The 91,346-nt window shown below is 64.5% G+C and carries 73 protein-coding genes, 1 other RNA gene and 3 pseudogenes (1 of these 77 only partly in view); 32 read left to right on the top strand and 45 right to left on the bottom strand.

The annotated features are described in order from the left end of the window. Positions 1 to 129: 129 nt before the first annotated feature. On the bottom strand, positions 130 to 1,110 hold the full coding sequence (locus tag EO156_RS03485; protein WP_016851433.1) for a GGDEF domain-containing protein: 981 nt from the start codon (positions 1,108 to 1,110) through the stop codon (positions 130 to 132). A 460-nt stretch (positions 1,111 to 1,570) separates the two neighbouring features. After that, positions 1,571 to 3,058 (bottom strand): SulP family inorganic anion transporter, encoded by a 1,488-nt coding sequence (locus tag EO156_RS03475; RefSeq protein WP_005923772.1) that lies wholly within the window; start codon positions 3,056 to 3,058, stop codon positions 1,571 to 1,573. Positions 3,059 to 3,270: 212 nt separating this feature from the next. Here EO156_RS03475 and EO156_RS03470 point away from each other — a divergent pair, with 212 nt between their 5' ends. Together EO156_RS03470 and EO156_RS03465 are read left to right on the top strand one after the other, a co-directional pair. Further along, on the top strand, positions 3,271 to 4,695 hold the full coding sequence (locus EO156_RS03470; RefSeq protein WP_016851387.1) for a glycoside hydrolase family 5 protein: 1,425 nt from the start codon (positions 3,271 to 3,273) through the stop codon (positions 4,693 to 4,695). 271 nt (positions 4,696 to 4,966) lie between these two features. Further along, complete coding sequence (locus EO156_RS03465; RefSeq protein WP_016851386.1) at positions 4,967 to 7,153, top strand: methyl-accepting chemotaxis protein; 2,187 nt, start codon at positions 4,967 to 4,969, stop codon at positions 7,151 to 7,153. A gap of 532 nt (positions 7,154 to 7,685) precedes the next feature. Here the strand turns inward: EO156_RS03465 and EO156_RS03460 are convergent. Further along, positions 7,686 to 10,427, bottom strand: coding sequence for a PAS domain S-box protein (locus EO156_RS03460; protein ID WP_029828015.1), 2,742 nt, complete (start codon positions 10,425 to 10,427; stop codon positions 7,686 to 7,688). A gap of 103 nt (positions 10,428 to 10,530) precedes the next feature. On the opposite strand from EO156_RS03460, the gene EO156_RS03455 reads away from it, so the two are divergent. The 3 genes from EO156_RS03455 to EO156_RS03445 all read left to right on the top strand — a co-directional run bounded on the left by EO156_RS03455 (position 10,531) and on the right by EO156_RS03445 (position 15,180). Further along, a complete protein-coding gene (locus EO156_RS03455; RefSeq protein ID WP_016851383.1) occupies positions 10,531 to 13,410 on the top strand; it encodes a pitrilysin family protein in 2,880 nt (959 codons plus the stop codon). 543 nt (positions 13,411 to 13,953) lie between these two features. Continuing rightward, positions 13,954 to 14,883, top strand: a complete 930-nt coding sequence (locus EO156_RS03450; protein WP_003489747.1) for a GAF domain-containing protein — start codon at positions 13,954 to 13,956, stop codon at positions 14,881 to 14,883. Positions 14,884 to 15,103: 220 nt separating this feature from the next. Continuing rightward, a non-coding RNA gene (locus EO156_RS03445) (sX9 sRNA) lies at positions 15,104 to 15,180 on the top strand. A 210-nt stretch (positions 15,181 to 15,390) separates the two neighbouring features. Here the strand turns inward: EO156_RS03445 and EO156_RS03435 are convergent. Next, entirely contained in the window at positions 15,391 to 16,296 is a 906-nt protein-coding gene (locus EO156_RS03435; protein ID WP_029828012.1) for a hypothetical protein, read from the bottom strand. Between the two features lie 601 nt (positions 16,297 to 16,897). Next, entirely contained in the window at positions 16,898 to 17,650 is a 753-nt protein-coding gene (locus EO156_RS03430) for a DNA-formamidopyrimidine glycosylase family protein (RefSeq protein ID WP_011050425.1), read from the bottom strand. Between the two features lie 104 nt (positions 17,651 to 17,754). On the opposite strand from EO156_RS03430, the gene EO156_RS03425 reads away from it, so the two are divergent. From EO156_RS03425 to EO156_RS03410, 3 genes are all read left to right on the top strand, one after another. Next, on the top strand, positions 17,755 to 18,525 hold the full coding sequence (locus EO156_RS03425; protein ID WP_029828007.1) for a DUF72 domain-containing protein: 771 nt from the start codon (positions 17,755 to 17,757) through the stop codon (positions 18,523 to 18,525). Between the two features lie 272 nt (positions 18,526 to 18,797). Next, positions 18,798 to 20,471: an alpha,alpha-trehalase TreA gene (gene treA, locus EO156_RS03415; protein ID WP_016850823.1), complete on the top strand. Its 1,674-nt coding sequence runs from the start codon at positions 18,798 to 18,800 to the stop codon at positions 20,469 to 20,471. Between the two features lie 424 nt (positions 20,472 to 20,895). After that, on the top strand, positions 20,896 to 21,591 hold the full coding sequence (locus tag EO156_RS03410; RefSeq protein ID WP_015472615.1) for an AIM24 family protein: 696 nt from the start codon (positions 20,896 to 20,898) through the stop codon (positions 21,589 to 21,591). A gap of 164 nt (positions 21,592 to 21,755) precedes the next feature. On the opposite strand, the gene EO156_RS03405 is transcribed toward EO156_RS03410, so the two are convergent. Then, entirely contained in the window at positions 21,756 to 22,658 is a 903-nt protein-coding gene (locus tag EO156_RS03405) for a magnesium transporter CorA family protein (RefSeq protein ID WP_016850820.1), read from the bottom strand. Between the two features lie 245 nt (positions 22,659 to 22,903). Between EO156_RS03405 and xopV the strand changes: the two are divergent. Then, positions 22,904 to 23,898 (top strand): annotated as a pseudogene (gene xopV / locus EO156_RS03400) (XopV/AopV family type III secretion system effector). An 86-nt stretch (positions 23,899 to 23,984) separates the two neighbouring features. Here xopV and cycA read toward each other — a convergent pair. Together cycA and EO156_RS03390 are read right to left on the bottom strand one after the other, a co-directional pair. Continuing rightward, entirely contained in the window at positions 23,985 to 25,361 is a 1,377-nt protein-coding gene (cycA, locus tag EO156_RS03395; protein WP_016850819.1) for a D-serine/D-alanine/glycine transporter, read from the bottom strand. 404 nt (positions 25,362 to 25,765) lie between these two features. Continuing rightward, complete coding sequence (locus EO156_RS03390) at positions 25,766 to 25,981, bottom strand: hypothetical protein (protein WP_003490008.1); 216 nt, start codon at positions 25,979 to 25,981, stop codon at positions 25,766 to 25,768. Between the two features lie 301 nt (positions 25,982 to 26,282). Here EO156_RS03390 and EO156_RS03385 point away from each other — a divergent pair, with 301 nt between their 5' ends. Continuing rightward, positions 26,283 to 27,062, top strand: a complete 780-nt coding sequence (locus tag EO156_RS03385) for a transporter substrate-binding domain-containing protein (protein WP_011050417.1) — start codon at positions 26,283 to 26,285, stop codon at positions 27,060 to 27,062. An 88-nt stretch (positions 27,063 to 27,150) separates the two neighbouring features. On the opposite strand, the gene EO156_RS03380 is transcribed toward EO156_RS03385, so the two are convergent. Beyond that, entirely contained in the window at positions 27,151 to 28,026 is an 876-nt protein-coding gene (locus tag EO156_RS03380) for a DMT family transporter (protein WP_029828001.1), read from the bottom strand. Between the two features lie 197 nt (positions 28,027 to 28,223). Between EO156_RS03380 and EO156_RS03375 the strand changes: the two genes are divergently transcribed. Then, positions 28,224 to 29,105, top strand: coding sequence for an MnmC family methyltransferase (locus tag EO156_RS03375; protein ID WP_011050415.1), 882 nt, complete (start codon positions 28,224 to 28,226; stop codon positions 29,103 to 29,105). Between the two features lie 201 nt (positions 29,106 to 29,306). Here the strand turns inward: EO156_RS03375 and EO156_RS23865 are convergent, their stop codons facing one another. After that, complete coding sequence (locus EO156_RS23865; protein ID WP_016850818.1) at positions 29,307 to 29,459, bottom strand: hypothetical protein; 153 nt, start codon at positions 29,457 to 29,459, stop codon at positions 29,307 to 29,309. On the opposite strand from EO156_RS23865, the gene EO156_RS03370 reads away from it, so the two are divergent. Continuing rightward, complete coding sequence (locus EO156_RS03370; protein ID WP_026007174.1) at positions 29,443 to 29,886, top strand: hypothetical protein; 444 nt, start codon at positions 29,443 to 29,445, stop codon at positions 29,884 to 29,886. The two genes, EO156_RS23865 and EO156_RS03370, sit on opposite strands and share 17 nt — an antisense overlap. Before the next feature lie 227 nt (positions 29,887 to 30,113). Here the strand turns inward: EO156_RS03370 and EO156_RS03365 are convergent, their stop codons facing one another. The 3 genes and pseudogenes from EO156_RS03365 to EO156_RS03355 form a co-directional block, all read right to left on the bottom strand. Beyond that, complete coding sequence (locus EO156_RS03365; protein WP_026007173.1) at positions 30,114 to 30,308, bottom strand: hypothetical protein; 195 nt, start codon at positions 30,306 to 30,308, stop codon at positions 30,114 to 30,116. Between the two features lie 172 nt (positions 30,309 to 30,480). Continuing rightward, positions 30,481 to 30,592 (bottom strand): annotated as a pseudogene (locus tag EO156_RS24285) (transcriptional regulator); the annotation flags it as partial. 61 nt (positions 30,593 to 30,653) lie between these two features. Next, complete coding sequence (locus tag EO156_RS03355; protein WP_016850815.1) at positions 30,654 to 32,525, bottom strand: GGDEF domain-containing protein; 1,872 nt, start codon at positions 32,523 to 32,525, stop codon at positions 30,654 to 30,656. A 505-nt stretch (positions 32,526 to 33,030) separates the two neighbouring features. Between EO156_RS03355 and EO156_RS03345 the strand changes: the two genes are divergently transcribed. Both EO156_RS03345 and EO156_RS03335 read left to right on the top strand, forming a co-directional pair. After that, entirely contained in the window at positions 33,031 to 34,122 is a 1,092-nt protein-coding gene (locus EO156_RS03345) for a DUF1615 domain-containing protein (protein WP_016850814.1), read from the top strand. A gap of 362 nt (positions 34,123 to 34,484) precedes the next feature. Next, positions 34,485 to 36,812 (top strand): S9 family peptidase, encoded by a 2,328-nt coding sequence (locus EO156_RS03335; protein WP_016850812.1) that lies wholly within the window; start codon positions 34,485 to 34,487, stop codon positions 36,810 to 36,812. Between the two features lie 400 nt (positions 36,813 to 37,212). On the opposite strand, the gene EO156_RS03325 is transcribed toward EO156_RS03335, so the two are convergent. Then, complete coding sequence (locus EO156_RS03325; protein WP_003489991.1) at positions 37,213 to 37,548, bottom strand: DUF3817 domain-containing protein; 336 nt, start codon at positions 37,546 to 37,548, stop codon at positions 37,213 to 37,215. A gap of 211 nt (positions 37,549 to 37,759) precedes the next feature. On the opposite strand from EO156_RS03325, the gene EO156_RS03320 reads away from it, so the two are divergent. Then, positions 37,760 to 38,395 carry a YiiX/YebB-like N1pC/P60 family cysteine hydrolase gene (locus tag EO156_RS03320; protein WP_026007172.1) on the top strand — a complete coding sequence of 212 codons (636 nt, stop codon included), beginning with the start codon at positions 37,760 to 37,762 and terminating at the stop codon, positions 38,393 to 38,395. A gap of 198 nt (positions 38,396 to 38,593) precedes the next feature. After that, entirely contained in the window at positions 38,594 to 39,055 is a 462-nt protein-coding gene (locus EO156_RS03315) for a DUF4126 family protein (protein WP_005931185.1), read from the top strand. Between the two features lie 159 nt (positions 39,056 to 39,214). On the opposite strand, the gene EO156_RS03310 is transcribed toward EO156_RS03315, so the two are convergent. The 3 genes from EO156_RS03310 to EO156_RS03300 form a co-directional block, all read right to left on the bottom strand. Continuing rightward, positions 39,215 to 39,610 (bottom strand): VOC family protein, encoded by a 396-nt coding sequence (locus tag EO156_RS03310; RefSeq protein ID WP_005931183.1) that lies wholly within the window; start codon positions 39,608 to 39,610, stop codon positions 39,215 to 39,217. A gap of 73 nt (positions 39,611 to 39,683) precedes the next feature. Continuing rightward, positions 39,684 to 40,658 carry a glutathione S-transferase family protein gene (locus tag EO156_RS03305; RefSeq protein ID WP_016850810.1) on the bottom strand — a complete coding sequence of 325 codons (975 nt, stop codon included), beginning with the start codon at positions 40,656 to 40,658 and terminating at the stop codon, positions 39,684 to 39,686. Positions 40,659 to 40,795: 137 nt separating this feature from the next. Then, positions 40,796 to 41,575 carry an SPFH domain-containing protein gene (locus tag EO156_RS03300; RefSeq protein WP_026007171.1) on the bottom strand — a complete coding sequence of 260 codons (780 nt, stop codon included), beginning with the start codon at positions 41,573 to 41,575 and terminating at the stop codon, positions 40,796 to 40,798. Between the two features lie 361 nt (positions 41,576 to 41,936). On the opposite strand from EO156_RS03300, the gene EO156_RS03295 reads away from it, so the two are divergent. Then, entirely contained in the window at positions 41,937 to 43,523 is a 1,587-nt protein-coding gene (locus EO156_RS03295) for an SDR family oxidoreductase (RefSeq protein WP_005931175.1), read from the top strand. Positions 43,524 to 43,611: 88 nt separating this feature from the next. Here EO156_RS03295 and EO156_RS03290 read toward each other — a convergent pair whose 3' ends face one another. Both EO156_RS03290 and EO156_RS03285 read right to left on the bottom strand, forming a co-directional pair. After that, positions 43,612 to 43,923, bottom strand: a complete 312-nt coding sequence (locus EO156_RS03290) for a hypothetical protein (RefSeq protein ID WP_015471681.1) — start codon at positions 43,921 to 43,923, stop codon at positions 43,612 to 43,614. A 248-nt stretch (positions 43,924 to 44,171) separates the two neighbouring features. Beyond that, a pseudogene (locus EO156_RS03285) lies at positions 44,172 to 45,115 on the bottom strand (AraC family transcriptional regulator). A 49-nt stretch (positions 45,116 to 45,164) separates the two neighbouring features. Between EO156_RS03285 and EO156_RS03280 the strand changes: the two are divergent. Both EO156_RS03280 and EO156_RS03270 read left to right on the top strand, forming a co-directional pair. Continuing rightward, on the top strand, positions 45,165 to 45,899 hold the full coding sequence (locus tag EO156_RS03280; RefSeq protein ID WP_016850807.1) for an SDR family oxidoreductase: 735 nt from the start codon (positions 45,165 to 45,167) through the stop codon (positions 45,897 to 45,899). Positions 45,900 to 47,728: 1,829 nt separating this feature from the next. Continuing rightward, positions 47,729 to 48,355, top strand: coding sequence for a hypothetical protein (locus EO156_RS03270; protein WP_230577990.1), 627 nt, complete (start codon positions 47,729 to 47,731; stop codon positions 48,353 to 48,355). A gap of 409 nt (positions 48,356 to 48,764) precedes the next feature. Here EO156_RS03270 and EO156_RS03265 read toward each other — a convergent pair whose 3' ends face one another. The 3 genes from EO156_RS03265 to EO156_RS03255 form a co-directional block, all read right to left on the bottom strand. Further along, positions 48,765 to 49,373 carry a hypothetical protein gene (locus tag EO156_RS03265; RefSeq protein WP_230577989.1) on the bottom strand — a complete coding sequence of 203 codons (609 nt, stop codon included), beginning with the start codon at positions 49,371 to 49,373 and terminating at the stop codon, positions 48,765 to 48,767. A 14-nt stretch (positions 49,374 to 49,387) separates the two neighbouring features. Further along, positions 49,388 to 50,017, bottom strand: coding sequence for a hypothetical protein (locus EO156_RS24280; RefSeq protein WP_026007170.1), 630 nt, complete (start codon positions 50,015 to 50,017; stop codon positions 49,388 to 49,390). A gap of 86 nt (positions 50,018 to 50,103) precedes the next feature. After that, positions 50,104 to 50,520, bottom strand: a complete 417-nt coding sequence (locus EO156_RS03255; RefSeq protein ID WP_026007169.1) for a SymE family type I addiction module toxin — start codon at positions 50,518 to 50,520, stop codon at positions 50,104 to 50,106. A 727-nt stretch (positions 50,521 to 51,247) separates the two neighbouring features. Between EO156_RS03255 and EO156_RS03240 the strand changes: the two genes are divergently transcribed. Beyond that, the gene (locus EO156_RS03240; protein ID WP_230577988.1) at positions 51,248 to 51,946 is read left to right on the top strand and encodes a hypothetical protein; all 699 of its coding nucleotides are present in this window, start codon (positions 51,248 to 51,250) and stop codon (positions 51,944 to 51,946) included. A 583-nt stretch (positions 51,947 to 52,529) separates the two neighbouring features. Next, positions 52,530 to 52,916 (top strand): hypothetical protein, encoded by a 387-nt coding sequence (locus EO156_RS03230; protein ID WP_230577987.1) that lies wholly within the window; start codon positions 52,530 to 52,532, stop codon positions 52,914 to 52,916. 244 nt (positions 52,917 to 53,160) lie between these two features. Here the strand turns inward: EO156_RS03230 and EO156_RS03225 are convergent, their stop codons facing one another. Beyond that, positions 53,161 to 54,813 carry an XVIPCD domain-containing protein gene (locus EO156_RS03225; protein WP_078585821.1) on the bottom strand — a complete coding sequence of 551 codons (1,653 nt, stop codon included), beginning with the start codon at positions 54,811 to 54,813 and terminating at the stop codon, positions 53,161 to 53,163. Further along, positions 54,810 to 55,301: a hypothetical protein gene (locus EO156_RS03220; protein ID WP_230577986.1), complete on the bottom strand. Its 492-nt coding sequence runs from the start codon at positions 55,299 to 55,301 to the stop codon at positions 54,810 to 54,812. The genes EO156_RS03225 and EO156_RS03220 overlap by 4 nt, the downstream gene beginning before the upstream one ends. Positions 55,302 to 55,833: 532 nt before the next feature. On the opposite strand from EO156_RS03220, the gene EO156_RS03210 reads away from it, so the two are divergent. Continuing rightward, positions 55,834 to 56,352, top strand: coding sequence for a transposase (locus tag EO156_RS03210; protein WP_234746885.1), 519 nt, complete (start codon positions 55,834 to 55,836; stop codon positions 56,350 to 56,352). An 81-nt stretch (positions 56,353 to 56,433) separates the two neighbouring features. Here EO156_RS03210 and EO156_RS03205 read toward each other — a convergent pair whose 3' ends face one another. Further along, positions 56,434 to 56,778 carry a very short patch repair endonuclease gene (locus EO156_RS03205; protein WP_230577997.1) on the bottom strand — a complete coding sequence of 115 codons (345 nt, stop codon included), beginning with the start codon at positions 56,776 to 56,778 and terminating at the stop codon, positions 56,434 to 56,436. A gap of 108 nt (positions 56,779 to 56,886) precedes the next feature. Between EO156_RS03205 and EO156_RS03200 the strand changes: the two genes are divergently transcribed. Further along, positions 56,887 to 58,272 carry a DNA cytosine methyltransferase gene (locus tag EO156_RS03200; protein ID WP_313905535.1) on the top strand — a complete coding sequence of 462 codons (1,386 nt, stop codon included), beginning with the start codon at positions 56,887 to 56,889 and terminating at the stop codon, positions 58,270 to 58,272. A gap of 109 nt (positions 58,273 to 58,381) precedes the next feature. Here the strand turns inward: EO156_RS03200 and EO156_RS03195 are convergent, their stop codons facing one another. The 5 genes from EO156_RS03195 to EO156_RS03175 form a co-directional block, all read right to left on the bottom strand. Beyond that, positions 58,382 to 59,212: a hypothetical protein gene (locus EO156_RS03195; RefSeq protein WP_016850793.1), complete on the bottom strand. Its 831-nt coding sequence runs from the start codon at positions 59,210 to 59,212 to the stop codon at positions 58,382 to 58,384. A gap of 58 nt (positions 59,213 to 59,270) precedes the next feature. Next, positions 59,271 to 61,958, bottom strand: a complete 2,688-nt coding sequence (gene aceE, locus EO156_RS03190) for a pyruvate dehydrogenase (acetyl-transferring), homodimeric type (protein ID WP_016850792.1) — start codon at positions 61,956 to 61,958, stop codon at positions 59,271 to 59,273. Between the two features lie 666 nt (positions 61,959 to 62,624). Further along, positions 62,625 to 63,626, bottom strand: a complete 1,002-nt coding sequence (locus tag EO156_RS03185) for an arabinogalactan endo-1,4-beta-galactosidase (RefSeq protein ID WP_005929416.1) — start codon at positions 63,624 to 63,626, stop codon at positions 62,625 to 62,627. Positions 63,627 to 64,052: 426 nt separating this feature from the next. Further along, positions 64,053 to 65,375, bottom strand: a complete 1,323-nt coding sequence (locus tag EO156_RS03180) for an XVIPCD domain-containing protein (RefSeq protein WP_016850790.1) — start codon at positions 65,373 to 65,375, stop codon at positions 64,053 to 64,055. Then, positions 65,372 to 65,971, bottom strand: a complete 600-nt coding sequence (locus EO156_RS03175) for a hypothetical protein (RefSeq protein ID WP_005923806.1) — start codon at positions 65,969 to 65,971, stop codon at positions 65,372 to 65,374. Before EO156_RS03175 ends, EO156_RS03180 begins: the two co-directional genes overlap by 4 nt. 219 nt (positions 65,972 to 66,190) lie before the next feature. On the opposite strand from EO156_RS03175, the gene EO156_RS03170 reads away from it, so the two are divergent. The 4 genes from EO156_RS03170 (at position 66,191) to EO156_RS03155 (ending at position 69,869) form a co-directional block, all read left to right on the top strand. Beyond that, the gene (locus EO156_RS03170; RefSeq protein ID WP_078585835.1) at positions 66,191 to 68,215 is read left to right on the top strand and encodes a SpoIIE family protein phosphatase; all 2,025 of its coding nucleotides are present in this window, start codon (positions 66,191 to 66,193) and stop codon (positions 68,213 to 68,215) included. After that, positions 68,212 to 68,643 (top strand): ATP-binding protein, encoded by a 432-nt coding sequence (locus EO156_RS03165; protein ID WP_016850558.1) that lies wholly within the window; start codon positions 68,212 to 68,214, stop codon positions 68,641 to 68,643. The genes EO156_RS03170 and EO156_RS03165 overlap by 4 nt, the downstream gene beginning before the upstream one ends. Beyond that, positions 68,640 to 69,059, top strand: coding sequence for an STAS domain-containing protein (locus EO156_RS03160; protein WP_003483275.1), 420 nt, complete (start codon positions 68,640 to 68,642; stop codon positions 69,057 to 69,059). The genes EO156_RS03165 and EO156_RS03160 overlap by 4 nt, the downstream gene beginning before the upstream one ends. A 186-nt stretch (positions 69,060 to 69,245) precedes the next feature. Next, positions 69,246 to 69,869 carry an HAD hydrolase-like protein gene (locus tag EO156_RS03155; RefSeq protein WP_016850557.1) on the top strand — a complete coding sequence of 208 codons (624 nt, stop codon included), beginning with the start codon at positions 69,246 to 69,248 and terminating at the stop codon, positions 69,867 to 69,869. 145 nt (positions 69,870 to 70,014) lie between these two features. Here EO156_RS03155 and EO156_RS03150 read toward each other — a convergent pair whose 3' ends face one another. The 9 genes from EO156_RS03150 to mdcA form a co-directional block, all read right to left on the bottom strand. After that, positions 70,015 to 70,734: a GntR family transcriptional regulator gene (locus EO156_RS03150; protein WP_016850556.1), complete on the bottom strand. Its 720-nt coding sequence runs from the start codon at positions 70,732 to 70,734 to the stop codon at positions 70,015 to 70,017. A 78-nt stretch (positions 70,735 to 70,812) separates the two neighbouring features. Continuing rightward, entirely contained in the window at positions 70,813 to 72,168 is a 1,356-nt protein-coding gene (locus tag EO156_RS03145; RefSeq protein ID WP_016850555.1) for an SLC13 family permease, read from the bottom strand. A gap of 87 nt (positions 72,169 to 72,255) precedes the next feature. Continuing rightward, the gene (gene mdcH / locus EO156_RS03140; protein WP_029827989.1) at positions 72,256 to 73,176 is read right to left on the bottom strand and encodes a malonate decarboxylase subunit epsilon; all 921 of its coding nucleotides are present in this window, start codon (positions 73,174 to 73,176) and stop codon (positions 72,256 to 72,258) included. 229 nt (positions 73,177 to 73,405) lie between these two features. Further along, a complete protein-coding gene (gene mdcB, locus EO156_RS03135; RefSeq protein ID WP_016850587.1) occupies positions 73,406 to 74,275 on the bottom strand; it encodes a triphosphoribosyl-dephospho-CoA synthase MdcB in 870 nt (289 codons plus the stop codon). Then, a complete protein-coding gene (gene mdcG, locus EO156_RS03130; protein WP_016850586.1) occupies positions 74,272 to 74,913 on the bottom strand; it encodes a malonate decarboxylase holo-[acyl-carrier-protein] synthase in 642 nt (213 codons plus the stop codon). Before mdcG ends, mdcB begins: the two co-directional genes overlap by 4 nt. A gap of 2 nt (positions 74,914 to 74,915) precedes the next feature. Beyond that, positions 74,916 to 75,620, bottom strand: coding sequence for a biotin-independent malonate decarboxylase subunit gamma (gene mdcE / locus EO156_RS03125; protein WP_003483259.1), 705 nt, complete (start codon positions 75,618 to 75,620; stop codon positions 74,916 to 74,918). Then, entirely contained in the window at positions 75,611 to 76,513 is a 903-nt protein-coding gene (locus EO156_RS03120) for a biotin-independent malonate decarboxylase subunit beta (protein ID WP_015471677.1), read from the bottom strand. Before EO156_RS03120 ends, mdcE begins: the two co-directional genes overlap by 10 nt. Before the next feature lie 124 nt (positions 76,514 to 76,637). Beyond that, complete coding sequence (gene mdcC / locus EO156_RS03115; protein WP_016850335.1) at positions 76,638 to 76,955, bottom strand: malonate decarboxylase acyl carrier protein; 318 nt, start codon at positions 76,953 to 76,955, stop codon at positions 76,638 to 76,640. Positions 76,956 to 76,964: 9 nt separating this feature from the next. Further along, positions 76,965 to 78,611: a malonate decarboxylase subunit alpha gene (gene mdcA, locus EO156_RS03110; RefSeq protein ID WP_016850334.1), complete on the bottom strand. Its 1,647-nt coding sequence runs from the start codon at positions 78,609 to 78,611 to the stop codon at positions 76,965 to 76,967. Positions 78,612 to 78,798: 187 nt separating this feature from the next. On the opposite strand from mdcA, the gene EO156_RS03105 reads away from it, so the two are divergent. After that, positions 78,799 to 79,335, top strand: coding sequence for a PadR family transcriptional regulator (locus EO156_RS03105; RefSeq protein WP_029827984.1), 537 nt, complete (start codon positions 78,799 to 78,801; stop codon positions 79,333 to 79,335). 238 nt (positions 79,336 to 79,573) lie between these two features. Next, a complete protein-coding gene (locus tag EO156_RS03100) occupies positions 79,574 to 80,368 on the top strand; it encodes a siderophore-interacting protein (RefSeq protein WP_016850501.1) in 795 nt (264 codons plus the stop codon). Positions 80,369 to 80,450: 82 nt separating this feature from the next. Here EO156_RS03100 and EO156_RS03095 read toward each other — a convergent pair whose 3' ends face one another. The 4 genes from EO156_RS03095 to EO156_RS03080 all read right to left on the bottom strand — a co-directional run bounded on the left by EO156_RS03095 (position 80,451) and on the right by EO156_RS03080 (position 83,838). Further along, a complete protein-coding gene (locus EO156_RS03095; RefSeq protein ID WP_029827982.1) occupies positions 80,451 to 81,722 on the bottom strand; it encodes a histidine-type phosphatase in 1,272 nt (423 codons plus the stop codon). A gap of 8 nt (positions 81,723 to 81,730) precedes the next feature. Then, positions 81,731 to 82,087, bottom strand: coding sequence for a hypothetical protein (locus tag EO156_RS24275; protein ID WP_016850647.1), 357 nt, complete (start codon positions 82,085 to 82,087; stop codon positions 81,731 to 81,733). Positions 82,088 to 82,272: 185 nt separating this feature from the next. Further along, positions 82,273 to 83,016, bottom strand: a complete 744-nt coding sequence (locus EO156_RS03085) for a YceI family protein (RefSeq protein ID WP_078538206.1) — start codon at positions 83,014 to 83,016, stop codon at positions 82,273 to 82,275. Between the two features lie 231 nt (positions 83,017 to 83,247). Continuing rightward, complete coding sequence (locus tag EO156_RS03080) at positions 83,248 to 83,838, bottom strand: malonic semialdehyde reductase (RefSeq protein ID WP_003483243.1); 591 nt, start codon at positions 83,836 to 83,838, stop codon at positions 83,248 to 83,250. 133 nt (positions 83,839 to 83,971) lie between these two features. Between EO156_RS03080 and EO156_RS03075 the strand changes: the two genes are divergently transcribed. Continuing rightward, entirely contained in the window at positions 83,972 to 84,919 is a 948-nt protein-coding gene (locus EO156_RS03075) for an ELM1/GtrOC1 family putative glycosyltransferase (protein ID WP_005920164.1), read from the top strand. Positions 84,920 to 85,092: 173 nt separating this feature from the next. Here the strand turns inward: EO156_RS03075 and EO156_RS03070 are convergent, their stop codons facing one another. Next, positions 85,093 to 87,048 carry a S53 family peptidase gene (locus EO156_RS03070; protein WP_026007082.1) on the bottom strand — a complete coding sequence of 652 codons (1,956 nt, stop codon included), beginning with the start codon at positions 87,046 to 87,048 and terminating at the stop codon, positions 85,093 to 85,095. Positions 87,049 to 87,527: 479 nt separating this feature from the next. Between EO156_RS03070 and EO156_RS03060 the strand changes: the two genes are divergently transcribed. After that, the gene (locus EO156_RS03060) at positions 87,528 to 88,079 is read left to right on the top strand and encodes a VUT family protein (RefSeq protein ID WP_005914118.1); all 552 of its coding nucleotides are present in this window, start codon (positions 87,528 to 87,530) and stop codon (positions 88,077 to 88,079) included. A 101-nt stretch (positions 88,080 to 88,180) separates the two neighbouring features. Here the strand turns inward: EO156_RS03060 and glnE are convergent, their stop codons facing one another. After that, on the bottom strand, positions 88,181 to 91,006 hold the full coding sequence (gene glnE / locus EO156_RS03055; protein ID WP_029827977.1) for a bifunctional [glutamate--ammonia ligase]-adenylyl-L-tyrosine phosphorylase/[glutamate--ammonia-ligase] adenylyltransferase: 2,826 nt from the start codon (positions 91,004 to 91,006) through the stop codon (positions 88,181 to 88,183). A 162-nt stretch (positions 91,007 to 91,168) separates the two neighbouring features. On the opposite strand from glnE, the gene EO156_RS03050 reads away from it, so the two are divergent. Continuing rightward, positions 91,169 to 91,346, top strand: the beginning of a protein-coding gene (locus EO156_RS03050) for a hypothetical protein (RefSeq protein ID WP_016849715.1). It continues 341 nt past the right edge of the window; the window shows 178 of its 519 coding nt (coding positions 1-178); it begins with the start codon at positions 91,169 to 91,171; its stop codon lies beyond the right edge, outside the window.

Here is a 91,346-nt window from a genome sequence, read left to right as displayed (position 1 = left end):
GAAGCGCCCTGTGGCGCGCCGAGACCGCGTTGCGCGCCTTGCCCAGGCGGCCAGCCTGGGCCGCAGCGCACGCCTTGTCTCGACGCGCCACAGGACGCTTCGCACTCAACTCAACGTGCATAACACGCTCTAGAACAGGTCGACGCTGCCCACCGGTTGCGCAACCTGCTGCAATTGCCCGCCAGCAATCAGCTCGGCATAGACCGCCGCGCGATTGCGGCCGTTCTGCTTGGCCCAGTACAGCGCCTTGTCGGCTTCGTCCAGCATTTCGCTGATCAGCAGCCCATGGGTCAGTTCGACGATGCCGGTGCTGAGCGTCACCTGCCCCACCTGCGGGAACACGTGCTCGGCCACGGCCAAGCGGAACCGCTCGAACAGACTCACGGCCGTGTCGCGGTCAACGCCGCGCAACACGATCACGAACTCTTCGCCGCCGAAGCGGAACAGCAGGTCGTCCTGTCGAAACGCACGCTGCATCAGCTGTGCGACCAGCAGCAGCACCTCGTCGCCATACAGATGCCCGAAGGTGTCGTTGACGCGCTTGAAGTGATCGATGTCCACGATGCCCAGCCACACGCCCTGCTCTGCGGCGGAGTCGGCACCACCGGCAAACAGTCGCAGGATCACATCGTCGAACGTCTTGCGGTTGCGCAGGCCGGTCAGCGCATCGCGCTGGGCGTCGTCGAGCAGGCTGCGGTAATTCTGGAAGAAGCGCGCAAAGCCCTGCAGCATCGCTTGCTCGGCAAGGCCGGGAATACGCGTCCCGCCCACCCGCAGGCAGGTCCGGATGCCGCGCGCCTCCATCATCGGGTAGACCAGCAAGGCGCGACCGTCTTCCTGCAGCTGCACCACATCGCCCGGCCCATGGACCTCGGCCAGCTGGGTGCGCGTGCGCGCATCGTGGATCTCGGCCACCGTCAGCGCCAGCCGACCGTCGTCGCGCAGCCGCGTTTCGGCGATGCTGTTGCTGTCCGGGGCGATGCGCAGCAGCGAGAGTTCTTCGGCCGCGCAGACTTCGCGCACAGTGCGCAACAGGCTCAGATCGAGCAGGTCCGCATCGCGGATGGCGGTCAGGTCCACCATCCGTTCCAGCAACGGTGCGTTGGTCACGGCTGCGCCCTCCGGCGGGCGGACACGAACCCGTCATGCCGGGCTTGGCACGCAGGCACATATCTCGGGCTGAAACCCACTGGCATCACGGCGACGACCGGCAACGAGGATGCCGAAACATCGGCGTCGCCCGCCGGAACTTGAATGCGCTGGCAGCCGCACTCAGCGCGCGGACAGCCCGGCATGACGCGCCGCAGGCGTGCCAGACGCATTCCTGGCGCAGGCTCGCAGCCTAGAGTCTGTCATGTACGTTGAGGTGAGTGCGGAGCGTCCTGTGGCGCATCGAGACAAGGCGCGCAACGCGGCATCGGCGCGCCACAGGACGCTTCCCGGAGGGTTGGCCGTCAACGGCACCACGCGCCGCGCGGCTTGCCTTGGCGCCAGCCAAGCCGGCGCCACGTAGCGCCCGCTCCGCACCGCTGGCGGCCAACGCATCTCGTCTCAACGTGCATAACACGCTCTAAGGCAGTGCCGATTCCAGCGCGTCTTCGCCCAAGGCATGCCGCTGCATCAGGCGTCGGCTGCCGGCATTCAAGCCTTTCACCTGCACATCCAGACCGTGATGGCGCAAACGCTGCACCACCTTGTCCAGTGCCGCCACCGCGGTGATGTCCCAGAAATGCGCGCGGCCGACATCGATCACCACTGCGCGGCCGGGCACCTCGCGTGCGTCGAAGGCGTCGATGAACACATCGGCCGAGGCGAAGAACACCTGCCCGCGCACGCTGTAGGTGCGCACGCCATCCGCGCCATCGTGATGCGCGATCTGCAGGAGCCCGGCCACCTTGAAGGTGAAGAACACCCCGCTCAGGAGCACGCCGACCGCCACACCCGCCGCCAGATTGTGGGTGAACAACGTGACCGCCACGGTGGCCAGCATCACCACGCTGGAGGTGCGCGGGTGGGTCACCACGGTGCGCAGCGAGCGCCAGTCGAAGGTCTCCGCCGACACCATCACCATGATCGCCACCAGCGCCACCACCGGCACCTGCGACACCCACGGCTTGAGCAGCACCATCAGGATCAGCAGGAACACGCCGGCAAACAACGTGGACAGCCGACCACGGCCGCCGTATTTCACGTTGCCCACGGTCTGCCCGATCATGCCGCAGCCGGCAATGCCGCCGAACAGGCTGGCGGCTGCGTTGGCGATGCCCAGCCCGGTGCATTCGCGGTTCTTGTTGCTGGGCGTGTCGGTGAGTTCATCGACCACGCGCGCGGTCATCATCGACTCGAGCAGGCCCACCATGGCAATGGCCAGCGCTGGCAGGGCGATGATGCGCAGCGTCTCCAGCGTCAACGGCACCGCCGGCCATTGCAGGAACGGTAGCGCATTGGGCAGCTTGCCCAGATCGGCCACCGTCTTGAGCGGCAGATGCAGCGCGGTGCCGGCAACGCTGAGCAGCAGGATGCACAGCAGGGGCGAGGGAATCGCCGACAGCCCCGGCAGGCGCAGACGCGGCAGGCCGTAGATGATGGCAAGGCCTGCGCCCAGCATGACCCAGGTGGTCGGGTTGGCGCCGAGCAGATGCGGCAATTGCGCTGCGAAGATGAGCACGGCCAGCGCGTTGACGAAACCGGTGCGTACCGAACTGCTGACAAAGCGCATCAACACGCCCAGCCGCAACACCCCGAACAGGATCTGGACCACGCCAGCGAGCAAGCCGGCGGCCAGCAGATATGGCAACCCGTGCGCGGCCACCAGCGGTGCAGCCACCAGCGCCACCGAGCCGGCCGCAGCCGAAATCATTGCCGGCCGCCCCCCGCAAAACGCAATCACGATGCCGATCACGAAGGATGCGAACAGGCCTACCTGCGGATCCACCCCGGCGACGAATGCAAACGCAATCACTTCGGGAATCAGCGCAAATGTGGCGACCGCACCGGCCATGAGTTCGCGCGCGGGGGAAGCGCGCCATTGCGCCAGTTCGGCACGCAACAAGGACATTGAGAGACACTCCGGGGGACAGAAAGGACAGCCTGCGGACAGCACGCCGCATCGATAGTGTGCGGGAAAGCGACCTCGCCCGCAGCTTGCATGTGACCGGTGCGCCACTGCGCTCTTCTGCGGCAGCGGTCACGCCACACGGCGCAGCCGAAGACCAAGATGCCCCCCTCACCGCGCTCGGGCGTCGAGTTCGGTCATCCAGGGAGACCACCATGTCTATTTTCAGGGCTGCAAGTACGCTCGCATTGGCAACGATGTTAGCGCTCACCTCCGCACCGGCTTTCAGCTATTCGGTCAGCAATAACAAGATCGTCGACGACAACGGCAATGTGGTTCAGCTCAAGGGCGTCAACGTGTTCGGCTTCGAGACCGGCAACCATGTCATGCACGGTCTGTGGGCACGCAACTGGAAAGAGATGATCAACCAGATGCAGGGCCTGGGCTTCAACGCGGTGCGCCTGCCATTTTGCCCGGCCACGCTGCGTAGCGGCCAGATGCCCAGCAGCATCGACTACAGCCGTAACGCCGATCTGCAGGGCCTGACCTCGCTGCAGATCCTCGACAAGGTGATCAACGAATTCAACGCACGCGGCATGTATGTGCTGCTGGATCACCACACGCCCGATTGCGCCGCGATTTCCGAGCTGTGGTACACCAGTTCGTATTCCGAAGCGCAATGGCTGGATGATCTGCGCTTTGTCGCCAATCGTTACAAGAACGTGCCGAGCGTGATCGGCGTGGATCTGAAGAACGAGCCGCACGGCGCCGCGACCTGGGGCACGGGTAACGCCGCCACCGACTGGAACACGGCCGCCGAGCGCGGTTCTGCCGCTGTGCTTGCGGTGGCGCCGAAATGGATCATCGCGGTGGAAGGCATCACCGACAACCCGGTATGTTCGACCAACGGCGGCATCTTCTGGGGTGGCAACCTGCAGCCGCTGGCCTGCACCCCATTGAACATTCCGGCCAACCGCCTGTTGCTGGCACCGCACGTGTACGGCCCGGACGTGTTCGTGCAGTCGTACTTCAACGACAGCAACTTCCCCAACAACATGCCCGCGATCTGGGACCGCCATTTCGGCCAGTTCGCCGGCAGTCACGCGCTGCTGCTGGGCGAATTCGGCGGCAAATACGGCGAAGGCGATGCGCGCGACAAGGTGTGGCAGGACGCGCTGGTGAAGTACCTGCGCAGCAAGGGCATCAACGAAGGATTCTATTGGTCGTGGAACCCCAATAGCGGCGATACCGGCGGCATCCTGCGCGACGACTGGACCAGCGTACGCGAGGACAAGATGACCTTGTTGCGGACGCTGTGGGGAACGGTGAGCAACAGCACACCGACGCCAACGCCGACCCCCACGCCGACGCCAACCCCAACACCAAGCGCGGGCTTCGGTACCAAGGTCATCCCGGACAGTACCTGGAACGGTGGCTACTGCAACCGCGTGCAGGTCACCAACACCGGCACCGCCAGCGGCAATTGGTCGATCTCGCTGACAGTCACCGGCACCGTCAACAACGCCTGGAACGTCACCTGGTCACAGAGCGGCACCACGCTCCAGGCCAGCGGCCTGGACTACAACCGCACGCTGGCGCCCGGTGCAACTGCCGAGTTCGGCTTCTGCGCAGCAGGTTGATGCAATGCGGCGGGCACCCAGTGCGTGTCCGCCGTCGCATCGATGGACCGATGCGAATGCCTGCTTAGGAGCGCACCCGTGCGCGACGAAGCGTTATCGGTAACGTCTTGTCGCGCCCGGGTGCGCTCTTGCATGGCATTGGCGTGTTGCCGCGTCGCCCGAGCGGACGCTGCCGCAATTAGCATTCAACCTGCATGTGAATCAGCCGCTATCCATGATGTAGCGCCGTGCGCGCGTTCTGGATACCGTCGTCATGCCTGTTGTTTCCCTCTTGCGTCGTTACGTTGCCAATCTCCCGCTCACCCGCAAGTTCGTCCTGTTGTGCACGATATTGACGGTGGGCGTGATCCTGCTGGCGATGGCCGCCGCGCGTCTGCAATATCTGGATCTGGTGGAAGCGCGCAAGCTCAGCGTCAAGACCGAGGTGGAGATGGGCCTGACGGTAATGCAGCACTATGCCGATAAGGTCAAAGCAGGCGAGCTGAGCCTGGAGCAAGCCAAGGAAGCCGCACGCACCACGCTGGCCGACATGCGTACCAACGACGGCGTGGATTACTTCTTCATCGTCGACCCGCAGATGCGCATCCTGATGCATCCCAAGCGCCCGGTCGGCACCGACATGACCGACTACAAGAGCGATGCCGGGCAATACGTGTACCGCGATATCAAGACCGCCATCGATAGCGGCGACGGCTTCAGCTATTACGACGCGCCCAAGCCGGGCAAGAAGGAACAGCTGCCCAAGATCAGCTACGCCAAGACCTTTCCGGCCTGGAACTGGGTGCTGGTGATGGGCGTCTATGCCGAGGACATTCAAGTACAGGCGTGGGGCTTCACGCGCACCTTGACGTTGATCGGCGGCGCGCTGGTGGCGCTGGTGATCGGGCTGTGCTGGTTGATCGCATCGGCCATGGCCGCGCCGCTGCGTGCTGCCTCGCGCACTGCCGAAGCCATCGCCTCGGGCCGCTTCGACAACGACATCCGCGTGGAATCGCGCGATGAAACCGGCCAGCTGATGCACAGCATGCAGCAAATGCAGAACCAGTTGCAGCGCTTCAACGGCGAGATGCAGACCATGATCCGTCTGCAACAGGGCGAGAACATCGCGCACCGCATTCCGGAAGATTTCCCCGGCGATTACGGCACGCTGGCGCACGGCGTCAACACGGTGGTGTTCGAGCACCTGGACGCCATCAACGAAGCGATGGACGTGATGAGCGACTACGGCCGTGGCGATCTGCGCCGCGACATGCGTCGCCTGCCCGGCCAGCGCGCTGCCCTGCACCAGGCGCTGGACACGGTGAAAGAGAATCTGTCTGCGATCAACAGCGACATCGCGCGCCTGGCCGATGCAGCGGCGCGCGGCGATTTCTCCGCACGTGGCGATCAATCGCATTATCAATTCGCGTTTGCGGAAATGGTGCAGGCGTTGAACCGGCTGATGCAGCAGGCCGACGCTGGATTGGACGATGTGGGCCGCATCATGGCCGCGATCGCCGACGGCGATCTGTCGCAGCGCGTGGAGTCGCATTACGAAGGCGCGTTCGGCCGCCTGGCCGATGCAGCCAACCGCACTGCCATCCAATTGACCGGCATCGTGCAGGGCATCCAGCACTCGGCCGAGATGATCAACACCGCGGCAGGCGAGATCGCCAGCGGTAACGCCGACTTGTCCACGCGCACCGAACACCAGGCAGCGAATCTGGAAGAAACCGCCGCTTCGATGGAAGAACTCACCTCCACCGTGCGCCAGAACGCCGACAACGCGCGCCAGGCCAACCAATTGGTCAAGGGCACCGGCGATGTGGCCGAGAGCGGCGGCCGCGTGGTGCAGGAAGTGGTGAGCACCATGCAGGCGATCACGCAGTCGTCGGCGCGTATTTCCGACATCATCGGAGTGATCGACGGCATCGCCTTCCAGACCAATATCCTCGCGTTGAATGCGGCCGTGGAAGCAGCGCGCGCAGGCGAGCAAGGCCGTGGTTTTGCCGTGGTCGCCACCGAAGTGCGCGCCCTGGCGCAGCGCTCGGCCGGTGCCGCCAAGGAAATCAAACAGCTGATTTCCGATTCGGTAGAAAAAGTGGCGCAAGGCTCGGAGCTGGTGCAACAGGCCGGCAGCACCATGACCGAGGTGGTCAGCTCGGTGAAGCGCGTGACCGACATCATGGCCGAGATCACGGCGGCCAGCACCGAACAAAGCGCCGGCATCGAACAGGTCAGCACCACGGTGATGCAGCTGGACGAAATGACGCAGCAAAACGCCGCATTGGTGGAAGAAGCCACCGCGGCGGCGCGCAGCATGGAAGACCAGGCGGCAGACCTGACCCGCGCCGTGGCGGTGTTCCGGTTGACATCGGATGCCGGCCAGCAGCAGGCACGTAGCGCAGCGAACGCACCTGCCACTACGAAGCCGGCGGCCGCCAGGCAAGCTGCGCACGACCACAGGCTGCGTGCATAAGCAATGTCGCCTCCCGCACACGAGCGCTCGCTCCTGTGCGGGAGGCGATATCGGTCGCATGTGCAGCGATGACGGCGACTGATGGTTTGGAATCGTGACAAGGACAGCGCCATCTGCCATGCGTCCGCGTCAGGGTCCGGCGCAATCGCGGGCCGAACCCGCCATCGCCAGCTTGCGCGAAGCGATGGCGCGTTGCTGGAAAGCGATTGAACCGAGCGCCTGAGCGCCAACCGCAGCGCGCTCTATCGAGCATTACCCCAGGCAAGGACGCGCATCGTTGCCTTTGTAACGCAAGCGCGGCGCCTTCCTGGCGAGGCTTTACCACGCGATAGCCGGACCACATCTGCAATCTGTGTGCGCTGCGTCGTCCAAACTTGCCTGACGACTGCCCGCAACTTTTTAGCTGCCACGCTGCCGCTACGGCCGCTGTCACGCCGTCAAGCACTGGCTGTTTGCGGTTTGCACCCAGCAGCAGACATCCGCAGCTTCCGGCAGTGCGCATGCGCTGCCCTGCACCCCCGACACACCACGGCTACGACCGAGGCGCGTGCCCATCTGGCTGCCGCGCGCGCTTGGCTGCATACATCGCCTCGTCAGCGGCATGCATCAAACTGGACGCCTCGGCCTGTGCGCCGTATTGCCAGGCCATACCGATGCTGGGCTGGATCGGTAGATGCTGGTCGCCAAACGTGGCGCCTTCTGCGGCAAGCGTGCGGATACGCTCTGCCACCGCGGCGCATTCGGCCTGCGCATCCTGCAACCCGTCCAGCAACACGACGAATTCGTCGCCGGCCAGGCGCGCCACCAGATAACGCTCGCCCGCCGCGCGTTGCAGGCAGCTGCCGAACGCCACCAGCACCGCATCGCCGGCACGGTGGCCGTAGACATCATTGATGCGCTTGAAGCCGTCCAGATCCAGGAACATCACCGCAACCGAGCGTTGCTGCTGTTGCGCCTGGGCAACCGCCACCTGCAACGCTTCGGACCATGCGTGCCGGTTCGGCAGGCCGGTCAAGGCATCGCGGGTGGCGCGCTCGTGCATCAGGCGGTGCAGGGTCTTGTGCGCAGTGACATCGTGCGCCATCAGGAAAAAGCCCTGCGTGGGCGTGGCAGTCTGCGTTTCAGGCACCAGAGTGACTTCCACATCGCGCGGCGCGCTGCCGCCCAGGACATGTTCGAAACTGGCGCGGTGCCCGGCCACCACCTGTGCCAGCGCAGCGCGCGCGGCGGTGCTGAGGTCTTCGCCCAGTACTTCGGTAATGTGGCGACCGACCAGGCTGGCAGGCTCCACGCCCAGCCAGTGGCGGTGCGCTTCATTGGCGAACAGGTAGCGCTGCACGGCATCGAACTGGGCGACCAGGGTGGGCGTGGCGTCGCTGATCGCGCGCAGGCGCGCTTCGCTTTCGGCCAGCCGTTCGGCTGCTACATGACGCTCGGTAACGTCCTGGATCTGCGAGACGAAATGCACCGGCGCGCCGCTGCTATCGCGCACCAGCGACACCGATAGCTGCGCCCAGATCACCGCACCGTGCTGGCTGATGTAGCGCTTGGCCAGGCTGTAACTGTCGCGCTTGCCGTCGATCAGGTCATGCACCAGTTGCAGGTCCATCTCCAGATCGTCGGGATGGGTGATCTGCTGGAAGGTGGTGCGCAGCAACTGCTCGCGGGGATAGCCCAGGATGCCGCACAACGCCGGATTGACGTCGCGCCAGTCGCCTTCCAGCGACACGATCGCCATGCCTTGCGGCGCGGTTTCGAATGCACCGGCAAAGCGCTCGGCGGCAAGTTGCGCAGCGGCCTGCGCCTGCAATTCGGCGGTGACGTCGATCGCCATCGCCAGGTACCCGGCCAGGCCTTGCTGCGCATCGTGGATGATGTTGAAACACAGGCGCACGCGGCGCAGGTCGCCGTCCTTGCGCACCAGTGTCCAGAGTTCTTCGGCCAGCACATCGCCGGCGGCGGCCGCAGCCAGCTTCACGTACGAGGGTGGCGACAAGGCCAGCGTCGCCATGTGCCGTTCGAGTTCGGCCGGCAGATGGAACCGCACCGGGCATGTCCCCAGCACCTCGTCGGCGCGGTAACCGAGCAGGCGCTCGGCGCCGGGATTGAACAGCTCGAGCCGCCCATGCGGGTCGAACGCCATGATGGCCACGTCCTGCGAGGCATCCACCAGTGCCTGCAGCCGCGCGCGTTCGCCGGCCAGTGCTGCGGAGGCATCCTTGAGCTGGGTGATGTCGTGCATGACGCATACCGCGCCCAATGCCGTGCCCTGCTCGCCGACCACCGGATCCGCATTGCAGAGCACGCTGCGCGGCGGCTGGTTGGTGGCACGAATGACCAGTTCGGCATTGCGTACGTGTTCGCCACGCCAGGCACGCAGCAGCGGGATTTCCTCGGTGGGCAGCAGGCTGTTGCCATCGGCGGTGTACAGATCGAAATGCAGCGCCCATTGTTCCGGTGGCAGCAGGCGCGGATCGGTGCCATGCCATTGCCGGGCGGCGTGATTGAACTCGCGTAACAAGCCGTCGGTGCCGCAGGCCACCACCCCGTCCGGCATGGCTTCCAGCAGCATGCTCAAGGTCTGACGTTGCGCCTGCGCGTCCAGGCGATCGCGGCGCGCTTCCAACTTGTTGACAGCCTGGCGTGCGAGGCGGATCAGGGCCTGCTTGCGGCTCTCGTCGAGCACGCGCGGCGTGGTGCTGAGCGTGCACAAGGTGCCGTAGGCGTAGCCTTCGCGCCCGATCAACGGCACCCCCACGTACGAGCGCACACCCGGCGCGGCGACCACCAACGGGTTGTTGACGAAGCGTGGGTCGGCTTCGGCATCGGGGACTTCCATCAGCTCGGTGCCCATCACCGCATGGGAGCAGAACGAAACGCTGCGCGGGGTGCCTTCCAGATCAGTGCCGCAGCGCGCCTTGAACCACTGGCGGTCGGCATCCAGCAGCGACACCATCGCCATCGGCGCGCCGCTGACGTGTGCGGCCAACCACGCGATGTCGTCGAATTCGACTTCGGCCTCGGTGTCCAGCACCCCCAGCCGGCGCACCGCGTCCACGCGCAAGGCGTCGTCGACGGGGATCGGCACGGGCGGCAACAGGACGGTCATGACGTGATCGACAGGCGGCGTCTGGTCAGAATAGGTTGCCCCAGGTAACGGCGAGGCGACGAGCAACTTGAGCAGCGTGCGGTCGGGCCCGGTTGCACCATTGGCTTTGACGCGCCGCCCGGCACGCAGCTGCGCCGGCACACCGGCGTTGCGCCGTTTCGCCACTCCAGCTCGCTCGAACTCCCGCCCGGCTCCCCTGCCCATCCGCATTTGCGGCGCCGGCAAGCAGCCACTACCCTCGGCCGATTACCCTGTTCTGGAGTGTCACATGCTGCGTCCGCTGCCCCTTCTGATCGCCGGTGTGCTTGGCGTCGCTGCCGGTTCCGTTGCCCCCGCCGTCGCTGCCGCCCCGGCCAGCCTGTCCAAGAGCGCGGCCAGCAGCGCCATTCCCGATATCGCCTATACCCGCCTCACCCTGCCCAACGGCCTGACCGTGGTGGTGCACGAAGACCACAAGGCGCCGGTGGTGGCGGTGAGCATCTGGTACCACATCGGCTCGGGCGACGAGCCGGCCGGCAAGACCGGCTTTGCGCACCTGTTCGAGCACCTGATGTTCTCCGGCTCGGAGAACAACAAGGGGAGCTTCTTCGCGCCGCTGGAAAAGGTCGGCACCACCGACATGAACGGCACCACCTGGTTCGACCGCACCAATTATTTCGAGACCGTGCCCACTACTGCGCTGGATACCGCGCTGTGGCTGGAATCGGACCGCATGGGCCACCTGCTCGGCGCCATCGGCCAGCAAGAGCTCGACACCCAGCGCGGCGTGGTGCAGAACGAAAAGCGCCAGGGCGAGAACCGCCCGTATGGCCGCGTGGACCAGAACATCCTGTCCAACCTGTTCCCGGCCAACCACCCCTACCAGCACGACACCATCGGCTCGATGGAGGACCTGGACGCGGCCTCGCTGGCCGACGTCAAACAGTGGTTCAACGACAATTACGGCGCCGCCAACACCACCCTGGTGCTGGCCGGCGACATCACCGTGGCGCAGGCGCGCGCCAAGGCCTTGCAGTACTTCGGCGATATCCCGTCCGGCAAACCGGTAGCGCGCCAGCAGCCGTGGGTGACCCCGCTGGCCGCGCAAAAGCGTGGCGTACAGCACGACCACGTCTCGCAGCCGCGCATCTACCGCACCTGGGCCGCTCCGCAGCTGGGCACCGACGACCTCATCCAGCTGGATCTGGCCACCACCGTGCTCGGCGGTGGCAAGACTTCGCGGCTGTATCAGCGCCTGGTCTATCAGGACAATCTGGTGGACGACGTCTCCGCCTCGGTGCAGCCGTTTGCGCTGTCCAGCCAGGTACAGATCCAGGCCGACGTCAAAGATGGCGTGGACCCGGCCAAGGTCGAGGCGATCATCGACGAAGAACTCAAGAAGTTCATCGCCCAGGGCCCGACCGCCGACGAACTGCAGCGCGCGCAGGTGGCCTACCGCGCCGGCTTCGTGCGGGGGCTGGAAAAGGTCGGCGGCTTCACCGGCAAGGCGGTGATCCTGGCAGAGGGCCAGGTCTATCGGGGCGACCCGGGCGCCTACAAGAAAGATCTGCAGCGCGCCCAGGCCGCCACCGCCGACAGCGTCAAGCAAGCCTCGGCCACATGGTTCGGCAAGGGCGATTACCTGCTGACCGTGCTGCCGGCCGGCAAGGACTTCGACCCGGCCGCCGAAGACAAGGCGGTGGTGGCACGTGGCGAAGAACCCGGCAAGCCGGCGCCCAAGCTGCCAGCCGCGGGCACGTTCAAGGTCACCGCCTCCACGCTGGACCGCAGCAAGGGCGTGCCGCAGACCGATCGATTCCCGGACCTGAGTTTTCCGAAGCTGCAGCGCGGCAAGTTGAAGAACGGCATCGAGGTGATCCTGGCCGAGCGCCACACCATCCCGGTCACCCAGGTGGAGTTGCTGTTCGACGCCGGCTACGCCGCCGACCAGGGCGGCAAGCTGGGCACTGCCAGCTTCAGTGCCGCGCTGATGAACGAGAGCACCACTGCGCTGGATTCGGTGGACGTGGCGCAGCGCCGCCAGCGCCTGGGCGCGATCACGGCGGTCGGCTGCGATCTGGACAGCTGCAGCGCCTCGCTGGATGCGCTCAACGACCAGCTGCAGCCCTCGCTGCAGCTGTTCTCCGACATCGTGCGTAACCCGGCATTCAAGGCCGCCGACATCGAACGCGTCCGCGGCCAGTGGCTGTCCGGCATTGCCCAGGAAAAGACCCAGCCCAACAGCCTGGCGCTGCGTGCATTGCCGCCGCTGCTGTTCGGCAACCAGCACCCGTACGGCATCCCGCTCACCGGTAGCGGGACCGAGGCAGCGATCAAGAGCCTCAACGCGCAGGACCTGCAGAATTTCCACAGCCAATGGCTGCGTCCGGACAACCTGCGCATCCTGGTGGCCGGCGATACCACACTGGCGCAGATCATCCCCCAGCTCGATGCCACCTTCGGCGACTGGAAGACCCCGACCACGGCGTTGCCGAAGAAAAACCTGGCCAACGTCGCCGCGCAGCCCAAGCCGCGCGTGTACCTGATCAACCGCCCGGATGCGCCGCAATCGGTGATCCTGGCTGGCTTGCTGGCTCCCTCCACCAAGGCGCCGGATAACCTGGCGATTGGTGTGGCCAACGGCGCCTTCGGCGGCACCTTCACCTCGCGCCTGAACATGAACCTGCGCGAGAACAAGCGCTGGGCCTATGGCGCCGGCACCCGCATGATGGATGCGCAGGGCCAGCGGCCATATCTGTTCTCGGCACCGGTGCAGACCGACAAGACCGCCGAATCGGCCAACGAAATCCTCAAGGAAGCCACCGCCATCATCGGCGACAAGCCGCTGACCGCCGATGAAATCGAGAAGATCAAGAACCAGCGCATCCGCGCCCTGCCAGGCAGCTTCGAAACCACCGGTGCAGTGCTCGGTGCGATCGAAGGCATCGTGCAGTTCGACCGCCCCGACGACTACGTGCAGACGCTCAAGCCGCGCCTGGAAGCGATCGACCAGCCGGCTGCGCAAAAGGCCATCAAGGACATCATCAAGCCGGAGGCGATGACCTGGGTGATCGTCGGCGACCTGAAGAAGATCGAAGCCCCCGTCCGTGCACTCAAGCTGGGTGAGGTGCAGGTGCTGGACGTGGACGGCAAGCCGGTCAAGCGCTGATCGCACCTGCCACACCGGCTGCGCTGCTGCACGCAGCGTGGCCGGTGCCGACAGGGGTCATGATCGATGCGGCGTGCGGTTGTTCGGCGCATCGGTCGCTGCCCGAATGATCGTCGCCACTGCGGTGTTGCACCCCATGTGGCTGCGGCGCTATGGCACCAAGACACATGCGCTGCTGCCCCGTGGTCGCCAGCCTGCAGGCGTGCTCGACAGCAGCAGGGATACAGCAGGGCGTTCCGTCGTGCGCGTCGTGTTGAGACAGCAATCATCCCGGCGCGCGACTGCCGGACGGGCACAGCCGGCGCGGTGCAAGCTTGCTGCATATGGCCGGGCAGAACTCGGCAGCGCGTGCCCAACCGTTCACCTGTGTTTCGCCAGGGCAGCGCATGCCCACTCGGCAGACAACCACGACGCACGCTGTCGCTGCCATCACGCAGCGTTGGCGTCTCGACCTGCGCTGTCCGCATGGCGGCATCCACGCCGCGTTGCCGGCGCTGCCGGTATCCTTGCGGCTTTCGCGTTCGCGCTTGCCTGGCTTATTCGATGAAAGACATGCCCGTGGCTGACGAAGCCTCTCGCCAACACGTTCTGGACGGCTATCGCATCGTCGACAGCCTGCCGGAGGACACCTATCAAGACGTCGTGCAGGTTGCCGCCTCTCTGTGCGACACACCGATCGCGCTGATGTCGCTGGTGGACCGCGACCGCCAATGGTTCAAGGCGCAACTGGGTCTGGGCGTGCAGCAGACCGACCGCAGCCAGGCGGTGTGCGACCACGCCATCCGCAGCCCCGAGCAGCTGATGGAAGTGCCGGACCTGCGCGAGGACAGCCGGTTTGCCGATATCTCGGTGGTCACCGGCGACACCGGCGCGCGGTTCTATGCCGGCATGCCGCTGGTCACCTCCGATGGTGTGGCATTGGGTACGGTCTGCGTGCTCGACACCGAGCCACGCACGCTCACCGAGTTGCAGCGCACCGGCCTGCAGGCGCTTGCACGGGTGGCCATGCGTCTGCTCGACGAGCGCAAGCGCGAGCTGCAGCTCGAGCGCGACGCCATCCTGCAGCCGGTTGCCCCGGTCGCCAGCCAGGCCGTCGCAGACACGGGTTATCACCTGGTGATTCTGGAAGTGCAGGAATTGGCCGCACTGGCCGAGCGCCAGAGCGAACGCCTGCTCGGGCGCAACTTGCAGCAGCTCGACCAGGCGCTCGCGGCCTTGGTGCAGGGGCCAGGCAACAGCATCGACCGTGTCACCGACAGTGCGGAATTCATCGCCGTGCTGCGCGGCCCCGACGCCGAGCGCACCTTGCAAAGCCTGCGCGAGATCGCCCAGCAACAACATGCCTTGGGCCTGACCGTCTTGTTGGGCCAAGCGCAATCCACTGGCCCGGACGAGCCGATCGGCCAGGTGTTTCTACGCGCCGAGGTCGCGCTGAGCGCAGAGAAGGATCGTTACCGGCAGCGCCTGGCCTGAGGCCTGCGAACCGATCTACTGCGTCGCAGACGTACCCTCAGCCCAACCCCTCTCCCGCTAGGAGAGGGGCTTTGAAGCGAAGCGCCAGCGCTGAATTGTTCCGCGGTGGATTCACCCTCGCCGCTTGGCTTGAACTGCAAGGCAAAGCGGAAGCGATTTAGAGCAGCTAACAAAACGACTGCGCAGCCGCCAGGCGGGCGCGGCCGTGCTCGGAATCGGCATGTACCACGCGTACACTTCGGTTCTGAGCGCGCCGTCCGCGCCCACCTGACAGCTGCTCGCTACGTTTTGTTAGCCGCTCTTAAGCCCCCTCTCCTCCCCCGGCGGGGCGTAAAGGCACCGCCTGCACGCCACTGGCGTGCGTGCCTTGGAGCGCCCGCGCTGCAAGCGCGGGCAGGGGCGCAGAACGGGGGTTGGGGTGAAGGTGCGGCGGCACCGAATTGCTGAATCTCGCGATGACACTGCCGCATTCCCAGCTGCGTCTACACAGCACCACAAACGCGCCTTTCACCCCAGCGCGCACTGCTTCAACTGGCGATCGGCGTACCACAGCGCGCGACGGGCCAGGTCGTATGCGCTGTCGGCCTGACGCGGCAACATCTGTGCGGCCATCACCGGGTCGGCGCCGTTGTTCAAGGCGTGCTCGGCGCGTTCCAGATCCGACAGGTGCGTGCGCACCGGCGACAACAGCGACGTGCGCCTGGAGGCATCGCAACGCGCACTGCGCTGTTCCAGCGCCGCCAATGCCTCGCGGATGCGACGGCTGGCTTCACCCTTGAGGTCGGGCAGCGTTTCATGCGCAATCGGCGCGGACTTATAGGCATCGCCCGTCGCCTCGCTGCCCATCTCGGCCTGATTGCCGGCAAGCGCGGGATTGAAGCGCACCTCCGGCGGCGGACGCGCCTTGGCAACCTGGGTCTGCGGCCCGTTGAGCATGTCGTTGAACTTCTTCATGCCGCGATTCATTTCCTGCACCGCCACATCGCCCAAGGTGCCATCGCTCTTCCAATCCTTGGCGAAGCGGGTTTCCTGGTATTGCACCGGGTTGACCCGCTCCATGATCTTGCGCGCCTTGGCCTGCGCGCGTTCGTCGGTCATCCCCGGCGGCACCGCACTGCCGGTCTGCGCCATGGGGTCCACCTGCGCCATGCGCAGGCGTCCGTCGCGGGTATACAGCTGGGCCGACATGGAATCGCTGGCAGGCGCAGTGGCGGCTGCCAGCTGCTGCGGCGGTGGCGGCGTGCGCGTGGCTGGCGGCGCCGCACGCGCGGCCGAGGCAACGCGCGGTTTGCGCTCGGGCTCCTGCGGCGGTTGCTGTGGTGTCGGCGGCGTCTCTTGCGGTCGCGGCACGAAATACACCTGCAACGTGTCGTCGTGTTGCAGGGTTTGGCGCGGCGGCGGCATGTACAGCAACAGGCAGGCAAGAAAGAACAGGATGGCGCCCGTGCATGCGACAGCGGCGACATGCGGAACAAGCGCTTCCTTCCTGCGGGTAATCACAATGCGGGAGACCGATGAGATGAGAGTGCCGATGCCGCACACAGCGAACCCTGGTGTGCGACGCGCAAATCTAGCGGGCACAGCGCGGGCGCGCGTTTGTAATTCGTTGTTTGGCTGGGAAGGGCCAGCCGCCATTCACATTGCGCCGCAGGCTGGCGCAGGCGAGTGGCAGTTCGCCGCGGGCCGAACAGAGGGCGTGCCGGGGAGCGCATTCGACAAAAGCATCCGCGAACATGAAAAGCGAATCACTGGCCATGCGATGCGCAGGCCAACCGCCAGCACCGCGAAAACGTCGCACCTCGCGCAACGCCCAACCCCGCCGTGCATATTCCCCAACGCTGCTGCACCGGTACGTCTGCGCTCCGGCGAAGACGCATCGCCGTCCCATTACTGGCAAGCCAACGACAGGCGCACGCAGGTCTCGGCCCGCACGGACTGCTGCTGAGCGACCGCAATCCATCAGCATGCATTCCCCGATCCGATCGCCGCTTTCCGGGCCGCGGCGCGGCGTACCTCAGGCCTCGTCGGCGCGGTACAAGCGCTGGCATACCTCGCAGAAAAACGCGCGACGCCCGGCCTTGCCCAAGTGCTTGCGGTATTGCAGCGGTGCGCCGTCGCGCGGGCAACGGGTCTTGGTGTGCACCTGATAATGCTTCTTCAGCACGAAGGCCTTTTTCCAGGTGTAGAAGTCGAAACTGTAGTCGCGTGCCTGGGTGACCAGTTCGCCCAGCTTGCGCGCCGGTAGCGCGCCCACGGTACTTTCCGGATGCACGCGGATACGATGCAGCACCTCGTTCTTGATGATGTTGCCCACGCCGGCAAAGATGGTCTGGTCGAGCAGTGCATCGGCCGCCAGCAGTGCCGGAGCGGCGCGTAATTTGCGGCGCGCCTGCGCGGCGTCCCACAGTGGGTTCATCACGTCCGCCGTCCAGTCGTAGATCTCGTCCAGCGGACGCTCGATAAACTGTACCGAGCACGCATAGAAATTCAGCCGCTGGCCTTTGGAAAATTCCAGGCACAAGCGCGGCACCGCGTTGGGTTTGTCTTCGTTGATGCGGTAGCTGCCGAACAGCAGGAAATGGATGCGCACGCTGAAGTGCGCAAATTCGATCAAAAAGTGTTTGCCCCAGCTGCGCAGTGCCAGCACTTTTTGCTGGTCCAGACGGGCGATGTCCTGCTTGCTGTTGCCGGACACGCGCACGATCTTGCGACCGACGAACGCTTGGGTGTCTTCGCGCAGGATGACAAGTGAGGGACCTTCTGGCATGCGCCCAGTATCGAAGCGCTGCGTGATTCGCCCGTGATCGCGATGCACACGGCATCCTGACGCACATGCATGCATAGAGTGCTGCCGCCCCCAGCTTACCCGCCATGCCAGCTCGTCCATCCGGTGCCATTGCACGTGTGCGTTGTGGTTGGGCAGGCTGGTCGATTCCCGCCGCAGACCGCGCACAGTTCGACGAGGGCGCCAGCGTATTGCAGCGCTACGCCACGCGTTTGGACGCGGTGGAAATCAACTCCTCGTTCTATCGTCCGCACCGCGCCAGCACCTACGCGCGATGGGCCGACAGCGTGCCGGAGGACTTTCGTTTTTCGGTCAAGCTGCCACGCAGCATCAGCCACGACGCACGCCTGCACGGCACCGGGCCGCTGCTGGATGCCTTCCTGGCGCAGGCCGGCGCGCTGGGAACACGACTGGGCTGCCTGCTGCTGCAACTGCCGCCCAGCGCGGCCTTCGATGCCGCGGTGGCCGCGCGGTTTTTCGCGATGCTGCGCCGGCGCTGGGACGGCGGCGTGGTCTGCGAACCGCGCCACGCCAGCTGGTTTGCCGCACCTGCGCAGGCGTTGCTGGCGCGCCATCGCATTGCACGCTGCGCCGCCGACCCGGCGCCGGTGCCCGCGGCCTCACTGCCGAGCCCGGCTGCTGCACCGCTGTATTGGCGCTGGCATGGCGCCCCGCGTCGCTACTACAGCAGCTACGCGCACACCGCACTGCAGGCGCTGGCCGCCACGGTGCGCGCCAGCCACCCAGACAGCACGCAGCCTCCGGCCGAACGCTGGGTGATCTTCGACAACACCGCAGCCGGGTGCGCAACCTCCAATGCGCTGGAATTGCAGCGCTTGCTGAGAAACGAACGCTAACGCAAGCGCGGGCACGCGACGGCCTCCCGGCACGCCAGTGGCGCGCATCTTGCAGCAGCCAGGCTGCAGGCATATCGGCGCGCCACCATTCAAGCTGCATGGCCGGCGCGCCGATATGCCTGATCGACGCACGTTGCGGCACCCCGCCGATCAGCTTGCTGAATCCAGTCGTCCCCGTGCGAAGCCCGTCGGCGTGCCGGCAGCTCGCTCGGTCCCGCCCGCCACACCGGTCGTTTACCATGCCCTACGCCACTGCCCGTTCTGGAGATGTCATGAGTTCTGCCGCGCCCCCGTGCTGCACGTCGCTGCTTGGCCTGTCGCTGAGCATGTTTGTTGCGCCGGGCACGCTGACCGCCGCGCCGCTGGACGCTCCGGTCGTCAATGCGCCGGCGCCCACGCCGCCCACGCCCGACCTGGCCTACCCGGAACTGTTTCAGGCCGTGCAGCGCGGTGAGTTGTTCGATGACCAGAAGCACTTTGTCGACTTCCTGCCGCTGCGCGACCCGGCGCTGATCAACGCCGACTATCTGGCCCAGCACGATCACCCCGGCTTCGATCTGCGCAAGTTCGTGGACGCCAATTTCGAAGAATCGCCGCCGGTGCAGACCGATGCGATCCGCCAGGACACCGCGCTGCGCGAGCACATCGACCTGCTGTGGCCCAAGCTGGTGCGCAGCCAGAACCACGTGCCGCCGCACAGCAGCCTGCTGGCGCTGCCGCATCCGTATGTGGTGCCGGGCGGACGCTTCCGCGAGGTGTATTACTGGGATTCCTACTTCACCATGCTGGGCCTGGTGAAGAGCGGCGAAACCACGCTCAGCCGCCAGATGCTGGACAACTTTGCCTACCTGATCGACACCTACGGGCATATTCCCAACGGCAACCGCACCTACTACCTCAGCCGCTCGCAGCCGCCGTTCTTCTCCTACATGGTGGAGCTGCAGGCCGGCGTGGAAGGCGAGGCGGTATATCAGCGCTACCTGCCGCAGCTGCAAAAGGAATATGCCTACTGGATGCAGGGCAGCGATGACCTGCAGCCCGGCCAGGCCGCGCGCCACGTGGTGCGTCTGGCCGATGGCAGCGTGCTCAACCGCTATTGGGACGAGCGCGACACCCCGCGCCCGGAAGCCTGGCTGCACGACACCCGCACCGCCGCAGAAGTGACCGACCGCCCGGCCGCCGAGGTCTACCGCGACCTGCGTGCCGGCGCCGAAAGTGGCTGGGACTACACCAGCCGCTGGCTGGCCGACGGCCAGAACCTGCGCACCATCCGTACCACTGCCATCCTCCCGATCGACCTCAACAGCCTGCTCTACCACCTGGAGCGCACGCTGGCGCAGGCCTGCGCGCAACCCGGCGCGGAGTGCACCCGCGATTACGCCGCACTTGCACAGCAGCGCAAGCAGGCCATCGACGCGCATCTGTGGAATACCGCCGGCTACTACGCCGACTACGACTGGCAGACGCGTACGCTGAGCAACCAGGTCACCGCCGCTGCGCTATACCCGCTGTTTGCCGGCCTGGCCTCGGACGATCACGCCAAGCGCACCGCCAGCACCGTGCGTAAAACGCTACTGCGTCCGGGCGGACTGGCCACCACCGCGGTGAAGACCGGTCAGCAGTGGGATGAGCCCAACGGCTGGGCGCCGCTGCAATGGGTGGCTGTGGATGGCCTGCGGCGCTACGGCGAAGACGCGCTGGCACGCACCATTGGCGAACGTTTTCTGGCTCAAGTGCAGGCGCTGTTCGCACGCGAGCACAAGCTGGTCGAAAAGTACGGCCTGGAAACCGATGCGGCCGGCGGCGGCGGTGGCGAATACGCGCTGCAGGACGGCTTCGGCTGGACCAACGGCGTCACCTTGATGCTCCTGAACCTGTATCCGGGCAAGGACACCAAAGCCGCACCCGCCAAGCGCGTGCCCAAGCCCGAGGCGGCCGCGCGCTGAGGACGGTGCCGCTGCTGCGCAGTGCGTGGCGGCAGCAGGGTCGGATCATCGGCGTTGGATGTGGGGCGGTGCACATCTTCGATGCGCAGCACAGCCGTTGCGGCAACACGACGCGCTCTGCATTTGCTGGCAACACGTAGCGCGGTCGTGCGATGGGGGCATCGCACACACACACTGTTGCATAAGAACGCGCCATGCCGATTGGGCGCACCGGCGAGGCCCTCCGATGGTGTGCAGCCATCTGGAGCGCAGCGATTCGACCGGCGCCTGGTTCACCCGCAGACGTAGGGCGCGGTTGGTGATCGCCACCTTGGCGCTGGCATCGCATGCGCTGATGCGCAGCACATGGGCTCCCGGTGCCGGCCTGCGACTGCACCGCAGACGGCCGCGTATCATGCGCACTCTTTCACTCCAGGACGGACCCATGGCCGTACGCACGCTCAACGAATTTCTCGCCCATTCCAGGGAAAAGGACGTCAGCCCCGATCCGTTCGAACTGGAAAACCCGCATCTGCTGGAAGTGCGCCTCAACGGCATGGTGTGGTCCAAGGCCGGCGCCATGGTGGCGCGCACCGGAAACGTCAAGTTCACCCGCGAGGGACTGCTGGAACAGGGCCTGGGCAATCTGCTGAAAAAAGCCGTCAGCGGCGAAGGCATGCAGTTGATGAAGGCCGAAGGCCAGGGCCGCGTGTATCTGGCCGACCTCGGCAAACTGGTGACGCTGCTGCGCTTGAATGGCGAGTCGATCTTCGTCAATGGCAACGATGTGCTGGCGTTCGAATCGGGCGTCGAACACAAGATCACCATGATGCGCAAAGTGGCCGGCATGCTCTCGGGCGGGCTGTTCAACGTGCGCCTGAGCGGCCACGGCATCGTGGCGATCACCTCGCACTACGAGCCACTGACCTTGCCGGTCACCGCCACCAGCGGCCCGGTGTTCACCGACCCCAACGCTACCGTCGCCTGGTCCGGCACGCTGACACCGGAACTGGTCACCGACGTCTCGATCGGCACGCTGTTCGGCCGCGGCTCGGGCGAAAGCCTGCAGATGCGTTTCAGCGGCGAAGGCTGGGTCGTGGTGCAGCCCTATGAAGAAGCCAGCTTCCAGGCCAAGGGCTGATCCGGGCCGCCGGCAGCAGTCAACAATGCGCATCGCCCGGTTGCACGCCACGCAGCCGGGCAGTTTTCCGGCCAACCCTGTAGGAGCGCCCCTGGGCGCGAGCGCCTTCCCGGTAACGCCACATCGCGCCCAGCGGCGCTCCTACGGTTTTCGGCTGTGATGCGTCACACCCATCCACGCTTGCGAAACCACGCCAGCGGCACCACCACGCTCAACGCGATGATGCCCAGCGCCCAGAAATAGTTGTCGTGCCCCTTGAGTTCGGGCATGTAGGCGAAGTTCATGCCCCAGATGCCGACCAGCACGGTGGGTGGGATGCCGACCACCGATGCCACTGCCATCACCTTCATCACGTTGTTCTGGTCGATGTTGATCATGCCCAGCACGCTGTCGAGCAGGAACTCGATGCGGTCGTCCATGTGCTGATGGAATTCGCTCAGGGTGGTCAGGTCCTTGTGCAGCGAGGCGATGCGTTTGGCCGCATCGGCGCCGAACCAGTCCGGCGCGGTGCCATCCAGATACGTCACCAGACGCAGCATGCCCTGCCCGGCGCTATGCAGCCCGCCGAGCTGGCGGCCCATGTCGCCGACCTGGTGCAACATGCGCTCCAGATCCTTGGTCTTGTGTGGGCTATCGAACACCTGCCGCGTGGTATCGGTGACTGCCGCTTCGAGTGCCTCAAGCCGGTCTGCCAACCGCCCGACCAGTTGATCGAATATGCGCAGCAACAGGTCGTCCGAGCTGTGGCAGGGCGCGTGTTCCAGCCGCGCGGGAAAGTCCTCCAACGAGCCGATGCGCTGCTCGCGCAAGGTCACCAGCATGCTGGGCGACAGCGCGAACCCCAGCGGCGCGGTGGGGCCGTCATCGTCCTGAAAACGCGGCACGTTGAGAAACAGCACATCGCCCTGGCGGCGTACCCGGCTGCTGAATTCGATCTCGCCAATCGCCGCACGATCGGGCAAGGCGAACCCCACTTTCTCAGCGGCTTGCGCCAGCTCTTGCGGACTCGGCTGGCACAAGTCGACCCAACAGTGCTGGGTTCGGGCAATCGGGTGGATCGTGATCATGCATCGGCTGTGGGATGAAAGAGCCCAAGCATCCTCCGCGTCCACCATGGCGTCAACGCCGGCACATGCCCATCGGCGATAGCCGCGATAGCCGCGATGGCCGTGCCTGCTCACGCATGCGATCGCCGTGCGGTTTCTGCAAGGCAGCGAACGCTTTCGCCAAATCGCACATCGATTCTGCTGTGAGCGGTATGCACGTTCTGGCTGCCTTACATTCTCCGCTCACGCATTCCAGGAGTTCGCGCATGAAAATCTCCGGCTCGGCGTCTCGCCAGCGACACGAGCATATCGATCCTGTTGATCCGCGACATGCTCCATCGGTTTGCGACGACATCCAAATCGGCGTGCACTCCCAGCTCCACGGGCTGCCTCGCATGCGCCGAAGCGCATCAGCCAAGGAGCGATCGCCGGCGTTCGTCGCAGACGGCAGCCATCTCGATGCGCTGTTCGGCAGCACCCAGCCAGCGCGCGGAAAGCAACTGAAAGACGGTAGCCACCGGACGCCGATTCAGACTCAGGAATAGAAACGCCTGCCGGCGGCCATGCGCACGTCAAGATCAATCCAACACGCCTGTTCGTCTCGACCGCTCCGGCACTGGAGATGCCGCGTCGTCTCGATCCGGCCGAGCTATCCAAAGATCTCGGGCTGAGCGAGGACGCCATCGATCGCATCAGGAGCACCCCGACGTTCCACGAACAGACTGAAACCGGCGCTCCGTCCGTTGCGCCACTCGCTCGGCGGCTGCGCCTGGACGATCTGCGCGACAAGAAAGTGGAGTACAAATGGAACATCGCCAGTAATGGCAGCCTGGTCATCGGCGAAGGGCATCCCGGCGTGGTCCTGGACGAGCCGATGACAAGCAAGGACGCGCGAAAGAAGAAACAGCCATACGCGCAAGGCCATGTCACCCTCGTGGGCGGCCAACCATGGAACAAGACCCCCTGGCAGGAAAATCGCCTGATACCCGAAGCGCGCCTCAGCGGCACCCTGTACTACAACACGGGCGGCGAGCTCTGCATCGACAACGATTCGGGGCGGTTCAGCGAATATGCCGATCGCACACCACAGCATCTCGAAAACGTCGCCAAGCTCTTTCAGCAATACGGTCTACCGGTCACGCCGCAATGGAAAGCAAAGAAACAGATCCCGTTGCAGCGTCTGCCCGCCGGCGCGACCGTAGCGCCGCCGATCCCGGCAGAGGAAGGCGAAGTCGCGCATTCTGACCCGAACGGCGAATGATCCGCCGTCCACGCGCATCGACATGACCGCCCGCAGCGTGCGTCACTGCCGCACGCTGCGCACGCAATGAGTTCCGCACGGATCGCTCAGCGCTGCCGGTTCCCGCGGCGTTTGACTGCATAGCCAATGGCCAGGAGCAGGAACCACACCGGGCTTGCCAGCAATGCCTGACGCGTGTCGTCCTGCAGGGTCAGCAGCACGATGACGAAGGCGAAGAATGCCAGGCACACGTAGCACATCAGCACGCCGCCGGGCATCTTGAACGCCGAGGCGGCGTGTTGCTCCGGGCGCTTGCGGCGGTAGGCGATGTAGGCGCACAGGATCAGCGACCACACGAACATGAAAAGCACCGCCGACAGCGTGGTGACCAGCGTAAACGCGGTGACCAGGTTGGGAATCAGATACACCAGCATTGCGCCCAGCAGCAGGCACAGGCAGGAAAACAGCAGGCCGCGCGCCGGTACCGCCGCACGCGACAGCTTGGCGAAGCCCTTGGGCGCATGCTGTTCTTCGGCCAGGCCGTAGAGCATGCGGCTGGTGGAAAAGATGCCGCTATTGGCCGACGAGGTGGCCGAAGTCAGCACCACGAAGTTGATCAGGCTGGCTGCCGCCGGCACGCCGGCCAGCACGAACAACTCCACGAACGGGCTCTTGTCGGCCACCACCTGCCGCCACGGCGTCACCGCCATGATGGCGATCAGCGCAAGCACGTAGAAAATCAAGATGCGCACCGGAATCGAGTTGATCGCCTTGGGCAGGTTGCGGCGCGGATGGGCCGTTTCTGCAGCCGTGGTACCCACCAGCTCGATACCGACGAAGGCGAACACCGCAATCTGGAAGCCGGCAAAGAACCCGCCGATACCCATGGGGAACATGCCGCCGTCGTTCCACAGATTCGACAGCGAGGCCACGTTGCCCGACGGCGAGCGAAAGCCCCACACCACCAGCCCGGCGCCAGTGACGATCAACGCGGCAATGGCGATGACCTTGATCAGCGCGAACCAGAATTCCATCTCGCCGAACAATTTCACCGTGACCAGATTCAGGCCCAGCAGCAACAACACGCACAAGATCGCGGGAATCCACGGCGCCAACCCTGGAAACCAGAATTGCGCATAGGCCGCAATCGCGATGACATCGGCAATGGCGGTGATGATCCAGCAAAACCAGTACGTCCACCCACAGAAGAACCCGGCCCACGGCCCGAGCAGGTCGGTGGAAAAATCGATGAACGACTTGTATTCCAGGTTGGAGAGCAGCAGTTCGCCCATTGCGCGCATGACGAAGAACAGCATCGCGCCAATGATGAGATAAACGAACAGGATCGACGGCCCGGCCAGACTGATCGTCTTGCCAGAGCCCATGAACAGGCCGGTACCGATCGCCCCGCCAATGGCGATCAACTGCAGGTGGCGATTGGACAGGCTGCGTTGCAGATGATTGGGCGCGGACGGGTCAGACATGGGCACGGCACCGGCAAGTGAACAAGCCGTCAAAAATACGAGATCGCGCCAGCGCATACCAGGGGTTTGCGCTGCGGCAGCCCCGAGGCCACGCATGCGCCGGCGCATGGTAGGCAGGTCGCCCCATCATGGTGCGTCGGTGGTGGCATGTAGCCAGCTACCTCTCGAACGCCTGGACAAGTGGCTTCAGGCTCGCGGCAGAGCAGCTTCAGGCACGAAAGTACTCCTCCCGGCGAGCAATCATGGCCAAAGCGCGTCGCTCAGGCCGCCTCCGCTAAGCGTGAAGGACCACAGCTTGCGCGCCGTGGACGCGCCTGCCTTGAAACGCGGGGCCGATGCGCAACGCGCCCGTTGCCGTGACGACGGGCAACGCCTCGCGCCCTTGCTCGTTGCATGGTCGGCACTCAACCACCAGCGAGCCCGCCGCCTACCCGCCCTGGCAGCGCTCCGTCATCCTCCTGTCCCAGATCGCCCACTTCATCATTCAGGCCACCGCGTTGCGGCGGTTGTTCTTGAAGCGGCGTGTCTTGCTCGTCGGTATCGGGATCGGGCGTGCCATGTGCCAGAACAGCTGCGTTGGCGCTGGCCATGGCGGGCGCCGTGCGTGGATTCAGATGCATGAGCAACTCCGATGGAATTCACACAGGAGCGTCAACGCTAGACTGCATCGCGCTACTGCACCGTGAGCCTGCGATACGCTTCCGTGACGTGCTGTTGACGTGGCGCAGTGGAGATAGCCATCGCGACTGCGGTCGCTCACACCGCCTAGCGCACGACGCCCGCTTGCACATTTGCGTATTCACACCAGCGGAAGGCCACTTTCTAGCGGTAAGCAAGCCTGAGCTGGCGCGCGTTTGACGCCTCGCAGCGCAGACCGCCGCAGCCACCGCTATCATGCCAAGACCTCGCCGAGCCCATGCCATGCGCTATCGCATCTGCCTTGCATTGTTGTTGAGCTGCGGCACGACGCACGCGGCCACACCGGCATCGCGCCTGGATGCGGTGCTGCAATCGGGCGTGCTACGCGTGTGCACCACCGGCGACTACCGTCCCTATTCGTTGCTGCGTGACGACGGGCAGTTCGAAGGCAGCGACATCGACCTGGTGCAGTCGCTGGCCGCCAGCCTGGACGCACGCGTGCGCCTGGTGCGCACCAGCTGGCCGCACCTGCTGCCCGACCTGCTTGCCGACCGCTGCGATATCGCGGTCGGCGGGATCTCCGTCACCTTGCAGCGGCAACGCCAGGCCAGCTTTAGCGCGGTACTGGATGTGGACGGCAAGATCCCACTGGTGCGCTGCGTCGACCAGGCGCGCTACCGCACTCTCGAACAGCTCAACCGGCCGGAGGTGCGCCTCATCGAACCACCGGGCGGCACCAACGAAGCCTTCGCGCACCGCCAGTTACCGCAGGCAGCATTGCGGCTGTTCGCCGACAACACCACCATCTTTCAGGAGCTGCTGGCGCATCGCGCAGACGTCATGATTACCGACGCCTCCGAAGCGCTGTATCAGCAGGCAAGGCTACCAGGCCTGTGCGCCATCGCACCGGAGCAACCGCTGCAATACAGCGAGAAAGCCTTCCTGCTCCCGCGCGACGACCACGCCTGGAAAGCCTATGTGGATCAGTGGCTGCACCTGACCAAGGCCAGCGGCGAATATCGGCGCATCGTCGAAGGCTGGCGGCAGCCGCGCACTGAGTGAATCGGGAATCGGGAACGGCAAAAGCGCTACTCCGATCGGGTTTAGCGCACTTCTGTTTTTGCCATTCCCCATTCCCAATTCCCGGCACTCAAACAATCTTGGTTCGCCGCCACCAACGCGACACCTGTTCCTCGCGCACCAGGGTGAACAAACCGGCGCCCAGGATCAGCGCGATGCCCACGGCCATCGGCCAGTCCAGATGATCATGAAACAGCAGGTAGCCGAAGGCGATGGCCCATAGCATCTGGCTGTATTGGGTTGGCGCGACCACGCTGACCGGGGCCATGCGCGTGGCGTACATCATGCAGATGGCGGCCAGCCCGGCGAGCAAGCCGTAGCCGGCCAACAAGCCCCATTGGGGCAGCGTGGGCCAGACGAAGCTCGGCAACATCATGATCCCGCCCATCACCAACGGGCCGATCACGCCAGCGCCGTACAAGGTCAATCGCTTCTCGCTATGGCCGGCCATGCGCAAGGCGATCACCGAGATGGCGCCGACCAGGCCGCACACGATTGCCGCCACATGCCCGTGGGTGAGATGGCGAAATCCCGGGCGCAGCACGATCAACACGCCGATGAAGCCGACGATCACCGCCGACCAGCGCCGCCAATGCACTTCTTCCTTGAGGAAAATCACCGACAGCACGGTGACGAAGATCGGCATCAAAAAGATCAGCGCGAACGCTTCGGCCATCGGCAAGGTGGTGAAGGCGATTACCGAGGTGAGATTGCCGATGGCGCCGGTGAGCGCACGCAGCAGCCACAGTGCCGGCTGCTTGGCCATCACCAGCTCGCGTAGCTGGTCGTCAGGTTTTTTCAGGAACGGCACCGCCAGCAACATCAGCAGGGCGCCGAGAAACAGCACTTCATAGACTGGCAGCGTACCTTCGAGCAGCTTCACGAACGCATCGCTGATCGAATAGGCCGCATAGCAGGCGAACCCCAACAACACACCCTTCAGCATTGCCCACACTCCACGGTTGACGCCGATCGGACCAGGTGTCGATACGGATTGCCTGCAGTATGCGGTGCCGCGTGTGTCAGCGAAACGGCGCAGGCCGTCGACCTCGGTGGCGAGCGCAGGTGTTGATGGCCTCGCAGCGGATGCCTGGCCGCAACAGGTCGGTTACGATGCCGCTCCCTTCCTTGCAGCGGTGCGGCATGTTCCGCACGCCGCACACAGAGCCGTCAGCCGTGCCCCACTACTCCGGCCCCCTACTCCTTCTCGCCGATGCCCAAGCCCTGCTTGCCGCGCGCGGCAGTGGTCTGGCTCACTGGACCGGCTCGCTCGACCTGGGCCGCAGTACCGACACCGCCCAGCTCGGTGTGCAGACCTGGCAGTGGCGCGGCCAGGGTTATCCATATCCCGGCAAGCTCAAGGAGCGCACGCTCTACTTCTGGGATGAAGATTTCGTGCCGATCTCGCGCTACAGCGGCGCGTTGATCAAGCTGGTGCCCACCGAATGGGGCGCGCCCACGTTCGAGATCGATGGCATCAAGATGCTGCCGTCCGCGCAGCTGTCGCCGTTCGAGGATGCGCGGCGCAAGGTGGCGTTGGTGGATCCGCGCGGCAAGATCGTGCTGGACACCTGCGGCGGCCTGGGCTATTTCGCCGCCTGCTGCCTGGAAGCCGGGGCCGCGCAGCTGCTCTCGTTCGAAAAGAATGCCGATGTGCTGTGGCTGCGCACGCTCAACCCGTGGTCGCCGGATCCGGAGAGCGCCGCTGCCGGCGGCCGCCTGCAGCTGACCCATGCCGATATCGCACAGCACATCGCCACGCTGGCCGACGATTCGGTCGATGCCATCCTGCATGACCCACCACGCTTCGGCATTGCTGGCGAGCTGTATTCGCAGGTCTTCTACGATCAGCTGGCACGCGTGTTGCGCCGAGGCGGGCGGCTGTTTCATTACACCGGCGCGCCCAACAGGCTCACCAGTGGGCGCGATGTGCCCAACGAAGTGAGCAAGCGTCTGGCCAAGGCCGGCTTCACCACGCAACTGGCCCTGGATGGCGTACTGGCGAGCTTGCCTGCACGGCGCTGAGCGGTGTCTCCACGCGATGGACGCTGGCGATACGACCCGCGCGATCACCGAGCGTCAGATGCAAGGCAGCCTGGGTTCACGGCCCGCATGCGCACTGCATGGCCATTCGAAGCGTACGCGAGGCCAGCATGACGGTCGCCGCGGCGGTTGCAGCGTGCCGCCGGAGGGATCTGCGATACTGCCGCGCCCTCGACACGGACGTTACATGCGCGCCCATGTGATCATTGCCCTGCTGGTCTCACTATTGCTGGTCACTGCGGCGCCAACGCACGCGCAATCGGCATAGGCATCGGCATCGGCATCGGCATCGGCATCGGCACGCGCAGCATCGCAGCCGATGTCGGAAGTGACCACGCGCTATCCGGTGACCACCGCAACAGTGGGCGGGCGTGTGATCCACCCGGGCGAATACCAGGGCAAGTGCGCGGTGTTGCGCGACGGCGACGTCATGGTGCTGAGCATCGGTGCCCCTTGCTATTTCAGCATCGATCCTCGGCATGCCGCACAGGTCCATCGCTTCCATGGCAGCGACGTTGTGCTGGTACAGCACGCGCATCCAACGTCGCGACCAGACTGGGATGTGGCCGTCTATGGGCCCATCTGCGCCTTCCAAGCGCAAGCGGTACGCGACATCGGCGGCGTGCTGGAACCCGGCGCCGTCGCCGGTTCCTGGCATTGCGACCCGACCGCGGGGGCCGACCAGAAGCAGTTCGTCTATCGCTACGACACCTGGCCCAGGCACGGTGCGCGGCGACCTGCGCGCACGCGAAAAGCGCACTGAACGTTGCGAACGCCGCGGGGCCGATGCGAATCCGGCCTGGTTTTGGTCAGCGCTGTTTGCTCAGCAGATCTACTGCGCCGCGTACCAGCGTTTGCACGCTGCATGCGACTGCCTGGCACCGCGCCTCAACCGCTGCGTGTCGGATGGCAGAGGCGTCGCATGATCGTCGGCAACGCACACGCCGGGTCATGCAGTGCGAAAACGTGCGATCGCGACCAGTCGCACCATCACCGCAGCTGACGGCGCGCATTCCAACTCGCATATGCGAAGCCGCCGACGATCGCCAACGGTACGCAGCTCAGCAGCGCATCCCAGCCGACAGCAATCCAGAAGCGATGCGGGTCGCTGTCGACCAGAAAGACCCGTGCCGGCCGGCCACGAATGACGTTGACATAGCGCCCTGCGAGGATTGCCTCACGCAATAGCCACAGACGTCCGCAACATGCGATCACCGCGACGACAGCGACGCCGCGCACCAGCCAGTCGGTCAGGCGTGCGGCCTTGCGTTCAGAGGCCGGCAGCGGGGATGGACGCGGTGTTTTCAAGCCTGCATTCCTATCGACATGGCAGCGAAGTTGACGCGCCCCCGTTCAGCTGCGGGCTTCTGGCCATGTGGAGCAACACGTGCAACATGCGGGAAAGACGGCTATCGGTGCGCATGCGGTCTGGGTCGTTCGATCGGTTCACGGCAACCAGCGGTCGCCATCGGCCGGCAGCTTGTGCCGCAGCATCGCCTCGATGTCGCAGCGCAGGTGCGTACACCAGGATCAGCACACCGCCCACTGATCGCGCCCAGCGGTCTTGGCGGCGTATAGCGCAAGATCGGCCTGGCTCAGCAACGCATCCAGCCCGGTGTCGGCGACGATGCGTACCGCGCCCATGCAAAAGCGTACCGGTTCCTCGGCCGGCAGGCCGGCGATGTCGATCGCTGCCACCGCACTACGCAGGCGCGTAAACACGGTGGGAATCTCCTCTTCGCCACAGCCCGGCAACACCAGCAGGAATTCTTCGCCGCCCAGGCGGCCCAGGCGATCCTGCCCGCGCAGGGCCAGCCGCGATGCGCTGGCCAGCGCCTTGAGCACCGCATCGCCGGTGGCATGCCCATACACGTCGTTGATCTGCTTGAAGTGATCCAGATCGATCAATGCCAGCATGCCCGGCGTGTGCGAGCGCAAGGCCTGCTCGATCTGCTGCTGCGCCTCGGTGCGAATGGCGCGCCGGTTGGGCAGGCCGGTGAGTTCATCGCGCATCGCCAGCCGCGATAGCTGGCGGCGGTGCCGTGCGCCGAAGGCCAGCACCACCAATGCACCGAGCAACAACAGGCAGGCTGCGCACAACGCGATCCACAGCGCCCGCTGGCCGGCTTCGCGCGCCTGCAGTGCCAGCTGCGCGGTCTCGCTACGGCGGCGCAGCTCGGCCGTTTCGGCGCCGCGGCGGGCATCTTCGTAGCGCGCCTGCAACCGCAACATCACCGTATCGCGCTGGCGGTCCAGGCTCTGCGCGCGCAGCGCGTTGGCGCGTTGCAGTTCCTGGTAGGCCTCTGCATGGCGACCTTGCGACGCCAGCGCCTGGGCGATCGCGTCCACCAGTTGCGCGCGCCGGTGCAAGGTCAAGTTGGGGTCGTCTGCGGCCTTGGCAGCCACGATTTCCGCGTCCAGACCCTCAGCCTTCAACGCGATCAAGGCCCGCAGCAACACGGCGTGACACGCCGCGACGCGCCCGATATTGCCTTGTTGCTGCATCAACGGCAGGGCTTCGCGGGCCATCGTCAATGCAGAAGCGGCATCGCCGGTTTCGATCAGGGCCTCGCTGGCGCTGGTCAGCGCTGCAGCCACGCCGGCCTGGTCGCGCAGTTCGCGACTGAGCGCCAACGCGCGCCTGAAATGCAGCAGCGCCGCTTCGGGTTGCCGTGTGGCCAAGGCAGTGCCGAACTCGTATTCGATCAGACTGCGCTGAAAGCGCGCCGGCTGGTCGTGCAGGCGTGCGAGCGCACGCTGCAGGTAGTCTTCGGTTTCGTTGTCTTCGGCGGCGCGACCGCCGACGCGGCTGGCCAATGACCCCAGTTGCGTCAACGCGTCCAGCTCCAGCCCCAGGAGTTTTTCGCGCGCCGCACATTGATAGCTGGCCTGCGCCGCGTTCCACGACTCATCGCTGCTGCCGGAGGCGAGCATGCTCCACATGTCGATTGCCTCGACTTCGCACAGCAGATCGTTGCGGCCCAGCGCGCTGGCCCGTTGGCGCAGCGCTTCCAACCGCGCCACCATGACGCGATTGGGGTTTTCGCGCACATCGCTGAGCGCCTGCACGATGTCCAGCCACAGCTGCGCCTGCGAGGCGTTGCCGTGCAACTGGTCGAGCCTTCCGCGCGCCTGCGTCAGCGCCACCTGGCGGCGTTCGCTGTCTTCCAGTGAAATAAGCACGCGCGCCTGCGCCAGCAAGGCCCAGAACTCGGCATCCACGTCGTGGCCGCTAGCGCGCTGCAGTGCGCCTTGTGCGATCTGCAACGCGACCACGGGGTCGTCGATGGTCGCCGCTTCGATCGTCTTCCACGGCTGCGGCTGCGCCGACACCATGCCACTGCCCAGCAGCAAGGCAAACGCGGCGAGCCCCTGTCGCCACCGGACCACGAACATGCTCATCGCATCATCACGTCGACGACGGGCCGCAGCGTGCGCACGCCAAGCTGATGCCATCTGCGCTTACGTGGCGGCTTGCTGGTTGCTGCGGCATTTCAAGCACTCCCACGGTTGGAGGACGATGGAATCCAGCGGAATTTCAGGCCAAACGCCAATCTTCCGAGTGATGCGAATGGCATGATGACCAACGCACACGACAGGCCACGTGATCGACGCGCAAGCGGTGGCGTTCGTTATCGGCCCAGGCGGGCCATTCTTGAATCCGGGTGACGGTAGAACGCGGCACATCGCACTGGCGCGCACACGGCAGCCAGGCCGACGTCGTCGCCTGGCTATCGCGCAATGCGCCGACGCACGGCGACAAGCGATCCACCCCATCTGCCCCGATCGCCCTGCCATCGCGATGCCCGGGCACAGCAGCCTTGCGCGCCAGCAGGTGAAGCTTCCACGGCGCGGCCGCGTAAACTGCCGCACGGCAGCTGCCGCCCCTCGATCTTCCGGAGACGCCGTGTTCTCACACCTGCCCCGCGCGCTCACCGTGCTCGCCATCGCCTTGCTGTCGGCCTGCGCCACACAGGCCCCGCGTGCCCCGCAACGCTCGCCCGAGGCGGTCAAGACCGATATCGCGCGTCGCCTGCCGGCAACATTGCCCGACCGCGCCGGCTGGGCCAGCGATGTGTACGTGGCGCTGTCCTCGCAGGCGTTGGACACCAGCGCCGAGCACATCTGCGCAGTGCTGGCAGTGACCGAGCAGGAATCGAGCTACCAGGCCAACCCGGTCGTGCCCAACCTGGGCAAGATCTCGCGGGCAGAGATCGACCGCCGCGCCGGTGCGCATCACATTCCCGGCTTCATGGTCGATGCCGCCTTGCGTCTGCCGTCGCCGGATGGGCGCAGCTATGCCACGCGCATCGCTGCCGCGCGCACCGAAGAGGAACTGAGCCGCATCTTCGAAGACTTCACCGGCAGCGTGCCGTTGGGCGCGCGACTGTTCGACGGGTTCAACCCGGTGCATACCGCCGGGCCGATGCAGGTGAGCATCGCCTTCGCCGAACAGCATGCGCAGCGCTACCCCTACCCGCCCGGCGATTCGATCCGCCACGAAGTCTTCAGCCGGCGCGGTGGGCTGTGGTTCGGTACCCAGCATCTGCTGGGTTATCCCGTCAGCTACGACGCGCTGCTGTACCGCTTCGCCGATTTCAACGCCGGCTGGTACGCCAGCCGCAATGCCGCCTTCCAGGCCGCGCTGAGCAAGGCCAGCGGTATCGCGCTGGCCCTGGACGGCGACCTGCTCACACCGGGCGCCAGCCTGGATGCGCCCGGCGGCACCGAGCGCGCCGCACGCAGCCTGGGCAGCCAGTTGGCGATGAGCGACCGCCAGCTCCGCCGCGCACTGGAGGACGGCAACACCGCAGATTTCGCGAACTCCGACCTGTACCGCCAGGTGTTCGCACTGGCAGAGCGCAGCGCCGGCAAGCCGCTGCCGCGTGCCGTGTTGCCCGGCATCACCCTGGAAAGCCCCAAGATCACCCGCACGCTCACCACCGCCTGGTTTGCGCAGCGGGTGAACGAGCGCTGGAAGCGCTGCATGAGCAAGTAAGCGCGCGGGCGGATCTGGCATCGCTGCAGCACTCGCGCAGGGGTGCCGGTGCTTGGCGAACTGCTTCCGCCATGCGCGTCGCGCTACGCAGACACGCCTCTCGCACGCAGGCACGTGTGCGGCGGGCAGCAGCAGATGCTGGCGGCGCAGCTCTGGCGTTTGGTCGCCCCGCAGCCGCTGGCGGCGATCACTGCACGGCGTCCCCGATGACAGATCTTCGCCCGTTGAAACAGCTAAGCGGGCACCGTGCGTCCCCGAGCGCCAAGCACGACTTCTGGCAGAGGCACCGGGCCCACGGGGCGGGTAGCATCGGACGGTCGCGCCGACCGTATTGCGCGCTCCTTTCATCCCGGAGAGTCTTCATGCCCACCATCTCGTTGCCGCTGCGGCACCTGTGCATCGCCGTCGCCCTGGCCGCTCTGCCGGCACTTGCCAGCGCGCAAGCCCCTGCCGTCACCGAGGCCGACTACGCGCGCGCCGAACGGTTGATCAGCTACGCCGCACAGCCACTGGTGGACCACGCCGTCACCCGCATCGACTGGCTGGACGCCACGCACGTGGCGTATGTCGATCACGATGCCAAGGGCAACCGGCTGCTGCAGCTGGACACCAGCACCGGCAAGACCGCACCGCTCTTCAAACAGGCTGCACTGGTGGCTTCGCTCAACACGCTATTGAAGACCGGCGACAAGCCGCTCAAGGCCGACACCTTCGCGCCGATGGTCAAGGTCACCGCCGATGGTCGCTACCGCCTCAACGTGCGCGATACCGCCGTGGTCTGCGATGCGCGTGCGCGTTGTAGCAAGCTATACGCCAAGGACAAACCGGAACCGGGCGTGCTGTCGCCGGACAAGCGCAGCGAAGCCTTCATCCGCGACTGGAACCTGTGGGTACGCGATCTTGCCGGCGGCCAGGAAACCCAGCTCACCCGCGATGGCGTGGAAAACTTCGGTTACGCCACCGACAACGCCGGCTGGCAGCACACCGACAATGCCGTTGTGGCGTGGTCGCCGGACTCCCGCAAGATCGCCACCTTCCAGCAGGACCAGCGCAAGACCGGCAACATGTACCTGGTCAGCACCAAGCTTGGGCATCCGGAGCTGCAGGCGTGGAAATATCCGCTGGCCGGCGACAAGGACGTGACCATGATCGAACGCGTCATCATCGACGTGCCCACCCGCAGCGTGCTGCGCCTGAAGACACCGCCGGACCAACATCGCTCCACGCTCTGCGACGACGTAAGTTGCTCGCCTGGCCTGTGGGACGACGTGAAGTGGGCACCGGACAGCAAGACGCTGGCGTTCGTCTCCACCTCGCGCTTCCACAAGCAGACCTGGTTGCGCATTGCCGATGCCAGCACGGGCGCGGTGCGTACCGCCTTCGATGAAACCGTCAAAACCTATTACGAAAGCGGCCAGGTCGCGGCCAATTGGGCCTATCTGCCGGCCAGCAACGAGGCGGTGTGGTTCTCCGAACGCAGCGATTGGGGCCAGCTGTATCTCTACGATCTGGCCACCGGCAAACCCAAGCGCGCCATCACCACCGGCCAGGGCAACGTCACCGAATTGCTGCGCGTGGACCCGGTCACGCGCACCGCATGGTTTGTCGGCGTCGGCCGCAGCGCAGGCGTGGACCCGTACTACCAGCAGCTGTGGAAAGTCAGCCTGGATGGCGGCGAGCCGGTGTTGCTCACGCCGGAACCGGCCAACCACAGCATCGCGCTGTCGCCCGATGGCGCACGCTTTGTCGACACCTATTCCACCTCGGTCACGCCGCCGGTCACGTTGCTGCGCGAAGCCGGCGACGGCCGCACTTTGAGCACGATGGCCACCGCCGATATCACGCGTCTCAAGGCGGCCGGCTGGGTGCCGCCAGAACCCATCACGGTGAAGGCACGCGATGGCAAGACCACGCTGTACGGGTTGATGTTCAAGCCCACCAACTTCGACCCGGCGCGCAAGTATCCGGTCATCGATTACGTCTACCCCGGCCCGCAGACCGGCTCGGTGCGCGGGCGTAGCTTTCTCGCCGGACATGGCGACAACCAGTCGCTGGCCGAACTGGGCTTTATTGTGATTGCCATCGATGGCATGGGCACGCCGTGGCGCTCCAAGAGTTTCCACGACACCTGGTACGCCGACATGGGCGACAACACCTTGCCCGATCAGGTCGCCGGCTTGAAGGAGCTTGGTCAGCGCTATCCCTGGATCGATCTGGGTCGCGTCGGCATCTGGGGCCATTCCGGCGGCGGCAACGCCTCGACCGGCGCGATGCTGCGCTATCCGGATTTCTTCAAGGTCGCCTGGTCGGAAAGCGGCAACCACGACAATCGCGGCTACGAAGACGACTGGGCCGAGAAATATCACGGCGAGCACATCGTCAACAAGGACGGTACCTCCAACTACGACGACCAGGCCAACGCCAACCACGCCAGCAAGCTCAAGGGCCGGCTGATGCTGGTGCACGGCACCCTGGACGACAACGTGCCGCCGTACCTCACCTTGCTGGTGGCCGATGCCTTGATCAAGGCCAACAAGAACTTCGACATGCTGATGCTGCCCAACGCCAAGCATGGCTACGGCGATCTCACCCCGTACGTCACCCGCCGCCGCTGGGATTACTTCGTGCAATACCTGCTCGGTGCGACCCCGCCGGCGCAGTATCAGATGCAGCCGATGCCGGCGAATTGAGCCAGGTGCAGGCGGTGCGGTGGCCGATGCGGCGCCATATCCGCGGCTGACGATTCGCCGCGTCAAGCTGCCGGATCACACGTGGCATCCGGCCAGGCCCGGATGACACGGTGGCACTCACTTGGCCGTACTGCCACCTACTGTTGACTCAAGAACGTCAGCAAGCGCGTGTCGTACTCGCATCGATGCGGCTCGGTGTAGAACCGGTTGCCCTCGTTGGGGAGTACAGCGATCCACCGGCACGCCGGCATCCTTGAGTGCGCGCTTCCGTTTGGTGTGTTCGGCCGGCGCGCGCTCGTCCTTGCCACCGGCCGCAAGAAACACCGGCTCCTTGATCTGATGGGCCAGCGTCGGCGGCAAACGTGCTGCCACGTGTCGCGTGCGCCGAGCGCGCAGCGCGTCAGTGCGCAACAGGTCGCCGCTGGCCCAGCAAGCCGAGACGCCGGAACCACATCTCCAGCGGCACCGTCACCAGCGGCGGCAACGCCGCCAGCAGGCTCACGGCCCATGCCCACCAGGGCCAGCGCAGCCGCAATGCGGCAATCATGCTGACCGCGACATAGAACAGGAACGCCGCGCCATGCAGGCGCCCGAACACCCAGACCACGAGCTCGGTGCTCTGCGGCCCGTACTTCAGAAACATGCCGACTAACAAGCCGGCCCAGGTCAGCCCTTCGAAAAATGCAGCCAACGCAAACAGCCGGCCGATCGGCGACAACGCAGAAGACACACGCATACAACACTCCAGACGGACAGGGATTGCCGCGACGCGATGGCGGCGGCGACGCCCGCTGGCATTGCCAGTCTACAGCCCGCATCAACAAGACTGAGGCCCAAGGGCCGGCAAGCACCTGCATGTCGCTGCCCGACGTGGGTGACCACAAGCGGCCCGCACCTCGGTTAGCGTTTCCAACGCACACGCAAGCGATAATGTCGGCTCCTTTGGTCTGAAACCTCGCATCATGCGCATCGCACCGCTGTTGTTACTGCTCATCGCCCTACTGCCCGCCACGGCGCTGGCGCTGAAGGTGCGCGATGGCGATCTGCTGTTCGTCACCGCGGCGCACACGGGCCTCAGCGGCGCCATCGACGATGCAACTGGCGTACGGGGCCAAGCCAGCTTCGATCATGTCGCGCTGGTGGCGCATGCAGGCGATGCTGCGGTGGTGCTGCACGCCGACGAGCACGGTTCGCGCGAGCAACCACTGCAGGCATTTATCGACGAGGCCACCGCCAAGCAGCGGCAGATCGTCGTGTACCGGCTCAGCCGCGCGCATCGCCCTGCCATCCCCGATGCCATCGCCCAGGCACGGCGCATGCTCGGCAAGCCGTATAACGAGACCTACGTGCAGGATGACAACAGCTATTACTGCTCGGATTTCATCGAGCGCGCCTTCCGCGCGCATCACGTGTTTGCCCTGCAACCGATGAAATTCAGGAACCTGCAGACCGGCAAGATCTCACCGTACTGGACCGATTTCTATCGCAGCAAGGGCATGCCCGTGCCACAGGACATGCCGGGCACCAACCCGAACGATATGGCCAAGACACCCGGGTTGAGAGCGATTGGGCGGCTGAACTGAAAGCCGCGTGTCGACACCACCGGTTGCTGCACCAGCGTGTTGCACGGCAGACACCGGCATGCGAGCACAACCGATGCGCGGCGTGCACAACGTCTTGCCAACTCCCACACACGCCACGCCCTAGTCTGCGCAGATCGATAACAGCGTGCCACGCGCAGGCATTCCGCCTGCGATGGTCGAGCACATGCAGAGGTGCACATGGCTTTGATCCACTCCATCCTGATGGGCGCCGTCGCCGGCATGCGCTCGATGACGCCGCTGGCCGCCGTCGCCAATGCTGCACGCACCGGCAAGCTGCCTGCCGACAATGGCGCGCCTGCATTGCTCGCCAATCCACTGGCATCGGCCGGCATGCTGGCACTGGCTGGCGGCGAGTTGGCCGGCGACAAGATGAAGACCGCTCCCGACCGCATCGTGCTGCCCGGCATGATTGCCCGCATCGCCACCGGTGTGATCGTCGGCACGGCGTTGGCGCCGCGCGAACAACGTGGCATCGCTGCGCTGCTCGGCGCGACGACGGCAGTTGCTGCTGCCTATCTCACCTTCAATGCGCGGATGCGTGCGATCGAGCGCTACGGCCAGACCAGCACCGGCGTCGTCGAAGATGCGATCTCGGTGGGTGCGGCAACACTGATCGTGCGCGATGCGGCCAAGCGGTAACGCACGTCCACCGACTCCCGCGTCGTGCTGAAGGCCTGCCACTGGGTGCGCAGGCCGCGGTCGCAGCGCTCAGTCGCCGTCGTGCGAACGCGCGTCATCAACTCAGCAAATCATATGCCTGCGACCCATGCCTGCGACAGACCGCGCTACAAGCCATATTCACGCCGGGCGATAGATCGCACACAGCTTGTTTCCATCCGGATCGCGCACATAAGCCAACCACGTCGGGCCCATGCTGCTCTCACGCAAACCTGGCGGCTTCTCGATGGAAATGCCGCCGGCAGCCACCGCGATGTCATGAAAGTGCTGCACTTGCTCGGGCGAGTCGCACTTGAAACCGATCGTTGCACCGTTGCCCGGGCTGGCGGGTTCGTCGTTGATCGGCTCGCTCACACAAAAAGTGCTGCCCGCATGCCGGTAGAACAGGCGCGTGTGCCCACTTGCTGCCTGATTGACGAACGGCGCGGGCGCACTGAAGACCCCTCCTAGCACTGCATCGTAGAACGCACGCGCACGCGCGATATCGTTCGTTCCCACCATGACATGATTGAGCATGACGTCGTCCTGTTGATCGCGCGGGTGCGCAGCATACGCCACTGCACCCGCCGCGCCATATCGACCATGCGCGTCAGCCGCCACGCCCATGAGGCGCATCCAGATCCAGTAGCGGCCCCATCGGGACGATACCGGTGGGGTTGATGGTGTCGTGGCTCTGGTAGTAATGCCCCTTGATGTGCTGGAAGTTCACGGTGTCGGCAATCCCCGGCATCTGGTAGAGCTCGCGCAGGAATCCAGACAGCTGCGGGTAGTCGGCGATGCGCCGTAGATTGCATTTGAAGTGCCCCACGTACACCGCATCGAACCGCACCAGTGTGGTGAACAGGCGCCAGTCGGCTTCGGTAAGTTGGTCGCCGCAGAGATAGCGCTGGGCGCTCAGACGCGCCTCCAGCCAGTCCAGGCTTTCGAACAACGGCACCACCGCCTCTTCATAGGCCGCCTGGGTAGTCGCAAAGCCCGCCTTGTAGACGCCATTGTTGACGGTGTCATAGACACGCGCGTTCACCGCGTCGATCTGCTCGCGCAGCGGCTGGGGGTAAAAATCGCCGTCTGCAGCGCCAATCTCGTCGAAGGCGCTATTGAACATGCGGATGATGTCTGCCGACTCGTTGCTGACCACGGTCTTGCGCTCGCGGTCCCACAACACCGGCACCGTGACCCGGCCCGAGTAATGCGGGTCGGCCTTGAGGTACACCTCGTACAGATACTGCGCGTGATGCTCCGTATCGCCGACCACACCCGGCCCATCGGCGAAGGTCCAGCCGTTCTCGCGCATCAGCCAATGCACGATGGACACGTCGATCATCGACTCCAGTCCTTTCAGGCGCCGGAAGATCAGCGTGCGGTGCGCCCATGGGCAGGCGAGCGACACATACAGGTGATAGCGCCCCGAAGCCGCCTGGAACCCGCCCTGGCCATGCGGCCCGGCGCTACCATCGCGCGTGACCCAATTGCGAAACTGCGACTGCGAGCGCTCGAACCGCCCCTCGCTCTTGCTGGTGTCATACCACCTGTCCTGCCATTTGCCGTCGACCAACAGACCCATCGTGTTTTCTCCCGCCGCCGCACTCACAGGCGACCGTAGCCCACCGATGTTGCAGGCCACGTGAGCAGCGCGATGGTATGCGCGCGCGTGACTATTCATCACCCAGTGCTTGCGCCTGGCGGCAGGCAACGGCGGACCTATCTTGCAATCACCGAAGTTCCCGACGGCACCATGTAGCATGCCTGCGCTTTCTTGCAGGCCTCGGCATTGAGCTCGGCGATCTGGCTGGCCAGGTATTGCTCCGGCGTCAGGCCCATGCGGTTGCGATACGCGTTATCTGCGTCGGCCTTGGCCTCCTGCTCCTGCTCGCGCTGCCGTTCTGCGGTGGTCGCCTCCACCAGGGTCTTGACCCGCTGTTGCTGCGCGGCAGTCAGATTCATCTGTTGCAACACGTCCGGATTCGGGCGTGCGCGGCCCAGGGTGATGTTCTGGATCTGGATCGGCAGGCCTTGCTCCTTGACCAAGGCACTGACGTTTTGTGTCACCGAATCGTCGATCTTCCTGGCGGTGTCGGGGTCGCTCATCATCTTGGTCATGTCGTAGCGCTTGACCTGGTCGCGCACGATGGACGCGTACTGACTGGCAACATTGTTCTTGAACCAATCCTGCCCGAACCTGGACAACAACAGCGCCGGCGCAGTAATCCTGTATTGGATCTGGGTGGAGAAGTCCAACAGGATGTTGTCGCTGGAGGAGAAATCGTCGAACGCCACCTGCACGGTCTGTGGCGTCACATCCACATAGGTGGCCGACGTGGTCAGCCACGTGTAAGCGCGGCCGGGATCGCGCACATCGTCCAGGCGGATGCCGCCCTTGCCGAAGAACAGGGGCTTATCCACCAACACGGCCTGCTGCCCCGGATCGGGCGACACAACCGTACACGCACACAGCAAGCCGGCCAGCCCGATGGCCAGCATGGAAGTCTTCATCGATGTCCCCTTGAATGCCCGGGCGCCAATCCGCGCCGGTGTGGCGGGAGATTACCCAAACATCCGGCCAGTCGCATCCTCCGCGCAGCTCGGGGACTTCCACCGACAGCCCATCGCTCCAGGCGCACCCAAGACCGCCAGCCAAGCGCCCGGCAACAGCCTGGCTGACCCGCTCAGCCGCCCGCATTGGCGCCCACCACCCACAATCGGCGAAAATGCCCACCTGCCGACTTCCCGGCCAGCGGCCATGCGCAGCGGCGCCCTGCCCGCCCGCTCCCGTCATCGTCTTCGCCTGCTGGCTGGCGGCCATCCTTCGCCTGCGCCGCCAGTCGCCCATTCCGGATCTGCCTTGAACACCAACGCCCCACCCGTGCCCAACGACGAGCTGCCATTGACCGACCGCCTGCGCGCGGCCCTGGACGTGCTGGAGGCCATCGACGCCGACCGCAGCGTGCTGGACACCCTGCCCGAAGCCGACCGCGTGCGGCTGCATCAAGTGGTCGCCAAGGTCTATCACCCCGAGCCGAAGGCGCGGCGGCAGTTGCTCAAGCAGCGCGAACGCGAGCGTCACCAGGAAAAAGTGCGCAAGGCCGAAGCCCTGCTGGAACAACGCGGTATCCGCGCACTGCGACGCAAACCGGTGTTCAGCACGCCGAACTATTTCCCGCCGCATGCCGCCGGCCTGCACGATGCCCACAACGGCGAAAACGCCACTGCCGCGCCGGAGCCCACGCACTCGCCCGAGCTGCGCCATTGCTATGTGTGCAAGCAGAAATTCACCGAGCTGCATCATTTCTACGACCAGATGTGCCCGACCTGTGCGGAGCTGAACTTCTTCAAGCGCACCGAAACCGCCGACCTGCGCGGGCGCGTCGCCTTGCTGACCGGCGGGCGCGTCAAGATCGGGTACCAGGCGGGGTTGAAGCTGCTGCGCGCCGGTGCAGAGTTGATTGTCACCACGCGCTTTCCGCGCGATTCGGCCGCGCGCTATGCGCAGGAGCCGGACTTCGCGCAGTGGGGTCATCGCCTGCAGGTGTTCGGGTTGGACCTGCGCCATACCCCCAGCGTGGAAGCGTTCTGCAATGAACTGCTGGCCACGCGCGAGCGGCTGGATTTCATCATCAACAACGCCTGCCAGACCGTGCGGCGCCCGCCGCAGTTCTACGCCCACATGATGGCCGGCGAAACTGCCGCATTGCACGAATTGCCGGAGACCGTGCGGAACCTTGTCGGCCATTACGAGGGCCTGCGCACTCCGGAGTTGCTCCGCGATGCGTCGGCCACCGCGTTGCCCGCGGTGCATGGCCGTGGGCTCGACAGCGCCGACGGTCTCACCCGTGCCGCCGAACTCTCGCAGATCGCGTTGCTGGACGATGAACTGGTAGGCCAACAGCATCTGTTTCCTGATGGGCGCCTGGATCAGGACCTGCAGCAGGTCGATCTGCGCGGCCGCAATTCCTGGCGCCTGCTGATGGCCGAAGTGCCGTCGGTGGAACTATTGGAAACGCAGCTGGTCAACGCCATCGCACCCTTCATCATCAATGCGCGGCTCAAGCCGCTCATGCTGCGCACGCCCGAACGCGACAAGCACATCGTCAACGTCTCGGCGATGGAAGGCCAGTTCTACCGCAATTTCAAGACCACGCGTCACCCGCACACCAACATGGCCAAGGCCGCGTTGAACATGATGACGCGCACCTCGGCGGCCGATTACCAGAACGACGGCATCCATATGAACAGTGTGGATACCGGCTGGGTCACCGACGAGGACCCGGCAGAGATCGCCGCGCTCAAGGTCCAGCAGGAACGCTTCCATCCACCGCTGGATATCGTCGACGGCGCCGCACGTATCGTCGACCCGATCATCCACGGCTTCAACACCGGCGAACATGTGTGGGGGCAGTTCTTGAAGGATTACGCGCCGACCGATTGGTGACACATACTCAGATTCGACCAGTACTGCGTTGACGCGATGCGGCGCCGATCACACCTGCGTGTCGTCTGCAGCATGCATCGGCTGCAGCCTAGCGGCGATCCGCATCCTTGTTGGCTTGCGCGCGCGCCAGCGTGTTGGTCAAGGCCAGAACCTCCGGCAACTGGTGCCGAAAGGCATCTACCTGCCCGGCTGGCACGACGCCTTCGACGTTGGACTGGTCGAAGATCGGGCGGCCTTCCATGTAGAAGCCATCGCGGCCCTGCACGACGAAGTGGAAGCACGATTGCCACCGCGGATCGGGGCGACCGGACAGTTCCACACTGACTTTGCTGCTCGCGCGCCCGGTGTCGCCCGCGGTGACGGTCACGGTGCGCGCCGTGATCTGGTTCCCGATAGTCATGCTGGCAATGATCGGCGGTAGGACGTCGCCGCGCTGTGATCCCAGAGGCCGCGGATGCGTTCAAAGCACGCCACTACCCCTCCTTCACGCCGCCCCGACACACCACTGAGGGTGCGATGGCTGGCGGGTCGAGCCGATGAACAAGGTCATCGGCATGCGCCGGGCCAGCGATGGATCACATGGGCGCCAGAGACGGACTTCATTGCACTCGCAAACGCTTCAGCCGGGCGACGTCGTTTACCGCTGCGCTATGTCTCGCTCGGTCTCACCAAACGCCTGGGTGCCGTCCCGAACATGCGCTTGAACGCATGGCCGAACGCGCTCGGCGACTGGTAACCGACACGCTCGGCAACGCGGGCGATATCCAGACCGGTTTCGGCAAGCAGCCTGTGCGCCAACAGCATGCGCCACTGCGTCAGGTAGTGCAGCGGCGCCTGCCCGACCTTCTGCGAAAAGCGCGACGAAAACGCCGAGCGCGCATGCCCACGCGCGATGCCAGTTCGGCCACTGTCCACGCATGTGCGACATCGCCGTGCATCAGCGCGAGTGCCGCACCGATGTGGCGATCGCCCAGTGCACCAATCCAGCTTGTGTGCGCCTGTGTATGCGCGTGCATGTAGGCGCGAATGGCCTCCACCACCAGCACTTCGGAAAGACACGACGCCACCCGAGCGCTGCCCATCCGATGCCGGCCCATTTCCGCATCGAGCAGATCCAGTGTCGTGCGCACCGCGAAGGCGGATGGCGAGACACTCTGGATCTTCATGAGCCGCGGCAGCGCATCGATCAGAAAACCACTGTTCTCGCCGCTGAAGACAATGCCCGCACCAAGCAGCACGGTGTCGTCGCCATCGCCCAGGCGCAGGCTCTCCTGCCCGGCATAACGCGAGACACCATCGACAGGCGCGCGTTGCGCATCGCTGGCAATGACGTAGGGCGTATTGCCGATCAGCAGCACGTCGCCTTCGACCACGCGCTTGGGCGCCCGCCGCGGAAGGCGGATCCAGCATTCCCCGCGTATCAGCGCGACCAGCTTGAGCCGATGCTTTTCCGGAAACGACAGCGCCCAATCGCCACGCGCTTCCAGCTGGTTGAGTCCGGCACTCCTGGCGCCCAGCGCGGCCAGAACCTGCGAAAGCGGGTCATCCTTGGACGATTGCGATGAAACCATGGCCGCGCAAGCATAATCCATCCAAGCAGCAGCGCTACCGTGGGTGGCACGTCCATCACGGAGCACGCAGATGACGATCGAAAACAAGGTCGTGGTCATCACCGGCGCCGGTAGCGGCATGGGCCGGGCCACCGCGCTTCACCTGGGCGCACTCGGCGCCAAGGTGGTCCTCGGTGCACGCCGCGAGGCACGCATTGCCGAGGTCGCCATGGAAATCGTCCAATCCGGCGGGCAGGCGGTCTACCGGCCAACCGACGTCACCGTGCACAAGCAGGTCCTGGCCCTGGTGGACTTGGCCTGCTCGCAATTCGGGCGGCTCGACGTCATGGTCAACAATGCCGGCATCAGTCCACTGTCCCGATTCGATGCCCTGCAGGTCGACGCATGGAACGCGATGATCGACGTCAATCTGCGTGGCGTACTCCACGGAATTGCGGCCGCGCTGCCGGTCTTCGGCCGCCAGCAAAGCGGCCATGTCATCAACGTGGTCTCCACAGCCGGATTGCGCATCGTGCCGACGATGGGTGTCTATGCTGCGACCAAGAACGCGGTCAGAACCATCAGCGAGGCGCTGCGCCAGGAATCCGGGCCGCACATCCGCGTCACCGAGATCTCACCCGGCATGGTGCAATCGGAGTTGCTGCACACCGTGAGCGACCCAACGCTGCGGCAAACCCTGCAAGCGCAGTCCGAGGCAAGCGGCATTCCCGCAGAGGCCATCGCGCACGCCATCGCCTATGCGATCGATCAACCAGATGATGTCGAGGTCGGCAGCCTGGTCATCCGCCCTGCGTCGCAATCGTAGTGGGCGTCAGCACTCTCACGCGCTGTCATGCCAATGTTTCCGCAACGCTTGGGGCCTGAAGGCCCCGCTGCGCGGGACTCAGGGCTATGAGCGTGCTCAGACGCCCCTCTCCGTGTGTGCACATGTCTCGACTGGACGCTGCTGCATCTGGACATCGGGACGTCGAGCAACATCACGCTTGTACCCCGTACCGAACCTCTGATAACGGATCAAAGCCCGTCGTTCCAGCACGAAATAGCCTACATTTCCAGAGCACGTCGGCACGCCTCGTGGGCTGCCTCACCGTCGTCGCTACGGTAGCGAGCGTAGCGCTTTACGTTACGCACATCTCTTTCCAGCCTTCGGTCGCCAGAAATCGTCGCAGGGAAGGCTGCGGGCAGCCCACTTCACACCGCCCCTATTTTTGGCGGACCTAAACCGCTTTACCAAGGAAAGCGGCGATCCGAACAGGATGGACCGCCGCAACAATCAGCGCTGCGAGTTGAAGTCCTAATAATTTATGGAAATCGAGTTTTTAATATCAATAAATATCTGATTGGCAGGAACAGCAGTAAAGGCTCGCACATATAGATTTGGCAACGCCGTACCGGCTCTACAGTCAGCCGCACTCATCGCACGCACGCTGTACGTAAAGCCGACTAAAAGGGATGGGGCTTCTTTGTAGCTGCCATTCGATCTCGCTTGCCCCACCGCGACACAGGCCCATCCACTGGAGTTATTGACGTTTTGTATGTAAACAGCTTTAACGCTGGGACTGTAATTTACCGTATAAGTCGTGACGGGCACTGCCTGTTGTGCGCTAGCCGATGTCGCGAAGCCGGCCGACAATGCGAGTGCAATGCAGAACGCAGCCTTGCGGGATTAACCTTTTCCTGAATGCTCTTTCATTTTTTATTTCTTTCAGGCTGGAATGGAATTGGCCCATTTTCATGCCGCCGGAGACAGACTTACCGCACGCCCCTTCGTCAGCATGCTCCATCTTCAGCTCGCAGCTTAATTTCCAGGATAAAATTGCAAGGGAAATCACATGAATATTTTAGGACCTGATCCCCATATATGCATGTGGATGTATTTCACTGCCCCAGAGAGTTATAAATAATCAGACGTAAATTCGATTACGCCAGGCCAATGGGATAGTTAGCTTCCATAACGCACTCACCGGCATGCGGCGCTAGGTGACGCGCTGACGGCGTCATATCACTTCCTGCGCAAGCGTCGGGCGACGGTCACACCGTTCGGAGTCCTGCACCAGCGCCTAGCTGCGAGGCTTGCCATATGACCGGACTTCCTCACCTCGACCTTCCTGGCATTTCGCAGCACATCGTGCAGTGCGAAAACCCGATCCCATCACTGTCCCAACAAGGAGCTGACCCGTGCCTTTCCCAAAAAACACAGGGAGCTCCGGCACGCCCATGTCGCCCGTAACGCGCTACTGCCATCAAGTGTGTCGTATTGCCCCGGAAGCCAAAATTCATAGACCCGCCTTCGCTTCCGAGTTGCGACATTCGGATAAAATGAATTGGCGATCTGCTTGCTTGTTAAATTCAGGCAGTGTTCTTCAATTATCGAAAGATTATGCCTATCAATCGATCCGGCTCGTCTAGCTCAGTCGTACGCGAATGGTCGTCTCTGTCTGATGTGCACGATGAACGTCTGCAAGAAATCGCAGGAAGTGTCGTGCCTGATCCCGTGGCGGTATCCCGCAAGACATTCGAGGCGATGGGCTTGGCAAGTAGAGTCTTGAAAAAGACCGGTTACAAGACGTTCCCGATGGGCCTGGGAATCAGGAAACCGCAATTTGCATGAGTGGCGGCCGCAGCTGGACTCGCATGAAGCTGGCCCGCGACATGGTGGAGAGCGGACATTGCTCTGACGAGTTTGACGAGGTGAGAAAAATTAAAGAATTTGGCGGAGGAAACTGCGGAGAACATCGACGAATGAGTGCAGCTGAGCTGCGTAGCATGCCTAGAAAAATGCCAGTGATTCAAGTCAAGCATGCTGAGCGCGATCACAATTACGTGGTCATTGGCGATTGGCGCGACAGAGCCGTCGGCGATCACGCGGTCGTCGTTGATCCATGGCCAATGCTGAAGAAAGTGCATACGTATGGAGAACGGCTGGAAAGCTCCGCTCCCATTCCCCTGATGTCTTATGCCCCCGGACCAGCAGAGCCAAACCCCTTGCTTGCTCAAGCGCTCGCGGCTGAGCCTGCAGATAATTCCAAGATGGAGCGCTTCACAAAAATGAGGACAAAGCATCCTGCTGGTCCGCAGGCTGCGTCAGCATTGGTTCGCGCATTGAGAGAAAACCATAGCTGTGCCGACAGGGCCGCCAGCACGAAAAATCTCTACCAGGCCTACGTGGATCCAGATGGCAATATTTCCGCTTTTAATGACGCGCCAGCGGGCTACGTAACTGATTATTTGAATGCCAAGGACTTCTTGAAAAAGATTTGAGAAACCTGATTGGCGCGCTACGTGAGCAGAGAAGGACGGCACGTCGCGCAAGCGGCGTTCGTCCCATGGCTTGACCCAGGCTAACGGGATCAAGCTCATCTCCTGGGCAAATGTTGGCGATTTCCTCAAATTTCGATGTTCAACGCGATCGACACGCAAGTCTGGCTGCGAGCTTTGCGATGCGGCCGGAGTTCCACGTGCGTCCTCCCCGACATCCCGCAGCACATCGTGCGGTATGGAAACAACCGGTTGCCATGTTTTCTGGATGATGCCGACCACCCACGGACCGTAATGGTTGACGTAGTCGGACTGGCCGGCATGACCGATACGGGTGTCCTTGACCGACTTGTCGAAGTAATTCACTCCCATTGCCTCGACATTACCCGCCGTGGGCGACAACGTCAGGTCGCTATTGAACGTCAGGTTTCCCTGGGCGTATAGACGCTTGGATACCGCTGCACGTGACGAAATCTCTGGCCCGACCATCCACAAACAGGTACACATCTTCAAGCGTAGGATTAGGATTACGACCCTTGACCGCGCTCACGATAGCGTTCCATCCGGCTATTTCGGCCGTTGCTTCGTCCGCACGGTTACTGGCAAGCACCTTCTCGCCAGCAGCAGTGTAATCGTGCGTGCTACGGGCGATTTTTATTGCCTCTGTTTTGAACTGTTCCCGCGCAAGCGCAGCAGTGGGACTGTAAAGGCTATGCTGAATTTCATGTCCCAAGACGAAAGTCAAATCGCCTGCTGCTGCATGCTTGCCGTTGGCATCATTCACCAGCGCTGCAAGCGGCAGGTGAATTTCCTGATCGCGTGGATCATAGGTGCCTCCCGCATGCGGATCGTTTAACGGCGCGAAGCCTTTCAGCACCTTTTTCTGCACCGCCTCGTTGATCTGGCGGGTCAACTCGGGCGAATCGTTCAGGACCCGGTTGAAGTTGTCCAGATGCTCACGTGTGACACCTGGTTGCTGACCGAATGACGCCACCACGGCACTTGCTTCTTGGCTCAACATGTCCGCTCCTTGGACTAGCGAATTTGAACCCACTCGACGCACTGATGAGTGGTGCGCGCTAAAGGTTCGTCAGCCTCGCCACGCGGGAAGAGCTCTACGCGCATCCCTGGACGTTGAAAAATATCGCTCATCCATCGTCCATCCTCGACAAGATTGCGCTGCCGCGAGAAACCCATTTTTTCGAGGTGCGCCGCAAATGCCTCGAAGTCGATCTGGCAGATATCCGACATAGACGGAGACACTTCTGGCGGATTAGGCAGGAACAGGAACTCGAACCATGCACCCTTTATTTCAGTTTTGTTGACACCAAACCCGTAGTTCCAGTCTCGGGTCAGCACTCCGCTGGCACCGAACCGCCCGGAACCATCACCGCGGTGCTGTACCGACTGGCCCATTGCTCGAGACACATGGTCGGCAGTGAACGATTCAATACTGGTGCTTGTGCGAATCAGCTCCAGTACCCGCTCCAATGCTTCCTGCGCGGTACGTGGTCCACCTTTAGAAGGATCTGCAGGTACGTGATCGGCTGAGGAACTCATGGCAGATGTCTCCGTGACGGTTGCCGGGGCTGGGGTGGCCGCGGTATGGGCGCATGCGCCCAGAGCGAGGGTGGCGAGCAAGGCGTAGAGGGGGCGCGCGATCATGAAGCGTCCGGTGTGCGCTGGTGTGGCTGCGACGCTAGTGGCATCCGGCACCGAGGTCAATCGCAAGGGGTCTGGCAGCCGCAGCATCATCGCCGCACGCTACGCACCCTGGCCGGCGCCTCCACCGGCGGCAACACCTCCATCAACAACTGCCCCGCGCTGGCGGTGATGCGCAGCTTGGTGCCGATGGCGAAGCCCAGTTGCTCCAGCCATAGGCCGCTGAGGCGGACATGGGGCACGTGCTGGTCGCCGGCATGTTCGTGGGCGCCGGGGTAATGGGTGTAGCTGACGGTGCATTGGCGCGGGCGGCGGGCGCGGCGTGGTGCGCGTAGCGTGCCGGGGCCTTGCGGGGAGGCGTCCGGGTCGGGTGGCAGCATCGGTGGCAGCGTGGTGCGGTCGGGTTCCACAACGACCCACTGCACCCGCTTGGGCGGCATGGGGCGCGTACGCATGCGGGGCGACCGTGCGCTGGCAGATGCGGTGGGTGGGCGACGAGGCGTCATGGCGCCTCCGGATGATGGCCGGCGATGGGTGCAGCAATGCACTGCTGCAACGCCACGGCACTGCGTGCGAACTGGCCACGCAAGGTGCGCGGCAACACAACGAGCTGTCGAGTCGGCGAATGCGCGGGATCGTCGCTCGCCTGCTCAACAGCTGCGCGTGCGACGAGCTGGCGCAGCACATCGCCCATATCCCACCGCAGGCGGTGAGCGGAAGCTGGCAACAGATCAACTGGCACAGATGCCGGCATGGATGGTGCGGTAGACATAGCAACGCCCTCCTGGAACAACCCAAGAACCGCCGCCAACGGCGACGGGATGTCGGGAGGTTCGAAACCGCACGTAGCCGGCGGGCATATTCCCCTTGCGGGTGTTGTATTAGCCGCCCTCCCGACGCAGGCATTGCGTCGGCTTGTACCTGCAGGATGCAGGCACAAAAAACCCACCGGTTTGACGGAGGTGGGTACCGCTACGTGAGGAGTTTCGACGCTCCTTGAGGCAGAGGTTGCAACGCGCAGACTGCGATGTCAACACACGTGATCTCGACTTAGAAGGCGACTACAAGAAGCACCAACACGCAACCCATGTGCTCACCCCTCAAGATCACAAGCTCCCGAGTGCTCCCCGCACGCTTGCGCAAAATGGGTCTCGTGCTCTCGCGGAATCTGTACCTAGCCGTGTCGGCCAGACAGCTCTAATCTTGCCGCATCATTCAGCAGTGACGGGCGACATGAGACGTAGCGACTTAGCACCAAGCGTGCCTTTGACTTTTAAAGCTTTAGAAGAACGCCTACGGGTGCTGCCACAGTTCCCGGCAGACAATGCCAGCCCTAGTCGCCTAGTGCGCGGCGCTGCCATTGTTTTGGCGAGCGCAATAGCGTCTACGCTGATTGCGTCGTTCTTCAGTTTTACGAGTATTCCGCCTCAGTTGCTGGCAAAGGTCGCAACCGCCGGCTTCTGGGTTGCATTAGCGGCGCTAGGGGTCCTGATGCTAATTAGTCTCTACGGGATCGTGAGCGATCTACGTCAATGGACAGTCGATCAGGCTATGCGCACCGATCATCAGCTAGAGCAATTTCTGCAGGAAGTGACTTGGCTGCAAGGGTATCCGGCAGCAACCCTGCAAATCATGCTGGATCACGCTCGCTACAGCCATACACGCCGTGCAGGCCGAATTGCGTTAATAGCCGGGAGCGTCGACAAGCTAGGCCTGCTTCCAGTCGCCGCGTCGCTCTTCCTGGTCATGCGCGCTGGTGGAAATCCTCTAGCGATGTCTCCACTGACACCGATGATTGGTATTTTTCTGCTGTTCTTTTGGATGATCTGCTGGGTGGCCACCTCGGCTAGGGGAAAGCTTCAGACGTATGAATATTTGCTCGACATGGCATTGAAAAGCAAAGAGAAGGATGAAGCAGCAACCAACGCATAGACTAGGGGCCAAACGGAATCAAGTTGATCAGGCCCCGTTACGTCATCGCTCCATTTCCTCACAGAAGCGTACTTGCAACCGACGTCCACATGGACGATCGTCTATGTGATTGCTTTAGAGTTGTCAGAACATGCAAACAAATCCTTTGGCCAACCGCAGCCCTCTGGCACTACTGGCAGCCGCTGGTCTTTTTTTCATATCAGCATGCTCCGCCATGCAGGAAGACCCACGGTTCGGCTTTAATCCTCAACAGTCTGCCGCCAACGCAAGGCAGCAATTTGGAGCGGCCAACCCTGCTGGTTCGCCCCTCACGACCGCGCAAAGGAATCTTGAGAGCCTTGGCTTCCAATGCAAGGTACTGACCTCTCCGGGAGCTGGTTACAAGACATCAGTTGTCTGCACGCTTTCTCCCATCAAGAAGAAGGCGCAGCCATCAGTGACAGCTCCAGCCGTAGCGGTTACCTGGATGGTCGGAATACACTCTACTGACGGAATCCACTTGAGTAAGCTCGTAGTGAATCGAGCTCCGCAGGACATTGGAGAGCGTTATTCTGCTTAGACGAATCCACACATAGGCATTGATGTGAATTTAAAAATAAGGCCGATTATCGCTACGGGATTTCTTGCACTTTCAACCTTGGCTGCTTGTGCAGGAGGAGCCATACGTTCTTATTACAAGAAGAATGATGTTCAGCCGGTCAAGGTCGAAAAAGCGGAGGATAAATCCCTCAAAATCACGTACCGCATTCCGGCAGAGAGCCTCTTTTATTCTCCCGGTGTTGATTACAAGAATGACCACGGCGTGCTGCGTATCGCCATCCGCAGATGTGTCATCACTGATCAATGCGATGCTGTGGCAAAAGCTGCCGGGCCAGCAGCGGAGCCATGGAAAGTAGGGGTCACCGTTCCGTATGGAGGCAAAGAGGTCGTACTGGTCTACGCAGATACCGAAGAGACGTTTCACCCTTAATTTCATCAAGCGCAATGCACTAAAAACATGCCCTGATTTACAGCGGCAAGATGCCTTGCGTCACGCAGCTTTTCCCACGATGGTCGGAGCTATTGCTGGTGCCAGGCTAGTCAATCGATCTCGCAAGCCGCGCGCCGTCGACTAGTAAGCGAACCTGAGACCGCGTCATGGCTGCACCTGCCTCACACAGCGCACCGCTCGCGGAAGCTTGTGACAGCCCCACGCCAAGCAAACATATAAAACTTCACACCATGCGGTGTTGCGGTGCAATCGACTGCTCGCGCTGTTGCTCCTGCTGCTGAGACTGCTGTTGACGGTGCGTTTCGCCCAAGGCTTGCAATTGCGCGAGCGACTGCTCGACAGGCTGCGCAATCGCGTCGCTCGTCTTCATATGCGCCATCTTGTGAGCCGGATCGTTCAACGCGCCTTCCACAACGAAGACGTTCTCGCCTTGCTGCACGGACTTGGTGTTCTCGCTCAGCACAACGTGATCGATCCGAGACAGCCCGTGCTCTTTGGCCAAATGCGCGCTACTTGCTGCCAGGCGGGCACTGTTGGCGTCATAGTCGCGGCCGAGGCCTTGCTCAAGGCGACGCACAGCGTCTTCAGCTTGGCGATGAAGTGGGTCTTGCGGTGGCGACACAGCGCCATGCCTGGACGGCACAGGCCGCTGATCAGGAGGTGCTGGTTGAGCTGGTTGCTCGGTCCCGCGCAATGGAGCTGCATGCGGGTCGATATGAAGCAACCTGCGCTGCTGACCATTCTCGTTAACAGTGAGGTCCGTGGTGCCATCGCCATTTCGTGTACGCGCAAGATTTCCCCGTTCAACCCCACTCCAAGTACCACCCACAAATGCGTGACCTCGGCCTGTCTTGTCCCAGTTCACCAGATCATTGCCTGCAGCATAAAAGCCAGCACCATTGAAATGCGTGGGGTCGGCTCGATCCGTTGCAGCGTTTTGATAGGTGGCGCCACGGTCCAGAGCACCGACAAATTCTTCTGCCCGGTTGTAGTGCAAAAACAGGTTCTTCACCGTTGGATATTCGTGCGCAAGGTTTGGAGCTGCGTGCGCCCCACCAAGTGTTGTTGGGTCCACCAACGGATTGGCAACCACACTGGCCCAAGCCGATGCAAGCGGACTATCCCGATGCGCATTGCGCAACGAATTCACAACGTCAGCGCCTTCTAAGGCCTTGTCCCGTCCCATCTCGAGGTAGTCACCACGCCCGGTCACTCTTGGGTTCAAAGCGTCGATGGCAGCACTCACGTCGGCAACCGAATGGTATTGATTGGCCTCTATGTTGCGAATCATCGGCCCCGTACGCGTTTCGTTCTGATTGTAGGCTTTGCCAACCATCGTCGCTAACTTCACTTGATCGTACAACGAAGCATTTTGATAGAGCTCACTTCGCTGCAGTGGCGCGATGGCGCGATCCATCAACTTGTCGATCTGCGCGACATCGCGTTGATGCACCCAGCTGATCCCTTCATTCGACGAAAGGAACATGTCTAACCGTGATTTCACTTCGGCATCAAGTGGTCGCCCTGCGTCGGCGCGGATGGCACGGCCATTGCGCCCAAGGTCGGCAATGGTCTGGCTAACCTGCTGCTCGTTAAGGACAAGATCGCGCTGCTGCCCATTTGCCCACTGTTGATATGCATTCACTAGGTCCCTTGGAACGTTTTCTCCGTTAGGGACGTTTGGTTGATAATGTTGACCCAAATCCGTTTGGATGGTGCCGATCGTATAACCGCTGTTATCGGCTGGCTCTAGTAGCGGGGTCCTTGGGTTGTCACCAGCGACCTCCAATCGATAGGCCGCATATCCGCTCTCAGATGTCACACCGACAGCGAAGTACAAACTCGCCCGCAACTCCTGCTCTGTGAGCGTGCTCATGAACCGCTCTCCGTATCTGCACATTTCTCTGCTGGAATCTGCTGCCCCTCAACATCTGGACGCAGGGCGACATCCCGCTTGTACTCAGAACCGAACTTTTGATAGCGCACCAAGGCCCCTTGTTCCAGTACGAAGTAGTCTTCATCTCCGGAGAACTTTGGACACGCCTCATAGCCCGCCTCACCGTCATCGCTACAGTAGCGAACGTAGAGCTTGCCGTTACGCACATCCCCTTCCAACTTTCCGCCACCTCCACGGAGGTTGGTGCCTTCGCTCCACTCGCCCGTAACATGATTTCTCTGCTGATGGAGGTCGAGACTGAGAAAGTGGCCAGAATCGCACTGTGTGGCATAGGCCCACCTCTTTGCGAATTTTGCGCCCACTGGGCTAGTAGGAGGCGAAGCGTTAGAGCATGCAGAACTCAGTGCGATCGCGGCCATCACCATGCACCGCATGATCTGTTTACTGACTTTTTTCTGAGCTGTCATTAAAACTTCCTTGATCTTCGCAATCGGCGGACTGGGTAGGACTGGGACTTTACTGCAAACAGCAGCCTGGATCCTGCCGATATCTGTTATATCTCAGAAATAGCCACAACAGCGACCGGCGCCAAACAGCGCACGGCTGCAGCAAGCTACTTATGTCGGCGTATGCATAGCCAAATCAGCTACGGAATCAGATCCACTTCCAACGCAAATCCAAGGTGCGGCCTCAGCTTTCGGGAGCTGTCCTTGCCGCTAACGCGGTCAGGTTAACTTCCTACACAAATTTCAAGTTACGTCGTCAGTTATTTCGAGACGTCTCCTCGATATCAGCACCAACGTCTGGTTGCGAATCTTGTGCCATGGCCAGACTTCCACGCTTCGACCTTGCCGGCATCCCGCAGCACATCGTGCAGCGCGGGAACAACCGCCTACCCTGCTTTCTGGATGGCGATCGATCGCGCTATCTGCACCTGATGCATGAGGCCCTGCACGCCACCGGCTGCCAGCTGCATGCTTACGTATTGATGGACACCATGTGCATTTGCTAGCCACGCCACCTGCAGCGGGACGCATCGGGCAATTGATGCAGCGGCTTGGACGAAATTACCTCGCATTGTTCAATGGTCGCCACGGACGCACAGGTACGATGTGGGAAGGGCGGTACAAAGCATGCCTTGTGGACAGTGCGGACTACGTCCTTCGCTGCTATCGCTACATCGAGCTCAATCCGGTGCGTGCTCGCCTGACCGACAACCCGGCAGCGTATCGTTGGTCCAGCTGCCCAGCCAATCTAGGCCAGCGCAAGCACTCCGCACTAACACCACATCCCTGTTCGCTTGCGCTTGGCAGCGACCCGACCGAGCGATCCAACGCCTACCGTGCTCTGCTCGATGAAGCCCTCTCCGACGAACTGCTCGCCGACATCCGCCTTCATCTACAGCAGCAGCGAGCCCTAAGCCACGATGCCTTCCGCGTAATGGTCCAAGCCAAGACCAACCGCTTTGACGGCGTCAGGCCCGCTCATCGGCTACGCAAACCGGCCACCGCCGACTGATAAATTAACCTGGCCTCATTAGTCAGACCCCGTTATTCGCATTTTTTCTAGCAATGCAGGCTATCGAGCACGCGCACGAGTTTATCTGAAAGCGTAGAAGGATCTTTCAGCTCGCAATTCCCACACGGTCAGCACACGCCAGCCTAGCGCACGCAATAACCTGCGTTTCTTCGCGTCCCGTCGACGATTGGCTTCGATCTTAGGCCCCCAGTAATCAACCCTAGACTTCGGCATCTTGTTGCGCTTGCACGCATGACCGTGCCAGAAACAGCCGTTAAGGAAAATGACAGTTCTACGACCCGGGAGGACCACATCAGGAGTGCCAGGCAGGTCTCGCCGGTGCAACCTAAATCTGAACCCAAGTCCATGCAGCAACGACCTTAGCGCGAGCTCTGGCTTCGTGTTTTTCGAGCCTATCCTCGACATCAGCCAGCTGCGCCGCTCCGGAGTCAATCGATCCATGAATCCTCCGTCTCAAACCTTGAGACAGGATTGCCGCAACATCCGCACCCCTTAAGAGAAGGATCTCTAATCATGCAAAATGACCTCTTCCGATCGACAAAGGAGCGAGGGCCTACTATACTTCCGACTATGAGCAGACCCCTAGGAATCGACCTCTTCGCCGGCGCCGGCGGCCTTAGCCTTGGTTTCGAACAGGCTGGATTCGACGTAGTTGCGGCGGTGGAGATAGATCCAGTGCATGCAGCCGTCCATGAGTACAACTTCCCGCATTGCCGAGTGATCCCGAGATCCGTTACGGAGTTAAGCGGATCGACCATTCGCGCGGCGGCAGGGATAGGCGAGCGCCCTGTTGACGTAGTGTTCGGAGGTGCCCCTTGTCAAGGATTCTCGCTTATCGGGCAACGTGCGCTGGACGACCCGAGAAATTCATTGGTGAAGGAGTTCGTGCGGATCGTTCGCGAGTTGGACGCACGCTATTTCGTCTTCGAAAACGTCAAAGGACTTACGGTCGGCAAGCATCGAAAGTTTCTCGTCGAGATCATCGAGGAGTTCAAGGTAGCGGGCTACGACGTCGTTGAGAACTGGAAGGTCCTCAACGCTTGCTCTTATGGAGTACCCCAAGATCGACAACGCCTTTTTCTGCTCGGAGCCAAGCGGGGCCTTCCGCTTCCATCCTATCCCAAGCCTACAACCCGCAAGCCCGGAACCACAGAGACCAAGCTTCCTACGGCACCAACATGCTTCGATGCTCTGAGCGATTTGCCGGATGCAGAACGATTCGCTCGACTGAATGGAAACGAAGCTGTTCGCGTAACGCGCTGGAACGACACTAACACCTATGCCTCCCGCATGCGCTGCATGGACTCGACAGGCTGGGAATATGGATACAGAAGGGACTGGAACCCCGCTATCTTGACTTCGAGCGCGCGCTCTAATCATAGCGACATATCGCGCGAACGCTTTGCCTCAACTCCTCCAGGTGAGGTCGAACCCGTGTCGCGCTTCTTCAAGCTTCACCCTGAGGGCGTATCCAATACGCTTAGAGCAGGAACAGATTCGGCGCGCGGCGCTTTTACCAGCCCACGCCCAATCCATTACAAATGGAATCGCTGCGTAACCGTACGCGAGATGGCCCGGCTTCATGGCTTTCCCGATTGGTTCAGATTCAACGGGACGAAATGGCATGGTGCGCGCCAAATAGGCAATGCCGTACCGCCTCCTCTCGCTCGGTCAGTCGCAAGCGAGGTCATGCGCGCCCTGGGAATCAAGCCACAACGCCCTACAGAAGTCGTTTCGCTTGGAGACGATGCCCTACTACGCTTCGGCACAACCGAGGCGGCCGCCTACTGGGGTATCGCAAATCCAATCGGTCGCAGGGATAAGAAAAGCGGAATCAAGAAGCGTAAGCAGTCGGAAATGTCGCCAACCGATAATTTCAATCCAGCTTTTATAGATTGACGTGCCCTTTAACTTACCTCTGCAAAACTATGTAGTGCAGATTTAGGAATATCAAGAAAGGCGTCCTTAGCCGACGCCTCTCCACTCAGCCCCCTAATACCCATAACTGTCAAATCCCCCTAACAGCGGGAACTAAGCGATAGAGCGCGTCGGAAGCAAGTTCTAATTCCGCAAAGCGCGCAAGCAAGTCGCGTGAGACGTGCTTGAATTCCATAACATGAATTCCGACGCCCTTCTCGGATCTGATCGCGACAGGAACAACCAATTCCGCATCCGTTGTTTCGAAAGCCGCCTTAACCTGACTTATTATTTGCCCAGTCAATATACGCTCACTTCCATTTTTTGCCTCGCAAGTTATCAAAACTTTTGAGAATTCTTTAGTATTAGCCAAGTATAGAGCGTCAATCTCCGTGGTCCGCAACTTTACCGTCATCTGGAGATGCGTAACCTCCTTAACTTGCAGCGCTGAGACAGTCGCCATATGCTGCTCAATTACTCGTAGATTTACGGCAGTCTGGATTAACCAAGCCTCATCCGACCTTCCAAGATCCCTTGAGGCCAAGGACATGCTTACCGACTGCATATCTATGTTTTTTGTTTCGTGCGTGGCTCTATAGAGGTCGGGAAAAGGCTCATCCTGCCCGACAGCGTAAGGAACGAATTCAAAAGAATCACCGGTCCCAGTGCGTTGCTCGCCAGTAAACCTTAAAAGCGCTACTTCTTGAGGCCAAATTCTCGAGGCCCTGCGGCTGCGTATAACATCTTTAAGAAAATTCGCAGGGTTTCTATCGCTACGTGCCTTACCGTCTTGGACATTGCAAGCACGAATCGCTTCTGCTACGTCTTGCAACGACATAAGCGTCTTGGTGAGCCGCCGGCCAACCGGGTCCCAATACTTATCGAACAAGTAAAGAATAACATCCGTTTTATCTGAAGCCATTACTTATCCCCAGGCGCTATATGCGCCGCGCTTTTTTGCAAAGCGCGGCGCCACTACATCAAACCCCCACCGGATTGCTCTTCTCAGGATCAATCCTATACTGCTTAATTGCCCGGGCCACATCCTTGCCCGTCATCTTGCCATCCTTCGCCAGCGCGGCAATTGCCGCATGCGCGATGTAGTAACGGTCGACCTCGAAGAAGCGGCGCAGGTTGGCACGCGTATCCGAACGACCGAACCCGTCCGTGCCGAGCACGGTGTAGGTCATCGGGACGAAGGCGCGGATCTGGTCGGCGAAGGCGCGTACGTAGTCGGTTGCGGCGATGGCCGGGCCCTGGCGGCCTTCCAGCAGCTGGGTGACGTAGGGCTTACGCTGTTCGGCTTCCGGGTGCAGGCGGTTCCAGCGTTCCACGGCGTAACCGTCGCGGCGCACTTCGTTGAGGCTGGGGCAGGACCAGATGTCGGCAGTGACGCCGAAGTCCTTGTCCAGCAGCTCGGCCGCGGCGATGGCTTCGCGCAGGATGGTGCCGCTGCCCAGCAGCTGCACGCGCAGCTCGCCCTTCTTGGGCTTGCCGGCGTCCTTGAGCAGGTACATGCCCTTGATGATGCCTTCGGCCGCGCCGTCCGGCATGCCGGGGTGGGCGTAGTTCTCGTTCATCAGGGTGATGTAGTAGTACTCGTCGATCTGGTTTTCCATCATCGCCTTCATGCCGTGCTGCATGATGACGGTGACTTCGAAGCCGAAGGTCGGGTCGTAGCTACGCACGTTCGGGATGGAGCCAGCAATGACCTGGCTGAAGCCGTCTTCGTGCTGCAGGCCTTCGCCGTTGAGCGTGGTGCGGCCGGCGGTGCCGCCGAGCAGGAAGCCACGCGTGCGCATGTCCGCTGCCTGCCAGGCGATGTCGCCCACGCGCTGGAAGCCGAACATGGAGTAGTAGATGTAGAACGGCAGCATCGGCACGTCGGACACCGAGTAGCTGGTGCCGGCGGCCATCCACGAGGCGATGGCGCCCGGCTCGCTGATGCCCTGCTGCAGCACCTGGCCGGTCTGGTCTTCGCGGTAGTACATCAGCTGGTCGGCGTCGACCGGCTTGTACTTCTGGCCGAACGGGGCATAGATGCCGATCTGGCGGAACATGCCCTCCATACCGAAGGTGCGCGCCTCATCGGCCACGATCGGCACGATGCGCGGGCCCAGTTCCTTGTCGCGCAGGGCGATGTTGAGGCTCTGCACGAAGGACATGGTGGTGGAATAGCTGCGCTCGCCGCTGTCCTTGAGCAGGCGCTCGAACTTGTCGAGCGTGGGCGCCACGAACGACTTGCTGGCCTTGGGGCGGCGCGAGGGCAGGAAGCCGCCGAGCACGCTGCGGCGTTCTTTCAGGTACTGCACTTCCGGGGAATCTTCGCCGGGGTGGTAGAACGGCACCTGGCCGTCTTCCAGCTGGGCGTCGGTGACCGGGATGTTGAAGCGGTCGCGGAAGTGCTTGACCGCCGCATCGTCCAGCTTCTTGGTCTGGTGGGTGGGGTTGAGCGCCTCACCGGCCGAGCCCATGCCATAGCCCTTGACCGTCTTGGCCAGGATCACGGTGGGCATGCCGGTGGTGTTCACGGCCTGGTGGTAGGCGGCGTACACCTTGTGCGGGTCGTGGCCGCCACGGTTCAGGCGCCAGATGTCGTCGTCGGACAGGCCGGCCACCATGGCCGCGGTCTCCGGGTACTTGCCGAAGAAGTTGGCGCGCGTGTAGGCGCCGCCGAAGGCCTTGCAGTTCTGGTATTCGCCGTCGACGGTTTCCATCATCAGCTTGCGCAGCACGCCGTCGCTGTCCTTGGCCAGCAGGGCGTCCCAGTAGCCGCCCCAGAGCAGCTTGATGACATTCCAGCCGCCGCCACGGAACACGCCTTCCAGTTCCTGGATGATCTTGCCGTTGCCACGCACCGGGCCATCCAGGCGCTGCAGGTTGCAGTTGACCACGAAGATGAGGTTGTCCAGGCCTTCGCGGCCAGCCAGCGCGATGGCGCCGAGGGTTTCGGGTTCGTCCGACTCGCCGTCGCCGATGAAGCACCACACCTTACGGTCGGACTTCTCGATGAGGCCGCGGTTTTCCAGGTAACGCATGAACTGCGCCTGGTAGATGGCGGCCAGCGGGCCCAGGCCCATCGACACGGTGGGGGTCTGCCAGAACTCGGGCATCAGCCACGGGTGCGGGTAGGAGGAGATGCCCTGGCCGTCCACTTCCATGCGGAAGTTGTCCAGCTGGGACTGGCTGATGCGGCCTTCGAGGAAGGCGCGGGCGTAGATGCCCGGGGCGCTGTGGCCCTGGATGAACAGCAAATCGCCCGGATGGTTGTCCGAAGGCGCGCGCCAGAAGTGGTTGAAGCCCACGTCGTAGAGCGTGGCGCTGGAGGCGAACGAGGCGATGTGGCCGCCCAGGTCACCCGGCTTGCGGTTGGCCCGCACGACCGTGGCCATGGCGTTCCAGCGGATGATCGAGCGGATCTTCCACTCCAGCGCGGAGTCGCCGGGGTGCTTGGCCTCGTTGGCCGGTGCGATGGTGTTGACGTACTCGGTGGTGGGCGAGAACGGCAGGTAAGCGCCGGCGCGGCGGGTCTGTTCGACCATGCCTTCCAGCAGCTGATGGGCGCGCTCCGGGCCTTCGACGTCGATGACGGCCTTGATCGATTCGAGCCACTCCTGCGTCTCAAGCGGGTTCGGATCGTTGTGCAGCACTTCGTTCAACCAGTTCATTAGCGCTCCCGGGGGGACACACCCCGCGGGTGTGTCGACATCGTGAATTCGTGAACCCCCAAGTGTACCGCACGCACCTGTTGCCATTCCTCGCTACGGGGGCGTATGGAATGGGACGCTGTCGTGCGCCGAGTGGGGCCTCGGTGCCGGCTGGAACGACGGTGCGGCGCAGCGGGCGCTGCCGATGTACGACCAAAGGATGAGAGCCAGCGGCGGGCGATGGACGGCCGCTGCCGCAGGGAATGGACCGATGTACAGGCCCCCGTAGGAGCGCACCTGGGCGCGAGGGCTTTCTCGGTAATGCCTGTCGCGCCCGGGTGCGCTCCTACGCGATGGCGTGGTCTGTGGGTGCGGCTGGGTGCCCTCGCCAGGACATCCCAGCGGCGGGTGCCGCCCCGTAGCAGCGCACCTGGGCGCGACGGCTTTCTCGGTAATGCCCGTCGCGCCCGGGTGCGCTCCTACGCGATGGGGTGGTCTGTGGGTGCGGCTGGGTGCCTTCGGCGGGACATCTCCGCGGCGGGTGTCGCCCCGTAGGAGCGCACCTGGGCGCGACGGCTTTCTCGGTAATGCCTGTCGCGCCCGGGTGCGCTCCTACGCGATGGCGTGGTCTGTGGGTGCGCGCCAAGAATCCCCCACGGCGGGCGCCGCCCTGTAGGAGCATGCTGGTCAGAACGCTTGCAGCGCTTCGGTCAGTTGGCCGTTGTTGTTGACTGCGCCCATGGTGTAGCCCTGCCAGCCGGGGTAGGCGTTGGGTTCCCAATAAAACACGCCAAGCACACGCGCGCCGATGCTGCTGCTGCGGCTGAGCAGGTTGCTGAGCATGGCGCGGGTGGTGGCCGCTTGCTGCCAGTCCATGCCGACCTCGGAAATCACCACATCGCTGCCGTAGCGCGCAATCATGTCGCGCATGTTGGTGTCCAGGCGGCTGTTGTAATCCTGCCAGCTGCCGACGGGGGGGTAATGCGACATGCCGATGACGTCCCACTTGCCGCCTGCCGAGCGCAGGTTGTCGAAGAACCAGCGGAAGTTGGCGTTGTCGTAGCCGTTGGCCAGATGCACGACGACCTTGGCGTTGGGATACACCGCCTTGGTGGCGTTGTATCCGCTGTTGATGAACTGGCCCAGGGTGGCGAAGTTGGGCGTCTTGCCCTCGTTCCACAGCATGCCGCTATTGATCTCGTTGCCTACCTGCACCCAGCTGACGGTGATGCCGTTGTCCTTGAGATATTTGAGGATGCCCTGGGTGTGGCTGTAGACATCGGTATTGAGCTGAGCGACGGAGTGGCCGGCCCAGGCCGCAGGTTTGGTCTGTTTGCCCGGGTCGGCCCAGCTGTCGCTGTAATGGAAGTCGATCATGATGCGCATGCCTTGCGCGGCGGCGCGCTTGGCCTTGTCCAGGGTGTCGCGGCCATCGTTCCAGCCGCCGGACGGGTTGACCCACACGCGCAGGCGAATGGCATTGCCGCCGACATCCTTGAACAGCTTGATGAAGTCGGTGGTGTTGCCGGCTGCATCGCGAAAGACCTGCGGCGGATTGTTGGCGGCCTGTTGATTGAGCCAGCTGACGTCCGCGCCTTTGGCGATGCCTTGCGCGCTGACGCCGGCGCTGCACAGAGACAGCAGCAAGATGAGCCATACACGGTGGTAGTGCCTGCAAAAAATGGTCATGGAACGCTCCCTTGATCGATGAGTGTCGCGCCGGGTGGCGCCTTGCTTGATCCCGCTGCCTTGTCTCGTGCGCGCGTGCGCAGCGTGACAAGTGCCTGGCCGTGCATCGCTGCAAATCCGCGGCGATTCAAGCATGGCCGTACAGCCCGATTGAGGCCGCTATAGGTACGGGCGAGTTGTGGCATATCTCGACGCAGGAAAAGCTTGCGTTCGCAGACCTCGTGCCGGCCGGTTGTTGTGCAGATGCAGCAGCGGCGGTGCGCGTTACTGCGCGAACGAACGCAAAAACGCCGGGCAGGCCCGGCGTCTTGATGCAACGTTCGATGGTGGCGATGTGCAGTCCGGGCGGCGTGTGGCATGGGCGGCATGGGCGGCAGCCGGGTGTGTCACTGCACGCAAACGCGGCAGCTCCATGCCCCGCTCCCCTTAGCCCAGTGCGCGTGCGCCCTGCTGCTGTTGCTGGGTCTGCGATTGTTGCTGTTCCAATACCGCCGACTGACGCGCCGCGTTTTCGGCAACGCGTTGGCTGCTCTGTTCCAGCGGAGTATTCATTGCCGTCATGGTGTCCACGCTCACGCGCAGCTGTGCCGGGTCGTCGACGCGGCCCTGCACGGCGAAGGTGCGTGCGGCATCCGGGCTCATCATCACCGCATCGATGCGCCGGCCACCGGCGGCATGCATTTCCGATGCGAGCGAACCCGATAACTGCGCACTGTGCTGGTCGGGCGTGCGCCCGGCACGTGCGTCCTGCGCATGCACGCCGCGCTGGGCGTCCTGAAACAAGCCATTGCCCACGTGTCCGGGTTGATCGATCCGCAAGGAGGTGTGGCCGTTGCCATGCTCGCGTGGGTCGCGTTTGGCCGGCTCGCCCGGCGCGAGCGGGCCGCGGATGGCGTCGATGGCGTCCTGGCCGAGGCCGCGCGCGCTGCGCGTGAGGATGGTGGTACCGGTGCGCAGCCCATCGATATCGCTGCGGTACTCCTCGATCATGCGCTTGTTCTGCTCCGCAAGCGGGCGCGCGTTGGGGTCCCTGAGCGCAGAATGTTCGCCCAGAAAGTTGCCCAGCTTGTGCGCCCCGAGCGAGCCGCCGGCAGCAACCAGCGGGTAATCCGGGATCAGGAAGTTCGCCTTGCTGTTGCTGTAGCCGGCACCGCTCAAGGTGGCGATCTCATCTGGCTTGGCATACATGCGTACCTGCCCGAAGTGCGGCGATGCCGCGCTGACCGGGTCCGATGCCATGACGTGATTGATCACGCTATTGCCACCCTCCGGAATGCGGTAACTCAGACTCGCCGCGCCGTACGCGTTGAAGGTTTCGCCCTTGAGGTCGTAGTGGTGTGCGGACACCTGCGCAAGCGCACCGCCGAGCGAGTGGCCGGTGACGGTGACTTCCGGCGTACGTCCTTCTTCCTTGCCGAATTCCTTCGCGTAACCCAAGGCATGCTTGGTCAATGCCAACGCATCGGCTGCCTGCGGATTAGTCCGCGAGGTGACCATGGTGGCGTCGGTGAGAATGTCGTTGGCCGCACCTTCGGTGCCCCGATGCGCAACAACGATTTCGCCACTCCCCTCACGGCGGTAGATCGTGCCCTGGTAGCCGGTGGATTTATGGTTGACATGCTCGAGGACAGCGTAGCGCTGTCCTTCAATTGTGACGATCTCTTCTTGCCCCGGGGCGCGGCGGCCTACCGCACGATCCTTATAAACGTCATCGGAGAGACCGGCGTATTGCGGTGAAGGAATGCTCATGGCGCAACTTCCTTGGCAGCCAACGTGATGGTGAACAGCTTGTCGCGAATCTCTGGCTTGAACTCTTCGATATTGCGCTTGCCCATATCAGGGAAATCACTCATTTCCGATCGCGGGTAACGCTCCCTCCAGTAGTACTTGCTCGATGCTTTCTGTCCAGTCACGGTTGCGGCTTCGATAAACGACAAGAACCGCGTCTCTTCTTCGGCACCGGTGGCCTTGAGCAGCACGCTGGCGCCGCTGAATTCCCAATGGCACACGCCGCGACCGTAGTAGTCCTCGTCCTGCATCAGATCCAGATACAGGGTGCCGCGGTACTCGGTCTCGGAAATCTTCTTGAGCGCCACAGTTTCCTGACTGGTGATGCGGCCGGCCGTGCCGGTTTCCGGCTGGATCCTGCCGCATTCCTGCTCGTTGCTGACATCGTATTGCGCCGCAGCCTCCACCAGGCCAAACGCGCCGGGCGCCTTGTCCAAGGTGAGCGTGACCTCGTAGGCCTTACGCGGGCTCGGATTCAACCTGGCAAGACCGCGGCCGCCGGCCTGAACGTCGGCTGCTGCAGTGGCCTCGGTGGCGGAGGAATGGGTCTGGGTCATGCTGGTCTCCGGGGAGTGACAGGCCGTAAGCAAAAGGGCCAGCAGGCTTGGGGTCAACATCTGGCGCAAGGCCGGCCTCCGTGGCAAGTGGACGGCCAATCTAGTCCGCTCGCGTTCGGCCGGTCAATCGCGACCACGTGAGGATGAGGCTGCTAGAGAGTTGTGCATGGCAGCAAAGCTGCCATGATCCAGCGCAGCTGCTGCCACGAAGAGTGCGCCATGCGCAATCGCCCGCGATCACTGCCACCCCGGACATCGGTCGCCGCGCGCATGCCGTGGCGTCGCAGCTTGCGCATGCGTGTGCTGCTGGCGGCCACCGCGGTGCTGGTGGCCTTGCTGACGGTGCTGGGCACGGTGTTCTACCTGGGCGCGCGCGCCGAGCTGGTGGACGCGGCGCGCACCGAGGTGGATGGCCTGACCGAACAGACTGCGCGCAGCCTGGCGGCGATGCTGGATTCGGTGCAGGTGAGCGGGCGCACGTTGGCGGCCAGCAGCGGCGGGGTCGGCCTGCAGCCGTTCAATTTGCGTGCATTGCTGCTGGCCACGCTCACCGGCGATCCGGATATCGGTGCAGCGCGCCTGATCATCGAGCGGCGCACGCAAAAGGCCGGCGACACCGGGTTTGTCTGGTACGTGCATCGCAACGGCACACGCGTGGCGGAAAAATCCGCGCTGGAACTGGGGTACGACTATCGGGCGATGCCCTGGTATCTGCGTACCCAGCGCGAGGGCCGGGCATGGTGGTCCGAGCCCTACATGGACGCCAATGGCGGCGGCCTCTACACCAGTTACAACCTGCCGCTGCGCCGGCCCGGCGATGCGCCCGATGCCGCACCGGTGGGCATGGTCAGCGTGGATTTGCCGTTGCAGCACCTGCGCGAGATCATCGATCAGCTGCCTCGCGATATCGGCATCCAGACGATGCTGCTGTCGCCGGAAGGCCTGCTGGTCTTCAGCCCCGACCCGGCACTCAATCTGCGCCACTCGCTCGCGGCCTATGTGGCCCGTTCGCGCCCGGACCTGCGGCCATTGCAACGCGCCTTGGCAGCCGGCCAGCCGATTTCGTTTTCGCATACCGCGCCCGACGGCGAGCGCTTTCTGACCCATAGCGCAGCGGTGGGGCGCAGCGGCTGGACCTTCGTGTTGTCGGCCTCCGAAGGCTACGTGCTGGCCGGTCTGAACTGGCTGGCGGCATGGGTGGCGCTGGCCGCGCTGCTGGGCGCCATGGTGTGGTGGTGGTTGATGCGGCGGATCACGCGCAAGTTGACGCGACCGATCGAAGAACTGACCGACACCGCCGAGCATTTTCGTCGTGGCGAATTCGAGTACCCGTTACCGCACATCGAACGCGACGACGAGGTGGGCGTGATGGCACGCGCCTTCGACAGCGCACGCGATGCGATCCGCCACCACATCGCCGAGATCGGCGAGATGACCGCCGCGCGCGAACGCATGCACAGCGAACTGCAGATTGCGCGCGAAATCCAGCAGGCGATGCTGCCTTCCGGGCGCACCTTCGACCGCGCCAGTTCGCATCTGGAAACCTGCGCGTGGCTGGAGCCGGCCAAGGCGGTGGGCGGGGATTTCTACCACTTCGTGGAAACCGAACCGGGCCTGCTGTGGTTCGTGGTGGGCGATGTCTCCGACAAGGGCGTGCCGGCGGCCTTGTTCATGGCGCGCGCGGTGAGCGTGCTGGAGATTGCCGCGCGGCGGTACACGCGCCCGGATGCGATTTTGATCGCCGCCTCCACGCGGCTGGCCGAAAACAACGAGACCTGCATGTTCGCCACCGTGCTGTGCGGCCTGATCAACGTGGTGAGCGGCGACTACTGGCTGGCCAGCGCCGGGCACGAGCCGCCGCTGTTGATCGATATCGACGGCACGGCACGGCCGTTGCCGCTGGAAACCGGCGCGCCGCTGGGGATCGAGCCGCAGGAGTCCTATCCGGTGCTGCAGGGCCGCATGAGCGCCGGGCAGACCTTGCTGGGCTACACGGATGGCGTGACCGAGGCGATGGACGAGCGCGGCGCCAGCTACGGGTTGGAGCGGTTGCTGGCGGCGCTGCACCCGCGCCGCAGCGCGGCGGCGCAGTGCAAGGCGGTGATCGCCAATATCGCCCGTTTCACCGGCACGGCCGATCCGTACGACGACATCACGCTGCTGGCGATCCGGCTGCGCCAGGAGCATGCTGGGCGGGTCGCACACGCTGGCCGGGACGCGCCCGGAAAGGCAACGACTGCATGAAGCTCGAGTTGGCCATCGCGCCATCGCTGGCCCAGCTGGCCGGCGCCAACGATGCGCTGGAACGGTCGCTCACGCTCGAGGGCCTGCACGCCGAGCGCATCGGCCAGGTGCGGTTGATCGTGGAAGAGCTCGGCTGCAACGCACTGACCCACGGCCAGTGCGCCGCACAGCCGCTGCGCCTGCAGCTGCAGCTGGACGCCCAGGCGCTGGTATTGGAAATGCACGATGCGGGCAGCGCCTTCGACCCCTGCGCCGCGCCCATGCCCGAGGTGACCGACGAGCTCGACGACCGCGCCATCGGCGGGCTGGGGTTGTTTTTGGTCCATCAGTTCGCCGATCACATCGACTACCGCCGCGATGGTGCATATAACGTCGTGCGCGTCACCCTGCTGCACCCGTACGCCCCTGTCCCCGAGGCCCTGTCATGACCACGCTCGCCATTCAGATCGACCCGCCGCAGGACACCCGTCAACGCGTCATCCTGACCGGGCGCCTGGACACCCACACCTACCAGGATCTGGACGCGGCGCTGTCGCCGCTGCTGGGCACCCTGATCACCACGCTGGTGCTGGACCTGAGCGCACTGGAATACATCTCCAGCGCCGGCATCCGCTGCATCTTCAAGGCGCGCAAGGCGCTGGCCACGCGCCAGGGCAAGGTGCTGGTGAGCAACCCGCAGCCGCAGATCCGCAAGGTCTTCGACATGGTCAAGGCGGTGCCGTTGAGCGACGTGTTCGCCTCCACCGAAGAGCTGGACGCGTACCTGGCTGCGATGCAGCGCAAGGTGATCGAACAGAGCGCGCAGAGCGATGCGCCGATCGTGCCGCACTTCGCCGAAGCCTGAGCGCAGCTGTCCTACCGACGGCGCTCGCCGCCGGGCGGGCGCTGCGAGCCTTCCTTCAAAGCTGACGACTGCGCGCCACGTTGCTGTTACCGCGTGACATCGCCTGCGCGCACATGTGGTTACCTGTGTGCGTGGGTGCCGGCATCATCCCTGGTTAGGCTATGACGCCCTGCCCTGCGCGTTGCCATGCCCGCCCTGATCATTTTCGATTTCGACGGCACGCTTGCCGATTCGTTTGGTTTTTTCCTGAGCACGCAGCGGCTGCTGGCCGAACGGCATGGCTTTCGCGCGGCGCAAGCGCATGAAGTCGACGATGCCCGTCGATTGAGCACGCGCGAATTGCTCAAGGCATCGGGCCTGAGCACGTGGCGCGTGCCATGGGTGGCGGCCGACTTCATCCGGCTCATGCGCGCCGCGCCACCGGTGGCGTTGTTTCCCGGCATTGCCCACACCGTGAGCGCGCTGCATGCCCGGGGCACCCGGCTGGCCGTGGTGTCGTCCAACTCCGTGGAGAACGTGCGGCGCGCGCTAGCCGCAGAGCTGAGCGCCACATTTGCCGTTATCGAAGGCGGCGCGCATCTGCTGGGCAAACAACGCGCCTTACGTCGTGTGCTACGTGCCACCGGGCACACTGCGTCGCAAGCGGTGTATGTGGGCGACCAGGTCGCCGACTGGGAAGCCGCACAGGTCGTGGGCTTGCCGTTTGCCGCAGTGGCGTGGGGCTATGCGCATCCGGACGTGTTCGCCGGGTTGGCCGGAACGCAGTTGATCGAACGCGTGGAAGACTTGCTTGCGTTGAGCGGGGAATAGGCGGCGGGGATGGGGGATTGGCAATCGGGCATTGCCGGTGATGGGTGTCGACGTCCCCTCATCCGCCCTTCGGGCACCTTCTCCCGATGGGAGAAGGAAGTGCGATCCCGGTGCGCGTGGTGATGCGCCCGGACAGCGCCAACGTCTACACCCCACCGACCCGCGGCAACGGCGCCGGTACGTTCAACATGCCGCCGGCCGCGACATACGCTGCCAGGGCCTGGCCCTGGCTCAGCAGGTGCCCGTGCATGGTGCGCTCGGCGCCTTCGGCATCGCCGCGTCGCACGCAGTCCATCAGTTGGCGATGCTCCGCCAGCGATTGCGCCATGCGCCCGGGCGTGAGCAATTGACGGCCGCGGTGCATCTTCAAGATGCGGTGCAGATCGTGCGTCACCCGGATCAACCAGGGATTGCCGGCGTACTGCTGCACGGTTTCGTGGATCAGGTAATTGTTGCGGTAATACTCGGCCACATCGCCGGCTGCCGATGCGGCTTCCATTGCCGCATGCAGCTCTTCCAAGCGCTGCACGCCGGACGCATCGATGCGCTTGACCGCATCGTGCGCGCAGCGGCCTTCCAGCATCGCCATCACCGGGAATAACTGGTTGAGGTCTTCCAGCGTCAGCCGGGTGACCCGGCTACCGCGGCCGGCATCCAGTTGCACCAGGCCTTCGGCAGCGAGCAGCTTGAGACTTTCGCGCAACGGCGTGCGGCTGATGCCGAGTTCTTCGGCCAGGGCCGGCTCGTCGATCCACTCGCCCGGCGGCAGCGCGTACTCGTAGATCTTCTGACGCAGGCGCTCGGCCACTTCCTCGTACAGCGGCACGCGCTTTTTCGAGGCGCGCGAATCAGGAGCGAGGGTCATGGCGGGCAGGCTGTCGGCATCGGGTCGGGGCGCCCATTCTACGTGGGCGCCACGCTGCGCTGTGGCGTGCGGACCGCATCACAGCCAGCCCGGCACCACGAAGACCAGCCACGCCGCCAGCGGCCCCAGCAACACCACCAGGCCGCTGTAGATCAGGAAGCGGCGGAACAGGCCGTCGCGTTCTTCCTTGGCGGCCGAGGCCACCACCAGCGCGCCGTTGGTGGAAAACGGGCTGACATCGACGATGGTGGAGGACACGGCCAGCGCGCAGATCACCCCGGCCGCGCCCAACTGGCCCTGCATCAGGAAGGGCACCGCCAACGGAATGGTGGCGCCCAGCACCGCTGCCGATGAGGCGAATGCAGAGACGACACCGCCGACGTAGCAGACCAGCAGCGCGCCCAGCAGTGGCATGCCGATGTGCGACACGCCGGTGCCGATGTAGTCCACCGCACCGGATTTTTCCAGCACGGCGATATAGGTCACCACGCCGCTGATCAGCAGCACGGTGGACCAACTGATGCCGTCCACCGCGCCTTTCTGCGCGTTGGGCGAGATCAGCGCCAATGCCACCGCCACCGTGATCGAGACCAGGCCGACGTTGAGGTTGTAGATTAGCGCAGCAACGCCCAGACCCAGCAGGCCGATCAAGGTGATCACGCGGTCGCGGGTGATCGACACCGCCTCCAATGCCAGCGGGTCGGTGGACAAGGTGCCGCCGCCCGGCGCCACCAGCGCACCATGCCCTTCGATCGCGAAGCCGCGGTGCGATGCCTGGTCGCCGGCAACCGCAACGTACTGCGCATCGGCCAGCGACAGTTCCTGCCGGCGCATCAACTTCAACCCACCGAAGGCGCAGAAGCAGATGATCGCCATCATCAGGTTGAAGCCCAGGCTGGTGAGAAAGACCGCCATCTCGCTGACGTCCAGCCCGGCTTTTTCGACCACCTTGTTGGTGATGCCGCCATACACGCTGATCGGCGAGAAACCGCCGCCTTGCGCACCGTGGATCACCAGCAGGCCCATCATCAACGGGTTGATGCGGTACTGCTTGGCGAAGCGCAGCGCCACCGGCCCGATGATGGCCACCGCTGCCGGCCCCAGCGCACCGAAGGCGGTCAGCAGCCCGGTGATGACGAACATCACCCAGGGGATGGCGACGATGCGCCCCCGTACCGCGCGCACCGCCAAGTGCACCAGCAAATCGATGGTGCCGTTTTTCTGTGCGATGGCGAACAGATAGGTAATGCCGACCAGGGTCAGGAACAGGTCGCCCGGAAAGCCGGCCAGCACTTCCTTGCCCTCCAGCCCCACCCACACGCCGCCAATGATGAAGGCCAGCGCGAAGGCCACCGCACCCATGTTGATGGGCAATGCGGTGGCGACGATGAACATGATCACCAAGCCAAGAATCGTTGCAATTTGCGGGGTCATGCGCCCTCCCAGACACCTGATACGCGTACAACACGGATGGCCGCCCGCCACCCTGGGGTCACACCGTGTGCAGCACCTGCCTGATCGTCATGCCGCGCGCTCGCACGCAGCCATGACCCATTCGAGAACACCGTGGGTGCTGTGGAATTCGTCCACCGAGCGCGCTTCGCATGCCGGCAGCACCTCGCGCGCCATCCGCGCCAATGCGCTGCCGGGGCCGAGTTCGAGGAACACGCGTGCGCCGCGTTCGGCGGCTTGTACCAGCACGTCGTACCAACGCACGGTCTGCGCGATCTGTCTGGACAGCGTGTCGACCACCAAGGCCTGCGTACCGACCGTACGTGCATCGATGCCTGCCAAGACGCGCAGCCTGGGCGCGGCGAGCTGTGCGGTGGCCAGTTCAATGGCAAAGCCTTCGGCGGCCGCGCTCAACCACGGCGTGTGCGCCGGCACGCCGACCGGCAGCAGCGTGACGCGCGCACCTTGTGCGCTGGCAGCCTCGCCAAGCGCCTGCAATGCAGCGCGCGGGCCGCCGAGCACGGCGTGATCGTCGCCGTTGATGATGGCCAGCGCCGCGCCGTGCGTCTGGCACAGCGTTTCCAGGGCGCGCAGTGGCACACCGATCACCGCCATCAGCCCTGCCTGCTGCGGGCTGGCCGCATCCATCAACCGGGCACGCGTCGCCGCCAGCTGCAGGCAGGTGGCGATGGACATGCTGCCGGCCACCGCATGTGCGGCAAGCTCGCCAACGCTATAACCGAGCACCAGCAGCGGCGTGGGGAGTTGCGCACACAGTGCCTGCCAATGCGCCAGCGTGCCGGCGCAGACCAGTGGTTGAGCGATGGCGTTGGCGTAGCGGCCCGGATCTGCAGCCAGTGCTTGTGGTGCGACGCCAAGCACGCGCTGTGCGCTGGCGAAGACGGCGGCCGCCGCAGGCGCGTCTGCGACACGCGCGAACATCTCGGCGTGTTGGCCGCCTTGGCCCGGGCAGAGCAAGGCCAGGCTCATGCGGTGGCCTGACTGCATTCGCAGGAATGTCGTGCGCGCAGCCTGTCGTGTTCCGGATTGCGCGCGATGTGCCGCCGGGAAACCTGGACGCGGAGATTGACCGAGGGACAACGTGCGCCGCTTGTCGCGACGGCAGGCAGGTCAGCAGCCGTTGCGGCTGCGAGCAAAACGCCGCGGCATTGCCGCTTCGCAGGCACCACCTGTTTTGCAGCCAGCGAGCAAGCGCGGCTCATGCCAGCTCCTGCCGATGCAGGAACCATGCACAGGCCAGCAGATCCGCGCTGCCGCCAGGGCTCAGGCGACGGGCGACAAACTGCTGGCCGATGGCATGCAACTGCGCGCGCCACTGCGGGTGGGCAATGCCGCCGTCGGCAAGGAAGGCATTCGCCTGCGCCTTGGCGAATGCCAGGCCTTCCGGCCCGCCACGATGCAATAGATTGAGATCGTCCACCTGGGCGATGAGCTGCATCAGGGTCTGCACCAGCGCCGCTTCACGCGTGGCACCCCCCGCAAGCGCGGTACGCAACGCAGGCAGGGCGATCTCGCGCAGCACCGGATACCCTGCCGCGGCTTGTTCGCGCACGCCACTGATGCGGTATTGCGCACGCACGCGCTGGCCATGGCTGTGCGGGTCCAACGGTGCAGCCTGCAATGCATCGCGCCAGGCGCGTACGCCATCGCAGACCTGTTCTGCAGTGGGGCGCCGCCGCTGCTCACCGCGCAGGCGTGCAGCCTGCGCAGTGAGCAGGCCCAGGCTGAAAATCGCGCCGCGATGGGTATTGACGCCACAGGTCGCGCGCAACATCGCGGACTCGGCCGCGATGCCCAGCTCGCGAAGCCGCTCGAACGGCGCGTGGTCGATGCCGGCCTGGGCAATGGCGACAAAATAGCCACGCAAGGCGAACAGGCTACGCACGAAGGTGGCTGCATCCATGTCGGTGTGGCTGCCGCTGTCGAACGGCGTCACCAAGCCCGGCTTGGGCGCACAGGCCAGTTCTGCATACAGGGCGCCAACCGCCAGCCGGCCGAGCTGGTAGGCAGCATCGCGCGGCAGTGCAAGCGCACTGGCAACCCAGTGTTGCTGCAGCTGTGCGCTCATGCCGCACTCCGGGCCGGAAACAGCGCAGCACGCGGCAACAGCCGGCAGTCCTGGTTGGATTTCACCAACACCTGTTGCGCGTTGCCGGCGTACTCGCGCCAGTTCACCGCGTTGTCATCGGGCAACCGCAGCTCGCCATCGGCACGCAGCCCGTGCTGCTGCTCCCAGCGCTGCACCAGCGTGAGCACCGCGCACGCTTGCTCGGGCGTCTGGATGGACCACAGCAGATCCAGATCCGATTGCGCATGCACATACGTCAGGCCGGTCAGGGCTTGCCAGGCGAAGCTCCCGAAGACGTGCGGGTGCAACGCATGCGCGTGCGCTTGAGCGAGCAGGGCCTGCAGTGCCGGCTGCACCGCGACAGGCGCATGTGGCATCACGGCATCCAGTGTCAGTGGAGCGGTGCAGCGTGCGATACCGGCCACGTGCGCCTGGAGGGCCAGACGCTGCTTGCCTTCACTGGGCGGCAGCGGCACGCCGAGCCGCAGGGTGCCTGGTGCCTGACTGCCATCGCCACGCGCCACCACCGCTGGCAGGCCGGCCCCGAACCACTGCTGCAGCCGTGTCTGCGCGCCAGGCGTGACGGCCTGCCACTGCGCATCCTCGCGTAACCACACCAGGGCGTGGCGGCCGGCCATGCTCAGGCCTCGCCCGCAACCACGGCGCTGGCGACATCGCGCGCCAGCGTGCGCCCGCCGCGTTGCGCGCCGCGCGCGCGGCGCTGGTCGCCGTCGACCGGGGCAGCCAGTGCGTCGAGCAGCGCCTGCGCCAGATCGCCCTCCCACAGCGATTCCACCGCGCCCATGCGCACGTAATTTTCCACGCCTGGCGCGAACACCGGCGAGCTCTTGCTCAACGCCTGCAAGGTGTCGACCGATTGCTTGGTCACGCGCGCCATCGCGCGCAGATCCATGACCCGGATCTGCGCATCGGGCAATGCATGGATATGGTCGGCCATCAAGCCGAACGACAGGAACCCACCGCTGACCGATTCGCCGTAGACCAGCGTGATCAGCCGCGCCCCGCGCCTGCGTGCCAACTCCAGCGCACGTGCCAGATGTGCGAAATAGCCGTTGATGCCGAGTAATTCGTCGCGCCGTGCCAGCCGCTGCCCGGCAGTGTCGGCCAGCATCACGATCGGGCGCTGCGGGTGAGCGCGGGTACTTGCCAGGACAGTGGCAGCCAAGGCCAAGGCGTGATCGACACCGACTTCGAGCTTGTTGGCGGTACCGATCACGGTGACGTCGCCAGCGGCGGTGGTTGCACTGCCGGTGAGCACATCGTCGTTGCGCGCGATGGCGTGACCGAGCGGAAACAGCTGATCGAGCAAGCGGCTCAGGTCCATGGAAGGCTCCGGTCTGCGGTTGCGGCAAGAAAGGCCTCGGTATCGAGCAGCGGCAGGCGCTGCGCATCGACAATGCCCTGGCGCGTCCAGATCTCCAGTCCGTCGCGGCAATCGCCGTACGCATCGATGCGCGCTGCCAATTGCTGCTGCGCACGCTCCAGCGCCTGCAATGCGGCCTCACCCGTCGCTTCGGTGAGTGCATCGAGGGTAGCCAGCGCCGCATCGGCGAAGGCATCGATGCGATCGGCCACCAGCGTTTGCGCCTCGCCCAGCAGGTAGCGGTGTTTGCCGCCGGTCACGCGCCACACCAGGGCACGGTCGCGCGCGTCGAACTCTTCCACCCCACGCACGGTTTCGATCACGTCCGGGCCGGACAACGACAAGCGGCCTTCTTCGGACATGATCACTGCGCTGCAGCAGCGCGCCACGATGCCCATGCCGCCGAACGCACCGTTGCCGCTGCCGATCAAGGCCAGCACCGGCACACCGGCGGCACGCGCGCTCAAGGTGGCTCGCATGATTTCGGAGATGGCGATGAGCCCGGCATTGGCCTCATGCAGACGCACGCCGCCGGTGTCCAGCAGCAACAGCACCGCTGCCGGCTGCGTGGTTGCGGCGCGTTCCAGCAGGCCGGTGAGTTTGGCGCCATGCACTTCGCCCACGCCGCCGCCCATGAAGGCGCCTTGCTGCGCAGCGATCAAGACATTGCGGCCGCGTAAGGTGCCTTCGCCCACCACGATGCCGTCATCGAAGGCGCCGGGTGTCTCCAGTTGTGCCAGATGCGGGCTGATCAGGCGGCGCCGCGGGCCAACGAATTCGCGAAGGCTGCCGACATCCAGCAGACCATCGATACGTTCGCGGGCATCGGCTTCGTAGTAGCTGCGCTGGGCCATGGGAACGGTGGTGCTCATGCGTATCTCCCGATCGCTTGCGTAGGAGCGCACCGGGGCGCGACTGAAGCCTTACCGGGAATGCCCGTCGCGCCCTGGTGCGCTCCTACCGGGTGACAGTGGCGGCTCATGCGTCGGCTCCCTCCAGCACATCCAACGCTTGTTCCAGGCGCAAACTCACCACCGCCGGCGTGGCGCCGACATCGTTGATGCTGATGCGTACGTCGCGCAGTGGGTGACGCGCGGCGAAATCGTCCAGCACTGCCTGCCAGATCGCGCCAAAGCCGCGTGCGGCGGTGAGGATGTCGATTTCCATCGCGCCCTCGAGCGGCACGCGCTCGACCAGCACTTCCAGATTGCCGGAGGCCACGACACCGACCAGCGCGTGTTCCAGCCCGGCGCGTGCGCCACGCTGTCCGTCAAAGCGATATCGCAGGGTTTCCATGCTATGCCCTTACCAATTGCGAAAACGTTTCGGCGGGTCGTACAAGCCGCCGGACCAGCGCACCAGGTCCTTGACCGTACGCGCTGCAAGCAAATCGCGCGTGGCATCGCGCGGGCGAATGCCCAGGTCGTCCGGCCGCTTGATGACGCCGCGGTCGCGCAGGTTTTCGACCATGCGCCTGTCGCGCCCCAGGCCCACCGCGGTATAGCCGGACACGCCACGGATTGCCTGCTCGCGTTCCTCCGGCGTACGGCACAGCAGCAGGTTGGCGATGCCTTCTTCGGTGAGCACGTGGCTGACATCGTCGCCGTAGATCATCACCGGCGGCAGCGGCATGTTGGCGCGTTCGGCCAGTTTCCAGGCGTCGAGTTTGTCGACGAATGCCGGCGCCATGTGTTCGCGGAAGGTCTCCACCATCTGCACCACCAGCTTGCGCCCACGCGGCATCTCGCCCGGCGTTGCCGCTTCGCGCCCGGCCTTGAGCCAGGCAGCACTGGCATGCCGGCGACCACGCGCATCCGAGCCCATGTTGGGCGCGCCGCCGAAACCGGCGATGCGGTCGCGCGTGGCGGTGGAGCTGTTGCCCTGCAGATCGATCTGCAGGGTGGAGCCGATGAACATGTCGCAGGCATACAAGCCGGCGGTCTGCGACAGCGCGCGGTTGGAGCGCATGCTGCCGTCGGCGCCGGTAAAAAAGATGTCCGGACGTGCGGCGATGTAGTTTTCCATGCCCAGTTCGGAGCCGAACGAGTGCACCGACTGCACGAAGCCCGATTCGATCGCCGGGATCAGCGCCGGATGCGGATTGAGCGCCCAATGCCGGCAGATCTTGCCCTTCAACCCCAGCGATTGGGCGTAGGTGGGCAGCAACAGCTCGATCGCGGCGGTATCGAAACCGATGCCGTGATTGAGCCGATCCACACCATATTCGGCATAGATGCCCTTGATGGCCATCATCGCCATCAACACCTGGATCTCGGAGATCTGCGCCGGGTCGCGGGTGAACAGCGGTTCGATGTAATTGGGCTTGGGCGCCTGGGTGACGAAGTCCACCCAATCGGCGGGAATATCCACGCGCGGCAGGGTGTCGAGGATTTCGTTGACCTGCGCGATCACGATGCCGCCCTTGAACGCAGTGGCTTCCACGATCACCGGCGTGTCTTCGGTGTTCGGGCCGGTATAGAGATTGCCGTGGCGATCGGCCGCCTGGGCGGTGACCAGTGCGATGCGCGGGGTGAGGTCGATGAAGTAGCGGCCGAACAATTCCAGATAGGTGTGGATGGCACCGATTTCGATGCGGCCTTCGCTCACCAGCCCGGCCAGGCGCGCGGCCTGCGGGCCGGAGAACGAAAAATCCAGGCGCTTGGCGATGCCGTGCTCGAATACATCCAGATGCGCGGCAAGCGACAACACCGATTGCACCATGTGCAGGTCATGCACGCGCGCCGGATCCACCTCGGTGAGGCAACGCGCCAGGAAATCGGCCTGCTTCTGGTTGTTGCCTTCCAGGCACACGCGGTCGCCGGGCTCGATCACCGCCTCCAGCAACGCCACGACATCGTCGGCAGCCACCACACGCCCCTGCGGCGCCAGCGCGGCGGCCCGCTGCAAGCGCTGACGCCGGCTGTCGGCCTGGGTGTCCCACTGTCGACTCATGCCTCTGCCTCGCCGGGACGAGCCCGTAATGTCAAAGTAATTACATCGTAATTATGAGTTACACGCGTGTCTAGCCGCGTTGCAGCATCCGGTTTTGGCGACGGACAGGCGGTCAGCCATCTGAGAGCCGAGCGCTTGTGTATCGGCCAACTTCGATATATCGTTTCTCCATGCTTCGATATATCGAATGAAACAGCGCCCGCCCGTCAGCCCAACGGCCGATCTCGATGCAGCGCCTGCCCGCGCCCGCGGTGCCGGCGTGCGCGGGCGCCCGCTGGAACACGGCGATCTGCGCCTGCTGCTGCTGGCGCTCATCGCCGAGCGCCCGCGCCATGGCTATGAGCTGATGCGGCAGATCGCAGCGCTCTTCAAAGGGCTGTACACGCCTAGCGCCGGTGCGATTTATCCGGCATTGGCGCAGCTGGAAGCCGCCGGCTGGGTGCACACCGATCTGGATGCCGGCCGCAAGCGCTATCAGGTCACTGCCGCTGGCAGCGACCACGTTGCACAGCAACGCGATGCGCTCGATGCCGCACTGGCCCGCACCCATCGGCGCGCGCGCGAGCTGATCAAGTCGCAGACGCCGGCCCCGATTCGCGAGGCGATTCATCGCATCAAACATGGCCTGTTCGCGCGCCATGGGCAATGGAGCGAGACAGAAACCGCGCGGATTGCTGCATTACTCAACGCCGCCGCCGACGGCATGGAGCGCGACGACGACTGAGGGGGTGTGCGGTAACGCTTGGGCTCGGCCGACAGCGATCTGCCAACCGCGCAGGTCGATTCTGCCCCCGCGGGCACTTCTCCCGCAGAGAGAAGGCAAGCCCACTGCGCTGGATGACATCGCACCACCATGGCAGGTCGCCACTTGCCACCTCATTGCCGGATCACGCATCGATTTCATAACGCTCCATCTCCCCCGCACCGCCGCGCATCCATGCGGCACTCCAGGAATTGCACCCATGGCTGCACACACCAATACCCAACTCCGTCGCGACCCACGCCTGCGCTCCGTGCAGGTGCGGCGTTGCGAAGCGATCACCCCGCACATGCGCCGTATCGTGTTCGGCGGCAGCGACCTGGCCGGCTTTCAAAGCGATGCGCCGGACGATCACGTCAAACTGTTCTTTCCCAATGCCGATGGCGCTTTCGTCCTGCCGACCATGACGCCGGACGGCCCGCGCTACGAAGAAGGCGCGCTGCCTTCGCCGGCACGCGACTACACGCCACGCTATTTCGATCCGCAGAGCGGCGAGTTGAGCATCGACTTCGTGTTGCACGGTGACGGCGTGGCGTCCAGTTGGGCCGCGCACGCACAGCCGGGCGACCCACTGAAGCTCGGCGGCCCGCGCGGCTCGTTCCTGGTTGCCGATGACTACGACCACTACGTGCTGATCGGCGACGAAACCGCGCTGCCGGCGATCGGCCGCTGGCTCGAGGCGATGCCCACCGACATGCACGCGCAGGTATTCATCGAGATCGCCGATGCCGCCGAGCGGCAGGAACTGCTCAGCGCGGCCGAGGTGCGGGTGAACTGGCTGGAGCGCAATGGCTTCGATGCCGCCAGCAGCACCCTGCTGGAAGACAGCCTGCGCGACTACGAGCCAGAGGATGGCGATACGTTCTACTGGATCGGCGCCGAATCGATGCGCGCGCGCGCCATGCGCAAATTCCTCGAAGACCACCTGGGTGTGGACAAGGAGTGGGTGCGGGCGAAAGGCTACTGGAAGGCGCGCGGCGAGCACGGCGAGGAGTGAGTGCCCTGCGTGCACGCAGCGCGCGTCGGCTCTAAACGCATCGCTGCGCCGCTTCTCCCGCACATGCCGTGCATGACACGCGCTACGGTGGCACCGGCCAGGACTGCATGGCCGGCAGCGCCACTTGCACCTGGGCCGGATCGATGCGCGTGCGCAGCCAGGCCGATGCAACCGGCAATGGACACAAGGCCTCACCGTGGCAACCGGGCAACACCAGCGTGGACGAGGCCAGCGCCTCGTCATCCAGGCGCCCGCTGCGCAACGCCGACAGGCTTGGCATCAGGGTCCGCACGCGTAGCAAGGGCGCGCCGTCGCGTTCGAGCAGGTCCAGCACCAATGCGCCGCCGGGCGGATAGTCGTCGGGGCGATCGCTGCGATGCCACTGCACGCCGAGCAGCCCGCCAAGCGTGGCCAGATTGGTGTCGTGGCCCACCAGCACCAGCAACCGCGTGGAGGGCGGCGCCAGTGCCGCCACCGACGGCGTTTGCCCGACCGCGGCCTGCACAGTGGCCAGCAGATGCGCGAGCAGGTTGGATGCCGCCGCCGTGGCAACCGGCAACGGACGCTTGCTCTGTGCGAACGAGGTGTTGTGCAGGGCAAGCAATTGCGCCACCGCGGCGCGATCCACCCGGCCCCAGCCCAGCTGCGCCGCATCGAAGCCTTCGACGTCTTCCAGCATCAGGTTCTCGGCCAGTCCACCGGCCAGCTTCAGGGTGCTGGCCGCGGCCGGCGAGCCGTCGCGCGTAGCCGGCTCGTAGAGCAGCCGGGTAGGCGGCGGCGTGGCGCAGCGCCCGTGCTGGCAGGCACTCAACACCGCCTGCAAGTGCGCCAGCTGCGCGCGCGTCTCAGCCTCCAGCCGCACCGGCGGTGCGGGCGCCTTGCCGCCATCGAACAAGGCGTTGCGCTCGCCTTCCGGCAGGGCCTGGTAGCGCATTGCGCAGCCAGGCGCCATGCCCTGCAGCAGCGCCTGCGCGCTGGCGTGGTTGCGGGCAGCGCTGTCGGCGATGGTGACGATCTGTTCGGTGCCTGCGCAGCCACTGGCCGCCAGCCCGAGCGGCGGTGCCAATCGCAGGCGATAACGTGCGCCCAGCGCCTGCATGCCCGCCCGTCCGTGCGGCGTCAGCTGGCCCGCAGCCACCGGCCAGTGCGGCCATGGCTGCGCGCTGTAGCGATCCAGTTCGCTGCCGGGCTGGGTCGGTGCACGGATGCCATGCCGCACCAGCACGATGGTCAGGCGCAGGTGCGCGGTTGCCGCGGCGGTCTGTTTTGCGCAGACCGGTTTTGCCATCGGCAGACAGAGCGCCAGACCGAGCAGTGCGTGCCGCATCGTCCTGGCAAGAGAGTGATTGCGCATGGCGTGCCTCAGAACCTCGCCGACAACGCGAGCACTACCCCGCGTCCAAGCTGACCGACATACCGCGGTGCATTGATGGAACGCGCGCCAAGGGTGCGCGTGCCGCGAGGCCGGACATCGCGGTGGTGCCATGCCTGCCACTGCAGGAACAGCGGCAACGATCTACCGAAGTGCACGACGGACATCACCGGTCCAGAAAAATGCGCCCAGCCTGCGCGGGCCGGATGACGCGTGGATGACAGCCGCCAACTGCGTTGCCGCGCGGTGCGCCTGGCCGTTGATTCGGCGATGGCGACGGCGCGACCTGCGAGACAGCGACGCGGCGTCAGGTTGCCGAACGTCGCGGCGGCCACCTGTTTGCCCATGCCACGGTCACCGTGGTCCACGCTGTCGGCTATGCCGTGAGCGGCGGCGTTTCCCAAGACACGCACCCAACACGCTGGCGGCCCCAGCATGACCTTGCCACACCCAACGGGGTCGCACGTGGCCATCCCCCTCAACGACAAAGGCCCGCCGAAGCGGGCCTTTGCCTGGACAGCAGCCAGACCGCTTACTTGGCTGCGGCATCCTTCGCCGCCGCATCGCCCGCCTTGGCCTGCAGGGCTTCGGTGGTGATGCGGATCTTCACTTCGTCGCTGACGTTCGGGGCGTACTGGCCCAGGCCGAAATCGCTGCGCTTGATGGTGGTGGTGGCGTCGAAACCGGCGGCCGGCACCTTCTTCATCGGGTGCTCGCCGGCACCGTTGAGGGTGACGTCCAGCACGACCGGCTTGGTCTGCCCCTTGATGGTCAGGTCGCCCGTGACGGTCAGCTTGTTGGTGCCGGCAGCTTCCACCTTGGTGCTCTTGAAAGTGGCGGTCGGGAACTTGGCCGCATCGAAGAAGTCACCGCTCTTCAGGTGTTCGTCGAACTTGGCGGTGAAGCTATTCAAGCCGGACAGCGGCAGGGTGACCTGCACGGTGGACTTGGTCACGTCGGCCGCGTCGTACACCAGGGTGCCGTCGACACTGCCGAAGTGCGCGCTCGGGTTGGAGAAGCCGAAGTGGCTCCACTGCGCCAGCACGTCGGTATGCGACGGGTCCAGGGTGTAGGTGCCCGATGCCACTTCCACGGCCGGGGCGGTCGAGGCGGCAGCTGCCGGTGCAGGTGCCGGCGCAGCAGCGGCGTCGGCCGGGGCGGTGGCCGCCGCCGGGGTTTCGGCGGCCGGGGCGGCAGTGTTCTCGGCCGGCTTGGAGCAGGCGGCAATGGCCAGGGTCAGGGCGAGCGGCAGCAACAGCTTGTGGGTGGTCTTCATTGGAACTCCATGGGATGAGAGACGCGTCGGAACAACGCGGGTGGGACAGATGCAGACGGACGAGGACTGCAGGAAACGCAAGACACCATGTACGTCGACACGGCGAGCCAGATCAAGCGGTCGGCCGGCGAACGGCCAACGGCGTCGCTTGAACGCGGCAGGCACACGCAGTGTGCCGGGCCGACGCGCGCCGTCCACGGCGCTGTGCCGCAGTCGGAACGCATGCATCCCTTACTCGAAACGTGCCGCTTCGTCGAAGCTCAGGCGTGGCGAACGCGGGAACAGCCCGGCCGGGTCGCCATAGCCGAGATTGACCAGGAAGTTGGACTTGATCGGCGTGCCGGCAAAGAACGCCGCATCCACCTTCGCATTATCGAAGCCGGACATCGGGCCGGCATCCAGTCCCAGCGCACGCGCGGCCAGGATCAGGTAGGCGCCCTGCAGCGAGCCATTGCGGAACGCCGATTCGGTGCGGCCCTCGCGCGGGCCGTCGAACCAGCTCTTGGCGTCGGCATGCGGGAACAGATACGGCAGCTTCTCGTGGAAGTCTTCGTCGTGCGCCACGATCACCGTCACCGGTGCGGCCAGCGTCTTGGCGGCATTGCCCTCCGACAGCGCCGGCTTGAGCTTGGCCTTGCCTTCGGCGCTGGTCACGAACACAAAGCGCGCCGGACAGCTATTGGCCGCGGTGGGCCCCCACTTCACCAGCTCATACAGCTCACGCAGCACCTCGTGGCTGACCGGCGTGTCGGCAAACGCATTCTGCGTGCGGGCGGTGCGGAACAGCTGATCCAGTGCGGCGGCGTTGAGCGAGTCGGACATGAGCACTCCAGAGGAAGGGTGGTGCGACGGTAGGCTGCGGCGTCGGCGCCAGTGTGAAGACCCGCAGTGTAGAGTGGCGCGATTGCCGCCACACGCGTTCAATCTGAAACAAATCTATGTCGGATCTGAAACGATGGGGCTGACCTGGGCACTGAGCGACGGCCGTGCCGGCAATGCGCGCCAGGCCGAGGCGCTGGCGCGTGCATTGCAGCCCGATGCCTACCAGCCCCTGCACCTGGAGCCCAACGCGCCGTGGCGTTGGGCGGCGCCGTGGCGGCTCCCCGGCGCACGGCGGGCGTTTGGCGCGGCATTTGCCGGGCAACTGACGCAGCCCCCGGCGCTGGCCATCGGCTGCGGCAGGCAGGCGGCGCTGGCCACCCGGTTGCTGCGTGCCCACGGCAGCCGCAGCGTGCAGATCCTGGACCCGCGTCTGGATCCGCGGCACTGGGACCTGCTGGTCGTGCCCGAGCACGATGCACGGCGCGGCAGCAACGTGCTCACCCTGCTCGGCAGCCTGCACCCGGTGGACGATGCGTGGCTGGCGGCCGGGCGGGCGGCCTTTCCCGCACTAGGCGGCTTGCCCGGCCCGCGGCTGGCCCTGCTGGTCGGTGGGCCCACCGACCAGGTGCCGTGGACGCCACAGGCGCTGGCGGCGCTGTGCACGCGCTTGAGCGCCCAACTGCGCGCGCTGGGCGGCAGCCTGCTGGTCACCACCTCGCGCCGCACACCGGGCGATGCAATCGCAACGCTGCGCGCGGCCTGCGTCGGCCTGCCGCATCTGCTGTGGTGCGACCAACGCGATGGGCCCAACCCGTATGCCGGCCTGCTCGGCTGGGCCGATGCCATCGTGGCCAGCGCCGATTCGGTCAACCTGCTCTCCGAAGCCTGCGCCACCCGTGTGGCGGTGACCGCCGCGTTCGGCGAACAGGCAGGCGGGCGCGTGGGCGCCTACCTGCAGGCATTGCGACAACGCCAGCGTTTGCACCCGGTGGATGAAGTTCTCGCCGGCGCTGTCGCTATCGTTGCGGTGCGCGAAACCGAGCGCATCGCCATGCAGGTGCGCGCGCGCCTGCTGGCATGACCCAAGGCCCGTCAGCGGGCCACTGATACTCAGGACGCTTCGCATGACAGGGTTGGCGGGCCACTCATGCACGACCTGCGCTGCAGGCCGACAACACAGCTGATCGACCACGGCGTGATCGTCGTTGCATCGGCGGCGTTGCCACGACGCCGATGCCTTCAACCGCGCTGGGTTTACGGATTGCTGGGAGAACGCGGAATGCCCGCAGGCGCCGCGTCCAGCGCGCCGATCATCAGCCGCACGATCGGGGTTCCCAGGCCGGTGGTGTAGTTGTACTTGCCGGCGATCGGTACGTCGTTGCTGACGACCCCGTTATTGCCGGGGATACCGCGGTGGTAGGCCTCCGGCCCGTTGGCAGCCAGGCGATACAGGTAATCGTTGAGATTGCCCTGCCGGCCCTGCTTCTGCACCAGCAACGCGGCCACGCTGGCGAACTCCGGCGCCGCCACGCTGGTGCCGATCACCTTGGTGATGGCACCGGCCACGTAAATGGACACCGAGCTGGTGCCCTGCTGGCAGGGATGCACGGCGATCCCCGGGCAACCACCGACCAGCATGCCGACATCGGGCAATGCGCGCATCGAGGTGCGCGTGCCGCCCAGCGCACGCAGCTGGTATGCCGGACGCTGGAACAGCGTGCTGACGCCGCCACCGGCACCCCAGTAGCCGCCGCTGAGCAGCGCGCCGACGCCATACGGGTCCTCGGCCTGCAACGGGTCGGCAAACGCGCTTTCGCTGAGGTAGGTCGAATCCAGGCTGCCCTTCTTGTAGGCAGTGAGCAGGTTGCCGCCACCGACCGCGGTCACATACGCATCGGCGGCGGGCCAGTGCACGCTGGGGACGTACCGACCGTTCTTGCCGTCCACCAGGTATTGCGTGTCCGGGCAATCCAGGCCGGCGTTGTCGCCGCTGGAGGCGACGAAGCTGATGCCCTGCGCGTTGCCTTGCTTGAAGACCGAATCGAACAGGCCAAGGATGGAGGTGGCGTCATTCCCGTTGTAGGCCGCGGTGAAGACCTGTTCGCAGAATCCGAACGAGGAGCTGACCACGTCGGCCTCATTGTCCTGCACGATCTGCCGGTAGCCGGCCAGGATGGAATCGATGGAGAGATCGGGGATCACGTACAGCAGCACGTGCGCGCCCGGTGCGCCGCCAAGCGCCATGTCCACATCGAGCGTTGCTTCACGCGCCGCAGCGCGATTGCCATCCCCGGGCTTGGCACCGGCCACATAGCGGCGTGCGTACAGCGTCGGATTGGCATGGTTGCCGGCATACCGGCTGAAGCGCTCGTGGTCGAACATCGCGGCGATGTCCGTGTCCAGCACGTCGCTGCCGATCAAGACGGCGATCGTGCTGCCGCTACCGTCGAGCCGCTGTTGCTTGCCTGGCGCACCAATCATCGTCTGGTAGGACGGATAGCCGTAGGCCTGCTTGAGATCGTTGTACCAATAGCTGGTGGTGCCATCGCCAGAGCGGTTGCCGGGCTCGCCGGCCAGCATGCGCGAGTCCATGCGCGCCGCCGGCAGTCCCCGGCTCAGGCCGGTGACGGTGACACCGTTGGCACGCAGCGCGGCCGGCAGCTGCAGCGGAGCGGCAGCCGCCAGGCGCACCTGCTGGCCGGCCTTCAGATCAGCGACCAACGGCGCGGCAAACAGCCGCTCCACGCTGTCTGCATTCGCGTTGACATGCAGGGTTGGCCCCTGCTGCACCACGGTCATGTGTGCGGCCTGCAGGGCCGCGCGCACCTGCGCGAGCTGCGCAGGTGCCGGACCAAAACGCCGCTGGAAGTCGGCCGCGGACAGCCACTTGTGGTACTGCGGCGACAGCGGGTCCTGGATGTCGGCCAGCAGCGCATCCAGCGCCACCTGGTCGCGTGATGGCAGATGCACGTCGAAGGACACGGGCGCTGCGCGCAAGCTCGCCGTCATCGCGTCAACCCGGGAATCGGGGACGGTGGTGGCAGCGTTGGCGCTGCCGAAGGCGAACAGCGAAGCGGACAGCACGGCAGCCAGCAGCTGCCGACAGCGGATGCGAGTAAGCATGGATCTCTCCGGGGGGCACAGCAGTGAGCGAGGCCGAATGGCATCGCAGGGGCGCGCACGACCGCTCGCGACCACCGGCGCGATCATGTCGACACGGAAACAGGAAGCAGGTACCGGCTGCGAGCGATGGCCGTAGCGGCGGCGATACGCACGGCTGGCCGCTGCCACAGACCACGGGAAGGCCGAGCGCGGCCAGCGCACCATCGCGACACTGCGCATTCGGCAGCTATCGCCATCGGCATCGGCAGGTCGCGGGGCTTGCAAGGGCTGCCATCAATCAGACGACGGGGTCGGGAGCCGGGACGATACGTGCGATGTCTACGGCTGAAATGCTAGCGGGCGAGATTGTGTCGCCGCCAGCGAGGTGCGCGTGTCTGCGGCTGATTGCGGCCGCGATGTGCGCACGCGCCCAGTCGGTCGCCGCCGCGATACAGGCACGGTCGGTGGCAGGCGCCTGCGCGATACGGTCATCGCGCACCGGCGCTGTGGCCGGCGAGCGCATCGCTGCGCTGGTCCATCCCTGCCGTCGAAGAGATAATTGCGCGCCCACTCAACACCGTGTCGCCATGCGTCTTGCCTCGCCACCTGTATTGGCCCCGCTCACCGCCCGTGCATTGATCTGGGCGGTGCTGGCAATGGGCGCGGTGGTCCTGCTGTCCAACATCCTGGTGCAATACCCGATCAACGACTGGCTGACCTGGGGCGCGTTCTCCTACCCGCTGGCGTTCCTGGTCAGCAACCTGATCAACCGCCGCTTCGGCCCGCGCGCCGCGCGCCACGTTGCCTGGTGCGGGTTCGCGCTGGCGGTGCTGCTGTCGATCTGGCTGGCGACGCCACGCATTGCGGTGGCCTCGTGCAGCGCTTTCATCGCGGCACAATTGCTGGACATCAGCGTGTTCGACCGCCTGCGCGACGGCAGCTGGTGGCGCGCGCCGATCGTGGCCACCACCTGCAGCGCCACCCTGGATACCACGATCTTCTGGAGCATTGCGTTTGCCGGCGCGAGCCTGCCGTGGGTCAGCTGGGCCGCAGGCGATCTGGCGGTAAAACTGGGCATGGGCGTGTTCCTGCTCGGCCCGTTTCGCGCCCTGCTGTGGCGGACTGCGCCGCGTCGGTAGAACGCTGACGCTCATGGGTGCGTTGCCTCCGCCAGGACAGCAAGGCACCGTTGCTGCCGTTCGCTGCAGCTGCATCGAAAGCGGCGTACTCACCAGTGCACTTACAGCGCTGTTTCATCCTTGCCCAGCGGAAACGTCAGGCCCTGCCCACGTGCTGCGTTGAAGATGATGCCGCGCGCCTGCTGGATGGCCGGCGTGGGTGCGATCAGGCGTGGGCGGCGGTCCAGCGTGCAGCTCAGGCCGGCATCGACCAGCGTTGCGTGCGCCTGATGCAGTGGTGCGGCGCTCTCGTCCGGCAGCCAGTGCGTGCGCGCCAGTGCGTCGATCAACGCGGGCGTGTCGCAGGCATCCAGTAGCTGCGGCTGCTGCGCTGCCAGCCCGAGCACGCCGGCCTGCAGCACGAATTCCAGATCCACCAGGCCGCCAGCGCCTTGCTTGAGATCCAGCCGGCCGGCATCGCTGCGATCCAGTTCGGCGCGCATGCGCGCACGCATCTTGCGCACGTCCTCGTGCAACTGCGCGGTGTCGCGCACCCGCATCAGCGTATCGCGACGCACCTGGGCAAACGCGTCGCAAAGCGCTGCGTCGCCGGCCACCGCGCGTGCACGCACCAGGGCCTGATGCTCCCAGGTCCAGGCGCGATCGCGCTGGTATTCGCGGTAACTGGCCAGCGAGGACACCAGTGCGCCCTTGCCGCCATCCGGGCGCAGTCGCACATCGATGTCGTACAGCCGGCCGGCGCCGGTCTCGGCAGCCAGCAATGCCATCACCTTCTGCGCAAGCCGTGCAAACCAGCGCCCGGCGTCCAGTGGGCGCTTGCCATCGGAGGCGTCCACCTCGCGCGGATGATCGTACAGAAACACCAGATCCAGATCCGATCCGAATCCCAGCTCCAGCCCGCCCAGACTGCCGTAACCGACGATGGCAAAGCTTCCGCCGGGCACGTGTCCGTGCGCGGCGAGCATGTCGCTGCGCGCCAGGTGCAGCACGGTCTGCACGACCGCTTCGGCAAGCCAGGCCAGTTGCCGGGTGCTCTCCACCGCCTGCTGGCGGCCATCCAGCGTGGCCAGCGCAATGCGGAAGCTCAGTGCAAGCCGACGCTCGTTGAGCTCGCGCAACGCCGCTTCGGTGTCATCGATGTGCAAGGTATGGGCGCAGGCCGCGTGCAGCGCTGCGCGATCCGGCAGCGGGCCGCTGATGCGGGTGTCGAGCAATTCGTCCAGCAGCAACGGATACGCCGCCAGCCGCTCGGCCAGCAGCGCACTGCGCGAGAGCACATCGACCAGGCGTGCAAGCGCGCTGGGTTGCTCATCGAGCAAGGCCAGATAGCTGGTGCGGCGCAAGGTGGCCTGCAGCAGGCCGAGCATGCGACGCACGGCCGCGTCGGGCTGGCTGGCGCGGGTGGCCGCGTGCAGCAGTGCCGGCATCACCCGATCCAGCCGCGCACGCGCACTATCGGACAGTGCGCGCACGCCGGAGGACTGCGCGAAATCGGCCAGCGCCCGATGCGCGCCATCGGGATCGTTCAAGCCAATCCCCGCCAACGGCGCAGCATCGCCGTCCGGCAGCGCGCGCCAGTAATCGGCAAGCGCGTCCGGCGCGGTGGCGCGCACGCGCGGGGCCAGCAGCTCGGCAAATTCCGCCGCAACCCGCGCGCGCTGCGGCGCCAGCGCGTCCAACAGGGCCGACCACTGCGCGTAACCCAGGCCTAGCGCAATGCGTTCGCGATCCAGCGGCGCCTGCGGCAATGCGTGGGTCTGCGCATCGCGCAACATCTGCAGGCGATTTTCCAGCCGGCGTAGAAAACGATACGCCGTCGACAGCGCCTGGCCGTTTTCCTGGTCGATCTGGCCTGCGGCCACCAGCGCCTGCAGCGCGGGCAGCAGGCGGCGTTCGCGCAGGCTCGGCTCGCGTCCGCCGCGAATCAGCTGCAGCGATTGCGCCAGAAACTCGATTTCGCGAATTCCGCCGGGCCCACGCTTGATGTCGTCCAGACGATCGTGCCGCGCCACTTCGGCGGTGATGGCTGCCTTCATTTCGCGCAAGCCATCCAGCGCGGTGAAGTCCAGATACCGCCGGTAGACGAAGGGGCGCAGCGTTTCCAGCCAGGCCTCGCCGGCGTCGATATCGCCAGCCACCGCGCGCGCCTTGAGCCAGGCATAGCGCTCCCAATCGCGACCTTCGCGCTGGAAATACTGGTCCATGCCGGCGAACGACAACGCCACGCGGCCGGCGGTGCCGAACGGACGCAGGCGCAGATCCACGCGATGGCTGAAGCCGTCGGCCGTGGTTTCGTCCAGCAACCTGGCCAGCTGCTGGCCCAACCGTGCGAAATACTCTTCTGCCGCCAATGGACGCGCGCCATCGGATTGGCCGCCCTGCGGATAGGCGTAGACCAGATCCACGTCCGAGGAAAAATTCAGCTCGCCGCCGCCCAGCTTGCCCAGCCCGAACACCACCAGGCGTTGCACGCTGCCGTCTGCAGCAACGACCTTGCCGTGGCGGGTGTGGAACTGCTGCTCCAGCGCTTGCAGGCCGCATTGCAGACAGTGCTCGGCCAGCTGGGTTGCGCCGGCCAGGGTGGCCTCGACGCTGTCCAGACCGAGCACATCGCGCCACACCAGGCGCGTGGACTCGGCGCTGCGATAGCGTCGCAATTGCGCAGGCCACAGCTGCGGCTGCGCCGGATCGAACTGTGGCAGTGGCAGCGGCGGCGGATCGGGTTGTGCCAGCTGCTGCAGCAATGCCGGTTGCCGCGCCAACGTATCGAGCGCGAACTCGCTGGCCAGTGCCACCTGCGCGAGCTGCCGATCGAACTCGCCGCCCGGCCACGCCTGCTCGACAGGCAACGATTGACGGACACGCGCCACGGCCCGCTCGATCAGGGCGGTGAGCGCAGGAGACATGGAAACGGTCGGCATCGGCATGACCGGATTTTGGCATCCCTGCCGCGCAGGCAGTGCACGCGTGCGCGACATCCCGCATAGCGACTGCAACAGGGCGTGCAGCATTTCGCCGCTTTGAACATCTCGCTTACGCAGCCCTGACGAAACCCATGCTGCACTGCGGCTTTCGCCCGAGGTCCCGCCATGTCGCCCACCACCTTGCCTGCCCACCTGCTGCCCTCGCAGATCCCGCTGGAAACCGATGGCAACGATCCTGCACTACCGCCCAGCCTGCCCTTTCTGCATCTGTGGACCGGGCCGGATGGCAACAGCCGCCTCAACCTCTCGCAGTTGCCCGGCTTCGGCAGCAAGAGCGTGGGTG

Source organism: Xanthomonas sp. DAR33341, assembly GCF_003992815.1.
GTDB lineage: Bacteria > Pseudomonadota > Gammaproteobacteria > Xanthomonadales > Xanthomonadaceae > Xanthomonas > Xanthomonas cissicola.
Note: the sequence above shows the minus strand (reverse complement) of the source record. Positions and strands in the feature narration are given on the sequence as shown.

Bases quoted from the DNA above. Each gene is read 5' to 3' on its own strand.
- EO156_RS03475 (WP_005923772.1), bottom strand. From the start codon at position 3,058: ATGTCCTTGTTGCGTGCCGAACTGGCGCAATGGCGCGCTTCCCCCGCG.
- EO156_RS03470 (WP_016851387.1), top strand. From the start codon at position 3,271: ATGTCTATTTTCAGGGCTGCAAGTACGCTCGCATTGGCAACGATGTTA.
- EO156_RS03455 (WP_016851383.1), top strand. From the start codon at position 10,531: ATGCTGCGTCCGCTGCCCCTTCTGATCGCCGGTGTGCTTGGCGTCGCT.
- EO156_RS03450 (WP_003489747.1), top strand. From the start codon at position 13,954: ATGAAAGACATGCCCGTGGCTGACGAAGCCTCTCGCCAACACGTTCTG.
- EO156_RS03430 (WP_011050425.1), bottom strand. From the start codon at position 17,650: ATGCCAGAAGGTCCCTCACTTGTCATCCTGCGCGAAGACACCCAAGCG.
- EO156_RS03425 (WP_029828007.1), top strand. From the start codon at position 17,755: ATGCCAGCTCGTCCATCCGGTGCCATTGCACGTGTGCGTTGTGGTTGG.
- treA (WP_016850823.1), top strand. From the start codon at position 18,798: ATGAGTTCTGCCGCGCCCCCGTGCTGCACGTCGCTGCTTGGCCTGTCG.
- EO156_RS03410 (WP_015472615.1), top strand. From the start codon at position 20,896: ATGGCCGTACGCACGCTCAACGAATTTCTCGCCCATTCCAGGGAAAAG.
- EO156_RS03405 (WP_016850820.1), bottom strand. From the start codon at position 22,658: ATGATCACGATCCACCCGATTGCCCGAACCCAGCACTGTTGGGTCGAC.
- cycA (WP_016850819.1), bottom strand. From the start codon at position 25,361: ATGTCTGACCCGTCCGCGCCCAATCATCTGCAACGCAGCCTGTCCAAT.
- EO156_RS03390 (WP_003490008.1), bottom strand. From the start codon at position 25,981: ATGCATCTGAATCCACGCACGGCGCCCGCCATGGCCAGCGCCAACGCA.
- EO156_RS03385 (WP_011050417.1), top strand. From the start codon at position 26,283: ATGCGCTATCGCATCTGCCTTGCATTGTTGTTGAGCTGCGGCACGACG.
- EO156_RS03380 (WP_029828001.1), bottom strand. From the start codon at position 28,026: ATGCTGAAGGGTGTGTTGTTGGGGTTCGCCTGCTATGCGGCCTATTCG.
- EO156_RS03375 (WP_011050415.1), top strand. From the start codon at position 28,224: ATGTTCCGCACGCCGCACACAGAGCCGTCAGCCGTGCCCCACTACTCC.
- EO156_RS03370 (WP_026007174.1), top strand. From the start codon at position 29,443: ATGTCGGAAGTGACCACGCGCTATCCGGTGACCACCGCAACAGTGGGC.
- EO156_RS03355 (WP_016850815.1), bottom strand. From the start codon at position 32,525: ATGAGCATGTTCGTGGTCCGGTGGCGACAGGGGCTCGCCGCGTTTGCC.
- EO156_RS03335 (WP_016850812.1), top strand. From the start codon at position 34,485: ATGCCCACCATCTCGTTGCCGCTGCGGCACCTGTGCATCGCCGTCGCC.
- EO156_RS03325 (WP_003489991.1), bottom strand. From the start codon at position 37,548: ATGCGTGTGTCTTCTGCGTTGTCGCCGATCGGCCGGCTGTTTGCGTTG.
- EO156_RS03315 (WP_005931185.1), top strand. From the start codon at position 38,594: ATGGCTTTGATCCACTCCATCCTGATGGGCGCCGTCGCCGGCATGCGC.
- EO156_RS03310 (WP_005931183.1), bottom strand. From the start codon at position 39,610: ATGCTCAATCATGTCATGGTGGGAACGAACGATATCGCGCGTGCGCGT.
- EO156_RS03305 (WP_016850810.1), bottom strand. From the start codon at position 40,658: ATGGGTCTGTTGGTCGACGGCAAATGGCAGGACAGGTGGTATGACACC.
- EO156_RS03300 (WP_026007171.1), bottom strand. From the start codon at position 41,575: ATGCTGGCCATCGGGCTGGCCGGCTTGCTGTGTGCGTGTACGGTTGTG.
- EO156_RS03290 (WP_015471681.1), bottom strand. From the start codon at position 43,923: ATGACTATCGGGAACCAGATCACGGCGCGCACCGTGACCGTCACCGCG.
- EO156_RS03280 (WP_016850807.1), top strand. From the start codon at position 45,165: ATGACGATCGAAAACAAGGTCGTGGTCATCACCGGCGCCGGTAGCGGC.
- EO156_RS03270 (WP_230577990.1), top strand. From the start codon at position 47,729: ATGAAGCTGGCCCGCGACATGGTGGAGAGCGGACATTGCTCTGACGAG.
- EO156_RS03265 (WP_230577989.1), bottom strand. From the start codon at position 49,373: ATGTTGAGCCAAGAAGCAAGTGCCGTGGTGGCGTCATTCGGTCAGCAA.
- EO156_RS24280 (WP_026007170.1), bottom strand. From the start codon at position 50,017: ATGATCGCGCGCCCCCTCTACGCCTTGCTCGCCACCCTCGCTCTGGGC.
- EO156_RS03255 (WP_026007169.1), bottom strand. From the start codon at position 50,520: ATGACGCCTCGTCGCCCACCCACCGCATCTGCCAGCGCACGGTCGCCC.
- EO156_RS03240 (WP_230577988.1), top strand. From the start codon at position 51,248: ATGAGACGTAGCGACTTAGCACCAAGCGTGCCTTTGACTTTTAAAGCT.
- EO156_RS03225 (WP_078585821.1), bottom strand. From the start codon at position 54,813: ATGAGCACGCTCACAGAGCAGGAGTTGCGGGCGAGTTTGTACTTCGCT.
- EO156_RS03220 (WP_230577986.1), bottom strand. From the start codon at position 55,301: ATGACAGCTCAGAAAAAAGTCAGTAAACAGATCATGCGGTGCATGGTG.
- EO156_RS03205 (WP_230577997.1), bottom strand. From the start codon at position 56,778: ATGTCGAGGATAGGCTCGAAAAACACGAAGCCAGAGCTCGCGCTAAGG.
- EO156_RS03200 (WP_313905535.1), top strand. From the start codon at position 56,887: ATGCAAAATGACCTCTTCCGATCGACAAAGGAGCGAGGGCCTACTATA.
- EO156_RS03195 (WP_016850793.1), bottom strand. From the start codon at position 59,212: ATGGCTTCAGATAAAACGGATGTTATTCTTTACTTGTTCGATAAGTAT.
- aceE (WP_016850792.1), bottom strand. From the start codon at position 61,958: ATGAACTGGTTGAACGAAGTGCTGCACAACGATCCGAACCCGCTTGAG.
- EO156_RS03185 (WP_005929416.1), bottom strand. From the start codon at position 63,626: ATGACCATTTTTTGCAGGCACTACCACCGTGTATGGCTCATCTTGCTG.
- EO156_RS03180 (WP_016850790.1), bottom strand. From the start codon at position 65,375: ATGAGCATTCCTTCACCGCAATACGCCGGTCTCTCCGATGACGTTTAT.
- EO156_RS03175 (WP_005923806.1), bottom strand. From the start codon at position 65,971: ATGACCCAGACCCATTCCTCCGCCACCGAGGCCACTGCAGCAGCCGAC.
- EO156_RS03170 (WP_078585835.1), top strand. From the start codon at position 66,191: ATGCGCAATCGCCCGCGATCACTGCCACCCCGGACATCGGTCGCCGCG.
- EO156_RS03165 (WP_016850558.1), top strand. From the start codon at position 68,212: ATGAAGCTCGAGTTGGCCATCGCGCCATCGCTGGCCCAGCTGGCCGGC.
- EO156_RS03160 (WP_003483275.1), top strand. From the start codon at position 68,640: ATGACCACGCTCGCCATTCAGATCGACCCGCCGCAGGACACCCGTCAA.
- EO156_RS03155 (WP_016850557.1), top strand. From the start codon at position 69,246: ATGCCCGCCCTGATCATTTTCGATTTCGACGGCACGCTTGCCGATTCG.
- EO156_RS03150 (WP_016850556.1), bottom strand. From the start codon at position 70,734: ATGACCCTCGCTCCTGATTCGCGCGCCTCGAAAAAGCGCGTGCCGCTG.
- EO156_RS03145 (WP_016850555.1), bottom strand. From the start codon at position 72,168: ATGACCCCGCAAATTGCAACGATTCTTGGCTTGGTGATCATGTTCATC.
- mdcH (WP_029827989.1), bottom strand. From the start codon at position 73,176: ATGAGCCTGGCCTTGCTCTGCCCGGGCCAAGGCGGCCAACACGCCGAG.
- mdcB (WP_016850587.1), bottom strand. From the start codon at position 74,275: ATGAGCGCACAGCTGCAGCAACACTGGGTTGCCAGTGCGCTTGCACTG.
- mdcG (WP_016850586.1), bottom strand. From the start codon at position 74,913: ATGGCCGGCCGCCACGCCCTGGTGTGGTTACGCGAGGATGCGCAGTGG.
- mdcE (WP_003483259.1), bottom strand. From the start codon at position 75,620: ATGGACCTGAGCCGCTTGCTCGATCAGCTGTTTCCGCTCGGTCACGCC.
- EO156_RS03120 (WP_015471677.1), bottom strand. From the start codon at position 76,513: ATGGCCCAGCGCAGCTACTACGAAGCCGATGCCCGCGAACGTATCGAT.
- mdcC (WP_016850335.1), bottom strand. From the start codon at position 76,955: ATGGAAACCCTGCGATATCGCTTTGACGGACAGCGTGGCGCACGCGCC.
- mdcA (WP_016850334.1), bottom strand. From the start codon at position 78,611: ATGAGTCGACAGTGGGACACCCAGGCCGACAGCCGGCGTCAGCGCTTG.
- EO156_RS03105 (WP_029827984.1), top strand. From the start codon at position 78,799: ATGAAACAGCGCCCGCCCGTCAGCCCAACGGCCGATCTCGATGCAGCG.
- EO156_RS03100 (WP_016850501.1), top strand. From the start codon at position 79,574: ATGGCTGCACACACCAATACCCAACTCCGTCGCGACCCACGCCTGCGC.
- EO156_RS03095 (WP_029827982.1), bottom strand. From the start codon at position 81,722: ATGCGCAATCACTCTCTTGCCAGGACGATGCGGCACGCACTGCTCGGT.
- EO156_RS24275 (WP_016850647.1), bottom strand. From the start codon at position 82,087: ATGGGCAAACAGGTGGCCGCCGCGACGTTCGGCAACCTGACGCCGCGT.
- EO156_RS03085 (WP_078538206.1), bottom strand. From the start codon at position 83,016: ATGAAGACCACCCACAAGCTGTTGCTGCCGCTCGCCCTGACCCTGGCC.
- EO156_RS03080 (WP_003483243.1), bottom strand. From the start codon at position 83,838: ATGTCCGACTCGCTCAACGCCGCCGCACTGGATCAGCTGTTCCGCACC.
- EO156_RS03075 (WP_005920164.1), top strand. From the start codon at position 83,972: ATGGGGCTGACCTGGGCACTGAGCGACGGCCGTGCCGGCAATGCGCGC.
- EO156_RS03070 (WP_026007082.1), bottom strand. From the start codon at position 87,048: ATGATCGCGCCGGTGGTCGCGAGCGGTCGTGCGCGCCCCTGCGATGCC.
- EO156_RS03060 (WP_005914118.1), top strand. From the start codon at position 87,528: ATGCGTCTTGCCTCGCCACCTGTATTGGCCCCGCTCACCGCCCGTGCA.
- glnE (WP_029827977.1), bottom strand. From the start codon at position 91,006: ATGCCGATGCCGACCGTTTCCATGTCTCCTGCGCTCACCGCCCTGATC.